This window comes from Caulobacter sp. GW821-FHT10F06 (genome assembly GCF_058809215.1).
This window is the reverse complement of record NZ_JBXASK010000012.1, coordinates 1-109746: the sequence shown is the minus strand read 5'-3', so window position 1 is coordinate 109746 and position 109746 is coordinate 1. Positions and strand designations below refer to the sequence as shown.

Annotated in this window: 110 protein-coding genes, 1 tRNA gene and 8 pseudogenes (1 of these 119 only partly in view); 37 read left to right on the top strand and 82 right to left on the bottom strand. The window is 69.3% G+C overall.

Annotated elements, in window-relative coordinates:
• Together AC1RUS_RS22430 and AC1RUS_RS22425 are read right to left on the bottom strand one after the other, a co-directional pair.
• Positions 1-548, bottom strand: partial view of a GNAT family N-acetyltransferase gene (locus tag AC1RUS_RS22430; protein ID WP_492918835.1) — the 5' portion only. 136 nt of this gene lie to the left of the window's left edge; only the first 548 of its 684 coding nucleotides appear in the window; it begins with the start codon at positions 546-548; the stop codon falls past the left edge of the window.
• Between the two features lie 8 nt (positions 549-556).
• Positions 557-1171, bottom strand: a complete 615-nt coding sequence (locus AC1RUS_RS22425; protein WP_492918834.1) for a TetR/AcrR family transcriptional regulator — start codon at positions 1169-1171, stop codon at positions 557-559.
• A 77-nt stretch (positions 1172-1248) separates the two neighbouring features.
• Here AC1RUS_RS22425 and AC1RUS_RS22420 point away from each other — a divergent pair, with 77 nt between their 5' ends.
• Positions 1249-2520, top strand: coding sequence for an MFS transporter (locus tag AC1RUS_RS22420; RefSeq protein ID WP_492918833.1), 1272 nt, complete (start codon positions 1249-1251; stop codon positions 2518-2520).
• On the opposite strand, the gene AC1RUS_RS22415 is transcribed toward AC1RUS_RS22420, so the two are convergent.
• The 4 genes from AC1RUS_RS22415 to AC1RUS_RS22400 form a co-directional block, all read right to left on the bottom strand.
• The gene (locus AC1RUS_RS22415; RefSeq protein ID WP_492918832.1) at positions 2517-2936 is read right to left on the bottom strand and encodes a type II toxin-antitoxin system VapC family toxin; all 420 of its coding nucleotides are present in this window, start codon (positions 2934-2936) and stop codon (positions 2517-2519) included. The genes AC1RUS_RS22420 and AC1RUS_RS22415 overlap by 4 nt on opposite strands.
• Positions 2933-3199: a type II toxin-antitoxin system Phd/YefM family antitoxin gene (locus AC1RUS_RS22410; RefSeq protein ID WP_492918831.1), complete on the bottom strand. Its 267-nt coding sequence runs from the start codon at positions 3197-3199 to the stop codon at positions 2933-2935. The genes AC1RUS_RS22415 and AC1RUS_RS22410 overlap by 4 nt, the downstream gene beginning before the upstream one ends.
• 89 nt (positions 3200-3288) lie before the next feature.
• On the bottom strand, positions 3289-3495 hold the full coding sequence (locus tag AC1RUS_RS22405; protein ID WP_062144725.1) for a DUF3126 family protein: 207 nt from the start codon (positions 3493-3495) through the stop codon (positions 3289-3291).
• Positions 3496-3553: 58 nt separating this feature from the next.
• Positions 3554-4495, bottom strand: coding sequence for a LysR substrate-binding domain-containing protein (locus AC1RUS_RS22400; protein WP_492918830.1), 942 nt, complete (start codon positions 4493-4495; stop codon positions 3554-3556).
• A gap of 72 nt (positions 4496-4567) precedes the next feature.
• On the opposite strand from AC1RUS_RS22400, the gene AC1RUS_RS22395 reads away from it, so the two are divergent.
• Entirely contained in the window at positions 4568-4711 is a 144-nt protein-coding gene (locus tag AC1RUS_RS22395) for a hypothetical protein (RefSeq protein ID WP_492918829.1), read from the top strand.
• Here AC1RUS_RS22395 and AC1RUS_RS22390 read toward each other — a convergent pair.
• From AC1RUS_RS22390 to AC1RUS_RS22380, 3 genes are all read right to left on the bottom strand, one after another.
• Complete coding sequence (locus tag AC1RUS_RS22390) at positions 4708-5487, bottom strand: glutaminyl-peptide cyclotransferase (RefSeq protein WP_492918828.1); 780 nt, start codon at positions 5485-5487, stop codon at positions 4708-4710. The genes AC1RUS_RS22395 and AC1RUS_RS22390 overlap by 4 nt on opposite strands.
• Positions 5488-5493: 6 nt before the next feature.
• A complete protein-coding gene (gene cysE, locus AC1RUS_RS22385) occupies positions 5494-6324 on the bottom strand; it encodes a serine O-acetyltransferase (protein WP_492918827.1) in 831 nt (276 codons plus the stop codon).
• A 101-nt stretch (positions 6325-6425) separates the two neighbouring features.
• Positions 6426-7034 carry an NUDIX domain-containing protein gene (locus AC1RUS_RS22380; protein WP_492918826.1) on the bottom strand — a complete coding sequence of 203 codons (609 nt, stop codon included), beginning with the start codon at positions 7032-7034 and terminating at the stop codon, positions 6426-6428.
• Between the two features lie 73 nt (positions 7035-7107).
• On the opposite strand from AC1RUS_RS22380, the gene AC1RUS_RS22375 reads away from it, so the two are divergent.
• Entirely contained in the window at positions 7108-7725 is a 618-nt protein-coding gene (locus AC1RUS_RS22375; RefSeq protein ID WP_492918825.1) for a nitroreductase family protein, read from the top strand.
• Positions 7726-7791: 66 nt separating this feature from the next.
• Positions 7792-8082, top strand: a complete 291-nt coding sequence (locus AC1RUS_RS22370; RefSeq protein ID WP_492918824.1) for a hypothetical protein — start codon at positions 7792-7794, stop codon at positions 8080-8082.
• 12 nt (positions 8083-8094) lie between these two features.
• On the opposite strand, the gene queF is transcribed toward AC1RUS_RS22370, so the two are convergent.
• Entirely contained in the window at positions 8095-8550 is a 456-nt protein-coding gene (gene queF, locus AC1RUS_RS22365) for a preQ(1) synthase (RefSeq protein WP_492918823.1), read from the bottom strand.
• 92 nt (positions 8551-8642) lie between these two features.
• Between queF and AC1RUS_RS22360 the strand changes: the two genes are divergently transcribed.
• The gene (locus AC1RUS_RS22360; RefSeq protein WP_492918822.1) at positions 8643-9446 is read left to right on the top strand and encodes an SDR family NAD(P)-dependent oxidoreductase; all 804 of its coding nucleotides are present in this window, start codon (positions 8643-8645) and stop codon (positions 9444-9446) included.
• A 247-nt stretch (positions 9447-9693) separates the two neighbouring features.
• Positions 9694-10386, top strand: a complete 693-nt coding sequence (locus tag AC1RUS_RS22355; RefSeq protein WP_492918821.1) for a TorF family putative porin — start codon at positions 9694-9696, stop codon at positions 10384-10386.
• Positions 10387-10459: 73 nt separating this feature from the next.
• Here the strand turns inward: AC1RUS_RS22355 and AC1RUS_RS22350 are convergent, their stop codons facing one another.
• The 8 genes and pseudogenes from AC1RUS_RS22350 to AC1RUS_RS22315 form a co-directional block, all read right to left on the bottom strand.
• On the bottom strand, positions 10460-11095 hold the full coding sequence (locus tag AC1RUS_RS22350) for a cysteine hydrolase family protein (RefSeq protein WP_492918820.1): 636 nt from the start codon (positions 11093-11095) through the stop codon (positions 10460-10462).
• A complete protein-coding gene (locus tag AC1RUS_RS22345; protein ID WP_492918819.1) occupies positions 11092-12147 on the bottom strand; it encodes an LLM class flavin-dependent oxidoreductase in 1056 nt (351 codons plus the stop codon). Before AC1RUS_RS22345 ends, AC1RUS_RS22350 begins: the two co-directional genes overlap by 4 nt.
• A 43-nt stretch (positions 12148-12190) precedes the next feature.
• Positions 12191-13480 (bottom strand): annotated as a pseudogene (locus AC1RUS_RS22340) (MFS transporter); the annotation flags it as partial.
• Positions 13481-13488: 8 nt separating this feature from the next.
• Positions 13489-13620, bottom strand: a pseudogene (locus AC1RUS_RS22335) (hypothetical protein); the annotation flags it as partial.
• Positions 13620-16010: a TonB-dependent siderophore receptor gene (locus AC1RUS_RS22330; RefSeq protein ID WP_492918818.1), complete on the bottom strand. Its 2391-nt coding sequence runs from the start codon at positions 16008-16010 to the stop codon at positions 13620-13622. The pseudogene AC1RUS_RS22335 and the gene AC1RUS_RS22330, both read right to left, overlap by 1 nt.
• Positions 16011-16178: 168 nt before the next feature.
• On the bottom strand, positions 16179-16874 hold the full coding sequence (locus AC1RUS_RS22325) for a GntR family transcriptional regulator (RefSeq protein WP_492918868.1): 696 nt from the start codon (positions 16872-16874) through the stop codon (positions 16179-16181).
• A gap of 120 nt (positions 16875-16994) precedes the next feature.
• Positions 16995-17816 carry a MetQ/NlpA family ABC transporter substrate-binding protein gene (locus tag AC1RUS_RS22320; RefSeq protein ID WP_492918817.1) on the bottom strand — a complete coding sequence of 274 codons (822 nt, stop codon included), beginning with the start codon at positions 17814-17816 and terminating at the stop codon, positions 16995-16997.
• A gap of 177 nt (positions 17817-17993) precedes the next feature.
• On the bottom strand, positions 17994-18878 hold the full coding sequence (locus AC1RUS_RS22315; RefSeq protein ID WP_492918816.1) for an NAD(P)H-binding protein: 885 nt from the start codon (positions 18876-18878) through the stop codon (positions 17994-17996).
• Positions 18879-18985: 107 nt separating this feature from the next.
• Between AC1RUS_RS22315 and AC1RUS_RS22310 the strand changes: the two genes are divergently transcribed.
• Positions 18986-19387: a winged helix-turn-helix transcriptional regulator gene (locus tag AC1RUS_RS22310; protein WP_492918815.1), complete on the top strand. Its 402-nt coding sequence runs from the start codon at positions 18986-18988 to the stop codon at positions 19385-19387.
• A gap of 42 nt (positions 19388-19429) precedes the next feature.
• Positions 19430-19678, top strand: a complete 249-nt coding sequence (locus AC1RUS_RS22305) for a hypothetical protein (RefSeq protein WP_492918814.1) — start codon at positions 19430-19432, stop codon at positions 19676-19678.
• On the opposite strand, the gene AC1RUS_RS22300 is transcribed toward AC1RUS_RS22305, so the two are convergent.
• The 9 genes and pseudogenes from AC1RUS_RS22300 to AC1RUS_RS22260 all read right to left on the bottom strand — a co-directional run bounded on the left by AC1RUS_RS22300 (position 19675) and on the right by AC1RUS_RS22260 (position 27547).
• Entirely contained in the window at positions 19675-20028 is a 354-nt protein-coding gene (locus AC1RUS_RS22300) for a hypothetical protein (RefSeq protein WP_492918813.1), read from the bottom strand. The genes AC1RUS_RS22305 and AC1RUS_RS22300 overlap by 4 nt on opposite strands.
• Positions 20029-20104: 76 nt before the next feature.
• Positions 20105-20217, bottom strand: a pseudogene (locus tag AC1RUS_RS22295) (hypothetical protein); the annotation flags it as partial.
• Positions 20218-20223: 6 nt separating this feature from the next.
• A complete protein-coding gene (locus AC1RUS_RS22290) occupies positions 20224-20883 on the bottom strand; it encodes a methionine ABC transporter permease (RefSeq protein ID WP_492918812.1) in 660 nt (219 codons plus the stop codon).
• Positions 20880-21875: a methionine ABC transporter ATP-binding protein gene (locus AC1RUS_RS22285; RefSeq protein WP_492918811.1), complete on the bottom strand. Its 996-nt coding sequence runs from the start codon at positions 21873-21875 to the stop codon at positions 20880-20882. The genes AC1RUS_RS22290 and AC1RUS_RS22285 overlap by 4 nt, the downstream gene beginning before the upstream one ends.
• A 14-nt stretch (positions 21876-21889) precedes the next feature.
• Positions 21890-24355, bottom strand: a complete 2466-nt coding sequence (locus AC1RUS_RS22280; RefSeq protein WP_492918810.1) for a S9 family peptidase — start codon at positions 24353-24355, stop codon at positions 21890-21892.
• A gap of 178 nt (positions 24356-24533) precedes the next feature.
• Positions 24534-24905, bottom strand: coding sequence for a hypothetical protein (locus AC1RUS_RS22275; protein WP_492918809.1), 372 nt, complete (start codon positions 24903-24905; stop codon positions 24534-24536).
• A gap of 79 nt (positions 24906-24984) precedes the next feature.
• The gene (locus AC1RUS_RS22270; RefSeq protein ID WP_492918808.1) at positions 24985-25437 is read right to left on the bottom strand and encodes a MaoC family dehydratase; all 453 of its coding nucleotides are present in this window, start codon (positions 25435-25437) and stop codon (positions 24985-24987) included.
• A 73-nt stretch (positions 25438-25510) separates the two neighbouring features.
• Complete coding sequence (locus tag AC1RUS_RS22265) at positions 25511-25732, bottom strand: hypothetical protein (protein WP_492918807.1); 222 nt, start codon at positions 25730-25732, stop codon at positions 25511-25513.
• 153 nt (positions 25733-25885) lie between these two features.
• The gene (locus tag AC1RUS_RS22260) at positions 25886-27547 is read right to left on the bottom strand and encodes a carboxylesterase/lipase family protein (RefSeq protein ID WP_492918806.1); all 1662 of its coding nucleotides are present in this window, start codon (positions 27545-27547) and stop codon (positions 25886-25888) included.
• Between the two features lie 211 nt (positions 27548-27758).
• On the opposite strand from AC1RUS_RS22260, the gene AC1RUS_RS22255 reads away from it, so the two are divergent.
• Positions 27759-29777 (top strand): phytase, encoded by a 2019-nt coding sequence (locus tag AC1RUS_RS22255; protein ID WP_492918805.1) that lies wholly within the window; start codon positions 27759-27761, stop codon positions 29775-29777.
• Between the two features lie 3 nt (positions 29778-29780).
• Here AC1RUS_RS22255 and AC1RUS_RS22250 read toward each other — a convergent pair whose 3' ends face one another.
• The 3 genes from AC1RUS_RS22250 to AC1RUS_RS22240 form a co-directional block, all read right to left on the bottom strand.
• Complete coding sequence (locus AC1RUS_RS22250; RefSeq protein ID WP_492918804.1) at positions 29781-31130, bottom strand: hypothetical protein; 1350 nt, start codon at positions 31128-31130, stop codon at positions 29781-29783.
• Between the two features lie 83 nt (positions 31131-31213).
• A complete protein-coding gene (locus AC1RUS_RS22245; protein ID WP_492918803.1) occupies positions 31214-34279 on the bottom strand; it encodes a TonB-dependent receptor plug domain-containing protein in 3066 nt (1021 codons plus the stop codon).
• 51 nt (positions 34280-34330) lie between these two features.
• Positions 34331-35656 (bottom strand): dicarboxylate/amino acid:cation symporter, encoded by a 1326-nt coding sequence (locus tag AC1RUS_RS22240; protein WP_492918802.1) that lies wholly within the window; start codon positions 35654-35656, stop codon positions 34331-34333.
• Positions 35657-35898: 242 nt separating this feature from the next.
• On the opposite strand from AC1RUS_RS22240, the gene AC1RUS_RS22235 reads away from it, so the two are divergent.
• The 5 genes from AC1RUS_RS22235 (at position 35899) to AC1RUS_RS22215 (ending at position 42881) form a co-directional block, all read left to right on the top strand.
• Positions 35899-37737: a sensor histidine kinase gene (locus AC1RUS_RS22235; RefSeq protein ID WP_492918801.1), complete on the top strand. Its 1839-nt coding sequence runs from the start codon at positions 35899-35901 to the stop codon at positions 37735-37737.
• Entirely contained in the window at positions 37738-39093 is a 1356-nt protein-coding gene (locus tag AC1RUS_RS22230; RefSeq protein ID WP_492918800.1) for a sigma-54-dependent transcriptional regulator, read from the top strand.
• Between the two features lie 95 nt (positions 39094-39188).
• The gene (locus AC1RUS_RS22225) at positions 39189-40742 is read left to right on the top strand and encodes an OpgD/OpgG family glucan biosynthesis protein (RefSeq protein WP_492918799.1); all 1554 of its coding nucleotides are present in this window, start codon (positions 39189-39191) and stop codon (positions 40740-40742) included.
• 55 nt (positions 40743-40797) lie between these two features.
• Entirely contained in the window at positions 40798-42780 is a 1983-nt protein-coding gene (gene mdoH, locus AC1RUS_RS22220) for a glucans biosynthesis glucosyltransferase MdoH (protein ID WP_492918798.1), read from the top strand.
• Between the two features lie 17 nt (positions 42781-42797).
• Positions 42798-42881: transfer RNA gene (locus tag AC1RUS_RS22215), tRNA-Leu, on the top strand.
• 4 nt (positions 42882-42885) lie between these two features.
• Here the strand turns inward: AC1RUS_RS22215 and AC1RUS_RS22210 are convergent.
• Positions 42886-43653 carry a competence/damage-inducible protein A gene (locus AC1RUS_RS22210; RefSeq protein ID WP_492918797.1) on the bottom strand — a complete coding sequence of 256 codons (768 nt, stop codon included), beginning with the start codon at positions 43651-43653 and terminating at the stop codon, positions 42886-42888.
• Between the two features lie 52 nt (positions 43654-43705).
• On the opposite strand from AC1RUS_RS22210, the pseudogene sfsA reads away from it, so the two are divergent.
• The 6 genes and pseudogenes from sfsA (at position 43706) to AC1RUS_RS22180 (ending at position 48888) form a co-directional block, all read left to right on the top strand.
• Positions 43706-44427: pseudogene (sfsA, locus tag AC1RUS_RS22205) on the top strand (DNA/RNA nuclease SfsA).
• Between the two features lie 59 nt (positions 44428-44486).
• Positions 44487-44876: a hypothetical protein gene (locus AC1RUS_RS22200; RefSeq protein ID WP_492918796.1), complete on the top strand. Its 390-nt coding sequence runs from the start codon at positions 44487-44489 to the stop codon at positions 44874-44876.
• A 151-nt stretch (positions 44877-45027) separates the two neighbouring features.
• The gene (gene map / locus AC1RUS_RS22195) at positions 45028-45858 is read left to right on the top strand and encodes a type I methionyl aminopeptidase (protein WP_492918795.1); all 831 of its coding nucleotides are present in this window, start codon (positions 45028-45030) and stop codon (positions 45856-45858) included.
• A gap of 77 nt (positions 45859-45935) precedes the next feature.
• On the top strand, positions 45936-46760 hold the full coding sequence (locus AC1RUS_RS22190) for a class I SAM-dependent methyltransferase (RefSeq protein WP_492918794.1): 825 nt from the start codon (positions 45936-45938) through the stop codon (positions 46758-46760).
• A 75-nt stretch (positions 46761-46835) separates the two neighbouring features.
• Complete coding sequence (gene radC / locus AC1RUS_RS22185) at positions 46836-47564, top strand: RadC family protein (RefSeq protein WP_492918793.1); 729 nt, start codon at positions 46836-46838, stop codon at positions 47562-47564.
• A gap of 85 nt (positions 47565-47649) precedes the next feature.
• A complete protein-coding gene (locus AC1RUS_RS22180) occupies positions 47650-48888 on the top strand; it encodes a dipeptidase (RefSeq protein ID WP_492918792.1) in 1239 nt (412 codons plus the stop codon).
• Positions 48889-48999: 111 nt separating this feature from the next.
• Here AC1RUS_RS22180 and msrQ read toward each other — a convergent pair whose 3' ends face one another.
• Together msrQ and msrP are read right to left on the bottom strand one after the other, a co-directional pair.
• On the bottom strand, positions 49000-49608 hold the full coding sequence (gene msrQ, locus AC1RUS_RS22175) for a protein-methionine-sulfoxide reductase heme-binding subunit MsrQ (RefSeq protein WP_492918791.1): 609 nt from the start codon (positions 49606-49608) through the stop codon (positions 49000-49002).
• Positions 49608-50528, bottom strand: coding sequence for a protein-methionine-sulfoxide reductase catalytic subunit MsrP (gene msrP / locus AC1RUS_RS22170; RefSeq protein ID WP_492918790.1), 921 nt, complete (start codon positions 50526-50528; stop codon positions 49608-49610). Before msrP ends, msrQ begins: the two co-directional genes overlap by 1 nt.
• Positions 50529-50693: 165 nt before the next feature.
• Between msrP and AC1RUS_RS22165 the strand changes: the two genes are divergently transcribed.
• Complete coding sequence (locus tag AC1RUS_RS22165) at positions 50694-51794, top strand: tetratricopeptide repeat protein (protein WP_492918789.1); 1101 nt, start codon at positions 50694-50696, stop codon at positions 51792-51794.
• A 2-nt stretch (positions 51795-51796) separates the two neighbouring features.
• Here AC1RUS_RS22165 and AC1RUS_RS22160 read toward each other — a convergent pair whose 3' ends face one another.
• From AC1RUS_RS22160 to AC1RUS_RS22130, 7 genes are read right to left on the bottom strand one after another with little or no spacing between them, the layout of a single operon-like run.
• Positions 51797-52393: a periplasmic heavy metal sensor gene (locus AC1RUS_RS22160; protein ID WP_492918788.1), complete on the bottom strand. Its 597-nt coding sequence runs from the start codon at positions 52391-52393 to the stop codon at positions 51797-51799.
• Positions 52390-52815: a hypothetical protein gene (locus AC1RUS_RS22155; protein ID WP_492918787.1), complete on the bottom strand. Its 426-nt coding sequence runs from the start codon at positions 52813-52815 to the stop codon at positions 52390-52392. Before AC1RUS_RS22155 ends, AC1RUS_RS22160 begins: the two co-directional genes overlap by 4 nt.
• Before the next feature lie 13 nt (positions 52816-52828).
• A complete protein-coding gene (locus tag AC1RUS_RS22150) occupies positions 52829-53389 on the bottom strand; it encodes an RNA polymerase sigma factor (RefSeq protein ID WP_492918786.1) in 561 nt (186 codons plus the stop codon).
• Positions 53390-53419: 30 nt separating this feature from the next.
• Positions 53420-53851: an EF-hand domain-containing protein gene (locus tag AC1RUS_RS22145; RefSeq protein WP_492918785.1), complete on the bottom strand. Its 432-nt coding sequence runs from the start codon at positions 53849-53851 to the stop codon at positions 53420-53422.
• Positions 53852-53902: 51 nt separating this feature from the next.
• Positions 53903-54328, bottom strand: coding sequence for a type II toxin-antitoxin system VapC family toxin (locus AC1RUS_RS22140; RefSeq protein ID WP_492918784.1), 426 nt, complete (start codon positions 54326-54328; stop codon positions 53903-53905).
• The gene (gene vapB / locus AC1RUS_RS22135; RefSeq protein ID WP_492918783.1) at positions 54328-54549 is read right to left on the bottom strand and encodes a type II toxin-antitoxin system VapB family antitoxin; all 222 of its coding nucleotides are present in this window, start codon (positions 54547-54549) and stop codon (positions 54328-54330) included. Before vapB ends, AC1RUS_RS22140 begins: the two co-directional genes overlap by 1 nt.
• Positions 54550-54607: 58 nt before the next feature.
• Entirely contained in the window at positions 54608-57490 is a 2883-nt protein-coding gene (locus AC1RUS_RS22130) for a bifunctional [glutamine synthetase] adenylyltransferase/[glutamine synthetase]-adenylyl-L-tyrosine phosphorylase (protein WP_492918867.1), read from the bottom strand.
• Between the two features lie 126 nt (positions 57491-57616).
• Here AC1RUS_RS22130 and AC1RUS_RS22125 point away from each other — a divergent pair, with 126 nt between their 5' ends.
• Positions 57617-58495: a M56 family metallopeptidase gene (locus AC1RUS_RS22125; RefSeq protein ID WP_492918782.1), complete on the top strand. Its 879-nt coding sequence runs from the start codon at positions 57617-57619 to the stop codon at positions 58493-58495.
• On the opposite strand, the gene AC1RUS_RS22120 is transcribed toward AC1RUS_RS22125, so the two are convergent.
• From AC1RUS_RS22120 to AC1RUS_RS22065, 12 genes and pseudogenes are all read right to left on the bottom strand, one after another.
• A complete protein-coding gene (locus AC1RUS_RS22120; protein WP_492918781.1) occupies positions 58465-59694 on the bottom strand; it encodes an FAD-dependent oxidoreductase in 1230 nt (409 codons plus the stop codon). The two genes, AC1RUS_RS22125 and AC1RUS_RS22120, sit on opposite strands and share 31 nt — an antisense overlap.
• A 119-nt stretch (positions 59695-59813) precedes the next feature.
• Complete coding sequence (locus AC1RUS_RS22115; RefSeq protein ID WP_492918780.1) at positions 59814-61220, bottom strand: sensor histidine kinase; 1407 nt, start codon at positions 61218-61220, stop codon at positions 59814-59816.
• Positions 61221-61251: 31 nt separating this feature from the next.
• Complete coding sequence (locus tag AC1RUS_RS22110; protein WP_492918779.1) at positions 61252-61923, bottom strand: response regulator transcription factor; 672 nt, start codon at positions 61921-61923, stop codon at positions 61252-61254.
• A 182-nt stretch (positions 61924-62105) separates the two neighbouring features.
• The gene (locus AC1RUS_RS22105; protein ID WP_492918778.1) at positions 62106-63674 is read right to left on the bottom strand and encodes a trypsin-like peptidase domain-containing protein; all 1569 of its coding nucleotides are present in this window, start codon (positions 63672-63674) and stop codon (positions 62106-62108) included.
• A gap of 102 nt (positions 63675-63776) precedes the next feature.
• A complete protein-coding gene (locus AC1RUS_RS22100; RefSeq protein ID WP_492918777.1) occupies positions 63777-64271 on the bottom strand; it encodes a cytochrome c-type biogenesis protein in 495 nt (164 codons plus the stop codon).
• A 20-nt stretch (positions 64272-64291) separates the two neighbouring features.
• Entirely contained in the window at positions 64292-66274 is a 1983-nt protein-coding gene (locus AC1RUS_RS22095; RefSeq protein ID WP_492918776.1) for a heme lyase CcmF/NrfE family subunit, read from the bottom strand.
• A gap of 10 nt (positions 66275-66284) precedes the next feature.
• Positions 66285-66410, bottom strand: a pseudogene (locus AC1RUS_RS22090) (hypothetical protein); the annotation flags it as partial.
• Positions 66411-66419: 9 nt separating this feature from the next.
• Positions 66420-66917, bottom strand: a complete 498-nt coding sequence (ccmE, locus tag AC1RUS_RS22085; RefSeq protein ID WP_492918775.1) for a cytochrome c maturation protein CcmE — start codon at positions 66915-66917, stop codon at positions 66420-66422.
• Positions 66914-68017, bottom strand: coding sequence for a c-type cytochrome biogenesis protein CcmI (gene ccmI / locus AC1RUS_RS22080; protein WP_492918774.1), 1104 nt, complete (start codon positions 68015-68017; stop codon positions 66914-66916). Before ccmI ends, ccmE begins: the two co-directional genes overlap by 4 nt.
• 48 nt (positions 68018-68065) lie before the next feature.
• Positions 68066-68476 (bottom strand): hypothetical protein, encoded by a 411-nt coding sequence (locus AC1RUS_RS22075; protein WP_492918773.1) that lies wholly within the window; start codon positions 68474-68476, stop codon positions 68066-68068.
• Between the two features lie 59 nt (positions 68477-68535).
• Positions 68536-69867, bottom strand: coding sequence for a hypothetical protein (locus AC1RUS_RS22070; RefSeq protein ID WP_492918772.1), 1332 nt, complete (start codon positions 69865-69867; stop codon positions 68536-68538).
• Positions 69868-70054: 187 nt separating this feature from the next.
• Complete coding sequence (locus tag AC1RUS_RS22065) at positions 70055-71446, bottom strand: ATP-binding protein (protein WP_492918771.1); 1392 nt, start codon at positions 71444-71446, stop codon at positions 70055-70057.
• Positions 71447-71465: 19 nt separating this feature from the next.
• Here AC1RUS_RS22065 and AC1RUS_RS22060 point away from each other — a divergent pair.
• A pseudogene (locus AC1RUS_RS22060) lies at positions 71466-71566 on the top strand (hypothetical protein); the annotation flags it as partial.
• 3 nt (positions 71567-71569) lie between these two features.
• Here the strand turns inward: AC1RUS_RS22060 and AC1RUS_RS22055 are convergent.
• The 3 genes from AC1RUS_RS22055 to AC1RUS_RS22045 form a co-directional block, all read right to left on the bottom strand.
• Positions 71570-72247, bottom strand: a complete 678-nt coding sequence (locus tag AC1RUS_RS22055; RefSeq protein WP_492918770.1) for a response regulator transcription factor — start codon at positions 72245-72247, stop codon at positions 71570-71572.
• A 12-nt stretch (positions 72248-72259) separates the two neighbouring features.
• Entirely contained in the window at positions 72260-72580 is a 321-nt protein-coding gene (locus tag AC1RUS_RS22050; protein ID WP_492918769.1) for a PepSY domain-containing protein, read from the bottom strand.
• A 160-nt stretch (positions 72581-72740) separates the two neighbouring features.
• Positions 72741-73169, bottom strand: a complete 429-nt coding sequence (locus AC1RUS_RS22045) for a MarR family winged helix-turn-helix transcriptional regulator (protein WP_492918768.1) — start codon at positions 73167-73169, stop codon at positions 72741-72743.
• Between the two features lie 160 nt (positions 73170-73329).
• Here AC1RUS_RS22045 and AC1RUS_RS22040 point away from each other — a divergent pair, with 160 nt between their 5' ends.
• Positions 73330-74289, top strand: a complete 960-nt coding sequence (locus AC1RUS_RS22040) for an alpha/beta fold hydrolase (RefSeq protein WP_492918767.1) — start codon at positions 73330-73332, stop codon at positions 74287-74289.
• A gap of 53 nt (positions 74290-74342) precedes the next feature.
• Here AC1RUS_RS22040 and mazF read toward each other — a convergent pair whose 3' ends face one another.
• The 7 genes and pseudogenes from mazF to AC1RUS_RS22005 all read right to left on the bottom strand — a co-directional run bounded on the left by mazF (position 74343) and on the right by AC1RUS_RS22005 (position 81594).
• Entirely contained in the window at positions 74343-74663 is a 321-nt protein-coding gene (gene mazF, locus AC1RUS_RS22035) for an endoribonuclease MazF (protein ID WP_492918766.1), read from the bottom strand.
• 11 nt (positions 74664-74674) lie between these two features.
• Positions 74675-74917: an AbrB/MazE/SpoVT family DNA-binding domain-containing protein gene (locus AC1RUS_RS22030; protein ID WP_492918765.1), complete on the bottom strand. Its 243-nt coding sequence runs from the start codon at positions 74915-74917 to the stop codon at positions 74675-74677.
• Positions 74918-74975: 58 nt separating this feature from the next.
• Entirely contained in the window at positions 74976-75926 is a 951-nt protein-coding gene (locus tag AC1RUS_RS22025; RefSeq protein ID WP_492918764.1) for a DnaJ C-terminal domain-containing protein, read from the bottom strand.
• A 68-nt stretch (positions 75927-75994) separates the two neighbouring features.
• Positions 75995-79819 carry a baseplate multidomain protein megatron gene (locus AC1RUS_RS22020; RefSeq protein WP_492918763.1) on the bottom strand — a complete coding sequence of 1275 codons (3825 nt, stop codon included), beginning with the start codon at positions 79817-79819 and terminating at the stop codon, positions 75995-75997.
• Positions 79807-80244 (bottom strand): annotated as a pseudogene (locus AC1RUS_RS22015) (NlpC/P60 family protein); the annotation flags it as partial. The gene AC1RUS_RS22020 and the pseudogene AC1RUS_RS22015, both read right to left, overlap by 13 nt.
• Before the next feature lie 76 nt (positions 80245-80320).
• Positions 80321-80965, bottom strand: coding sequence for a phage/gene transfer agent baseplate hub protein (locus AC1RUS_RS22010; protein ID WP_492918762.1), 645 nt, complete (start codon positions 80963-80965; stop codon positions 80321-80323).
• Positions 80965-81594, bottom strand: a complete 630-nt coding sequence (locus AC1RUS_RS22005) for a phage distal tail protein, Rcc01695 family (protein WP_492918761.1) — start codon at positions 81592-81594, stop codon at positions 80965-80967. Before AC1RUS_RS22005 ends, AC1RUS_RS22010 begins: the two co-directional genes overlap by 1 nt.
• Positions 81595-81849: 255 nt before the next feature.
• On the opposite strand from AC1RUS_RS22005, the gene AC1RUS_RS22000 reads away from it, so the two are divergent.
• Positions 81850-82311 carry a DUF805 domain-containing protein gene (locus tag AC1RUS_RS22000; protein WP_492918760.1) on the top strand — a complete coding sequence of 154 codons (462 nt, stop codon included), beginning with the start codon at positions 81850-81852 and terminating at the stop codon, positions 82309-82311.
• A gap of 134 nt (positions 82312-82445) precedes the next feature.
• On the opposite strand, the gene AC1RUS_RS21995 is transcribed toward AC1RUS_RS22000, so the two are convergent.
• The 10 genes and pseudogenes from AC1RUS_RS21995 to AC1RUS_RS21950 all read right to left on the bottom strand — a co-directional run bounded on the left by AC1RUS_RS21995 (position 82446) and on the right by AC1RUS_RS21950 (position 88063).
• The gene (locus AC1RUS_RS21995) at positions 82446-82970 is read right to left on the bottom strand and encodes a phage tail tape measure protein (protein WP_492918759.1); all 525 of its coding nucleotides are present in this window, start codon (positions 82968-82970) and stop codon (positions 82446-82448) included.
• Positions 82967-83149: a phage tail assembly chaperone gene (locus AC1RUS_RS21990; protein ID WP_492918758.1), complete on the bottom strand. Its 183-nt coding sequence runs from the start codon at positions 83147-83149 to the stop codon at positions 82967-82969. The genes AC1RUS_RS21995 and AC1RUS_RS21990 overlap by 4 nt, the downstream gene beginning before the upstream one ends.
• A complete protein-coding gene (locus AC1RUS_RS21985; RefSeq protein WP_492918757.1) occupies positions 83146-83421 on the bottom strand; it encodes a GTA-gp10 family protein in 276 nt (91 codons plus the stop codon). Before AC1RUS_RS21985 ends, AC1RUS_RS21990 begins: the two co-directional genes overlap by 4 nt.
• A gap of 2 nt (positions 83422-83423) precedes the next feature.
• Positions 83424-83840, bottom strand: coding sequence for a phage major tail protein, TP901-1 family (locus AC1RUS_RS21980; RefSeq protein ID WP_492918756.1), 417 nt, complete (start codon positions 83838-83840; stop codon positions 83424-83426).
• A 16-nt stretch (positions 83841-83856) separates the two neighbouring features.
• The gene (locus AC1RUS_RS21975) at positions 83857-84255 is read right to left on the bottom strand and encodes a DUF3168 domain-containing protein (protein WP_492918755.1); all 399 of its coding nucleotides are present in this window, start codon (positions 84253-84255) and stop codon (positions 83857-83859) included.
• Positions 84252-84536, bottom strand: coding sequence for a head-tail connector protein (locus AC1RUS_RS21970; protein ID WP_492918754.1), 285 nt, complete (start codon positions 84534-84536; stop codon positions 84252-84254). Before AC1RUS_RS21970 ends, AC1RUS_RS21975 begins: the two co-directional genes overlap by 4 nt.
• Before the next feature lie 146 nt (positions 84537-84682).
• Positions 84683-85909, bottom strand: coding sequence for a phage major capsid protein (locus AC1RUS_RS21965; RefSeq protein WP_492918753.1), 1227 nt, complete (start codon positions 85907-85909; stop codon positions 84683-84685).
• Between the two features lie 171 nt (positions 85910-86080).
• On the bottom strand, positions 86081-86500 hold the full coding sequence (locus tag AC1RUS_RS21960; RefSeq protein WP_492918752.1) for an HK97 family phage prohead protease: 420 nt from the start codon (positions 86498-86500) through the stop codon (positions 86081-86083).
• Positions 86497-86745 (bottom strand): hypothetical protein, encoded by a 249-nt coding sequence (locus AC1RUS_RS21955; RefSeq protein ID WP_492918751.1) that lies wholly within the window; start codon positions 86743-86745, stop codon positions 86497-86499. Before AC1RUS_RS21955 ends, AC1RUS_RS21960 begins: the two co-directional genes overlap by 4 nt.
• A pseudogene (locus AC1RUS_RS21950) lies at positions 86742-88063 on the bottom strand (phage portal protein). The gene AC1RUS_RS21955 and the pseudogene AC1RUS_RS21950 overlap by 4 nt, the downstream one beginning before the upstream one ends.
• Here AC1RUS_RS21950 and AC1RUS_RS21945 point away from each other — a divergent pair.
• Positions 88035-88421: an endonuclease domain-containing protein gene (locus AC1RUS_RS21945; RefSeq protein WP_492918750.1), complete on the top strand. Its 387-nt coding sequence runs from the start codon at positions 88035-88037 to the stop codon at positions 88419-88421. The pseudogene AC1RUS_RS21950 and the gene AC1RUS_RS21945 overlap by 29 nt on opposite strands.
• A gap of 79 nt (positions 88422-88500) precedes the next feature.
• Here AC1RUS_RS21945 and AC1RUS_RS21940 read toward each other — a convergent pair whose 3' ends face one another.
• Both AC1RUS_RS21940 and AC1RUS_RS21935 read right to left on the bottom strand, forming a co-directional pair.
• Positions 88501-89778, bottom strand: a complete 1278-nt coding sequence (locus tag AC1RUS_RS21940) for a DNA-packaging protein (protein WP_492918749.1) — start codon at positions 89776-89778, stop codon at positions 88501-88503.
• Positions 89669-90037, bottom strand: a complete 369-nt coding sequence (locus AC1RUS_RS21935) for a hypothetical protein (RefSeq protein WP_492918748.1) — start codon at positions 90035-90037, stop codon at positions 89669-89671. The genes AC1RUS_RS21940 and AC1RUS_RS21935 overlap by 110 nt, the downstream gene beginning before the upstream one ends.
• 366 nt (positions 90038-90403) lie before the next feature.
• Here AC1RUS_RS21935 and AC1RUS_RS21930 point away from each other — a divergent pair, with 366 nt between their 5' ends.
• On the top strand, positions 90404-90937 hold the full coding sequence (locus AC1RUS_RS21930; protein ID WP_492918747.1) for a DUF1993 domain-containing protein: 534 nt from the start codon (positions 90404-90406) through the stop codon (positions 90935-90937).
• Between the two features lie 33 nt (positions 90938-90970).
• Here the strand turns inward: AC1RUS_RS21930 and AC1RUS_RS21925 are convergent, their stop codons facing one another.
• Together AC1RUS_RS21925 and AC1RUS_RS21920 are read right to left on the bottom strand one after the other, a co-directional pair.
• Positions 90971-91273, bottom strand: a complete 303-nt coding sequence (locus tag AC1RUS_RS21925; protein WP_492918746.1) for a DUF3892 domain-containing protein — start codon at positions 91271-91273, stop codon at positions 90971-90973.
• Positions 91274-91475: 202 nt separating this feature from the next.
• Positions 91476-91964, bottom strand: a complete 489-nt coding sequence (locus tag AC1RUS_RS21920; protein ID WP_492918745.1) for a YcgN family cysteine cluster protein — start codon at positions 91962-91964, stop codon at positions 91476-91478.
• 54 nt (positions 91965-92018) lie between these two features.
• On the opposite strand from AC1RUS_RS21920, the gene pbpC reads away from it, so the two are divergent.
• Both pbpC and AC1RUS_RS21910 read left to right on the top strand, forming a co-directional pair.
• The gene (gene pbpC, locus AC1RUS_RS21915) at positions 92019-94220 is read left to right on the top strand and encodes a multimodular transpeptidase-transglycosylase PbpC (RefSeq protein WP_492918744.1); all 2202 of its coding nucleotides are present in this window, start codon (positions 92019-92021) and stop codon (positions 94218-94220) included.
• An 83-nt stretch (positions 94221-94303) separates the two neighbouring features.
• Positions 94304-95062 (top strand): SDR family NAD(P)-dependent oxidoreductase, encoded by a 759-nt coding sequence (locus tag AC1RUS_RS21910; protein ID WP_492918743.1) that lies wholly within the window; start codon positions 94304-94306, stop codon positions 95060-95062.
• Between the two features lie 109 nt (positions 95063-95171).
• Here the strand turns inward: AC1RUS_RS21910 and AC1RUS_RS21905 are convergent, their stop codons facing one another.
• Positions 95172-96062 (bottom strand): oxygenase MpaB family protein, encoded by an 891-nt coding sequence (locus AC1RUS_RS21905; protein ID WP_492918742.1) that lies wholly within the window; start codon positions 96060-96062, stop codon positions 95172-95174.
• Positions 96063-96070: 8 nt separating this feature from the next.
• Complete coding sequence (gene rutR, locus AC1RUS_RS21900) at positions 96071-96856, bottom strand: HTH-type transcriptional regulator RutR (RefSeq protein WP_492918741.1); 786 nt, start codon at positions 96854-96856, stop codon at positions 96071-96073.
• A gap of 67 nt (positions 96857-96923) precedes the next feature.
• On the opposite strand from rutR, the gene rutB reads away from it, so the two are divergent.
• The 4 genes from rutB to rutA all read left to right on the top strand — a co-directional run bounded on the left by rutB (position 96924) and on the right by rutA (position 100470).
• A complete protein-coding gene (gene rutB, locus AC1RUS_RS21895) occupies positions 96924-97694 on the top strand; it encodes a pyrimidine utilization protein B (RefSeq protein ID WP_492918740.1) in 771 nt (256 codons plus the stop codon).
• Between the two features lie 133 nt (positions 97695-97827).
• Positions 97828-98217, top strand: coding sequence for a pyrimidine utilization protein C (gene rutC / locus AC1RUS_RS21890; protein WP_492918739.1), 390 nt, complete (start codon positions 97828-97830; stop codon positions 98215-98217).
• A 133-nt stretch (positions 98218-98350) separates the two neighbouring features.
• The gene (gene rutD, locus AC1RUS_RS21885; protein WP_492918738.1) at positions 98351-99151 is read left to right on the top strand and encodes a pyrimidine utilization protein D; all 801 of its coding nucleotides are present in this window, start codon (positions 98351-98353) and stop codon (positions 99149-99151) included.
• A 257-nt stretch (positions 99152-99408) separates the two neighbouring features.
• Positions 99409-100470, top strand: a complete 1062-nt coding sequence (gene rutA / locus AC1RUS_RS21880; protein ID WP_492918737.1) for a pyrimidine utilization protein A — start codon at positions 99409-99411, stop codon at positions 100468-100470.
• 114 nt (positions 100471-100584) lie between these two features.
• Here the strand turns inward: rutA and AC1RUS_RS21875 are convergent, their stop codons facing one another.
• The gene (locus tag AC1RUS_RS21875) at positions 100585-101088 is read right to left on the bottom strand and encodes an FKBP-type peptidyl-prolyl cis-trans isomerase (RefSeq protein WP_492918736.1); all 504 of its coding nucleotides are present in this window, start codon (positions 101086-101088) and stop codon (positions 100585-100587) included.
• A gap of 264 nt (positions 101089-101352) precedes the next feature.
• Between AC1RUS_RS21875 and AC1RUS_RS21870 the strand changes: the two genes are divergently transcribed.
• A complete protein-coding gene (locus AC1RUS_RS21870) occupies positions 101353-101487 on the top strand; it encodes a hypothetical protein (RefSeq protein ID WP_492918735.1) in 135 nt (44 codons plus the stop codon).
• A gap of 92 nt (positions 101488-101579) precedes the next feature.
• On the opposite strand, the gene AC1RUS_RS21865 is transcribed toward AC1RUS_RS21870, so the two are convergent.
• The 3 genes from AC1RUS_RS21865 to AC1RUS_RS21855 all read right to left on the bottom strand — a co-directional run bounded on the left by AC1RUS_RS21865 (position 101580) and on the right by AC1RUS_RS21855 (position 105071).
• Positions 101580-102113: a porin family protein gene (locus tag AC1RUS_RS21865; protein WP_492918734.1), complete on the bottom strand. Its 534-nt coding sequence runs from the start codon at positions 102111-102113 to the stop codon at positions 101580-101582.
• Between the two features lie 145 nt (positions 102114-102258).
• Positions 102259-102927: a response regulator gene (locus AC1RUS_RS21860; RefSeq protein ID WP_492918733.1), complete on the bottom strand. Its 669-nt coding sequence runs from the start codon at positions 102925-102927 to the stop codon at positions 102259-102261.
• A complete protein-coding gene (locus tag AC1RUS_RS21855) occupies positions 102924-105071 on the bottom strand; it encodes an ATP-binding protein (protein ID WP_492918732.1) in 2148 nt (715 codons plus the stop codon). The genes AC1RUS_RS21860 and AC1RUS_RS21855 overlap by 4 nt, the downstream gene beginning before the upstream one ends.
• Positions 105072-105301: 230 nt before the next feature.
• Between AC1RUS_RS21855 and AC1RUS_RS21850 the strand changes: the two genes are divergently transcribed.
• From AC1RUS_RS21850 to AC1RUS_RS21840, 3 genes are all read left to right on the top strand, one after another.
• Positions 105302-106690, top strand: coding sequence for a hypothetical protein (locus AC1RUS_RS21850; protein WP_492918731.1), 1389 nt, complete (start codon positions 105302-105304; stop codon positions 106688-106690).
• 100 nt (positions 106691-106790) lie between these two features.
• Positions 106791-107534, top strand: coding sequence for a DUF1353 domain-containing protein (locus AC1RUS_RS21845; protein ID WP_492918730.1), 744 nt, complete (start codon positions 106791-106793; stop codon positions 107532-107534).
• A gap of 240 nt (positions 107535-107774) precedes the next feature.
• On the top strand, positions 107775-109746 hold a 1972-nt coding region (locus tag AC1RUS_RS21840; protein ID WP_492918729.1), incomplete at its 3' end, for a TonB-dependent receptor.

The window sequence follows — 109746 nt, the reverse complement described above, 5'->3', positions numbered from 1 at the left end:
GTCACCTCGCGCAGCAGCCGCGCGGCGTAGCCCTTGCCGCGGTGGTCGGGATGCACGCAGACGCCGCTGGCCTCGGTGAAGCCGTCGGGCCGCATCCGCTCGCCGGCCATGGCCACCAGCTGGCCATCGACCCGCACGCCGATGAAGCTGCCCAGCTGATGGGTTCGGGTGAAGAACGGCCCCGGCTTGGTCAGGGTGGCCAGGGCCAGCATCTCGGCCGCGTCGGCGTCGGTCAGCGACAGCATCTCAAACGCCACGTCCCAGGCCGGGGCGACCGTCTCCGCCACCATCTGCAGGCAGAGCGCGCTGGACGCCACCTCGGTCCCCGGGACCGGCGGCGGTTCGGTCAGCTCCACGAGGCCGACCGTTCCCATCTCGCGCACCAGTTCACCGAGATCGGCCAGCGCTTGGGCGGAATGATCCACGGCGCCGGCGAACAGGCCGTAGTCCGGATGCATCCGCACCGCCCCGCCCCTGCGGACGGCCAGATGACCCTGACGGCCGTTCAGCGTGGCCCAAACGGCCCGGTCGAGGATGTGAGCGCTCATGCCGCCATTCAAGCGGGACAATAGGCGGCGATCAACGCCTTAACCGCCCCCACCGCCGCCCGCGCCGGCTTGTCGTCGCCGTCGAACATCTGGCTGGAGGTGAACACGCCCTCGATCAGCAGCATCATGGCGTCGCCCAGGCTGTCGGGATCGGACGCGCCCATCTCCACGGCCTTGGCGCGCAGGCGGTCCCTCAGCAACTGCTTATGGGCCTGCGCCACCTGGCGGCCGGCGTGCTGGCGGTCGGGATATTCGACGACGGCGTTGCTGAGATTGCAGCCGCGATAGTCGCCGCCGCCAGACCGGGCGGCGAGGCCTTCGAAATAGGCCACCATCTGCGCCTTCGGATCGTTCGGATGCAGGGTTTCGGCGGCTTCGAACCGGTCCCAGAACCCGATCTCGACCTCGCGCAGCACGGCCGCCACCAGCTCGTCCTTGGACTTGTAGGTGCGATAGAGGCTGGGCTTGGTGACGCCGGCCTTGGTGACGATCTCGTCCACGCCCACGGCGCGGATGCCCTCGCGATAGAACAGCTCGCGCGCGGTCTCGAAGATCCGCTCGGCGGCGCGGGGGCCGGGACCATAGGGCCCCGTCAGGAGGTTTTTAGCGTCGGCTTCGGTCATGGCTCTTGACGATGTTACTTACCGGTACGTATTAAGCCGATCAAGACCCGTACCGATCGGTTACATCGAGACCCGACATGCCAAATGCAAGCCGCCGTCCCTTCGGCCAGAACTACGCCTTCGTGGTGGCCGGCGCTATTTTCCTGGCGCTCTTGTCGGCCGCTGGCCTCCGAGCCGCGCCGGGCGTGCTGATCCTGCCGCTGGAGAAGGCGTTCGGCTGGGACCGCGCCTCGATCTCGGCGGCGGCGGCGGTGGGGATCTTCCTCTACGGCCTCACCGGTCCCTTTGCTGCGGCCCTGATGACTTCGTTCGGCGTACGGCGGACGGTGACCTTGGCCCTGCTGCTGATGGCGATCTCGACCGGCCTGTCGTCGCTGATGACCGCGCCCTGGCAGTACATGGCCACCTGGGGCGTGATGGCCGGGTTCGGCAGCGGCGCGGTGGCCATGGTGCTGGGCGCGACGGTGGTCAATCGCTGGTTTGTGGCGCGGCGCGGCCTGATGCTGGGCCTGCTGACCGCCAGCACCGCCACCGGCTCGCTGATCTTCCTGCCCGGCATGGCCCTGATCGCCGAGCACGCCAGCTGGAAGGCCGTCGTCCTGACCGTGGCCGCCGTCTGCGCGGTGCTGGCCCCGGTCGTGTGGCTGCTGATCCCCGAGCGCCCCGCCGACATCGGCCACCTGCCCTATGGCGCGCCGGACGACTACCAGCCGCCGGCCCAGACCTCGGCCGGCAACGCCCTGACCTACGCCTTCCAGGCCCTGGGCCGCGCCGCCAAGACCCGGACCTTCTGGCTGCTGTTCCTGGGCTTCTTCATCTGCGGCCTGACCACCAACGGCCTGATCGGCGTGCACATGATCGCCTTCTGCGGCGACCGCGGCCTGCCCGAGGTGCGCGCCGCCGGCCTGCTGGCCATGATGGGGCTGTTCGACCTGGTCGGCACCACCCTGTCGGGCTGGCTGACCGACCGTTACGACAGCCGCAAGCTCCTGTTCGTCTACTACGTTCTGCGCGGGCTCTCGCTGATCTACTTGCCGTTCTCGGACTTCTCGATCGTCAGCCTGTCGGCCTTTGCGGTGTTCTACGGGCTGGACTGGATCGCCACCGTGCCGCCCACCGTCCGCCTGGCCACCGAGGCCTTCGGCGAGCGCGACGGCCCGATTGTCTTCGGCTGGATCGCCGCCGGCCACCAGGTGGGCGCGGCCACGGCCGCCATCGGCGCGGGGATCATCCGCGCCAGCCAAGGCCAGTATATGGAGGCCTTCATCATCGCCGGCTCGGCCGGCCTCATCGCGGGGGTGGCGTCGCTGATGATCCGGCGGACGGTGCGGACGGCGGCGCTGGCCTAGTCGTCCCAGGGATTGAACACCGGGCCGCCCCAGGCCTCGAAGTCGCGGACATTGCGCGTGACCAGCGTCAGGCCGTGGACCTCTGCGGTGGCCGCGAGGAAGGCGTCCATAATGGGGATGGTACGTCGGGCGTTCTCAGATGCGCGACGAATGCGAGCCTGGGTCAAAGCAACCTCGGCGTCGACCGGCAGCAGGCGTGGACCCAAGGTTATTATCAGCCTGTCGCGCCAACGCGTCAGTCTGTCGGCTCGGCGTCCGTGCGCGAGGCGCTCGATACCGTAGCTAATCTCCGCGATGCTGATCGCGCTCAGATACGACTGGTTTGATGGACATGCCTCCAGCCAGGCCAGTGCCGAGGCGTTTGGGCGATCCTTGGTGGGTTCGCTGATAGCGTTGGTGTCGAGCAGATAGGTCAAAGGTCGACAGGCCGTCCAACCACATCCTTGTCCCGCGCGAAAAGCTCGTCGGCCTCCTCATTGGTGAGTAGGCCTCGGATCGAGGGATCGAACAGAGCCTCGCTGAAGCCGGGGCTCTGATCCTCTCTGGCGGCCTTCAGACGCTCGTATTCTTCGGCTGACAGCATGACGGCAGCATCCTTGCCGTTCTTGGTCAGATGCTGCGGCCCCTCGGTGCGGGCGCGCTCGACCAGTTCGCTGAATTTGGCCTTGGCTTCCGCCAAGCTCCACGTTCCATCGGGCATGACAGCCTCCGATCAGAAATGACCACTTTGACTAGAGTAGTCAAAGTGGTCATTTTTTCAATCGAAACCTAGTCGAGGTCTTCGGCCAGGATCGCCATCTCGAACATGAACGAGCCGTCCTCGTCCTCGTCCTGAAAGACGACGCCGATGAATTCGCCGGCCACTTCGACCTCGGCGGAGTCCTTCTGCTTCGGGCGCGCCTTCACGGCGATGTGCGGGTTGCCGAAGGTGCGCTTCAGGTGCTTTTCGATCTTTTCGATGGATGCAGCGTCCACGGGGAGCTCCTGTTTTCTCGTTGAGCGCCGTGGCGCGTATCGGGGCGAACCTAGCGTCCTAGTCGAGAGTCGCAAGCCGTTCCGGCCAACTTGCCGGGGAAGTCGGCGGCGCGGGTGTGGACTTTCCCTCCTCAACCAGCCAGTCGCGGAAGAGCAAGGCGGCCGGATTGACGTGGTCTGGCGGCGTCAGGGCCACGACCGAGGCGTCGCCGGCCACGAAACCCAGCGGCGCCACGAGCCGGCCGCTGGCCAGGTCCCGTTGCACGAAGGCCCAGGGCCCGACCGCCACGCCCAGGCCGGCGGCGGCGGCTTCGATCAGGTAGAAATAGTGGTCGAATTCCTGCTGACTGACCGGTTCGGGCAGGGGTTCGGGCAGTTTGCGGGCCCAGTCCGACCAGCTCTCCAGGAAGGTCCGGGTATGCAGGCGCGGCAGGGCGCCGATCCAGGCCAGGGTGGGCTCGACGCCCGCCGCCAGCTCGGGCGACATCACCGGGCCATGGAAGTGGTCCATGAACGGCGTCTCGACCGAGTCCTCGGGATAGGCCTTGCCGAGAGCCCGCATGCGGATCGCAAGGTCGATCCCGTCGGCCTGGTAGTCGAAGGGGCCGTTGGACTCCATCACCCGCACGGGAATGTCGGGATGAGCGGTCTGGAAACGCGGCAGGCGGGGGATCAGCCACTTCATCGCGAAGGTCGGCAAGCAGGAGATCACCAGCGGGCGCGGCCCTGCGTGCGGCGGACGGGGCACGGCGGCCTCGATCTGGTCGAAGGCCGGCGACAGGGCCTGGGCCAGGTTCAGGCCGGCCTCGGTCATCCGCAGACGCGAGCGCGGCCCCTCGGTCAGGGGAACGCCCAGCTGGTCTTCCAGCTGGCGGATCTGGCGGCTGATGGCGCCGTGGGTGACGCACAGCTCGTCGGCCGCCAGGGTCATGCGTCCGTGCCGCGCGAAGGCCTCGAAGGCGCGCAGGGCGTTGAGCGACGGCAGGGCGCGGCGAGCCATGTGACGAAACCTCACAGAAGCCCGACGGATAAGTCGTTATCGCGACGGATTCAACCGAGCGATAAGACGGGCATGCCTCCACAACGCATCACCCCCGCCCAGCTTTTTGCGCTCGCCGTCATATGGAGCGCAGTCGCCTACGGCGTCGTGGCCAAGGAAAGCCGAACCGTGAGCACCGCTCATATCGAGACGGCCCAACTGGTCGCCTGCCGCTAGTGCGGCTTGGGAACCAGCTTGATCTCGAACAGCTTGGGCCAGAACTTGCCGGTGACGAACAGGCGATCCGTCGCCGCATCGTAGGCGATGCCGTTCAGCACATCGACGCGGCCGGAGGCGCGATCGGCGTCGCTGAGCAAACCTGCCAGGTCGATCCAGCCGGTGACCTTCCCCGTCTTCGGGTCGATGCGCACGATGCGGTCGGTCTGCCAGATATTGGCGAAGACCTCGCCCTTCACGAACTCCAGTTCGTTGATGTTATCCACAGGCTTGCCGTCGTCGGTGACCTGCACGCGACCGGTCTCCTTCAGGGTTTCCGGATCCAGGAACCGAAGGGCCGCAGTGCCGTCGCTCATGATGATGCGGCTGTCGTCGCGGGTCAGGGCCCAGCCCTCGCCGACGTAGCTGAACTCGCCGATCCGTTCGAAGCTGGCGATATCGTAGATGAAGCCCACCTGGTCCTTCCAGGTCAGCTCGATCAGCCTGCCCTTCCAGTCGATGATCCCTTCGCCGAAATAGCGGCTGTCGATCATGCGTTCCTGCTCGGGCACGCCGGTCTCCAGCGTCACCTTGCGGATCGAGGAATTGCCCTCCAGGCCGGTGCTCTCATAGAGGAAGCCGTCGCGCCAGAAGAGGCCCTCGGTGAAGGCCCCTGTGTCGTGCGGATAGGCCTTCACGACCGTATAGCCGTACTGGCGCGCCTTTTCGGCCTGGGCCGGCGCGCAGGCGGTCGCGGCTAGCAGGACCGCGAGGGCGAGGCCTTTCAGGAAACCCAACTGCACTCAGATCACGTAGTCGTACACGGCCTCGGCCAGGGTGTGGTCCATGGTCCGGGCGGGCTCTTCGCACGTGGGGCAGTTGACGATGCGGGCCGGGACGCCGGCGGCCGTGCAGTGCGGCGGCACGGGCTTGAGCACCACCGAGCCGGACGCCACCTTGGCGTAGTCGCCGATGGTGATGTTGCCCAGCACCTTGGCGCCCGCGCCCAGCAGGACGCCCTTGCCGATCTTGGGGTGACGGTCGCCGCGATCGGCGCCGGTGCCGCCCAGGGTCACACCGTGCAGCATCGAGACGTCGTCGCCGACCACCGCGGTCTCGCCGATGACGATGCCGGTGCCATGGTCGATGAACACGCCCGAGCCGATGCGTGCGGCAGGATTGATGTCAACCTGGAAGATCTCGCTGGTGCGGCTTTGCAGGTGGAAGGCCAGGGTCTCGCGGCCCTGGTTCCACAGCCAGTGCGACACCCGGTGGGTCTGCAGCGCCAGGAAGCCCTTGAAGAACAGGAAAGGCTGGACATAGCCCTTGCAGGCCGGGTCGCGCTCGAACACCGCCCGCAGGTCGGCCTCGGCGGCCAGGATAAGGGCCGGGTCGGAGGCGAAGGCGTCGGCAGCGAACTCGCGCGCCGTCATCGCCCGCATTTCCTGGTCGCCCAGCTTGCGCGCCAATTGGAAGGTCAGGGCGTCGGCGAGATTGTCATGGCTGAGGATGACGGCGTTCAGCAACGAGGCCAAGGCCGGCTCGGCCTTGGCGGCGTGTTCGGCCTGATTGCGCAGCGCGGCCCAGACGGGCGGCGTCGACTGCTCGGTGACGACTTCCAGACGTTTGGCCACAGGGCTCTCCCTTTCCCACGCGATCCACTCGGCGCTTAGAGCATCCTTTTTGAGGACGCACCAGTGCGTCGGGAGCGGCCCAAGCCTCTCGCCGGTCTCGTCTATCCTAACACGAGACGGGCCAGATCGTTCGGAAGCTCTCCCCTGACCGCCATATGGTGCACTCGAAGCAGTAACGCCACCGTCAATGAGTCCGGCATGTGCCCGGCGACGGCCGCGTCGAGCGCTTCGGAGAACGGCACGCGGGCCACGGCGAGGTCCTCGGTGTCGTCCGGCGCGGTTTCCGTGGGCGTCAGGCCCATGGCGAGGAAGCCGTGGCAGATCTCGTCGGTGACCGAGTTGGAGAGCTCCATTCTCAGGATTGACCGCCAGTCGGATGCCTGCAGCCCCACCTCCTCGGCCAGTTCGCGCTTGGCGCCGTCCAGCGGATCCTCGGCCAGGGGCGCGCCGCCCTCGGGCAGCTCCCAGCTGTAGTTGGCCAGGGAGAAGCGGTTTTGGCCGACCAGGGTGACCGTGCCGTCCTCGTGCAGGGGCACGATGCCGATCGCCTGGTTCTTGAAGCCGACCTTGCCATACAGCGCCGGCCGGCCCGTCGGGGCGGTGGCCTGGTACTCGGTCACCGTGATCCAGGGATTGTCGTAGACCACCTTCTGTGAGCGCACGCTCCACGGCGTTCCATGCGGTTTAAGCCAGGCGGGTTTGTCGGACATGGGCGCTCGCGACTTGTAGAGGCCGACGCACGGCCATAGGTGTCTGCCCTTACAACGCTTTGTGGAGATCGTCTTGACCGGTTCCGTTCCCCCCGCGCCGGCGTTCGGCGAGACCCTCCCCGTCGAAGCTTCGCCCGAGGTCGTCGCCTTCCTGGCCAAGCGCCGCTCGGCCTCGGCGATGGCCTTGACCGCGCCCGGTCCCGACGACGTGCAACTGGCCGAACTGCTGCGTCTGGCCGCCCGCGTGCCTGACCATGGCAAGCTGGCGCCCTGGCGGTTCGTGATCCTGCGCGGCGCGGCCAAGGACGCCTTCGCCGAGAAGATCACCGCCCTGGCCGCCGACCAGGCCAACCCGGTCAAGGCCAACGCCGCCCTGCGCAAGCTGACCCGCCCGCCGGTCTGCGTGGCGGTGATCTCGCGCTATGTCCCCGGCGAAATCCCCGAGTGGGAGCAGCGCCAGAGCGCCTCGGCGGTGTGCATGCAGATGCTGCTGGGCGCGGCGGCCCTGGGCTGGGGCGCCAACTGGATCACCGACTGGTATTCCTACGACCCGCGCGCCCTGGAAATCCTGGGCCTGCACGTCGGCGAGCAGGTGGCCGGCTATCTCTATCTTGGCACCACCGCCGAGCAGCCGCAGGAGCGCGTGCGCCCCGACGTGGCGGAGATCACGACGGAATGGACGCCGACCTAGTTTCTCCGTCATTCCGAGCCTTGCGCCCGTTTCGCGCGTTGTCGAGTCTAACCCGAGGACACCAACATGACGCGACGCAGAAACCCCTGGACCGGCATGGCCTGGGACGCTTGGGCGATGGGCCTGGAGGCGTCGTCCGTGATCGGGATGCGCACGCTGAAGATCGCGGCGGGCGGAACCGCCGCCCAGACCGAGATCAACCTGATGGTCGGCGAGAAGATGACCGCGGCCATGACCCTGCCGATCCTGGCCATGACCGGTCAGTTGGGCTCCAATCCGACGGCGGTGGCGGGGCGCTCCCTCACGCACCTGCGCAAGAAGGTTCGCGCCAACCGCCGCCGGCTCTCAAAGAGCTAGCAGGGCGAAAGCCTAGCCCCGGCCGCGATAGGACGGGACGCCCTGGTCGGGCACCCACAGGCCGTCCGGCGCGACGCCGGTCTGCCAGAACACGTCGATCGGGATGCCGCCGCGCGGATACCAGTAGCCGCCGATGCGCAGCCAGTGCGGGTCGGCGATCTCGACGATCTTGCGGGCCACCTTGACCGTGCAGTCCTCATGGAACGAGCCGTGGTTGCGGAAGCTGGTCAGATAGAGCTTCAGCGACTTGCTCTCGATCAGCCAGTCGCGCGGCGCGTAGTCGATGACCAGGTGCGCGAAGTCCGGCTGGCCGGTGACCGGGCACAGCGAGGTGAATTCCGGGGCCACGAAGCGCGTCAGGTAGAGCACGTCGGACTGCGGGTTGGGCACACGCTCCAGGACCGCCGCTTCGGGGCTGGCCGGCGCATCGACCATGCGGCCGAGTTGGGTGACGTTGAGGTCTGTCATCGGCGGGATTTAGGCCCGTCTCGCCCGCGAGACAAGGCGGCGCGCTGCCGCTACAACCGACCCAACACGTGTTCGAACGCGGGAGGAACGGCATGAGCGGACGGGATTTCGACGGCTTCACGGTGGTGGTCACCGGCGCCTCCACGGGCCTTGGCCGGGCCATCGCCCTCGAGACCGCCCGGCGTGGGGCCGGCTTGGTGGTCGTCAACTTCGCCAGCAACGCCACCGACGCCGAGGAGACGGCTCGCCTTATCGAGGCCGAGGGCGCCAAGGCGGTGCTGGCCAAGGGTGATGTCGCGAAGGACGCCGACTGCCGGGCGATCGCGCAGGCCGCCGCCGCCTCGGGCCGAATCGACGCCCTGTTCAACAACGCCGGCGTGACCAAGTTTGCGCCCAACCACGCCGACCTCGACGCGGTGGACGCCGAGGATTTCCTGCGGCTGTACGGCGTCAACGTGGTCGGCGCGTTCCAGATGACCCGGGCGGCGCGGTCGCTGCTGGAGGCCGCGCCGCAGCCCGGCGCCGTGGTCAACACCAGCTCGATCGCCGGGGTGGTCGGCAACGGATCGTCGATTCCCTACGCCGCGTCGAAGGGCGCGATGACCACCATGACCCTTTCGCTGGCCCGGGCTCTGGCGCCACGCATCAGGGTTAACGCGATCTGCCCCGGCTTCATCGACACCCCCTGGTTCGGCAAGGCGATGGACGCCGAACGGGTCGACCGGCTGCGGGCCGGCGCGATGGCCGCGACGCCGCTGAAGGTGGCCTCCACCGCCGAGGATGTCGCTGGCGCAGCTGTGTTTTTGGCTTCCCCAGCGTCACGCCACGTGACCGGCGAAACCCTGCTGGTGGACGGCGGTTTGCACCTGGGAGGGGCCAGCCTGTCGATGCGCTGAAGCCACGGGTAAAGGTTAAAAAGACCAAGAAAACGAGTGTGGCTTCGATCGCTCCATCTGAAGCAAATTCGTCACACTACGCCCAAACTTTAGTCGAAGAACACTGTTCAGACTGGCGCTTTGCCGACCTTGATTGCAACTACGGGGTGGTCAACGGCTAATCGGCCGTCGGCAAAGTGCGCTTGCAGGCGCCGTCGATTGTCGGGGTTCGCCCCGATACAACGACACAGACAAGGGGATACCACAGATGAACCTCATGAAGATCTCGCTGGCCGCCGCCGCCGCCACCGTCGCCCTGAGCGGCGCCGCCATGGCTGAAGAGCTGAAGCTCTCGTACAACGTTGGCGTCGCCAGCGACTACGTGTTCCGCGGCGTGAGCCAAACCCAGGAAGATCCGCAAATCTTCGGCGGCATCGATGCGACCTACGGCATCGGCTACGCCGGCGTTTGGGCCTCGAACGTCGACTTCGGCGCCGATGACCCCACCGCTGAAATCGACCTGTACGCCGGCGTGAAGCCGGTCGTCGGCGGCACCAACCTCGACCTCGGCGTCATCTATTACGGTTACGTCGACGACAAGGGCCTGACCCCCGGCCAGTACGGCTACTTCGAACTGAAGGGCGCTGCTTCGCGCGCCTTCGGTCCGGCCACCCTGGGCGTGTCGGCCTACTACTCGCCGGAATTCCCGGGCAAGGGCGGCGACGCGTTCTACTACGAGCTGAACGGCGCCGTTCCGGTTGCTGAGAAGCTCTCCCTGAGCGCCGCTGTCGGCCACCAGGAAATCAAGAACTACGGCGACTACAACACCTGGAACATCGGCGCGACCTACGCGATCACCGGCAACCTGGGCGTTGACCTGCGCTACTCGGACACCGACGAGCACGGCTACGGCAAGATCTACGGCGACCGCGTCGCCGTCAGCCTGAAGGCCGCGTTCTAAGACCGCACCGCGTCCTCACCGACGCAAGGGATCAGCCGCTCCGGGAAACCGGGGCGGCTTTTTCTATGGCCGCTCAGCGCGCCCAAGCCGCGACCACTGCATCCGTGTCGGTCAGGATGGCGAAGTTCAGGCCCATGATCTTCAGCGCCGCTTCGTGCACATCAGCCTCGTAGGCCGCGCAGGCGTCGACCGGCACGAAGACGTGGAAGTCGGCGTGGAAGGCGTCGCGCGCTGTGCAGTCGACGCAGCACTCGGTGGTCAGGCCGCACAGCACCAGGGTGTCGACGCCCTGGGCCCGCAGGCGTTCCTGCAAGTCGGTGCCGACGAAGGCGCTGTAACGGGTCTTCTCGATCACCGCCTCGCCTGGCTGCGGTTTGGGCCCGTAGAAGTCCGAGCCCGCCTGCCCGGCCCGGCACAGGTCGCTTTCGACGTCCGGATCGCCGCCGCGCCGCGCCATGCGCTCGCGCCAGGCCGGCGAGTCGGTGTCGGGCGCGGTGAACAGGCCCACGAAGATCACCGGGGCTCCGGCCGTGCGCGCCGCCTGGGCCAGGCGTTCGGCCGCCTCCAGCGCGGGCGCCAGGCCCGACATGTCGACGCCCATCTGACCGATCACGCCCTCCTGGGCGGCGAAGTCGACCTGCATGTCGACGATCACCAAGGCCGTCCGCCCCGGCGCGATCCAGTCGGGCGAGAGCGGGACGGGCGTCATGCGAACCGTCTCCGCAGGTCCGGCAGGATCGCCTCGCCGAACATGGTCAGGCCCGCGACATAGTCCGGGAAGATCAGCATCAGGCCGTCCAGCTCGCAGTCCTCGACGAAGGCCGCGATCTTGTCGCCGCAGGTCGCGGGGGATCCGATCACCGTCTCGGTCATGAACGCCCCCTGCTTTTCGACGGCCGCGTCCAGCCGATCGGCGGGCGCGCCCCAGCTTCGCAACATGGCCCGGACCGCGTCCAGATCAACCCCGTCGGCATAGCTCTGCGCCAACGCGCCGGCGGCCGCATCGGTTTCCGCGTGGATCACCGTGCACATCGCATAGGTGCGGATCGACTTGCCCAGGCCCTGGGCCATCGACTTGGCGCGCCGGCTGGCGGCGCGGCGATCTTCGGTGGTCGCGCCACCGATGAAGCAGGCGTCGGCCTCGGCCACCGCGAAGGCGAAGCCGCGCTCGGAGCTTCCCGCGCAGATCAGGTCGGGCCGTGGCCGCGACAGGGGCTTGGGATCGGACTGGCAGTCGGTCAGGTCGAAGAACCGGCCGTGATGATCGACCCGCTCCTCCTTCCACAGCCGCTTGACCACGTGGGTCCATTCCTCGGCCAAGGCGTAGCGGGCGTCGTGATCGAGCGCCTCGTCCCAGGCGCTCATCTGGGCGAATTCCTCGCGATAGGCCCCGGCCACGATGTTGAGGCCCGCGCGGCCGCCGCTGATGTGGTCCAAGGTGGCGATCATCTTGGCGGCCACCGCCGGGTTCTGCAGCAGAGGGTGCAGCGTGGCCCAGATCTTCACGCGCTGGGTGGCCTCGGCCAAGGCGGCCATCAGGGTCACCGACTCGAGCACCGTGCCCCAGTGGTCGGTCTGCCCGCCGAAGCCGCGGAACTTGGCCATCGACATGATGAAATCCAGGCCGATCTCGTCAGCCAGCACGGCGGCGGCGCGGTTCTGCGGATACAGACCGTCGAGGCGCGGCGTGCTGTCGGACACGATCCAGCCGCCGTTGCCGACCGGCAGGAAGACGCCGAAGTCCTTATGATTGGAAGCCATGCCCTGTCGTAGCATGCGAACTGTTCGCGGCTGAACCGGCTATCTATTCCGGAACATCGATCATGTTGGCGGGCGGCTTGGGCGGCTTCATGAACAGTGCGGCGACGAACACCACCGCGATGATCGCCGCGAACAGCTGGAAGGTCGGCGCGAAACCGCCCAGCCGGTCGCGCATCGCTCCGCCGATGAACGGCCCAGCGGCCGACACGGCCCCGACCAGACAGGTCAGGGAGAAGAGCTCCAGATTGCTGCGCCGGCCATAGTAGTTCAGCAGCAGCACGGTGACGGCCAGCACGGTCAGGCCGAAACCGACGCCAGTGCCGATGGCGTAGAGCAGCATCAGCGGTGCGGAGGTCGCCGAGGCCAGGGCCAGAAGGCCCGCCACCAGCATGGCCTGGGCGCCGACCAGCAGCCACTTGGGATCGATCCGGTCGCCGAGAAAGCCGCCGCCCAGCCGGGCCAGGGTCTGCATCAGCGATTCCAGGCTCAGCATCTTGGCGGCGATGGCGGCGGCGGCCACCGAGGCGACGCCGGCCGCCACGCCGATCTCGGTTAGGTGGGTCACCGACAGGCTGGCCACCGTCACTCCGGTCAGCAGATGGGTGAAATAGGCCGCCACCAGCACGTAGAACTGCGGGGTGCGCAGCGCCGCCTTCACCGTCCACTCGTGCGAGGTGCGATAGACGCGCGCGTCGGCGGGCGCGGCGCGGGCCTCTTCCTCGACCTCGATGTCGACCTCATGAGCGGCTTCGGCCAGCCACTTGGAGCCGCCGACCATCGCCGCGCAGACCAGGCCGACCAGGCAGGCCAACACGGCCTGGACCAACCAGTAGGTGCGCCAGCTGTCGTGGGTCGCCCCCATGATCGACAGCACCATCCACGGCCCCGCCGCCCCGCCCAGCGAACCGAAGGTGAAGTAGACGCCGAACGGCAGGGCGCGCTTGCGATAGAGGGCCGACAGGACGTGCGTGCCGGGGATCAGGGCCGCCATCTGGAAGCCGATCCCGCACAGCGCCGCGCCGGCATAGTAGCGGGCGATGCTTTCGGAGCCCGCGAAGCCCAGCAGCCCCGCGCCCAGCACCAGCGAGCCTAGCAGCAGGGTCCCGCGCACGCCGATCCTGCGGATCAGGATGGCCGGCAGCCACGACGAGGCGCCGGTGAAGACCCCCAGCACCGAAAAGCCCAGGAACGCCTTCTCGAAGCTCCAGTTCAGCTCACCGATCATCGCCGGCAGCACCACGCCCAGCGACCCGTAGGTGGCGGCGGTGATCAGGAACAGCAGCAGGCTGAAGCCGGCCAGCAGCAGGATGCGACGAACGTCGATCAAGACCTCCTCCCCAGTGAAACGGGGGAGGTGGCGCGGTGCGAATACGCGCCGTGACGGAGGGGGCGTCGGGCGTCGGACGCCCCCTCCACCGCTTCGCGGTCCTCCTCCCCCGTTTCACGGGGGAGGAGAAGATCAACCAGGATCATCAGAACGTCCGCTTGAGGGTCACGCGCCATTCGCGGCCCTTGCCGGGCAGCGCGCCCAGATTGGCATAGGTGTCGGCGTCGGGGGTGAAATAGAACTTGTCGAACAGATTATCGACGTTGAGCTCGGCCGTGTAAGGCCCGCGCGTCACATAGGCCGAGCCGTTGACCACCGAATAGGCGGGATAGTGGACGGCGTTCTGGACCGTACCGGCGGTGCGGCTGACGTGGCTGACGCCTAGCGTCGCGCCCGCCTGGCCCCAGTCATAGCCCTTGCTGGTGTAGGCGCCGTACAGACTGAGCACCGACTTGGGGATCAGGGTGTACGAATAGTCTCCGCCTCGTCCCGGCAGCCCCGCGAAACTCCAGACCACGTACGAGCCGCCATAGGCGTTCGCGCCGGCCACGCCCGCCGTATAAGCCGGGATATATTGGAACGAGGCGTCCGGACCCTTGATCGTGGTGCGCTGGCTGTTGCCGGTGAAGGTGAAGCTGAGCTGCTCGCTGGCCAGCCAGCGGACCTCCAGCTCAACGCCCTTGGCGCGCGTGCCCTGCACGGTGGGCGGCGAGGTATTGGTCAGCTGGGTGCGGTTCTGGCGATAGGCGGCCAGCGAGCCGACCAGCGTGCCCTCAAGCAGTTGGAACTTCACGCCGGTCTCGGCGAGATCGGAATTGGACAGCCACGAGCCGTCGGCCACCAGCGACGGGGCGATGTCGCCGGCCTGGCTCATCTCCAGGGCCGAGGCCTTGGCGTAGCTGATGTAGGGCATCAGCCCGAAGGCCGCCTTGTAGGTCAGGCTGGCATTGTAGGTGGCCTTGTTGCGATCGTCGGCCTGCTTGCCGGCGATGGTGTAGCTGAGGAAGCCGGTGTCCTGGCTTTCCACCTCATAGTGATCGTAGCGGCCGCCCAGGATCAGGTTCCAGCGCCCGGCCTCGATGTCGGAGGTGAAGAACAATCCCGACTGGCTCCACTTGGAGCGGTTGTCGTTCTCCCACTGCACACCGACATTGCCGGTCTCGTCGGTGAACGGGCTGTCGATGGTGTCGGTGGCCGTCGCGCCAAAGGCGATGTCACGACGGTCGATGGCGATCAGGCCGCTGTTGTAGCTCTCGCGGCGACGCCCCTCGAACCGGCGGTGCGAGGCGCCGACCAGGGTCTTGGCGCTGACCGCGCCGACGGTGGTCGGCAGGGCCAGGGTGATCCGCGCTTCCGACACCTTGGCGTCGACCGCCGAGGGATAGCCGTAGGAGACGAAGCGCTCGTTGTCCTGGGTGTCGCGGAACAGCTGCAGCTTCAGCGTCCGGTCGCCGCCCAGGTCCTTGGCGAGGTCGAAATAGAGCGTGCCGGTGGTGGTCTTCGAGAAGTCGGCCGGGCTGATATAGACCGTGTGGCGATTGAGCTTTGTCGTGCCGACGCCGGTGTCCAGGGCGTGGACGGCATCGCTGCTTGGGAAGCCGTAATACGGGATATAGAGCGCGCTGGCATAGGGGTAGAAGCCGATCTCGTTCGGCGTCAGGCGGCCATTGCCGTCCGTGTCCTTCAGCGTGGTGTCGCGGCCCGTGATGTAGGTGCGATTGTCGATCAGGTCCTGGGTCAGGCGGTTCCAGCCGGGCGTCTGGACGTCGCCGTCGGAGTGGAAGGCCATGCCGCCGAAGGCCGTGCTCCAGCCATTGCCCAGGTCGAAATCGGCCGACAGCTCCAGCGTCTGGTGTCGCGGATAGATACCCCGGTAGTAGCTGTGGCTGTCCTCGACCTCACCGTAGACGTAGACGCCGCCCTCGGCCGCGCCCAGGCTGACCGGCGCGCCGAACTGACCCGTGACCAGCTTCTTGTTGTAGCTGCCGAAGGTGGCGGTGACTTGCCCTTCCGGTTCGGCCAGGAAGCGGCCCTCGTCGCGCGCCGATTTGGGGATGAAGTTGACCAGCCCCCCGACCTTGCCCGCGCCATACACCGGCGTCGGCGGGCCGCGCAGGATCTCGATCCGGGCCGCGCCGCCGATCGGGGTCGAATAGGTCCCCCGGTTCTCGACGCGCTTGAAGCCGCGGAAATAGTTCTCGGCCAGGGTGCCGCGAATATTGAGCGCGCCGGGCACGCCATAGAAGCTGGCGGTGTGGGTTCCGGGCGAGACCGCCGAGATGCCGTCCAGAGTCTCGATGCCGAAGCGCTCCAGCGTCACGTCGCTGACCAGGCTGGCCGAGCGCGGCGTCTCGATCAGCGGCTTGTCGATCCCGAAGACGGTGTTGGACGGCTGCTTCTCCAGCAGGCCCGCCTTGTCCCGCGCCAGGACCAGTACCGCGTCGACCTGATCGGCGACCTGCTCCTCCGCGCGAACGGCGGTCGAGGCCGTGAGGGCCAGGATGCTGGCGGACAGCAAGGCGTAGCGAAGCGACATGCGCAAAGACCCCGACGTCGCCCGGCGTGGAGGAAGGGTCCGAGCAGCGACGCTCCACCATTTGGGGATGACGCGGCGTTCGTCAAAATGCACTCTGACATTTCAGTTTAGATTGCGATGTGACTGTGACTTGAAAGCCTCACCATTGGCGACATCAGTTGATCTGGATCAGTGCGCCTCGACCGTCGGCCGCTGCACGGCCTCTGGCGTCACGTTCAGCACGCGCATCATGGCGGCGCGCGAGCCCTCGACGTCGCCGCTGGCGATCACCCGGGCCACGTCGCGATGCTGCTCGATGTCGGCCAGCAGCTCGGCCTCGGTGGCGCCGCCGAACGAGAACACCCAGAAGCGGGCGGCCTTGTGCTGCAGCGGGATCAAGATGCGGGCCAGGGCCAGGTTCTGGCTGGCGCGGGCGACGGCGGCGTGGAAGCGCTGGTCCATGGCCACCAGCAAAGGCAGGTCACGTTCCTTGGCCGCCTGCTCGCCGCCCTCAAAGGCGTCGAAGATCGCCTGGGCCTCCGCCTTGCTGGCATGCTTGGCGGCCAGGCCCGCGCAATGGGGTTCGATCAGGGCGCGGGCCTCGTAGCCCTGGCGCAGCTCCACGAGATCCAGCGGCGCGACCAGGGTGCCGGAGCGCGCGCGGCGGATGACCAGTCCCTCCAGCGCCAGCCGCCCCAGGGCGTCTCGGACGCCGGCCAGACCCGCCTCGTAGCGCGCCGCCAGCGACTGCTCGTCCAGCCGCGCGCCAGGCGCCAGCTCGCCCAGGATCAGGTCCAGCAGGATGCGCTCATAGACCTTGGCCTTCTGCAGATCGGGCGACCAGTCCTCCAGCCCCGACGAGCTGCAGACATCGAGCACCAGCATCCGCGAACGCGTGTCTTGGGCGGGTGGCAAGGACCTGCGGCTCCGTGAGGTTGGGCGTGGAAGGTAGGGTGAAATGTCACCGCCGCCAATCCTCCCCCTTCAGGGGGAGGGCCTTCAGGATCAGAACGCCGGGACCACCGCGCCTTCGTACTTCTTCTCCATGAAGGCCTTGACCTCGGGCGTGGTCAGCGCCGCCGCCAGCTTCTTCACGCGGGGGTCGTCCTTGTTGTCCAGGCGGCCGACCAGATAGTTCACATAGGGGCTCTTGCTGTCTTCGATCAGCAGCGCGTCCTTGGTCGGGTTCAGCTTGGCGTCCAGGGCGTAGTTGGTGTTGATGATCGCCAGGTCAACCTGGTTCAGCACGCGCGGCAGGGTGGCGCCTTCCAGTTCCTTGAACTTCAGGCCCTTGGGGTTGTCGACGATGTCCTTGAGGCTGGACAGGGCGTTGGCCGGATCCTTCAGGCCGATCACGCCGTTGCGCGACAGAAGCAGCAGGGCGCGGCCCTCGGTGCTGGCGTCGTTGGGGATGGCGATGGTCGCGCCTTGCGGGATCTCGGCCACCGACTTGAGCTTGGCCGAATAGAGGCCCATCGGCTCGATGTGCACACCCTTGATCGGCACCAGGTGGGTGCCCTTGTCCTTGTTGAAGGTCTCCAGGTACGGCAGCGTCTCGAAATAGCTGACGTCGATGTGCTTTTCCGCCACCTGGGTGTTGGGCTGGACGTAGTCGTTGAAGACCTTGATGTCGATCTTCAGCCCGTCGGCGGCCAGCTTCGGCTTGATGAACTCCAGCACCTCGGCGTGCGGGATGGCGGTGGCCGCCACGGTCAGGGTGTCGGAGGCGCTCGACGAAGCGGCGGGCTTCTGGCCACAGGCGGCGAGCGTCAAGGCGGCGAGGCTGAGGGCGACGAAGGCGCGACGAGCGACCATGAACGGCTCCATAAGGCGATAAATCGAGTAGGGTTTTGCCCGTTTTCGATCGCCTTATGAAATCAGATTTCCTGATCGGGGGGCATTGTCAGCTGTCATCCCGGCCGAAGAGCCGGGACCACCGCGAGCGCCGGCGCCTGCCGTGGTCCCGGATCGGCCCTTCGGACCGTCCGGGATGACAACATCAAACTAGCCGAGCGCCGCCTTGTTGGCCGCCAGGAAGTCGCGCACCGAGCTCGGCTCACGGCCGGTCAGCGCCTTGACCGTCGGCGTGAACACCGCGTGGTGGCCCTGAGCGGCCTGGACGTCGAAATCGACCAGCAGCCCGGCCACGAACGGCGGCAGGCCGGCGGCGATCAGGCCGCCGCGCAGCTGCTCAGCCGACAGGCCGATATGGGTCACGGGACGGCCCGAGAGCTCGGCCAGCAAAGCGGCCAGCTGGTCCTGGGTGATCGCCTCCACGCCATTGACATCGAGGATCTGCTGGCCCTCGGCGGTCAGCAGGGCGGCGGCGTCGACGCGGGCGCAGTCCTCGCGGGTGACATAGGTGCGGCCCTTGCCTTCGGTGGCGCTGAACAGCTGGCCGCTGGCGACCGCCTGGCCCGCGCCCATCAGGATGGTCTCGGCATAGAGGTTGTGGCGCAGGATCGTGAAGTCCAGGCCCGAGGCGAAGACCGCCTGCTCGGTCCAGAAGTGATCGTCCAGAACGCCGCCCTCGGCCTGGGGAACCGGCGCGGGGGCCGAGGTGTAGGCGATGGACTTGACGCCGGCCGCGACGGCGGCGGCCACGGCCGCGCGGTGCTGGGCGATGCGATGGCCGGGCGCGCCCAGGCTGTCGGTGCTGATCAGCAGCAGGCGCTCGACGCCGGCGAACGCGGCTTGCAACGAGGCGGGGTCGTCGAAGTCGGCCTTGCGGACGTCGACGCCGCGCGCGGCCAGGTCGGCCAGCTTGGCCGGATCGCGGGTGGTCGCCACGACGTCGGTCGCGCCGGCCTCGAGCAGCAGCTCGACGACACGCCGGCCCAGCTGGCCGCCGGCGCCGGTCACGAGAAGCTTGGAGGAGGAGAAGCTCATGGGAAAATTCCTGGTCTCGAAATGAGACCAGGACTATTTATGAAAGCGTCCCGGCTCCGTGAAGGAGGCAGTTTTCAGGGACAAGGTATGGAAAAGGGAACCGTCCCATGGCCGTTCAAGAGATGCTCGATGGGCTCGCGCAATGGCGGGGCCAGCGCCCCGACGATGGCGTCTGCCCGGTGCGCGACGTCATCGACCATCTGGGCGACAAGTGGAGCACCCTGCTGATCACCGTGCTGGCCTCGGGACCGCAGCGGTTCAACGCCATCAAGCGCGCCGTGCCCGACATCAGTCAGCGCATGCTGACCCAGACCCTGCGCGACCTGCAGCGCGAAGGCCTCATCGAACGCCAGGTGTTTCCGACCCAGCCGCCCAGCGTCGAGTATCGGCTGTCGGCGATGGGGGTCGGCTTTCTGGAGCCGCTGGCGGTGCTGGTCGCCTGGGCCGAGGCCAACCACGCGGCGATCCGCGACGCGCGCGCGGCCTATGACGGCCAGGTCGCGGCCTAAGCATCGCTTGACCCCGCCTCCGAACAGGTCGCCTGGGTGGGGATGGCCAAGGAAACCGTCTACATTGTGCAAGCCTACATCGCCGGTCGCGGCAAGGGCTTGAAGGCCGAGCAGCAGATCGGCTGCAAGGACGCCGCCGAGGCCCGCCGCAAGGCCGAGCGACTGGCCCCGCTACGCGAAGGCGTGGTGGCCTTCTCGGCCACGGCCGACGTCGAGCTGGGCGACTATGACGAGAACCCCGACATCCTGTTAAAGGCCGGCCGCCTGCCGTTTCCGTTCGACCAGGGTTAGTCCTCGTCGTTCGCCGGCTCCTCGGCGCCGTGGATCATCCAGCTGACGACGAAGTCCGGCGTCTCGCCCGACAGCGTCGTGACGCCCTTCTGGGCGGGCATGATCACCGAGGTCTGGGGCGGCAGAGTGTAGATGTCGCCGTCCTGCTCGCCCAGCAGGTCCAGCACGATGCCCGCCTGGTCGTTGGCCTCGATCACGACGCCGAAGAACTGCTGGCGCTCGGTGACCTCGCCCTCGTCGTCCAGAAAGGTCAGGCCCAGCATCAGCGTCTTGCCGATCAGCGCCTTGGCGAAGTCCTCGTCCCAGTGTTCGCGGGGCGGCGCGGAGAAGATGGGCGTTTCGTCGGTCATGGGCGGTACTTGGCGAGAAATGGCGACGCCCGCAAGGCGGCCCACGCAGAACGCCCCCTCCGTCACGTCGCCTATGGCGCCGCGCCACCTCCCCCGCTTCGCAAGGGAGGAGGAAATTCTCCTGCCCCGTGAAACGGGGGAGGTGGCGCGATGCGGATACGCATCGTGACGGAGGGGGCGTTCGGCGCTTGACGCCTAACGGTGCGAGACCCGGCGCACCACCGTGTCGCCGATCATCTGCAGCACCTGCACCAGCACCAGCAGCAGCACGACGGTCACCACCATCACATCGGTCTGGAAGCGCTGATAGCCGAAGCGGATCGCCAGGTCGCCCAGGCCGCCGGCCCCGACCACGCCGGCCATGGCGGTGTAGGACACCAGGGCCACCGCCGTGACGGTCGCGGCCGCGACGATCCCGGGCATGGCCTCGGGGATCAACGCGCCCAGCACCACCTGGCGGCGCTTGGCGCCCATGGCGAAGCTGGCCTCGATCACGCCCCTGTCGACTTCGCGCAGGGCGGTCTCGACCAGACGTGCGAAGAACGGCGCGGCGCCGACGACCAGCGGCGGGATGGCTCCGGCCACGCCCAGCGAGGTGCCGACCAAGGCCACGGTCAGCGGGATCATCACGATCAGCAGGATCACGAACGGCACCGAGCGCAGGATGTTGACCAGCAGCGACAGCAAGCCGTTGGCGGCGCGGTTGGCCAGCATCTGGCCCTTGCCGGTCAGGAACAGGATCACGCCCAGCGGCAGGCCCAGTATGACGGTCAGCACCATCGAGCCGCCCAGCATGGTCAGGGTGTCGAGCGTGGCCTGGCCGATCTCGGACCAGTCGATATTGGAGACGCTCATTGGCCGGTCTCCCCGATGTGATCGACGCGCACGCCCGAGGCCTGGAATTGGGCGATGGCCGCGTCGACGTCGCCGCCGGTCAGGGCCAGGGTCAGCTGGCCATAGGGCGTCTCGCGCAGGCGATGGATGCGCCCGCCCAGGATCGAATAGTCGACGCCGGTCGCCCGGGCCACCTCGCCCAACACCGGCTTGTAGGTGGCCTCGCCCCGGAAGGTGAGACGCACCACGCGGCCGGCCAGCATGGCGTCGGCGGCGGGCTCGCCGTCGGCCTCGCGCACGAAGCGGCGGGCGGTGTCGCTCTTGGGATGCAGGAAAACGTCCTCGACGGCGCCCTCCTCGACCACGCGGCCGGCCTCCAGCACCGCCACACGGTCACAGACGCGGCGGACCACGTCCATCTCGTGGGTGATCAGCACGATGGTCAGGCCCAGTTCCCGGTTGAGATTGGAGACGAGGTCGAGGATCTGCTCGGTGGTTTCCGGATCAAGGGCGCTGGTGGCCTCGTCACACAGCAACACCTTGGGGCCCGTCGCCAGGGCCCGGGCGATGCCGACGCGCTGCTTCTGGCCGCCCGACAGCTGCGCCGGATACTTGGCGGCGTGGTCGGACAGACCCACGCGCGCCAGCAGCTCGGCCGTGCGCGCCTTGACCTCGGCCGCCGGTCGCCCGGCCAGCTTCAGCGGAAAGGCGACATTATCGGCCACGGTCTTGGACGACAGCAGGTTGAAGTGCTGGAAGATCATGCCCACCCGGCGGCGAAGGTCGCGCAGCCCCTCGACCCCGAGCGCGGCGACGTCGTCGCCGTCGACCACGACGCGACCGCCCGTCGGCTTTTCCAGGCCGTTGATCAGCCGGATCAGGGTCGACTTGCCGGCGCCCGAGGCTCCGATCACGCCGAACACCTCGCCGGCCTTCACCGACAGCGAAACCTCGCTCAGGGCGGCGTGGCCGCCCTGAGCATAGGTCTTGGAAACGGCCTCGAAGGCGATCACGTCGTCTAAAGTCCTTACTTCTTGGGCTCGCGCGGCGGCGCGTTCTTCACATACTTGTCCATCCAGGTGCTCATTTCCCAGAGGGTGTGCATGGTGGATTCCCGGGCGCGATAGCCGTGGGCTTCGTTGGGCAGCACCACATAGCGCACCGTGGCGCCGGCGCCCTTCAGGGCGGCATAGAAGCGCTCGCTCTGGATCGGGAAGGTGCCGGAGTTGTCGTCCGCCTGGCCGTGGATCAGCAGGATCGGCTCCTTGATCTGGGTGACATAGGTGAACGGGCTCATCTTGGTGTAGGTTTCCGTCGCCTCCCAATAGGTGCGCTCTTCCGACTGGAAGCCGAACGGCGTCAGGGTGCGGTTATAGGCTCCCGACCGCGCGATGCCGGCCCGGAAGAGGTCGGTGTGGGCCAGCAGATTGGCGGTCATGAAAGCGCCATAGCTGTGGCCGCCGACGGCGATCTTGTCGCGATCGACCACGCCCATCGCCACCACCGCATCGACGGCGGCCTTCGCGTCGGCCGTCAGCTGCTCGATATAGGTGTCGTTGGGCTGAGCGCCGTCCTTGCCGATGATCGGCATCGACGGACCGTCCAGCACCGCGTAGCCCTGGGTCAGCAGGAACAGCGGGCTGAGGCCGGCCGGGCGGGTGAAGCGGTTGCCGCTGTCCACCGTCTGGCTGGCCACCGAAGCGTCGGTGAACTCTTCGGGATAGGCCCACAGCAGCATCGGCAACGGACCTTGCTTGGCCTTGTCGTAGCCGGCCGGCAGGTAGAGCACGCCCGACAGCTTCACGCCGTCGGGGCGGCTGTAGGTGATGGTCTGCTTGGTCACGCCGGCGAACTGCGGGGCGCGGTCGGGGAAGCTGGTCAGGGCCTTGGGCTTGCCGCCCTTCACCGGGCGGATGAAGTAGTTGGGGGCCTCGTCCTTGCTCTCGCGACGGGTGATGACCGTCTTGCCGGCCTCGTCGGCCAGGGCGATCGGCGCTTCATAGTAAGGCGCGGCGGCCTGCCATTGGCGGGTGGTCTTGCCGTCGGCGAGGTTCATCACGCCCACGAACGGGAACTCGCCCTTGGCCGTCGCGCCGGCGCCGGTGACGAACACGCCCTTGCCGTCCGGCGTGAAGTGCAGGACCTCCTCGCCCTGGGCGTTGCGGCGGCTGACCGCCGAGCCGGGGTCGTTGTACTTGTCCTGGTAGTTGCGCTCGAGGATCACGCGGCTGGTCCCGGGCTTGGACGGGTCCAGAGCGATGCGCTTTTCCTTGCGGGTCTCGAACCAGCGGGTGCGCAGCAGAGCGAAGTCCTCGCGGCCCCAGTCGATGCCGCCGTAGCGGGCGTCGATGTCGACCAGGGTGGTCGGGGCGTCGGCGAAGGGCGCGGCCGACATCAGCACGCGGTCGTGGACGGCCACCTTCTTCTTGGGATCGCCGCCGTCCTGGGCCTCGGCCCAGACCAGGGTGGCGGGCGCGTCGCTGCGCCACGAGACCGAGCGCGGGCCCACCGACACGGCGTCGAAGGCGGCCGGCAGGTTATCGGCCAGCGGACGGTCGGCGATCGCCTTGACCAGCTTGCCGTCGGCCGACAGCACGCTGATCTCGGTCGGGAAGCGGCTGGCCGGGACGAGGTAGCTGTAGGGGCGCTTGAGCCTGGTGGTCAGGATGAACTTGCCGTCCGGCGAGGGCGTCACGCCGGGATAGATGCCGGGCGCGGCCACGGGCGTCACCGAGCCGTCGGCCAGGTTCACGCGCACCAGTTGGCTGGTGAAGTAGTAGTCGAACAGGGCCTCGTCATGCTCCGAGGCCAGCAGGTCCTGATAGGTGCGGATCGCCGCGGTGCGGCCGCCCGACTGCTGGACGATCGGACCGGTCGGGGTCTCGTCGGCGGCCGGCGCCGCGCCGCGGCCGGCCGGGACGGCGCTGACCAGTATGGTCTGCCCGCCCGGCAACCAGTCATAGCTGGAGCCGAAGGCGGCGTTGACCTGTACGCCCTCGATCTTGCGGGCCGTGGCGGTCTTGCGGTCGGCGACCCACAGCTCCAGGCCTTGCTTGCCGTCCAGCACGAAGGCCAGCTTCTGGCCGTCGGCCGACCAGCGCTGGTCCATGAAGCGCGCGCCCTGCGGCAGGGCGACGGGGCTGACCTTGCCGGTGGCGACATCCTCGAACGCCAGGCTGTTGAGCCATGCGGCGCGAGCCTCGATCGGGCCGTTGCTGCGCGGATTGATGCGATAGCCGCCCAGACGGAGGATCGGCTCGGACACGGCGGCGATCGAGGGCAGGTTTTCGCGGCCCAGCAGGGCCAGGGTCTTGCGCTCGGGGCTCAGGCTGACGCCGGGGGTCTGCGGCGCGTCCAGGATCTGGGCGATGGGCGCGGGCGGGATCTGGTAGCCGTCGGCGCCGGACGCCAGGGCCGCCCCGGCCGACAATGCGGCGAAGGCGACGGACGCGGCCAGCGCGATGGCGCGCCGCCGGAAGGTGTTCTCGATCATGCTGAGCCCCTCTTTACTGGCCGCGCGCTCATGCCCCGGAAAGCGGGCGGGCGCGTCGAAGGGCGGCAGGATTATGCGCGGAAGCCGCCCAGGGGAACGGCAATTCGTCGTCAAAGGTCCAGCTTGGGCGTTTTTCGAGCGCCGACTTTGGCGTCGGCTTGCCCGGCGTCGAACCTGCTCAGCCGGCGGCGAGGGCGTCCTCGGCCAGCTTCTCCAGACGACGGGCCATGGCCTTGGCCTGTTCGGGATCGATCGAAAAGCTGCACCAGCCCAGGCCGGGGTCGCGCATCGCCACCACCACCTTGCCGTCCTTGCCTGGCAAGACGCCCCAGGCGGCGTCGGCCACCGGCTGCAGCCGCGCGCCGGGATCCAGGCTGGGCGCCACCGTATCGGCCAGGGCGGCGCGGTGCTTGGCGATATTGCGGACACATTGGTCGGTCGCGACGGCGTCGAACAGGATGCGCCCCACGACCTTGCCGTCCCTCAACGTCTCCAGCCTGACGTTTTCGCCGTCGGGCGTGCGCCCCACGCTCAGCATCATCCGATCCATGGCCGACCTCGCTACACGGAAACAGGTCGATCTTGCAGCCGGCTAGGGCCCGAGGCAACGCCCGGCCGAGCGCGGCGCGTCAGGTCTTGGCGGGACGGCGGCGACGCGGCACCCGGACGGTGGCCTCGCCGTCCATGATCAGATCCTCGCCGACGAATCCCTCGCAGCGCAGGGTGACCCGCGCGCCGACCTCGTCGATGGCCGACACGGTGACGCGCGAGACCACGACGTCGCCAATGCGCACCGGTTTGTGGAACGCCAGGGTCTGACTCAGATAGATCGCGCCGGCGCCGGGCAGCACGGTGCCGACCAGGGCCGAGCCGAACGAGGCCGACAGCAGGCCATGGGCGATGCGGCCGCGATAGGCGGTGCGCGAGGCGAACGCCTCGTCCATGTGCACGGGGTTGAAGTCGTCCGAGGCTTCGGCGAACTGCTGGATGCGGTCTTCGGTGACGGTGACGCGCTTTTCGGCGACCATCCCGACGACGAGTTCTTCCAGGATGTAGCCGCCAGAGGGGTGAGGTCCGATCATGCCGCGCGGTTAGCGGTCATAGGGCCTCATGGCTAGCGAAAATCGCCCGATTGACGCCCTGAGAGCGGTCGCGCTAGGCCGCCAGGCGTCCTGCGCCGCCCATGGCGCGCCAGCGGTCGCGCTTGGCCAGGGCCCGCTCCAGCGTCACCCGTTTGATCGGCAATCCCTTGCGCAGCTTGACCCAGGTGGTCTCGCTGATGCCCAGCACGTCGAACAGATAGCGATCGGTGATGGCCGGAAGGCTGGCGCGCAGGTCGGCGAACTCCTCCGGGGTCACGGTGACGAGATCGAGCATGGTCGGGCGTCCTTTGGCGCGCTCGGGATCGACGCCCCAGCCGCTGGCGGCATCGTTGGGGTCTATTAAAGTCATTTTGTGACGGCCGTCTTGCGGCGATCGTCATGTTCGGCGAACGCGGCCGCAAAGGACCGCGCTCGCCGGGCGTTGTTTCTAATCGCGGGGACGGACCGGACCGGGCGCGCCGGGCTGGACGGCGGGCGGATGCGCGGCCTGCCAGTCCATGCGCTTGAGCGGCATGGTCCGCACCGACACCTGGTCGCCGAACTCCAGGTACTGCGGCTTGGCCTCGGTCCAGGCGGGCCAGTCCAGCTTGCCGGACTTGGGCGAGCCGGTGTTGGCCATGGCGATCAGCGCCGACAGCATCCGGTCGCTGAGCTCGCGGTCATAGGGGGTCCAGTTCCGGGTGGTCCGGATGGCGTTGTACCTGTCCATCGTGTCGAACCAGTAGGGCACGTCGGCGGTGTGATAGGCGCCGACCGTGGCGGTGTCCTGGTCGGGGAAGGTCACGCCCGGCGCGTAAGGATGCCGGCGGGTGAAGAGGTCGACATAGGTGGCCGAGGTGTTGAACTTGGCCTGCTGCAGGCCGCAGCCACGGTGGGCCTGCAGGAAGCCCGCCTCCGCCGCCGCCGCGTGGGCCACGGCCTGGACCTCGGCGTCGGACTTGACCGGATAGAGCTTCAGGAAGGCGTCAGCGTCCGCGCCGTACATCTTGCGGGCGGCGGCCTCGTAGTCGGCGACGGTGTGGGTCCGGGTCAGCGGGCTGCGGCCGGCGTCCAGGTCGTCGCCGTTCGAGCTGGCGATGATCGGCACGTCGCTGCCCAGCTTGCGGGCCAGGGTGTCGGCCTTGTTGGCGACGAAGAAGTAGCCGTCGATCACCGCCGGCGCGCGCACGCCCTGGATGCTGGCGCCAACCTGGCTCTCGGACTGCTGGGCCAGGATGCGGTCGGCGGGCACGTTGCGCATCGCCGCCAGATCGGCGACGCCCAGGCGCTTTTGCAGGTCCAGACCCACCTGCTCGCCCGCCGCCAGCGGAACCGGGTCGGCCGTGAAGCTGCAGCCGCTGGACAGCATCGCCCCGCGGAACAGGCCCTTGGACAGTGGGCTGAAGACCTGTGCGGCGACCGAGCCGGCGCCGAACGACTGGCCGGTGATCACCACCTTGCCGGGATCGCCGCCGAACCGGGCGATGTTGTCGCGCACCCAGACCAGGGCGGCGTTCTGGTCGAGATAGCCGTAATTGCCCGAGTGGCCGCCCTGCTCCTTGCTCAGCTCCGGATGGGCCAGGAAGCCCATCACCCCGACGCGGTAGTTCAGGTTGACGTAGATGGCGCCGCGCTTGGCGACGTTCTCGCCGTCGTAGTTGGCCATGCCCGACGAGCCGATCGTGCCGCCGCCGCCATAGATGAACACCACCACCGGCAGCTTGGCGTCCGGCTTGGCGTCGGCCGGCGCCCAGATGTTGAGATAGAGGCAGTCCTCGCCGGTCGTCTCCTCGCCGAAGTAGTGGTTGATGTCGTGGGGGCGCAGCACCTGGATGCACTCGGCGCCCTTGCGGTCGGCGTTCCAGACGCCGTCCCACCGCATCGGCTGCGGCGGCTTCCAGCGCAGGTCCTGGGTGGGCGGCTTGGCGTAGGGCACGCCCAGATAGGCTTTCACCCCGGACGGCAGCCGCGTGCCGGCCACCTGGCCGCTGGCGGTGGCCACCGGATCGCCGGGGATGGCGATCATCGGCCCGGCCGACGCTGCGCCCGAGACGGCGACCATGGCGCTGACGGCGAGCGCCAGCCCCGTCTTGAACGGTTCGAAACCCATGCCGGACCTCCCTTGTGATCTCTTCTTCGCGTCGGCGTCGGGACCATGACGTATTGAACTATCCAGTTCAATAGTTTTGAGGCAGGCGAGAGGCGACACCGGCGCCCGTGGCTGTCACGAATGTGTCTTCGAGCCTGGCCATAAGCCGCTTCCGACGGCGAGACGTCGGAGAGCGGGCGGGCCGCGCGACGACGCGCCATCGGGGGGCCCCATGATCCATCGCCGCACGATCCTCGCCGCCGCCGGCGTCCTGGCCCTGCTGACGGCCGCGCCGGCCCTGGCCCAGACGGCGAGCGTCGCCCCGATCGCAGCGACCGTCCCGACGGCGCAAGGCGGCGCCAACGGCGCGGCCCTGCTCTACAACGCCGCCGATCCCGGCAAGAGCGTCATCGCCGCGACCGGCGAGCTGGGCGGACTGGAGTTCTACAGCCTGGACGGCGCGCGCAAGGGCGTCCTGGCCGGCGGCGAGACCTATGGCGTCGACGTACGCGGCGATCTGATCGCGGTGCTGGACCGCAAGGACGGCCGCCTGCGCCTGTCGCGCTACGACTTCGCCAGCGGCCAGGCCCAGGCGGTCGACGCCAAGCCGCTGCTGCTGGGCTATGCCGGCGAAGGCCTGTGCGTGAGCCAGAGCGTCCGCGACGGCGCGCTCTACGCCTTCACCCTGGGCGGCGAGGGTCAGCTGGACCAGTGGCTGCTCTATCCCACCGCCGACGGCAAGCTGGACGGCCGCCTGGTGCGCAGCCTGCGCCTGTCGTCCGAGGCCAAGTACTGCGTCGCCGACGACGCCTCGGGGGCGCTCTATGTCGCCCAGAAGGCGGTCGGGATCTGGCGCTACGCCGCCGATCCCGAGGCCGAGGCCGTCCCGACCGTCGTCGACATCAACCGCCTGGGCCGCCTGGCCGGCGAGGTCGACGGCCTGGCGATCCTGAACGGCGGAGCCACGGGCGACTATCTGGTGGCCGTCAACGCCGGCGCGGGCGGCTACAACGTCTATGACCGCAACGCCGACGACAAATATCTGGGCGCGTTCCGCATCCAGCGCGACGGCGCCGACATCCTCAAGAAGCCTTCGGGCCTGTTCGGCGTCCGCGCCCCGATCGGCGCGGACCTGCCGGCCGGCGCCCTGCTGGTGGTCGACGATCGCAAGGCCGGGGCCAACACCCAGCTGCTGTCGTGGAAGGACGTCGCGGCGGCGCTGAAGATCGCGCCGGGCGCCGACGCCCCGACCACGGCGCCCGGCGCGCTGGCCCTGGTCCAGCCGACGATGGAGACCCAGCCGGTCGGCCACGGCGGCGACGCCGCCGACGATCCGGCGATCTACGTCCACCCGACCGACCCGGCCAAGAGCGCCGTCATCGCGACCGACAAGAAGGGCGGCATGTTGGTCTACGATCTGTCGGGCAAGCGCCTGCAGTACCTGCCCGACGGCAAGATGAACAATGTCGACGTGCGCCACGGCTTCAGGCTGGGCGGCAAGAGCGTCACCCTGGTCACGGCCAGCGACCGCACCCGCAAGGCCATCGCGATCTATGTGATCGATCCCGACACCCGCCAGCTGACCAGCGTCGCCGACGGCGTCCAGGCCACCGGCCTGTCGGATCCCTACGGCCTGTGCATGTACCAGGGCCGCAAGGGCGCGACCTATGTCTTCATCAGCGATCCCGACGGCCTGGTCCGCCAGTGGAAGCTGATCGCCACCCCGGCCGGCAAGGTCCGCGCGCAGCAGGTGCGCGACGTCAAGTTCGACACCCAGACCGAAGGCTGCGTCGCCGACGACGAGACCGGCGCGCTCTATGTCGCCGAGGAGGACGTCGCGCTGTGGCGGCTGGGCGCCGAGCCCTCGACCAAGGCCGCGCCCAAGGCCGTCGTTCGCATCGCCGACAACCCCGCCCTGAAGGACGACCTGGAAGGCGTGGGGATCTACGCCCAGCCGGACGGCAAGGGCTATGTCGTCGTCTCCAGCCAGGGCAACGACAGCTATGCGGTGTTCCGGCGCGAGGGCGACAACGCCTATGTCGGCAGCTTCGCGGTGATCGCCGACGGCGCGACCGGCATCGACGGCGTCTCGGAGACTGACGGCCTCGACGTCACCTCCGCCGCGCTCGGCGCGGGCCTGGAGGGCGGCGCCTTCGTCGCCCAGGACGGCCGCAACGTCTCCCCGCCCGAGCACCAGAACTTCAAGCTGGTCCCCTGGTCGGCCATCGCCGCCAGGCTGCGCCTGAACTAGGCGCTAGCGGCGGGACGTCAGGCCCGGCTTGGCGCGCGGATAGCTGCGCGCCGACAGCGGCGGCGGCTGGTAGCCGACCTGGAAGTGACAGGCCTCGCCATAGGTCGCCACGGCCGCCTGGCAGCCGGCGGCCAGCGAGGCCGGGCTCGGCTTGTCGCCGTGCTCGATCCAGGCGGTCATGGCCCGCAGCAAGGCCGCATATTCCGGCGTCGCCAGCTTGCTGTGCTCGTGCTCATCGGTGAACGACTGGACCAGCAGGTCCGAGGCGCCCGCCTTGGCGACCGTGTCGCGGAAGACGCTCTCCAGTTCGACGAAGGCGGTCGGGTCGTCGATGGCGTGCATCGTCAGGGTCGGGACGATCAGCTTGCCCGTGAGATCGCTGTCTTCCGATAGCCGCTGGACCCCGACCGGATCGGCGGCGAAGCGCGGCACGCCCTTGTTCAGCGCCTTGTCGTCGTCGGAGCCGGCGTACTTCACCCCGACGTTCGAGAACGGGTTCGTGCCGCCCAGACGCAGGTTGACGATGTCGGCGAAGGTGAAGGTGGCCCAGGCCAGGTGACTGTCCAGGGTCCGCTCGGGAATGCGGGTCACCGCCAGGATGTTCTTCAGATTGCGCGCCTGCTGGGGCGTGCGCTCGGCGGCGGGCTTGCCGACGCCCGTGCAGGCGTTCAGTCGCTCGTCCAGGTCCTTGTTCTTCAGGGTCGAGCCAACAGGCTGGCCCTGCCACAGCGGATAGGCCGGCTCCCCCGCCGCCGGATGGTTGCCGCAATAGTACTGGTAGACGGCCCGCAGGTCGGCGCGGAAGTCGTACGAGACCGTGCCGCCGCCCAGCACGCCGCTGGTCAGGATGACGCCGTCATAGACCGGCTTGCCGTCCGCGCCCTTTCCGTAGAGTTCGGCGGTCTTGGCCGCGACGTTGCCGCCCCAGGACTGGCCGTGCAGGATCGTGCGCTTGGGACGGCCGAACCTGTCCCAGAAGATCCTGCGCAGGGTGTCGCTGTCCTCCGCCGCGCTGCGGGCGCCAAAGCCGGCGCGTCGATAGTTCGACCCGGCCCAGGCGTAGCCCTCCTTGACCGTCACCGAGAAGCGCTCGAGGTCCTCCAGGGCGTCGTTGGGCTTGGGCGCCTTCAGGCGCGGGCCGCCATGGGTGTGAAGCACCAGCGTCCCGTTCCAGGCCTTGGGAACGGCGATCCAGTAATAGGCGCCGTTGGCGTCCTGGCCGGCGAAGCAGCGGGTCTCGGCGGGCAGGTCATCCGGGCAGGCCCTGGCCTCCTGCGCCTGGGCCGCGCCCGCGACCAGGGTCAGGCCCAGCGCCAGGGCGGCGCGTCGAACGGTGCGGATCAGGGGCGTCATGGTCAGGCCGAACTCACACGGGAAACGGAAGGGGCGACCGGTCGCGCTGCGGGGGAGCGAGGCGACCGGTCGCGGCTCGAACGTCAGAACGACTTGCTGACGTTGAGGTACCAGTAGCGGGCATAGGGGTTGTAGAGCGAGCCGATATAGCCGCTCGACGACAGGGGCGGATCCTTGTCGAAGATGTTGCGGGCGCCCAGGCGGAAGCGGGTCTCGGAGAGCAAACCGTCCTTTTTCTCGAACCGGTACTGGACATAGAGGTTGGCGGTCGTCTGCGACCGGACCGTCCAGGGCGTGCCGTCGGCGGCCAGGAAGTCGGTGTCCTGGACCGAGCCGGTGTAGATCACCGAACCGCCCACCTGGTAGGGCCCCTTGCGCCAGGTCAGCGTGCCCGTGCCCTTCCATTCCGGCTTGCCGTTCTTGCGCAGCAGATCGCCCACGTCGGTCAGCGGCGTGGCCGCATTGATCGTGCCGGCGGCGCGGGCGTCGAACAGCGCCTGGACCGGCGGGGCCAGTTGCTGGCCGAACTTGTCCATGTAGCTGGCGTCGATATCGAGCGTGAAGCGGCCGAGGTTCTCGGTGCGCTGGCTCCAGTTGAGGCCGATGTCGACGCCGCTGACGGTCTGCGGCTGCAGGTTCTTGAACTGGTCGCGGATCTCCAGAATCTGGCCGACCGGCGTCAGGCCGGTGCCGGCGAAGAAGGCGACGTCGTCGACGGTCGGGGCGGCGCGGATGACGTTGGCGTTGTTGGAGCCGCTCACGCGCGCCAGGTAGTCCTGGATGGCGATGTTGGACGAGCCCAGGGTGCCGACGATGCCGTCCTGCTTGATCTGCCAGCGGTCGATCGTGAAGGTGAAGCGACCGAAGCGATCGGGAATGAAGGTCGGCTGCAGCACCAGGCCGATCGAGTAGTTCTCGCTCTCCTCGGCCTTCAGGTCGGGGTTGCCGGCCGTGGTGAAGCGGATGCCGACGCCGCGCGAGCAGGCCCCGAAAGTGGCGATGCGGCCGGCCCGCAGATCGGCCTCGCAGCGGTAGTAGTCGGTGACGGTGTTGGTCCGCGAATAGCTGAACGGGTTGGTGGTTTCCAGGTTGGGAGCCCGGAAGCCCTGCTGCCAGGAGCCGCGCACCCGCACGCCGTCGACGACGTCCCAGGCGAAGGCGATCTTGGGCTTCGCGACCGATCCGAAGTCGCTGTACTGCTCGAAGCGGCCGGCCAGCTGGACGTCGACGCGACGCACTAGCGGGATGTTCATGTCCGGCGAGACCAGCGGCACGGCGAGCTCGATGAAGGCCGAGCCGACGTCGCGCGAGCCCTTGGTGCTGGGGGTGTCGTTGACGCCCGTGACATTGCTGTTGCTGGTCGCGCCGGTCACCGGATCGGTGAAGGGCGTGCGGCCGTCCAGCTGCGGATCGCGACGGTCCTGCTGGGTCTCGTGGCGATACTCGACGCCGGCGGCGACGCCGACATCGCCCGACCAGATGGTCAGCAGGTCGGGCTTGGAGACCTTGAAGTCGGCCAGGGTCAGGGTGGTGGTCGAGTGGCGCTTCAGGCGGAAGCGGATGGCGTCCAGCGCGGCCTTCGAGCTGGGCGTGCAGTCGCGGCCGCCTTCCCCGTCCAGACAGCCGCCGTTGAAGGGGTTGTAGGCGTCGGGGGTCGACAGGGCCAGTTGGGCGGCCAGCTTCTTGCTATCGATGCCGTCGGACTCGTCCTTGGCGTCGGCCTTCGAATAGAGCAGCGCCGAGTCCCATGACCAGCCGAACTTGTCGCCCTTCAGGCCGGCGAGGAAGCGGGTCTGATAGTTCTCGACCTCCACCTTGCTCGGGCCCAGGTCGTTGAAGCGGTAGTTGGTGAAGGTCACCGCGCGACCCGTGACCGGCACATTGGTCAGGTTGGGCAGGCGGTTGGGATTGACCGAGCCGTCGGCGAAGGTCACCGGGCCGAAGGGGTTCCAGTAGTTGGACGCCGGCACGCCGATGGCCACCAGGCTGGTGCCCTGGGTCGTGCGCCCCTCGGACTCCGCGTGATAGAGGCCCAGTTCGCCATAGGCGGTCAGGGTGTCGCTGATGTCGTAGTGGGCGTTGAAGAAGACGTTCTGGCGGCTGATCTTCGGGGCTACGGTCGTGGCGTCGTTCTGCGGCGCGTTGTAGCGATAGGCGTTGGCGGTGCTGCCGGTGGCTAGGTTGCCCGTGCCCAGGCACAGGCCGTTGGCCAGCTGGGCGGCGCAGCCGGCGATGGTGTTGGGCTGGATGTGGGTCGCGCCGGCCGCCGTGGTGATGGCGACCGTGCCCTGGCGGATCGCCGTGGTCGTGCCGAACACCGTGACATTGGCGAACGAGTTCTGGTTGCCGCGGTTGTCCGGGGCGGCGCTGGCGGCGTAGTCGGCATAGCCGGCGAACAGCGGCCGCAGGTCCTGGGTCGCCGTATAGGGCATGTCGGAGGGCAGTTGGGCCGCGCGCTCGGTGAAGTTGGCGTTCAGCGAGATGTTGCCCCGGCCGTCGGCGAAGTTGGTCCCGGCGAAGATGTTGCCGCTGAACTCCTTGCGGTGCGTGCCCTCTGCCCAGCCGTATTGGGCGTCCATGGTCAGGCCGTCGAAATTCGTTTGCAGCACGGTGTTGACCACGCCCGCCACCGCGTCGGCGCCGTAGATGGCGGCCGCGCCGTCGCGCAGGATTTCCAGGCGCTCCAGATTGGCGGTCGGTATGGCGTTGGCGTTGTAGCCCAGCAGCGGCACGGTGCCCGACGACTGGCTGGTCGGGTGCGAGACCAGGCGGCGGCCGTTCAGCAGCACCAGGGTGTTGCCGATGCCCAGGCTGCGCAGGTTGATCGAGTTGACGTCGCCGCGCGTGGAGTTGCTGGTCTGAGCCGCGTTGCTGGGGTTGATGAACACGTCGCCCATGATCGGTATCGAGCGGAACAGGTCGTCGCCCGACACCGCGCCCGTGGCGGCGATCTGGCTGTTGTCCATCACCGTGACCGGCAGGGCGGCCGTGGTCTTGGCGCCCTTGATCTGGCTGCCGACCACGACGATTTCCTCGACCTTGACCGCTTCGTCGCCGGCCGGGGCCTGCTGGGCTTGGGCGGCGGTGGCCAGCAGCAAGCCGGCCAGGGCCGCGCCGTGGACGAACCTGTGGCGGGTGTTGATGATCATGTTAGCTCCCCAATGTTCTTGTTTTGATGGTTGTCGGTCGAAGCCTGGCCGCTAGGGCCTGACCTCGCTGGCCGCCAGGATCTGCAAGGCGGCGGGATCGGGATCGAGGGCGTTGCGCAGCTGGTCGGCGTCCAGGCCCTTCTCCCAGCGCGAGACGACGATGGTGGCCACGGCGTTGCCCATGAAGTTGGTCAGCGCCCGGCACTCGGACATGAAACGGTCGACGCCCAGGATCAGGGCCATGCCGGCCACCGGCACCGAGGGCACCACCGACAGCGTAGCCGCCAGGGTGATGAAGCCCGCGCCGGTGACGCCGGCCGCCCCCTTGGAGCTCAGCATCGCCACGCCCAGAAGCAGGGCCTGGTCGCTCCAGGACAGGTGCACGCCGCACGCCTGGGCGATGAACAGCGCCGCAAGGGTCATGTAGATGTTGGTGCCGTCCAGATTGAACGAATAGCCCAGCGGCACCACCAGCCCGACAACGGACTTGGGGCAGCCGGCCTTTTCCAGCTTCTCGATCAGGCTGGGCAGGGCCGCCTCGGACGAGGATGTGCCCAGCACCAGCAGCAGCTCGGCCTTCAGGTAGCGGATCAGCTTGAAGATCGAGAAGCCGTTGACCTTGGCCACCACGCCCAGGATCACCACCACGAAGAAGATCGAGGTCAGGTAGAAGGTCGCCACCAGCGCGGCGAGGTTGGCGATCGAGCCGATGCCGTACTTGCCGATGGTGAAGGCGAAGGCCCCGAAGGCCCCGATCGGCGCGGCCTTCATCAAGACGTGCACCAGGCGGAAGAAGGCCTCGGCCACCGATTCCAGCAGGGTCAGCACCGGCTGGCCGCGATCGCCGATCATCGCCAGCGACAGGCCGAACAGGATCGAGAAGAACAGCACCTGCAGGATCTCGCCCTCGGCGAAGGCGCTGACCACGGTGTCGGGAATGATGTGCAGCAGGAAGCCGACGATGGTCTGGTCGTGGGCCTTGGCCTCGTAGGCGGCGATCTTGGTGGTGTTCAGCGTGGCCGGATCGATGTTCATGCCCGCGCCCGGATGGACGACGTTGGCGACGACCAGGCCGATGATCAGGGCCAGGGTCGAGAACACCAGGAAATAGACGAAGGCCTTCACGGCCACCCGGCCCACCTTGTCCAGGTCGCGCATGCCGGCGATGCCGGTGACCACCGTCAGGAAGATCACCGGCGCGATGATCATCTTGACCAGCTTGATGAACCCGTCGCCCAGCGGCTTGAGGCTCTCGCCCAGGCTCGGCCAGAAATGGCCGATGGTCGCGCCCAGCACAATGGCGACCAGCACCTGGAAGTACAGGTGTCGATAGAACGGCTTGGGCCGCGCGGAGGCGGTCTGAGGGATCGTCTGCACTGGCGCCTCGTGGCTGGCCGATCGGCCGCGTTTCCGTCCTGCGTCCCTTTGCGAAGACGCTTGGTTAGACGATCCTTGTTGCGGAGAAGCGGCGCAAGCACGCCAAGCCGAAGCTTCCTGGCCTTGATTTCATTGATGTTTGCTACTTTCGCACCACATCGAAAGACGCCAGGCGTGGCGATTTTCCGCTCGGGATTTGGCGATTTGTGCGAAAATCCGCACACATTGCCGAGACCGCACCGATGACCAGGCCGTTCGCGCCGAATCTGGCCGATCCGATCGTGCGCCGCTGGGCGCTGTTCCTGGCTCTCTGTACGGTTCTGCTGGGCGCAGCCGTGTGGATCGCCGGCGCGGCGGCCGAGCGGCGCGCCACCGCCGACCTCGCCCGCCAGGCCCAGGCCTCGGCCGCCCTGCACGCCGCCGTGCTGCGCAGCGAGCTGGCCAAGCATCGCTCGCTGCCCTTCGTGCTCGCCCAGGACCCCGACGTGGCCATGGTGCTGCGGCGGCCCGACCCGCGCGGCGTCGACGCCCTCAACCGCAAGCTCGAGACCCTCAGCGGCGGCACGCGCGCGGCGGTGATCTATGTGCTGGACGCCCGGGGCATGACCATCGCCGCCAGCAACTGGCGTCAGCCGACCAGCTTCGTCGGCTCCGACTACAGCTTCCGGCCCTATTTCCGCGACGCACGCCAAGCCGGGGTGGCCGAGCTGTTCGCCCTGGGCACGGTCAGCCGCCGGCCTGGCCTGTTCATGTCGCGCCGCATTGAAGATCCGGACGGCATGCTGGGCGTCGTCGTGGTCAAGGTCGAGTTCGAGGCCCTGGAGGCCGACTGGTCAGCGGCCGAGCCGGCCTTCGCCGCCGATCCGCGCGGCGTGATCCTGGTGACCTCGATCCCAAGCTGGCGGTTCTCGACCCTGACGCCCCTGCCCCAGGCCGAGCAGCGCCGCCTGCGGGCCGAACATCGCTTCGGCGAAGCGCCCTTCACCCTGCTGGACGCCCGGCCCGCCATCGCGCCCGGCCGGCCGCCCCACCTGACCCTCGCCGCCGTTCCCGGCCAGGCGCCGGCCCGCTATATGGCCGCCGGCGCCGATCTGGGCGCGGCGGGCTGGACGGTCTTCACCCTGACGCCGACCAGCTCGATCCTCAGCAACGCCGTCGCCGGCGCGCGCGCCGTGGCCCTGCTGGTCGGCTTGGGGATCTGTGGCGTGGCCGGCGCGGTGCTGCGCTGGCGCGGCCAGGCCAGCCTGCGCGCCGCCCGCCAGGAAGCCGCCCGCGCCGAGCTGGAAACCCGGGTCGAGGCGCGCACCGCCGAACTGCGCAAGTCCAACCGCCGCCTGACCGTCGAGATGGAGGAGCGCCGCCGGGCCGAGGCCCACGTCCACCTGATGCGCGACGAGCTGGTGCAGTCCAACAAGCTGGCGACCCTGGGCCAGATCGCGGCCGGGGTCGCCCATGAGATCAACCAGCCGGTGGCCGCCATCCGCGCCTATGCCGACAACGCCGTGGTCTTCCTGGACCGCGCCGACGCGGCGACCACCCGCAGCAATCTGGGCCTGATCTCCGGCCTCACCGACCGGATCGGCCTGATCACCGACGAGCTGCGCGCCTTCGCCCGCAAGACCAGCGCGCCGGCCGCGCCGGTCGCCGTCCGCGACGCGGTCGAAGGCGCCCTGCTGCTGGTGGGTCCCCGCCTGCGCCAGACCGGCGTGGCCGTCGTCCGCCGCGAGGGCGACGAGCAGGCCCTGGTCATGGCCGAGCGGTTCCGACTGGAGCAGGTGCTGGTCAACCTGCTGCAGAACGCCATCGAGGCGCTGGAAAACACCACCGCTCCGGAGATCGCCATCCAGGTGACCGCCAAGCGCGCGCAGATCCGCATCGCCATCGCCGACAACGGTCCGGGGCTGGCGCCGCAGGCGGCCAAGACCCTGTTCACCCCCTTCGCCACCACCAAGCCGCGCGGCCTGGGCCTGGGGCTGGTGATCAGCCGCGACATCGTCGCCGAGTTCGGCGGCGACCTCTCCCTCGATCCCGACGCCCCGGCCGGCGCGCGGTTCGTCATTTCCCTGCCCAAGGCGCGCTAGATGCACAGCTCCGTCAACCAGGTCGCCTTCATCGACGACGACGACGCCCTGCGCGGCGCCAATGTCCAGACGCTGCAGCTGGCCGGCTTCGAGGTCCTGGCGTTCGACGCTGCCGCGTCCGCGATCGCGGCCCTGACCGCCGACTTCCCGGGCGTGGTGGTCAGCGACATCCGCATGCCCAACATGGACGGCCGCCAGCTGTTCCGCCGCCTGCGCGAGGAGGACGCCGACCTGCCGGTGATCCTGATCACCGGCCATGCCGACGTCGCCGAGGCGGTCGAGGCCATGCACGAGGGGGCCTACGACTTCGTGGCCAAGCCCTATGCGCCCGAACGGCTGGTCAGCAGCGTCCGGCGCGCCCTGGAGAAGCGCCGCCTGATCCTGGAGAACCGCCAGCTGCGCGCGGCTGCGGCGGCGGCGCAGTCCGACTGGCCCCTGATCGGCCAGACGCCGGTGATGGAAAGGCTGAGGTCCACCCTGCGCCAGCTGGCCAGCGCCGATGTCGACGTGCTGCTGGAGGGCGAGACCGGGGTCGGCAAGGAGCTGGCGGCGCGGGCCCTGCACAACTGGGGACGCCGCCGCGACCGCGACTTCGTCGCCGTCGACTGCGCCGCCCTGCCCGCCTCGACCCTGGACAGCGAGCTCTTCGGCCACGAGCTGGGCGCCTTCAACGGCGCGATGCGCCAGCGGGTGGGCCGCATCCAGCAGGCCGATCGCGGCACGCTGTTCCTGGACGAGATCGAGACCCTGGCCCTGGACGCGCAGGGCAAGTTCCTACGCGTGCTGGAGGAGCGCGAGATCACGCCGCTGGGCTCCAACCGCGCCCATACGCTGGACATCCGCGTCGTCGCCGCCGCCAAGCCGGCCCTGGCCGACGCCGTGGCCTCAGGGGCCTTTCGCCAGGATCTCTTCCATCGCCTGGACGTGGTGCGCATCCGCATCCCGCCGCTGCGCGAGCGGCGCGAGGACGTCACGCTGCTGTTCGCCCACTTCCTGGCCCGGGCCAGTGAGCGCCTGGACCGTCCGCCGCCGTCGATCGACGACGCCGTGCGCTGGCGTCTCTTGAATCACGACTGGCCGGGCAATGTGCGGGAGCTGAGCCACTACGCCCAGCGCGTCGCCCTGGGCTTGGCCGGCGACGCCCATGTCGACCCGGCCGAACCGCGCTCGCTGCCAGAGCGGGTCGCGACCTACGAGGCCCACCTGCTGGCCGAGACCCTGGCGGCCTGCGCCGGCGACGTCCGCTCGGCGCTGGAGATCCTGAAGATCCCGCGCAAGACCTTCTACGACAAGGTCGAGCGGCACGGCCTCGACCTGCCGCGCTACCGCCGCGCCGCGCCCGGATCGGCGGGCTAACCGCCTTTTCGCGACGTTCGGCGATGGCGACGCGCGGCTTCGGGCGTTAGGCTTGCAGTGCGTCCTCCCCAGACGCTTCCCATCTCGAGGTATCCTTGCCGACGCTTGATCGCCGGGCGGCCCTGATGCTGCTGGCCGCGGGCGCCATGCCCCCCGTCGGGGCGCGGGCCCAGACATCTGACGCCTTCTCGTTCGAGACGGTCCGGGCGCGCGCCCGCGACCTGGCCGGACGCGCCTATGTCGCCTCGCCCGCGCCGCCCGCCCAGGTGGAGGCGATGGACTACGAGGCCGTCCACGCCGTGGGCTTCTATCGCGAGAAGATCCCACTGTGGGGCGACGACTGGGGGATCGAGCTGTTCCCCCTCAGCCGCGGAGCGCCGCGCGCGGTCGCCATCCACCTGGTCGAGAACGGCTTGGCCCGCCCCCTGGCCTACGACCCGACGATGTTCTCCTCGCCGGCGGACAGTCCGATCCGGGCCCTCCCGGCCGACGCCGGCTTCGCGGGGTTTCGGGCCATCAGCCGCGACGATCGGGGCGAGTGGCTGGTGTTCCAGGGCGCGTCCTATTTCCGCTCGCCCTCGCCGTTCGGCCAGTACGGCCTGTCGGCGCGCGGCGTCGCGGCCGACACCTACGCCGTTCAGCCGGAGGAATTTCCCGACTTCCGCGAGGTGTGGCTGGAGCGCGACGGCGCCGGACGCCTGGTCGTCAACGCCCTGATGGAGAGCCCGGGGATGGTCGGGGCGTTTCGCTTCGTCAACACCCGCCGGGGCCTGGAGCTGGCGCAGGACGTCGAGGCCGCCGTCTATTTCCGCCGGGCCTTCGACCAGATCGGCTTCGCGCCCCTGACCAGCATGTTCTGGTACGGCGAGGATCGCGCGATCCGAGGGCCGGACTGGCGACCCGAGGTCCACGATTCCGATGGCCTGGCCATCTGGAACGGCGCCGGCGAGCGCCTGTGGCGACCGCTGACCAATCCCGGCCGCGTAGTGACCAGCACCTTCGCCGACGACAATCCGCGCGGCTTTGGCCTGATCCAGCGCGACCGCGACTTCGACCACTATCACGACGAGCAGGCGCACATGGATCGCCGGCCCAGCGTCTGGGTCGAGCCCGTCGGCGCCTGGGGCAAGGGCTCGATCCGCCTGGTCGAAATCCCCACCGCCAACGAGACCAACGACAACATCGTCGCCTTCTGGACCCCAGAGGCGCCGGTCAAGGCCGGGACCGCGATCGACCTGCGCTACCGGCTATCCTGGACGCGGGACGCGCCGCCGGTCCAGGCGCAAGGCGCGGAACTCGCCCACGTGGTCGCCACCCGCTCGGGCGCGCCCGGCGAACCCGGCCGCGACGGCGCGGCGCCCGGCAGCCGCAAGATCGATGTCGAGTTCCGGGGCGGGAACCTGCTGGCCCTGCGCGCCGCCATCGACATCCAGGCCGACGTGACCGCTCGCAACGGCCAGATCAGGCTGCTGTCGCACTATCCGGGCGCCCGGCACGAAACCGGCCCCGAGGCCCTGTGGCGCGTGACCTTCGACGTCGCGCCAGATGGTCAGGAACCGGTCGATGTGCGCGTCGTGCTGCGCCAAAACGGGCGCCCGATCAGCGAAACCTGGACCGCCCTGATTTTCCCCGCGACCGGAGGGAACTAGTCGCGCCGCCACGCCTTAGAGGCCACGGTTTCAGTGCTGTAACAGGACCGATACTTTGGTCACCAGAGTTCAACGCGCTTCGTCCCGTCTCGCTGAACTCGCTCCCCCGCCCCCAGATCGCGACACAATTCCGCCGGATTGTCCGATAGCGATGCCGGCCCAGCGCCTGGGCGTGGCGCCGATCCCAAGACCGATCCGGTCGAGCCGCCGCCTGCGCCGTCGCGTGGCGCTGGTCGGCGTCACCTTGGTCCTGACCCTGGCCGCGACGCTGGTCATTTTGCAGGCCTTCGCCGTCGATCGCCTGACCCCGCTCGAATGGATCGAGCTGCCGCTGTTCGCCAGCCTGTTCGCGTGGACGGCCTTCTCATTCGCCTCGGCGTTCGCCGGCTTCGTCGCGCTGTGGCGCGAAGGGCCCGCGCCGCGCCGTCTCGGACCGCCGCCGTTCCTTACTCGCCGCAACGCCATCCTAGCTCCGGTTTACAACGAGGCCGTCGGCCCGGTGTTCGCGCGCCTCGAAGCCATGCTGGAGTCGATCCAGGCGGTCGGCGCGGCGGAGCATTTCGATCTCTTCGTGCTCAGCGACACCCGCGTGGCCGCCATCGCCGCCGACGAGCGGGCCGCCTACGACCAACTGCGCGCCCGCTTCGGCGGCCGCGTCCGGGTCTATTATCGCCGCCGCGCCGAGAACACCGATCGCAAGGCCGGCAACATCGCCGACTGGGTCCGGCGCTTCGGCGGGGCCTACGCGCACATGGTGGTGCTGGACGCCGACAGCCTGATGACCGGCGAGACCCTGACGCGCCTGGCCGCCGCCATGGAGCGATCGCCCGGCGTCGGCTTGATCCAGACCGTGCCGACCATCGTCAACGGCCGCACCCTGTTCGCCCGCATCGAACAATTCGCCAGCCGCCTGTACGGCCCGATGTTCGCGCGCGGTCTGGAATGGTGGAGCGGTGCGGAGTCCAGCTACTGGGGGCACAATGCGATCATCCGGGTGCGCGCCTTCGCCGAGCAGGCCGGCCTGCCGCATCTGCGCGGACCGCGTCCGTTCGGCGGCGCGATCATGAGCCACGACTTCGTCGAGGCGGCCCTGCTGCGCCGCGCCGGCTGGCAGGTGCGCCTGGCGCCCGACCTGGGTGGCAGCTACGAGGAAGGCCCGCCCACCCTGATCGACCAGATCGTCCGCGATCGCCGCTGGTGCCAGGGCAACCTGCAGCACATCGGCGTGGTGGCCGCCCGGGGCCTGCACCCCGTCAGCCGCTTCCATCTGCTACGTGGCTTTTCCACCTACCTGACCGCGCCGCTGTGGCTGGCCCTGCTGACGATCGGCCTGCTGCTGGCCGCCTTTCCGACCCTGGGCGGCGCGGCCCAGGCCACGGCCTCGGCCTTCCTGGAGCCGAAGCTCTGGGGCGTGTTCGGCCTGTCGCTGGCCTTCCTGATCGTTCCCAAGCTGCTGGCCTGGGGCGCGGCGCTGCGCCAGGGCCGCGCCGAGGGCTTCGGCGGCGCCCGAACGGCGCTGGCCGGGGTCGCCCTGGAGACCCTGGTCTCTAGCCTGATCGCGCCGGTGATCCTGTTCGCTCAGACCCGCGCCGTGCTGGAAGTGCTCAGCGGCCGCGACTCCGGCTGGGCGGCCCAGCGCCGGTGTGTCGACGGCCTGCCGCTGGGCGAGGCGCTGCGGCGGCATCGGACGGAACTGGCGTTCGGCTTGATGCTGGTCGTCATCAGCCTGGCCTTCGAGCCCGCCGCCTTCGCCTGGGTCGCGACGCCGGCCCTGGCCCTGACCTTCGCCTTCCTGATCTCGGCCTGGACGGCCCGCGACGCCGGAACCGGGACGCTGCTGATCACGCCGGAGATGACAAGCCCGCCGCGTCTGCTGCTGCGCGCCCGCCAGGGCGACGACCGTGACAGCCCGCCGGCGCAGACCCCCGCTCGCCGCCGGTCCCGATCGTCGGGCGGCGGCTATTTCGAGCCGGCGCTCGCCGCCGACGCTAATCGTTTCGCCCGCCGCCCCCTCGACGCGGAAACAGGGCTCGCGTAAGGGCATTCGCCTACCTTGGGGACGTGGCGGAATGGTAGACGCGCCGGACTTAAAATCCGTTGGAGCAATCCGTGTGGGTTCGAGTCCCACCGTCCCTACCAAGCCTTAGGCCTCGGGCGTGATCCGCTCGATATTGGCCGCGCCGGCTTCGGTGAGCGCCGCCACCAGCTCCTCGATCGCCGCGTCGACCTCGGCCGGATCGCGACCGCGCACGACCAGGTTGGCGCCGTAGACGTCGGGCGGGCTGAAGAACGGATAGCTGCCCAGCGACATGTCCGGATGGGCCTTGGCCACCGCTTCCAGCGGCGCCGCGATCGTGCCTTCGCCCGTGCCGGTGACGCGGACGGTCTTGCTGATCACCACCGCCCCGGTGCGCAGGCGCGGTCCGACGTCGTCGAGCATGCCGCGCATGATCGCCGGCACCCCGGCCAGCACGAAAACATTCTCTTTCTGAAAGCCCGGCGGGCCCTGCACCGGGTTCTTCACCAGCGAGCCGCCTTCGGGCACGTGGGCCATGCGACGGCGGGCGGCGTTGGGCTCGCCCCAGCGCTCGCGCAGCATGGCCATGATCTCGGGATGCTCGGGCGCGGTGACGCCGAACGCCTTGGCCACCGAGTCGGCGGTGATGTCGTCGTGGGTCGGACCGATGCCGCCGGTGGTGATCAGGTAGTCGTACTTGGTCCGCAGGTGGTTCACCGCGTCGACGATCTCGTCCTCGATGTCGGGCACCACACGGGCCTCGGCGAGGTCGACGCCGTAGGTGGCCAGATATTTGGCGATGGCGTTGAGGTTCACGTCCTGGGTGCGGCCCGACAGGATCTCGTCGCCGATGATCAGAACCGCCGCCGTCACGCGTTCACCGCTGGCCGTCATCGCGTCGCTCCCTTACATCCGTCGTCACTGCTTGATCCGACTTAGGGCCCGCATGCTTCTCCCGCAACCGCTCGTTCGCGGCCGTCTGGTCCAACGCTACAAGCGCTTCTTCGCCGACATGGTGCTGGACGACGGCCGAGAGATCACCGCCCACTGCCCCAATCCCGGCGCGATGCTGGGCGTCAACCTGCCCGGCCAGGGCGCCTGGGTGTCTTGGTCGGACGATCCCAAGCGCAAGCTGCCCTGGACCCTACAGTTGGTGGAGGCCGGCGGCGGACTGGTCGGGGTCAACACGATGCTGCCCAACAAGCTGGTCGCCGAGGCCCTGGCGACGGGCGCCATCCCCGAACTGGCCGGCTACGCGACCGTGCGCCCCGAGGTGAAATACGCCGAGGCCAGCCGGGTCGACTTCCTGCTGGCCGGGCCGGACCGCCCGCCGTGCTGGCTGGAGGTCAAGAACGTGCATTTGTCGAGAACGGCGGGCCTGGCGGAGTTTCCCGACTGCGTGGCGGCGCGCTCGACGCGACACCTCGCGGACCTGGCGGCGCAGGTCGCGGCGCGGGACCGCGCGGTGGCGCTGTTCGTGGTTCAGCGCGAGGACTGCGAGAGCTTCAAGGCTTGCGCGGATCTGGATCCGGCCTTCGCGCGAGGCCTGCGGTTGGCGTCGCAGGCCGGCGTAGAGGTGCTGGTCTATGCGTGCGAGGTCGGGACCGATCAGATCAAGCTGAAGCGTCGGATCGATTGGCGGCCAACGCCCACATGACAGCGATTTAAGCTGCAATCGGCTCGCATCTCGCTAACCCTCCCCGCCGAACCTTGGGGATCGTTCGATCATGAAGCTCTCGACCGCGGCGGCGTTCAGTCTCGCCCTGGCCCTGTCCGCCTGCAGCCCCGGCGCGAACGGCAAGGAGAGCGGAATGATGACCGCCCTGCGCGCCGTCTTCGCGTTCAAGGCCTGCACCTCCAAGCTGGAAGATCAGTTCAAGCTGGGGCCGATCAACAGTGTCAGCTCATCCGACATGGACCCCGTCGCGACCGGCAAGCCGGGCGAGTGGGACGTGAAGTTCACCGCCGACGTCACCGAGAAGGATTCGGGCCGGGTCACCCGCTACAAGGGCGTCTGCCATGTGCGGCGCGACACGCCCACGACGCTGGAAGCCACGTCGCTGGGCGAGATCAAGGCCGCCACCCACGCCGGAGAGGTGCGCCGCACGCGCTCCTGACGGCGAAAGTCTTCATCGCAACCCAGGCGGCGGTTGAACTTTCATGCTATAGTCGCGACATAAGTCCCGACATTCGCCTGTCGCGCCGCCTCCCCCCGGGCGCGACGCCCGCTCCCCCCGGGTCATCGGCGATCTGACATTCGAGTACGCCATGACCCTGGACGACCTGCAAGAGATCGAAGCCGAGACCCGTACGGGCGCGATCAAGATCCACAAGCCGGCCGATTTCGAAGGCATGCGCGCCGCCGGCAAGTTGGCCGCCGAGTGCCTGGACATGCTGATCCCGCACGTCGTGCCCGGCGTGTCGTCGGACCATCTGGACACCCTGGCCCGCGAGTTCATCCTCGACCACAAGGCCCTGCCGGCCTGCCTGTACTATCGCGGCTATCCCAAGACGGTCTGCATCTCGCGCAACCACGTGGTCTGCCACGGCATCCCGGGCGACTGGAACCTGCGCGAGGGCGACATCGTCAATATCGACGTGACCGTGATCGTCGACGGCTGGCACGGCGACACCTCGCGGATGTACGGCGTCGGCGAAGTGGGCCCCCGCGCCCGTCGCCTGGTCGAGATCACCTATGAAGGCATGGCGCGCGGCCTGGCCGCGGTGAAGCCGGGCGCGACCCTGGGCGACATCGGCCACGCCATCCAGTCCTATGTCGAGGCGCAGCGCTGCTCGGTGGTGCGCGACTTCTGCGGCCACGGCCTGGGCAAGGTGTTCCACGACGCCCCCAACATCCTGCACTTCGGCCGTCCGGGCCAAGGCGCGGTGCTGAAGCCGGGCATGTTCTTCACCGTCGAGCCGATGGTGAACCTGGGCAAGCCGGCCGTGAAGGTGCTGGGCGACGGCTGGACCGCCGTGACCCGCGACAAGTCGCTGTCGGCCCAGTGCGAGCACTCGATCGGCGTGACGGAAGACGGCTACGAGATCTTCACCGCCTCGCCCGCCGGCCTGTTCCAGCCCGCGATCCTGGGCGCCTGAGCAGCCGATCTTTCCGATGGTCTGACCTGGATTCGATAACGTAGGTTGCGCGCAACCTTGCCGATCGGAAACAGTCCATGAGCGCGCGTCTCACCCAGAACGACACCGAGATCTCGATCGACGGCCTGTTCTACACCTCGGTGCTGCACCATCTGCACACCAAGGCCGAGCCGCATTCCTACTTCGAGATCGGCACGTTGCACGGCGAGACCCTGCGGTTGTCGCGCTGTCGGTCTGTGGCCGTGGACCCGATCTTCCAGCTGTCGCCCGAGGTGAAGATCGACCCGTCGCGCGTCACGCTGCGGGAGCTCACCAGCGACGACTATTTCGCGCGCCACAGCCCGCGCCGCGACCTGGGCCGCAAGATTGACCTGGCCTTCCTGGACGGCATGCACGAGTTCCCGTTCCTGCTGCGCGACTTCATCAACACCGAGAAGCACTGCGCCCGCAACGCGATCGTGGTCATGCACGACTGCATCCCGCTGGACGTCCACATGACCCGCCCGCACCGCGAGGTCGACGTCGACAAGCCCAGCAACCATCCGGGCTACTGGGCCGGCGACGTGTGGAAGATCATCCCCGTCCTGCGCCAGTATCGACCCGACCTGCAGGTCCACTGCCTGGACGCCCGCCCCACGGGCCTGACCATCGTGCGCAACCTCGACCCGACCAACACCGTCCTGCAGGACCGCTACGACGAGATCCTGCGCGACTGGGAGGCGCTGGTGCTGGACGACTACGGCATGCCCAAGCTGTTCGAGGTCGCCCGGATCGAGTCCGCCGACGCCTGGCCTCAGCGGATCAAGCCGATGCACTTCCATCCGCTGCGGCGCCTGGGCGAGATCGTGCAGCCGCGCCGGCGCCTGCAAAAGGCCATGACCGCCCTGGGTCTCGCCAACTGACGGCCAGCGCGCCTCGGCGCTCTAGACAACCATCGATTGTTAAGGCCAAGCTCTCGCCTCTGACTCGGGGGCGGTATGGTCAGCGCGAGAACTCTGGGCTTGTCCGACGCGGCGCCGGCCAAGCTGACGGCGGCGTCGCATCACATGGGCCATCGCGAGCGGCTGCGCGCCCGGGCCAAGGCCGGCGGGCTGGTGGCCTTGCCCGACTATGAACTGCTGGAGCTGTATCTCTTCCGCACCTTCGCGCGCGGCGACGTCAAGCCGCTGGCCAAGGCGCTGCTGGCGCGGTTCGGCTCGTTCGGCGCGGTGATCGGCGCCAGCATCGAGGAGCTGAAGACCGTGCCCGGCGTCGGCGAGTCCGCCGCCATCGACATCAAGCTGCTGCACGAGGCCGCCATGCGGGCCGGGCGCGACAAGATCGCCAAGCGGCCGGTGATCTCGTCGTGGAGCGCCCTGCTAGGCTATGTGCGTGTCGCCCTGGCCAACGAGCCCCGCGAACAATTTCGGGTGCTGTTCCTGGACAAGAAGAACCAACTGATCGCCGACGAGATCATGAACCACGGCACGGTCGACCACGCCCCGGTCTACCCGCGTGAGGTGATGCGCCGGGCGCTGGAGCTGTCGAGCAGCAACATCATCCTGCTGCACAACCACCCCAGCGGCGATCCCAACCCGTCACGCCCCGACATCGACATGACCAAGCAGATCGTCGAAGCCGGCCGCGCGCTGAAGATCAACGTCCACGACCATCTGGTGGTGGGGCGCGAGGGCGTGGCCAGCTTCAAGGCGCTGGGGTTGTTCTGACGGCCCCGTGGCCGCTTCGCCTTGACGCCTCTCGTCGCATCCGTGAGCGTGGCCGTTCCCAGTCGCGTGAGTCCCCGGAGCCTCGATGCCCAATCGCCTGCTGACCGTCCTGCTCGGCTCCGCCGCCCTGCTCGCCTCCGCCGCCGCCCATGCCGCGACGCCGCCCGCGCCCAAGCCGGCCGTGTCGAAGGCCGATCTGGCGGCGCACATGAAGATGCTGACCCTGGACACCCACCTGGACACGCCCGAGCACTTCGCGCGGCCGGGCTGGAGCATGATGGAGGGCCACGCGGTCACCCTGGACGGCAGCCAGGTGGACCTGCCGCGCATGAAGGCCGGCGGCCTGGATGGCGGGTTCTTCGTGATCTACACCGGCCAGGGCGACCTGACCGCCGAGGGCTATCGCTTCGCCCGCGACTTCGCCCTCAAGCGCGCCGTCGACATCCGTGAGATGGTCGCCGCCCACCCCGACGCCTTCGAGCTGGCCTTCACGCCGGAAGACGCCGTGCGCATCAATAAGGCCGGCAAGATCTTCGCCTTCCAGAGCATCGAGAACAGCTGGCCGATGGGTGAGGACCTCACCCTGATGCAGACCTTCTACGCGGCCGGAGTGCGGATGGCCGGCCCGGTCCACTTCCGCAACAACCAGTTCGCCGACAGCTCGACCGATCCCAAGGGGAAGATCTGGAACGGCTTCTCGCCGCTGGGCCTGCGCTGGATCGCCGAGGCCAACCGCCTGGGCATCCTGATCGACGTCAGCCACGCCTCCGACGACGTGGTCGACCAGGCCGTGGCCCTGTCGAAGTCGCCGGTGATCGCCTCGCACTCGGGCGCGCGGGCGGTGTCGGACCATCCGCGCAATCTCGACGACAAACATATCAAGACCATCGCCGACGGCGGCGGCGCGATCTGCATCAACTCGGTCTACCTGGTCCCCTCGAAGTCCACGCCCGAGCGTGACGCGGCGCTGAAGACCCTGGGCCGCCCGCCGCGCGACGAGGCCAGCCAGACCGACGTCGTGGCCTGGACCGCAAAGCGCGTGGCGATCGACAAGCAGTATCCGCCGGTCCGCGCCAACTTCGACATCTACATGGCCAGCATGCTGCACACCCTGAAGATCGCCGGCCCGCAGCATGTCTGCGTCGGCGCGGACTGGGACGGCGGCGGCGGCGTCGAGGGCCTGGAGGACGTGGCCGACCTGCCCAAGATCACCGCCCGCCTGAAGGCCGAGGGCTATAGCGACGCCGACATCGAGGCGATCTGGAGCGGCAACGTGCTGCGGCTGATCGGGCAGGCGCAGGCGTATGCGAAGTCGCTGAAATAAGCCCTTCCCCCTTGATGGGGGAGGGTTGGGTGGGGGTGATAGGGCGCTTGCCAGTTGAACCGCCGCGTCACCCCCATCCCCAACCCTTCCCCCATCAAGGGGGAAGGGAGTTTAGCGCTTAGCCCGATCCCAAACCCGCCAACCCATCAGCGCCGCGAAAACCGCCGCATAGACCAGCGGCGGCCGGTGGTCGGCCTTCACCAGCAGATAGTAGTGGGCCACGCCCAGCGGCGCGATCAGGTAGATCAGCCAGTGCAGCCGCTGCCACGCCGTCCGGCCCATGCGGATGACCCAGCCGTTGGTCGAGGTCACCGCCAGCGGGATCAGCAGCACGAAGCCCAGCATGCCCAGGGTAATGAAGGGCCGCTTGAGGATGTCCTTCCACAGCTGGCCGACGTCGAAATAGAGATCGACGCCGACATAGCTGAAGAGGTGCAGCACGATATAGGCGAAGGCGAACAGCCCCACCGTGCGCCGAAAGCGCACCAGCCGCGGCTGCCTGAAGATCCGCGCCGCCGGCGTGATGGCCAGGCCGACGAGCAGCAGCCGCAGGCCCCAGACGCCCAGCTGGCGGATCAGCGCCTCGATCGGATTGGCGCCCAGATCGCCGTTGAAGCCCTTCCACGCCAGCCAGGCCAGGGGCGCGAAACAGGCCAGCCAGACCAGGGCGTAGACAAGGTTGTCGCGCGCCTTCGACGGGCGCTTCTTCGCCGACGCCATCAGTAGAACTTCTTCAGGTCCATGCCGCGATAGAGATTGGCGACATACTCGCCATAGCCGTTGAACGGCAGGGTCTCGCGGCGGCGAAACTCGCCGATGCGACGCTCGGTGGCCTGCGACCAGCGAGGATGGTCCACGGCCGGATTGACGTTGGAATAGAAGCCGTACTCGCGCGGCGCCAGCTTGTTCCACGCCGTGGCCGGCTGCGTCTCGGTCAGGGTGATGCGCACGATCGACTTGATGCCCTTGAAGCCATATTTCCACGGCACCACCAGCCGCAGGGGCGCGCCGTTCTGGTTGGGCAGGGTCTCGCCATACAGGCCCACCGCCAGCAGGGTCAGGGGATGGGTCGCCTCGTCGATCCGCAGGCCCTCGCGGTACGGAAAATCGAGCAGCTGGTCGCGCTGGCCCGGCATTTCCGAGGGCCGCATCAGGGTCTCGAAGGCGACGTACTTAGCCTTGGAGGTCGGCTTGACCGAGGCGATCAGGTCCTTCAGCGGGAAGCCGACCCAGGGGATCACCATCGACCAGCCCTCGACGCAGCGCATGCGATAGATGCGCTCCTCCAGCTTGTTGGCCTTGGTCAGCTCGTCGATGCCGACCGTGCGCGGCGCCTCGCAGGCGCCGTCGATGCGCACCGTCCAGGGCCGGGTCTTCAGCTGGCCGGCGTTCTCGGCCGGATCGCCCTTGTCGGCGCCGAACTCATAGAAGTTGTTGTAGCCCGTGATGTCGTCCTTGGACGTGGCCTTCTCGGTGGTCGAGAAGCCCTTCGCATAGCTGAGCGGCGCGGCGCCGGCCGCTCCGGCCAGACCGCCCAGGCCCAAGCCCGCCGCCGCGCCCAGGAACGCGCGCCGGCGCAGATACAGCCCGTGACCGGTGACGTCGTTCTCGGTCAGGTCAGGGGCGTGGCGGATCAGCATGGCGGTCTCCGGAAAGCGGTCTCGCGTGAAGATACGCACGGGCTTGGCGAATGGTTACGCGGAAAAGGATGTTTTGGCCGGTAGACAGATCGTAGCCTGTCCATTGACAGCGAACCTTGTTTTCTGCCCCAACCCAAGGGCGCATCGGGGGAGCAGAGTCGGGCCGTGAGTTCGAAAACGTCAACAGCCGCGCTCTTCGCCGCCGCCGTCGCCTCGCATGAGAACGGCCGCCCGCGCCAGGCCCTGGACGGCTATCGCAAGATCGCGCGGGCTGACCCTCGCAACCTCGCCGTCCTGTTGCGGATGGGCGTGCTGCAAACGCAGTTCGGCCAGCTGGAAGAGGCCGAGCGGACCTTGCGACGGGCCGTAAGCCTCGCCCCCGACGCCGCGCCGATGCGCCAGGCGCTGTCGCTGGCGGTGCTGGCCCTGGGCCAGTACGAGGAGGGCTGGAAGCTCTACGAGTCCCGGCACCAGATCCCGTCGATGGCGCTGCCCACCGCGGACGCCTTTCCGTTCCCGCGCTGGCGCGGCGACGACCTGAAGGGCAAGCGCATCGCCATCTTCCCCGAGCAGGGCCTGGGCGACCAGATGCAGTTCGCCCGCTTCATCCCCGCCCTGCTGGCCGCCGGCGCCGAGGTGGTGGCGCTGGTGTCACCCACCCTGGTTCCGCTGCTCGCCCACAGCTTCCCCGACGCCAAGGTCCTGGCCGCCGCTGGATCGGTGGACTTCCCAGACCCGGACTACTGGACCGTCATCGGCGCCCTGGCCGGCGACCTGGGAGCGACGCTCGCGGCCCTGCCCGCCGAGCCCTATCTGAGGACGGCGTCGAAATGGCCGCTGCTTCCGCCGGGCTTCAAGATCGGCGTGCAGCTGAAGGGCAATCCCAAGCACTCCAACGATCGCAAGCGCTCGCTGCCGCCCGAGGCCATGGCCCGGCTGCGCGCCAGCTTGCCCGGACAGGTGATCGGCCTGGACCCGGCCGAAAGCGGCGCCAAGGACTTTGCCGAGACCGCCGCCTTGGTCCAGCAACTGGATCTGGTCATCTCCGTCGACACCTCGGTGGCCCATCTGGTCGGGGCCATGGGTCGTCCGGGCTATGTGCTGCTGCCGTCGTTCGGGACCGACTGGCGCTGGCTGCAGGACCGCGAGGATTCGCCCTGGTATCCCAGCCTCAAGCTCTATCGCCAGGGCTCCAGGGACGCCGATTGGAACCCGACGATCGACCGCCTGATCCGCGACGTCCAGGCCCTGGTCGCCGCCCGCTAGGCTCAGCGCGGGACGGCGTTCAGGCGCGGACGCGGCGCATAGACCCGGGCCAGACCGTCCGACAGCGCCGCCCGCTCCTCGGGCGACAGGCTGGCGGCGTAGTTGGCCACGGCGGTCTCGACATTGCCCCGCGCCTGCACGTCCAGGGCCCGCGCGGCCGCCAGGCGCTTGGCTGTCTCGGCCGGATCATAGGTCTTGGACTTCATCGCCTCCAGAGCCGCCTGCCGCTCGCCGCGCGCCTGGCGCACGAGGGGCTGGTTGCGCTTGTTGGCCTCCCGCAGAGCCAGGCGCAGCGCCTTGCGGCTGTCCTGCGACAGGCCCTGGCCAGCGGTCCAGAGCGCCGGACGCGCAGCCTTCTCACTGTCAGCCGGGGTCGCCACGGCGGGCGAACGCGGCGGCGGCGAGGGGCGTTGCGGATCGGGCTCGGACGAGGCCTGCGCGGGCGGCGCGGCATAGACCAACTCCGGCGCCGGAGCGATGGCCGCCGGCGGCGGGGCGGACTGGCGCACCCACAGGACGCCGGCCACGCCGCCGACCAGGAACACGTTCAGCGCCGCCGAGACGATCAGGCCGATCAGCAGCGGACGGGAAAGGGTCATAGGGCGGCGGGCTCCTCGAGGGCCTCGGAAAGATCGGTGGTGAAGTCGGCGGCGATCACGGTCTCGTGGCCGCGCTCGACGCCTTCACCCTGCCCCACGGCCACGCCGACGGCGACGCCGGCCATGGCCGCGACACCCAGGCCCAAGGCCGCGCCGAGGGCCGCGATCCAGCGCCGGGCCGAGCCGGCCGGCTGGGGCGCGGCGGCGATCAGGCGTCCCAGCAGGGCGGCGTTCACCGCCCCGGCCGGCGCCAGATCCAGCAGACGGTCCAGATGCGCCGCCTCGGCCAGAATCGGACCCAGGGTCTCGGGATCGGCGGCCAGCGACGCGCGAGCGTCCTCGCGGCAGGCCTCGGGCCAGCGCGCGACGTCGCCGCCGTGGATTTCGGCCAGCTGCGCGAACCGTTCGACGGTCATGGTCATGCCTCGACCTCCATCATCGTCCTTGCCCCCGCAGATCGGCCAGCGACGCCTTCAACGCCCTTCTGCCCCGTCCCAGGAGACTTTCCAGCGCCTCGACGCTGATCTCCATCAAGGCGGCGGCTTCGATATTGCCCAAACCCTGGTGATGGCACAGCACGATGGCCTCGCGCTGGCGCTCCGGCAAAGCCGCCAGCGCCGCCTCGACCCGTTTGGACAGGTCGGCGCCGATCAGGCCGGCGTCCGGCGCGGGACCGGTGTCGACCTGCTCCGGCGGCTCGGCGGTCGCCACCTCGCGGCGGCGGCGCAGGCGGTCGTAGCAGAGGTTCAGCGCCACGCGGTGCAGCCAGGTGTCGAACTTCGCCCCGCCCGGCCGCCAAGACCGCGCCTGCTTCCAGGCCCGCAGGAACGTCTCCTGCGCAACGTCCTCGGCCTCGCCAGCGTCGTTCAGCATGCGCCGCGCCAGGGCCAGAACGCGCGGCAGGCGTCGGTCCAGCAGCTGACGCACGGCGGTCGGGTCGCCCCGGCCCACCCCCGTCAGCAGAGCCTCGTCGGGATCGCTCCCCTCGGCCGCCAAACCTCACCTCGCCGCGCGCGGACACATCAATCAGATCCCGACCTTCGCCTTGCCGGCGCCGGTCTTCAACTCCGCCATCGTCAGGGCGCCGTCATTGTCGGCGTCCATGCGCTTGAAGCGATTAGCCAGGAAGCCGTCCAGCTCGGCCTTCGACAGGAAACCGTCGTTGTCGGCGTCGACCTTCGACCACATCCGGCCGGCCATCCTGCCCTTGCCTTTGACGGGCGCGGCGGCGTCATCGGCCTTGGGTTTGCGCATCGCCTCGAACTCGGCCTTCGACAGCTTGCCGTCCTTGTCCGTGTCGAGACGGGCCAGCATCTGGGCGCCGCGACCGGCCTGGAACTCCGACAACGTGACCTTGCCGTCGCCATCGGCGTCGAGCGCGGCCGCGCCCTTGGTCTGGGCCAGGCTGGGGCCGGCGATCATGGCGACCGCGCTGGCGATCAGTGCGTATTTGAACATGTGACCTAAGTCTCCGAGCGTGTGAAAGCCCGTCCCATGTTCGATTGAACGTCAGTCCTCGTGAAATCCGTCGGCGACCGGAAACCAGGTTTCGCAGCGTAGCCCGTCGACCCGACCAAACTCCCGCATATTGCCTGTCACGACGATCAAACCGCGCGACCGCGCATGGCCGGCGATCAGAGAGTCATGCGGCCCGATCTTTCGCCCGATGCGCTCGAGAGCGAAGCGGATATCGGCCGCGTGCTCCGCCGCCAAGGCGTCGAAAGGCAGTACTTTCACGCGCGCCGCGAACCAGTCCACCTTCTGCCGGTGCTGCTCCGGGCGCATCGACTTTGCCGCCCCGACCAGAAGTTCGGTCAAAGTGATGGTGGAGATGTGAAGCGTATCCCCGTGCAGACTGAATTTGTCGTTCAGTTCGGGCGTGCGGTCTCGCAGCACTCTTATGCAGAGGTCCGTATCGAGCATATAGCCCGACATCAAAACTCCTCGCGCTTTTCCGCTGGCAGCTGCGGCGGCCGTTCGATGTCGATCCCGGGCTCGGCGAAGAAATCATCCCAGGACGAGTCGGCCGGCACGATCACGCGGCGATTGCCTTCCTTGATGATCTTCACTTCCTTCACATGGTCGGGGAAGGCGACGTCCTTGGGCAGGCGCAGGGCCTGGGTCTTGTTGGAGAGGAAAAGGGTCGTTCGCGTCATGGCGACCTCCTTGGGATATACGCAATGTATATCCCAAGCCGCGTTTCGGAAAGCCGGTTCAGCCCTGCGCCTTGACGATCGTCTCGAACGCCGCCCGCGCTTCGACCTTCGCCTTGGTCAGCTTGGTTTTCAGCGAGCGGAACTCGCGCACATGCCCCGCCCGCGCCAGCAAGGCCTTGAAGGCCTTGGGCTCGGCCTCGGGATCGCCGCCGTCCTCCAGCGCCACCTTGATCAGCTGGGACAGATCCTGCTCCAACCGCCAGGCGATCTCCAGTGACGCCAGGGCCGCGTCGTCGGCCAGGCCCGCCTTGCGCAGAGCCGCCAGCGCCTCGCCGGTGTTCTGGGCCAGCGGCCCGCCGTCGGCGGCGTGCTTGAGCTGCAGGAACTGGGCGACGAACTCGATGTCGACCAGGCCGCCGGGGGTCAGCTTCAGGTCCCAGACGCCCTTGCCGGGCCGCTCCTGCTCCATCAGCTCGCGCATCTCAAGCACGTCGAGTGCGGTCTTCACCGGGTCGCGCGCCCGGCGCAGGGCCGCCTCGATGGCGGCCTCGGCGCGGGCCTGGAAGGCCGGCGAGCTGGCCCACATCACCCGGGCGCGGGTCATGGCCAGCAGCTCCCAGGTCTCGGCCTCGCGCTCGTAATAGTCCTCGAAGGCTGCGAAGCTGACCGCCACCGGCCCCTTGGCGCCCGAGGGCCGCAGCTTCATGTCGACCTCGTAGAGGCCGCCCTCGCTGGTCGGCGCCGACAGGGCCGAGATCAGGCGTTGGGTGAAGCGGGCGTAGAAGCTGTCGGCGCTCCAGCTCTTGATCGACGACATGGCGACAGGGTCATCGGCCGCATAGAGCGTCATCAGGTCGAGGTCCGACTTGGCCGTCATCTCGCGCGAGCCGGCCTTGCCCAGCGCCACCACCGCAACCTCGCCGGGGAAGTCGCCGCCCAGGCGCACGGTTTCGGCCAGGGCCGCCGGAGCCAGCCCGCCAACGATCAGGTCGCCGAGCCCTGCGAAGGCCGCGCCGACGTCTCGGGCGCCGGCGGTGCCGCTCATCACCCGCACGCCGATGCGGAAGCTCTGGTCGCGGAACAGGCGGCGAGCGGCGTCCATCGCGCCCTCGAAATCGGCCGGGTCCCATGGCGCGATCTCGGGCACGTCCATGGGTCCGAAGAAGGCCGGATCCAGCAGGGCGTCCAGGGCCGTCGGCCGCCGCGCCAGGGTGGCGGCCAGACGCGGGGCGAAGGCCATGACCTCGACGATCAGCTCGAACAGACGCGGCTGAGCCAGGAACAGCGACTGGATCTGCACGCCTGAACTCAGGCTGGCGAAGAAGTCTGCGAAGCGGTTGAAGGCGGTGTCCGGCGCGCCCGTGGCGTTGGCCGCGTCCAGCAGGCGCGGGGCCAGGCGGGTGAAGAGCTCGCGGCCCCGCTCGGTGCGGGTGGCGGCGATGTGGCCGTGGTGCCAGCCGCGGATGGTGGCCGCCACGCGCTCGGGCGACGAGAAGCCCATGCGCTTGAGAGTCGCCAGCGTCTCCGGATCGTCCTCGACGCCGGTGAAGACCAGGCTGCCGAACCGCGAGGACAGCTCCTCCTCGCCCGCAAACAGCCGGCCGTAGCGGACATTGACGCCCTTGAGGATCTTGCCGACGGCGGCGTCGAAGCTGCGCAGGTTGTCGTGGCTCCACAGCGCCGCGACCTTCTTCCGGTCGGCGTCGGACTCCGGCAGCTTGTGGGTCTGCTCGTCGGCGATCATCTGGGCCCGGTGCTCCAGGGCCCGCAGGTCCTGATAGGCCTTGGACAGCCAGCCGGCGTCCTCGGGCGTGACGTGGCCAGCGGCCGACAGCGCAAACAGCGCGTCCAGGGTGCGGGGACCGCGCAGATCGTTCTGCCGGCCGCCCAGGATCAGCTGCTGGGTCTGAACGAAGAACTCGATCTCGCGAATGCCGCCGCGTCCCAGCTTCAGGTCGGCGCCCTTGGCGGTCAGGCGGTCGTCGACCTTGTAGGTGTGGATCTGGCGCTTGATCGAGTGGATGTCGGCGATGGCCGCGAAATCCAGGTTGCGCCGCCAGATGAAGGGCTGCAGCTCGGCCAGGAACGCCTCGCCCTCGGCCAGGTCGCCGGCCGCGATCCGGGCCTTGATGTGGGCGGCGCGCTCCCAGTTCTGGCCGACGGTCTCGTAGTATTCGAGCGCGGCGTCGACCGGCATGGCCGGCGGGGTCGAGGACGGGTCGGGCCGCAGCCGCAGGTCGATGCGGAACACGTAGCCGTCGGCGGTGCGCTCCTGCAGGATGCGGCCCAGATGATTGGCGATGCGCACCGCCACGCCCTGCGGCTCGACGCCCTCGGCGACCGGCAGCTTCTCGGGCGCGTAGAAGATCGAGAAATCGATGTCGCTGGAATAGTTCAGCTCGAACGCGCCGTGCTTGCCCATGGCGATGCAGAACAGGCCCGGCGCGGGTCCCGCCGCGTCGTCGCCGATGCGGGTCAGGGCGCCGCGATCGACCTCCTGCCGCACCGCCTGGGCCAGGGCGGCGCGCAGCGAGGCGTCGGCGAAGCGGGTCAGGGCGCCGGTCACCGCGTCCAGGTCCCAGACGCCGCCCAGGTCGCAGAGGGCGGTCAGCAGGTGCAGGTCGGCCTTCAGTTCGCGCAGCGCGCGGCGGGCAGTCTCAAAGTCCGGTTCGGCGGCGACGGCGTCGGTGGCGGCCAGGATCGTCGCCAGGCGCTCCACCGGATCGGCCTCGAGGATGGACGGCAGGCGAACCGCGTCGCGCCGCGCAAGACCGGTCAGATAGGGCGAGGCGGCGAACACCGGGGCCAGGGCGGCCCACGCCGCGTCGACGGTCGAGGCCGCCTCCCCCGCCTTGCGCAGGATCGCCTCGTGCGCCCGTTCGGCGGCCTTGGGATCGACGACGGGGCCGCAGGGGGTCAGGCGTTCGAGCAGGCGAGTCATGGCCCGCACCGTGACGCGATGGGCGTGCAGGAGCAAGACGCACGCTTGACGCGCGATATTACACTTGTAACCATAGCCACATCGAAGCTGGCCACGCGCCGGACGACGCCAGGAGGGAAGGCGACGATGATCGAACTGCTGGTCCTAGCGCTGACGCGGATGCAGATCGCCGCCGCCTGCGGCGTGGTCGCGGTCCTGCTGCTGCGCCTGCCCGTCCGCAAGCTGTTCGGGCCGCGTCTGGCCTATGGCCTGTGGACCATCGTGCCGACGGCGGCGGTGGCCAGCGTCTTCCCCAGCCGGGCCGAGACCCTCGCGATGGGCGCGCCGACCGCGCCCCTGGCGCTGGGCCTGGCGCTGACGGCGCTGGCGGTCTGGCTGGCCGGCGCGGCGATCTTCGCCGGCCTGATGCTGTGGCAGGAGCGCGCCTTCCGGCGTCGCGCCGATCGGGGCGAGGTCGGGCCCGCGGTGATGGGCGCCCTTTGGCCGCGTCTGGTGCTGCCCGCCGATTTCGAGACCCGCTTCACCGCCCGCGAACGCGCCCTGATCCTGCTGCACGAGCGCACCCACATCCAGCGCGGCGACCCGATCGCCAACCTGATCGTCGCCGGCTGCCGGGTGGCGGGCTGGTGCAATCCGCTGATCCATGTCGGCGCGGCTTTCGCCCGCATCGACCAGGAGCTGGCCTGCGACGCCACCGTGCTGGCCCTGAAGGACAATATCCGCGGCGACTATGCGAGGGCGCTGTTGAAGGTCTCGACGTCTGGCCTCGCCTCGCCCCTGGCCTGTGGCTGGGGCACGCATCCGCTGGTGCTGCGCGTCGGCTTCTTGGGCCGAATCGAGCCTAGCCGCCGACGCGAGATCGCCGGCTTCCTGGTCCTCACCGCCCTGGCCGTGGCGACCTTCGCCGGCGTCTGGGGCGTGGCGCCGCGCGGCTTCGACCCGCTGGCCATGGCGCCCGACGCCATCCTCGCCGATCAGTTCGCCCCGGTCTGGGCCCGGCCGTAGAGGCTGGCGATCGCGGCGATGGCCGCCTCGGCCTCCTTGCGGTCGGCCGTCTCGTTGTCGTCGTTATAGCCCCAGCCTTCCGTCTCGCCGACATACTGCACGACGATGCCGTCGTGGCGCGGCAGCACCGAGACGTGCTTGTAATAGACGCCGTAATTGACCTCCGGCTGCGGGATCAGCCAGGCGATCTGACCCCGCACCGGGACGATGCTCTCGTCCTTCCACAGCGCCCGCGCGCCATAGCCGGTGCAGTTGACCACCACCTTCTGCTTCAAAACCGAGAGATCGGCCGGCGTGTTGAAGGTCATGGTCTCGATCCTGCCGCCTGCCAGCAGGAAGTCGGTGGTCAGCAGATGGGCGTATTCGGCGACGTTGAACTGCATCGACGAGCCGCGCCGCGCATAGCGGGTCGGGAACGGATGTTGGCCCGGCTCAAGAGTCATGGAGCGAGGCGTGATGTCGCGCACGCGATCGGCGTAGTTGACGAATTGCACGCTGTTCGGATCGGAGGGCCCGTCGCTGGTCAAGCCTCCTGGACTGTCGAACAGGGTGTAGCGGTCGGTCCACAGCACCGGATCGCCGGCCAGGCCGACATAGGTCTGATAGGCCTTGTAGGAGGTGCGGCACATCTCCTCCCACAGCGCCTCGAACCCCGGGGCGGTCGCGCCCTCGGCGGCGATGCGGCTGTCGGGCGACCAAGTGCCGGTGGCGCGGGCCGAGCGGGTGTAGGGCGTGCGCTCGCTGGCGTAGATGGTGACATTGGCCCCGGCCCGGCGCAGCAGGGTCGCCGTGGTCAGGCCCAGGGCCCCACAGCCGATCACCGCGATGTCGGTCTCGCCGGTCGACAGCGCGTTCTTGGTCGCGATGGTCCCCGAGCCCCACGACAGCGACCAGCCGCTGCCCCCGTGGCCATAGTTGTGGACCACGGTCTTGTCGCCGACCGTCTCGACGTCCAGGCGCGGCCCGGCCTTGCGGAACGGACGCAGGCAGACGGTGATCTTGGAGATGCGGTCCGGCTTCATGCGGAACGGCGCCAGGGGCGGCACGACGTCGAATGTCGCAAGGCCGTTGGAAGACGTAACCAGTCCCGGCCGCGCGATCTGGCCCGGCGCACAACCGGCCAAGCCCATCACGCCCAGACCGCCCAAGCCCGCCAACAGACGCCGCCGGTTCGTCCTCGCGTCGATCTCGAAAGTCATGCCGGCCTCGCGCTCCGCTCTGTCGAGCCAAAGCTTGGCCCAAGGCGTTGACCGGTTCGACCCGTCTTGGATCGACCGTCCACAGCTAGCGTCGCGTCGCCCCCAGAACGGGCGCCGGGCTATTCCACCCGAGGCAGCACCAGCGCCACGCGCAGGCCCGGGCCCATGCCGTTGTATTCGCCGGGGCCCTCGGCCAGCTCCAGCCGGCCGCCGTGCGAGGCCGCCACGGCCTGGACCAGGGACAGACCCAGGCCCGCGCCCGGCTCGCTGCGGCTGTTCTCCAGGCGCACGAAGCGCTGGACGACGCGGGCGCGGTCTTCTTCCGGCACGCCGGGGCCGGTGTCGGTGACCGAGAACTCCAGTTCGCCGGACGAGCGGCGGCGAGCCCGCAGCATGATCGCCCCGCCCGAGGGCGTATATTTGATGGCGTTGTCGAGGATGTTGGCCAGGGCCTGGGCGATGAACTCGCGATTGCCCTTGATGTTCAGGGCCGGGGTGATCTCGGCCTTGAAGTCCAGGCCCTTGTCCTCGCACGACAGCTCGTAGAGCTCGGCCATGTCGGTGGCCAGTTCCGAGGAGTCGAAGGTCTTCTGGTCGGGGGCCTGGCCGGCGGCCTGCAGGCGGGCGATGGCCAGAACCGCGTTGAAGGTCTTCAGCACGCCGTCGGCGTCGAGCAGGGCCGTCTCCAGCGCCGCCACGGGATCGCCCTTGCCGTTCTCGGCGTCGATCAGGGCCACCTCCATGCGGGCGCGCAGACGGGTCAGGGGCGAGCGCAGGTCGTGGGCGATGGCGTCGCCGGCGTGGCGCAGGCCGCCCATCAGCCGCTCGATGCGGTCGAGCATGTCGTTGAGGCCTTCGGCCAGCTCGTCATACTCGTCCTTGGCGCCGCGCACCTTGGCGCGGGCGTGCAGGTCTCCGGCCTGGACGGCGGTGACCAGGTCGACCAGACCCTGCATGGAGCGCGAGACGTTGCGGCTGATCAGGACGCCGCCGGCCAGGCCCAGGATGATGACCAGGGCGCCCGCGCCCCACAGGGCCCGGACGATCTTGCGGACATAGCCCTCGGAGGCGGCCACGTCGGCGCCGACGAACAGCACCTCGCCGCCCATCAGGCGCTCCTGCACCCCGCGCGCGGCGTTCTTGACCTCGGCGCCGTCCAGGTCGGTCTCGGTGACCTTGAAGCTGGCCCAGCTGGGGCCGTCGCCCTTGAAGTCGTCCAGCGGCGAGACCTCGATCGAACCCGAGATCCTCTTGCCGGTCTTGTCGGCCAGGAAATACAGGAACGGCCGCTCGCCGGTGGCGCGCTCGACGATCGTCTGGTTCAGCGCGTTGACGCCGCCCTGGCGATAGGCGGCCTCCAGGCTCTCCATCTCGCGGCTGATCTCGGCGTCGGCGCGGCGGTTCACCTCGCCGGCCGTGGCCACGTAGATATAGCCCAGGAACGCGCTGGCGGCCGCCGCGAACAGCGCCAGAAACAGCAGCGTCAGCCGGAAGGGCGTGGTGCGGAGAAGGCGCGGCAGACGCATGGCGGGTACCGGCGGCGAACCGCCCTAGCTCCTAGGGATCGAGCCGGTAGCCGGCGCCGCGCACCGTCTGCAGCATCGGACGATCGAAGCCCTTGTCGATCTTGCTGCGCAGGCGCGAGATGTGGACGTCGATGACGTTGGTCTGCGGGTCGAAGTGGTATTCCCACACCTTCTCCAGCAGCATGGTGCGGGTCACCGACTGGCCGGCGTGGCGCATCATGAATTCCAGCAGCTGGAATTCGCGGGGCTGCAGGTCGATCTCCTTGCCCTGGCGATGGACCGTGCGGTTGATCAGGTTCATCTCGAGCTCGCCGACCTTCAGGGTCGTGGCCACGGCGCCGGTCTCGCGACGGCGCGACAGGGCCTCGACGCGGGCCATGAGCTCGGGAAAGGCGTAGGGCTTGACCAGATAGTCGTCGGCTCCGGCCTTCAGGCCCACGACGCGGTCGCCCACCTCGCCCAGGGCCGACAGGAACAGCACCGGGGTGTTGTCGCCCTCGCGGCGCAGGGTCTCGACCACCTCGACGCCGTCCTTCTTGGGCATCATGCGGTCGACGATCAGCACGTCGAAGCCGCCCTTGCCGGCTTCGGTCAGGCCGGCCTCGCCGTCGGGCGCCTGCACGCATTCATAGCCGGCCTCGGTCAGGCCATGCGCCATGGCGGCGGACGCCTCGAGATCGTCTTCGATAATCAGAATACGCATCAGCAACCCCTCATGCGCCGGACGGACAGAGAAACGACGTTCTCCCGATTCTGTCCTCTAGCGCGATAGAGCTGATCGATAGCGGTTTTGAGTTCGGCCGTCCCTTAAACCTTGGACAGATACGAAAAGTCCCGCCCCGGAAGCTCCGGAGCGGGACTGATCTTGCGCAAAGGCGCCGTGTGTTACGGCGCGATCTTCAGCGGCACGAACACCGGGCGGCCCTGACGGACCACCTTGGCCAGCACGCTGGTGCGGCCGCCGGCCTTGGCCGAGGCGACGGCGGCGCTGACCTCGCCGGTGGTGGTGACGCTCACGCCGTTGACGCTGGAGAGCACGTCGCCCTTCACCAGGCCCTTCTCGCCCGCGTCGCTGTCGGCCTTCACGCCGGCGATCAGCAGGCCGCGCACGTCCGGCTCGATCTTGTAGGTCGTGCGGGCGGCGGCATCGAGGGTCTGCAGGGTCAGGCCCAGGGCTTCGAACTTCTGGGTCTGCGGCTTGTCCGGGGTGGCGGGCGAGCCGTCGTCATTGTCGTTGTCGCCCGAGTTCAGGGCGTCCTCGGCCGGGCGGACGCCCGACTTGATCTCGACGATGCGGGGCTTGCCGCCGCGCAGGATCGACAGCTTGATGCCCTGACCCGGCTGGGCCTTGGCTACTTCGCGGGTCAGTTCCGAGCCGCTCTTGACCGCGACGCCGTTCACCGAGGTGACGATGTCCTCGGGCAGCAGGCCGCCCTTCTGGCCCGGACCGCCCGCCACCAGTTCGGCGATGATCACGCCCTTGGTGCCGGCCAGGCCCTGGGCCTCGGCCATCTCTTCGTTGAAGTCCTGGATCTGGGCGCCGATGTAGCCGCGCACGATCTTGCCGTTGGCGATCAGCTGCTTGGCGGTGTTCTCGGCGACGTCCGCCGGGATGGCGAAGCCGATGCCGACCGAACCGCCCGTCGGCGAGAAGATCGCCGTGTTGACGCCGATCACGCGGCCATAGATGTCGAACGACGGACCGCCCGAGTTGCCCCGGTTGATCGGCGCGTCGATCTGGATGTAGTCGACGAAGCGCGAGGAGCTGTCGCCCAGGTCGCGGTTATAGGCCGAGATGATGCCGGCCGTGGCGGTGCCGCCCAGTCCGAACGGGTTGCCGATGGTGATCACCCAGTCGCCGACGCGCGGCTTGGCCTGGTTCTCGAAGTTCACATACGGGAAGTCGGCGCCCTTGGCCTTGGGATCGATGACCTTGATCACCGCCAGGTCGGTGCCTTCGTCGCGGCCGACCACAGTGGCCTTCAACTCGCGGCCGTCCTTCATGACGACCTTGATCTCGTCGGCGTCGGCCACGACGTGGTTGTTGGTGACGATATAGCCGTCGGCCGAGATGAAGAAGCCCGAGCCCGAGGACTGCTGCTTGGGCGCGGCGGGCGCTTCCTCCTCGCCTTCGGCGCCCGGCTTCTGGCCGCGCGGCACGATGTCGAAGCCTTCCAGGCCCGGGATGCGCAGGCGCGACTGGACGCTGGCCTTGGACGTCACGTCGATCTGGACGACAGCCGGAGAGACCTTCTCGAAGATGTCGGCGAACGACATAGGCGCGCCGGGCGGCGGCGCGAAGGCCGGCGCGCCCTCGGTGGCGACGCGGGTGATGGCGGGGGTCTCGGCCGCGCCGGCCGTCCCCATGCGCATGCCCGCCCCGGCCAGAGCGGCGGCGGCGACGCCGGCGCCCGCGATGGCCCCAACAACAAAACCCGACTTCCTAGCGGTCATCTCTTGTCTTTCCTCACCCGCGGCGCTCGGCGCCGGGTCATCTTCATATGAGAACCTAGACACGATGGCGTATCGCGCAATGGTTCTCGAATTATCTTTCCGTCACACGGGAGGTGCTTCTTGCGGCGTCTTTTCGGCGCAATCGTGACCTTTGTCCCCGAGCAGGCTCGCCAGGCGGGCCTCTTCATCGGCCGACAAGGCTTCCGTTTCGTCAACTTCGGCGGTTTCGTCGTCTCGTCGACGCTTGAGCAGCAGCGCCATCAGGCCGCCGCCCGCCGCGAGAATCGCCGCCGGAGCCAACCACAGCACGGCGTTGCCGCCCGAGAACGTCGGCTTGAGCAGCACGAACTCGCCATATCGCGCCACCAGAAACGCGCGGACCTCGCGATCGCTGCGTCCCTGGGCGATCTCCTGACGGACAATTCGCCGCAGGTCGCCGGCGAGGTCGGCCTGGGAGTCGTCGATCGACTCGTTCTGGCAGACCAGGCAGCGCACTTCCTTGAACAGGGCGCGGGCCCGGGCCTCCTGGGCCGGATCGGGCAGACGTTCGCTAGGCTCGGATGCGGCGGCCATGCAAGCGACAGCGGCCAAGGTCACGATCAGCGCCCGTAGCCTTTTCACGCCTTGGCCTCCGACGCCTTGCGTCCCACGCCCAGCCGAAGCCGACGGTCCGACAGCGACACCGCCCCGCCGATGGCCATCAGCAGCGGGCCCAGGAAGATCAGCCGCACCCACGGATTGACATAGGCGCGCACCAGCCAGGCGGGCTTGCCGCCCTCCCCGGCCCGGCGCTCGCCCAGCACGATGTAGAGGTCGTCCAGGCCCTTGGGGCAGATGTGGACTTCTGACGTCGTCTGGCCGCCGGTGGGATAGAACCGACGCTCGGGCTGGGCCGTGCAGACCACGCGGCCGGCCTTGTCGGTGATCTTCACGATCCCCCGCTCGGCCAGGTAGTTGGGGCCTTCCACCGTGCCGACGTCGGTCAGGGTCAGCTCATAGGCGCCCAGCTTGAACTGGCCGTTCAGGCTCAGGGCCTGGGCCTGTTCGACCCGCCAGGCGGTCTCGAACGAAGCCCCTAGCACGAAGACGCCCAGGCCGGCGTGGGCCAGGGTCGTGCCCCAGCCGCCGCGCGGCAGGCCCACGGCCCGGCGGGCGACCTCGGCCCAGGGGGCGCGGAAGGCCTTCAGGCGCTCGGCCAGCTCCAGCAGCGCGCCGCCGATCAGCCAGACGCCCAAGGCGACGCCGGCGCTGGCCAGGGCCTTGCGCGGGGCGACGACGGCGTAGGTCACCAGGCCGACCACCGCGGCGGAGGCGGCGGCGATCCACAGGCGGCGGGCGACGGCCGAGGCGTCGCCGCGCTTCCAGGCCAGCAGCGGTCCGGCCGGCAGGATGGCCATGGCCAGAACGAGCAGCGGCGTGAAGGTCAGGTTGAAGAACGGCGGGCCCACCGACACCGCCTCGCCGTCGATGGCCTCACGGATCAGCGGATAGAGCGTGCCCAGCAGCACCGTCGCCGTCGCCGTCGACAGCACGATGTTGTTGAGCACGATGGCGCTCTCGCGGCTGACCGGCTTGAAGTGGCCGCCGCTGTTGAGCGACGGCGCGCGGATCGCGAACAGCAGGAAGCCGGCGCCCGCCGCGACGCCCATCATGATCAGCAGCAGCACGCCCCGGGTCGGGTCGACCGCGAAGGCGTGGACGCTGGTCAGCACGCCCGAGCGCACCAGGAAGGCGCCCAGCATCGAGAAGGTGAAGGCGGTCAGGGCCAGGAAGGCGGTCCAGCCCGGCAGGGCGCCGCGCTTTTCCATGACGATGGCCGAGTGCAGCAGCGCAGCCCCGATCAGCCAGGGCATGAAGCTGGCGTTCTCGACCGGGTCCCAGAACCACCAGCCGCCCCAGCCCAGCTCGTAATAGGCCCAGAAGGCGCCCAGGGTGATGCCGATGGTCAACAGGCTCCAGGCCGCCAGGGTCCAGGGCCGCACCCAGCGCGCCCAGGCCGCGTCGATCTTGCCGTCGATCAGCGCCGCCATGGCCAGGCTGTAGACGACCGAAAAGCCGACATAGCCGCTGTAGAGGAACGGCGGATGCACCGCGAGCGCCCAGTCCTGCAGCAGCGGATTGAGCGAGCGACCCTCGACCGGCGGATCGGCCAGCCGGGCCATCGGGTTGGAGGCGAAGACGGTGTAGGCCAGGAACATCACGCCCAGAGCGCCCTGCACGGCCACGGCATAGGCCCGCAGGCGCGGCGGCAGGGTCGAGCCGAACACGGCCATGGCCGCGCCGTAGCCGGTCAGCACCAGGCACCACAGCAGCATCGAGCCTTCGTGGCTGCCCCACGCCCCGGCCACCTTGAACAGCAGCGGCTTGGCGGTGTGGGAATTGGCCGCGACGTTGGCGACCGAGAAGTCCGAGGTGACGAAGGCCCAGATCAGGCAGGCGAAGGCGATGGCCGTCGCGCCGAATGCGCCGAGGGCCGCGCCGCGTCCGGCCCCGGCCAGGGTGTGGGAGCGCCGCGCACCGCCGACGGCCGACAGCCCGCCCTGCAGCACCGACAGCGCGAGAGCCAGGATCAGCGCGAAGGCGCCCGTCTCGACGATCATTGAACCACCGCCCTTCTCCCCTTGCGGGAGAAGGTGGCCTGCGCAGCAGGTCGGATGAGGGGTCGCGCGGACAGGACGGGGAAACCCCTCATCCGTCGCTTCGCGACACCTTCTCCCGCAAGGGGAGAAGGGAAATTGCGGGCGATCATGGCTTGGCCCCCTTGGCCGCGCCGTACGCCGGCGGGCCTGCGCCCTGCCCGCGCCACTCGCCCTGTTCCTTCAGCGCCTTGGACACCTCGCGCGGCATGTAGCGCTCGTCGTGCTTGGCCAGCACCTGCTTGGCGATGAAGACGCCGTGCTCGTCGAACGACCCCTGCGCCACGATCCCCTGCCCTTCACGGAACAGGTCCGGCAGGTCGCCGTGGAACTTGACCTTGGCGGTGGCGCGATGATCGGCGACCACGAACTCCACGTCCCCGCCCGGATGCTTGACCACGCTGCCGGCCTGAACGAGACCGCCCAACTGCACCTTGCGGCCCGGCTTGACGTGGGCCTTCTGGGCCTGGGCCGGGGTGTAGAACAGCGAGATGGCGTCGCGCATGCCGTACAACGCCAGGCCCACGGCCAGGGCCAGAACCGGGGCGATGGCCAGCAGGATGGTCAGGCGACGACGCGCCTTGCGGGATTTCGGCCAGAAACTCATCGGGCGGTTTTCTGCGGAGGCGTTTGAGCAGCCTGGCGCAGGGCGGCCAGGACCTTGGGCTGATCGGCGTAGCGCTTTGAGGCGTCGGCCAGGGCGGCGTCGCGCTTGGCGGTCTCGCCCAGCACAGAATAGGCTCGCACCAGCCGCACCCAGCCGTCCGGATCGTCGGGCGAGGTCGCCAGGCGCGCGGCCAGGCCCTCGACCATGCCGGCAATCATGCCCTGGACCTGCGAGGTCTCTTCCGGCGCCGCGACGGGCGCTGGCAGGCCTCCGGCCTGTTCGACCGCGTCGATCTCGTTGACCATGGCCAGGTGGCGCGGATCGGCCTGGGGCAGGCTGGCGGCGATGGCGCGCCAGTCGGCCAGGCCCGCGTCGACGTCGCCGTCGGCGATCTTGCCGCGCGCCAGGTGATAGCGGGCCGACAGGCTGGTCGGGTCGATCTTCAGGGCTTCGCGGAAGGCGATACGGGCGTCGGGACCGACCTGGCCATCGCCCTCGGAGACGAAGGTCTCGCCCAGGGCGGTCCACAGGTCGGCGCGGCGCGGGGCCAGGCGCACGGCGCGGCGCAGGGCCTGTTCGGCGCCGGCCAGGTCGCCCGAGGCCGAGCGGGCCAGGGCCAGGTGCTTGAGGGGTTCGGCGTCGCCCGGACGCTCGGCGGCGATGCTCTCCAGCACCGCGGCGATGCGCTCGGGCTCAAGCTGAGCCGGATCGGTGGCGCGCCACTCGGCCACGCGCCGGGCATAGGGCTGGTCCGGCAGGCCTGGCGAGCCGATCTGGACATAGACCAGCAGGGCTGCCAGCGGGCCCAGCACGGCGGCCGACAGGGCGAGGGTGCGGGCGGTCTTGCCGTCCGTGGCCCAGACCTCGACCGCCTCGGCGGCCAACAGCAGCCGGCGGCCGGCCTCGGCGCGGGCGGCGTCGCGCTCGGCGGCGTCCAGCAGGCCGTCGTTGGACAGGCGGTCGATCTCGCTGAGCTGCTTCTTGTGAGCGTCCAGGCCCGACGCGTCGGCTCCGCCGGCGCCGGCCCGCGCCGCGCTGCGCAGGACAAGGGCCCCGGCCGCAGCCGACAGCCCCGCCGCCGAGATCCAGAATGCGATCATGAGCGCGTGTTAGCGGGGAATGGTCGCGGCCGTTAGCGAAAAAAGCGCTTAAGGGACGGCCGCGAAGGCTTCATCGGCGCTGAGGAACGACTCCACGCTGGGGAAGCGCACGCCGGGCCAGCTGCGGCCCGTCCGCTCGAAACCCTCCCAGCCGCTGGACTTGATCACCATGGTCAGGGTGCTGTGGCCCCAGCCGCCGCGCTCGTAATGGATCACATAGCGGCCGTCCTTCAGCTGGGCGGCCCAGATCATGCGCTGGGTGGGCTGGTCGCCGCCGGCGACGTCGCCCAGCTGGACCGGCTGGCCAGGATCGGCCATCGGCCCGTTCAGCAGGGCGCGCACAGGCTCGGGCAGGTCGGAGATCCGCTTGATGACCGTATAGTCCGACGGCGCGGCGATCGCCGGCGCGGCGACGCCCAGCAGGCCCAGAACGCTCAAACCGATGGCTGAAAGACGCATGTCCGCCCCCTCTGACTGAGGCAAGCGTCACCGGCGAGCGTGGCGGAAATAGGGGAGGATCAGGCCGCGATCGCGGCGGCCGCGCGGCGGCGGACGATCTCGGCGGTCTTCTCGTCGCGGGTATAGGCGATGAAGGCGGCGGCGACGTCGAGGTACTGCTGGGCGATGACCGGATCGCCGCCCTCGCCCGTGCGCGCCGCGTAGAGGACGTCCTCGATATACTGGTCCAGGCGGCCGTTCAGCTTTTCCAGCGCCTTGAGCCGGGTCGAACCATAGCCGCTCTGGGCCGCGCACGGCCGCAGGTCGGCGATGAAGGCCAGGATCGCGGTGGCGCGGCGGATGGCGTCCTCGTTCGGCGGCTCGGTCAGCTTGGCGACGCCCTTGCCCTTCTTGCCGCCCAGGATCGAGATCGGACGGGTCGGCAGGGCCTCGCCCAGCTCCTTGTCGGCCGTGCTCATGCGCAGGTCGACTTCCTTGGCGATGGTCTGCTTGTACTTCTGCAAACGGCGGCCCCAGGGCCCGTCCTTGGCGATGTTCACCGACTGCTCGAACTCGGTGACCTGCAGCGCCACGCGCTGGGCGCCCAGCGCCGCCTGACGGCCCAGCTTCTCGCCCTTGTTGAGGTCGAAATCGCGGATCAGGTCGATCGACGCTTCGATCTCGGTCAGCACCCGCTCGCCGAACTGGCTGACCTCGGACGAGGCCAGGTAACGGTCGTTGGGACGATCCATGACCGCCGAGATCACCCGCAGGATGCGCCAGTCGTCGGGCAGGTGGGCGGCCAGCATATCGAACATGCGCGGACCGGAGTCCTCGCGAATCTTGCAGGCGTCGCGATAGGCCAGGCGCGCGGCGGCGGCGCGCTCGTCGCTCATCCGGCTGACCCATTCGGACAACTTGGGCAGGGCCGAGCGGACGATGGCCGAGATGTCCAGGCAGTGGGCCAGTTCCTCGAAGTCGCCCAGGGCCCGCACCGCGTCGAAGGCGTCCTGTTCGGGATCGCGCAGGCCGCGCGACGCCAGCTTGCACAGGTCGTCGAAGACGTCGGGAATCCCCTGCTCGAGGTCCCACGGATTGCACTTGGCCGAAGCCTCTTCCACGCGGCTGGGGGCGGTGGCCTTCAGGGCCTTCCACAGGGTGGGCAGGACACGCGGCGAAAAGCTGATCTGGCCGCGCCCGCGCACGGCGCACAGCGGAACCAGCGGGGCCAAAACGTTGTTGCGGACGAATCGCTCGCCGGTCTCGTCCTCGACGAGGCCGCGCACCTGCGCCAGGCCGCCCGTCGATCCCACGCCCGCCAGCGCCATTTCCAGGCTGCGCAAGGCGGAGTCCGGCGCGGTTTCCACCAACATCCGGATGATCTGCAATTTGTGCGCAGCGATTGCCGTCATGATCCCCCGCCGGATCACAAAGACCGACAGCGTCAACCATGTTGGCAACGAGGTTAAGACTTTCCGAAACCCGCCAAAAAAGCCGCGCCTTCCGACGCGACTCTAAGCCGCGGAAAGCTCATAGGCGCCAGAGGTTTAGCGCTCTGCGAGATGCGAACGCTAACTCAACCTCCGCGACGGATTGCCGCTAGGTTTCCGACCTCGGAAGATCCAGCGCCACGCGCAATCCGCCCAAGGGCGATTCACCAAGCGTCACCGACCCGCCATAGGCCCGGGCCAGCTCGTCGACGATGGAAAGGCCCAGGCCCGAGCCCGGCGTGTGCTCGTCCATCCGCTGGCCGCGCTTGAGGGCGTCGGTCCAGCGCTCGGGCGGCAGGCCGGGGCCGTCGTCGTCGACGATCAGGCTCATGCGGTCGGCCGTGGTCGGCGCGGCCACCGCGCGGATCCTGCCCTTGCACCACTTGCCGGCGTTTTCCATGACGTTGCCGGCCAGCTCCATCAGGTCCTGCTTCTCGCCCTGGAAGCACAGATCTTCCGGGCAGCGCCAGTCGATCTCCACGCCCCGCCCTTCCGACTTGTCCTGGAAGATCCGCTCCAGGGTCACGGCCAGCTCGTCCAGGATCGGCTCGACCGGCGTGCGCTCGCCGCTGGTCTGGGAGCGGGCGGCGGCGCGGGCCCGGCGCAGGTGGTGGTCGACCTGCTCGCGCATCACATCGGCCTGGCGCGACACGACGTCGGCCAGGGCGCCCGGCTGCTGGCTGGCCTCGGTGATCATCACCGACAGCGGGGTCTTCAGAGCGTGCGCCAGGTTGCCGACGTGGGTGCGCTGGCGTTCGACCACTTCCTGGTTGTGCTCCAGCAGGGCGTTAAGCTCGACGGCCAGGGGCTCCAGCTCTTCGGGATAGGTTCGCACCAGCCGCTCGGCCTTGCCGCGCCGCACCGAGGCGACCTCGCGGCGCAGCCGGAACAGCGGCGTCAGGCCCACGCGCACCTGCACCACCACCGCCAGGATCAGACCGCCGCCCAGCAGCAGCAAGGCCAGGGCGGTGATGCGGCCGAAGCGGTCGGCGTCGGCGTCGATGGGCGAGCGGTCCTCGGCGGCGATGAACACCACCGGATCGGCGAAGCCGGGCAGCCGGGCCATCAGGGCGGCGGCGCGCAGCGGCTTGTCCTGCGGGCCGCGCAGGTCGAAGAACAGGGTCTTGCCGGGCGCGGCGTCCAGCCGGTCAACCTGCTCGGACGAGACCATCAGGTCGCTGTCGAACAGCGAGCGCGACCGCGCCGCCACCTGCAGCGCCCCGTTCGGAGCCCGGCGCGAGATCGTCCAGTAGCGGCCCGAATAGGTGCGGGTCGCGCGGATGTCGGTCAGGAACGGCGCCTTCAGCACCCCATCCTCCACCGACGAGCCGGCGTAGAGGTCGTCGGTCAACACCGCCAGGGTCTGGTCGAAGCGGCGGATGGCGGCGTCGCGAAACTGGGCGGTCAGGAAGACGCCCGCGACCACCAGGACCACGGCGTTCCAGACGACGGCCAGCAGCACCAGCCGCCGGACGAGCGAGGGGCGCCGCAGGTCGAGCACGCTAGCGCGCCAAGCCGAAATCCTCGTCCTTCGACACGCTCAGGATGAGGATTTTCATCGCACGGCGAGAGCAACAGCCCTCATCCTGAGCTTGTCGAAGGACGAGGGCGGCGCCGGCGTCGGTCACGCGGTCGCCTCGCCCTCCAGCGGGGTCAGGCGATAGCCCAGGCCGCGCACCGTCTCGATGCGGTCGCTGCCCAGCTTCTTGCGCAGGCGGCCGATGAACACCTCGATGGTGTTGGAGTCGCGGTCGAAGTCCTGGTCGTACAGGTGCTCGACCAGCTCGGTGCGGCCGATCACCCGACCCTGGTGCATCATCATGTAGTGCAGCAGGCGGTATTCCAGGGAGGTGAGCCGCAGCGGCTCGCCGTTGACGCTGGCCCGGGCGGCGCGCGGGTCCAGGCGCAGGGCCCCGCACGACAGCGACGGCGCGGCGTGGCCGGCCGAGCGGCGCAGCAGGGCGCGCAGGCGGGCCAGCAGCTCTTCGGTGTGGAACGGCTTGGCCAGATAGTCGTCGGCTCCGGCGTCGAACCCGGCGACCTTGTCGCTCCAGGCGGCGCGGGCGGTCAGGATCAGCACCGGCGTGGCGACATTGCCCCGACGCCAGCGCTCCAGCACCGACACGCCGTCCACCTTGGGCAGGCCAAGGTCCAGGATCACCGCGTCATAGGGTTCGGTCTCGCCCAGGAACTGGGCCTCCTCGCCGTCGGGCGCGTGGTCGACGGCGTAGCCGGCGTCGGCCAGGGCCAGCTTCAGCTGACGCGACAGGTCGGGATCGTCCTCGACGAGCAGGATACGCATGAACGGAAGTCCCTAGTTGCCGCTGAGGATCTGGCCGGTCTCCGCGTCGACGATGAAGTCGATGCGCCGACCGTCGGTGGTGGCCCAGCGGACACGGTAGTTGCGGCCTTCCAGGCCCGCGTCCAACACGCGTCCGGGGACGCGACGGCCGATCATCTCGATCACCCGCGACAGCGGCACCAGCCGGCCCGACTGCACGCCGCCGCGCGCCTGGTCCTGCTGGGCGCGCCAGTCGGCGCCCAGAGAGTCCTGGCCATGGCGCTGCGCCGACGCCGCGACCGGGAAGGCCGAGGCGATAGCGATGGCGACGAGAAGGGCGCGGATCGGTTTCATGCGCTCAGGTGTAATGCGACGCGGCTGAATGGAGACTGAACAACCCGCTTATGAACGGGGTGTGTCGTTCTGTCACGGGCGGACGAGGCTTGGCGCTCTTCATTACGGCGCATTGCGCCGATCCGGCTCGAATTCGGCGAAAGATCTTCGACGGAGAAGACTAGGCCTCCTCGCCCAGCGCCGCATACAGGCCCTGGATCTGACGATTCAGGGCGTCCAGTTGCGCAGGCGTCATGCCCGAGCGCTTCATCATCGTCTCGCCCAGGCAGTTGCTCTGCTCCAGGGTCGCGCGGCCGGCGTCGGTCAGGCGCACCTGCACCTGGCGCTCGTCGACCTTGCTGCGCTGGCGTTCGACCAGGCCAGCCTGCTCCAGGCGCTTGATCGGCGGGGTGACGGTGCTGGATTCCAGCGACAGCCGCTGGGCGATCGCCCCCACCGTCGCGCCGTCGTCCTCGCCCAGCACGCTCAGCACCAGGTACTGCGGATAGGTGATGCCCATCGCGTCCAGCATCGGCTTGTAGGTGCGGTTGATCGCCAGGCTCGTCGCGTAGAGCGTGAAGCAGATCTGGTCATCCAGGGGCAAGGGCATGGTCAACCTCCCGTCGGTTGGGCCTTTCCGGCGTTTTTTCATTGCGTATCACAGAAAAGGATATCGCGATAAATAATTCACTGGACAAGAGGGGTGCGACGTTTTAGCAATTGCATATCGCGATAACGAATATCGCAAACGCAAAACCGGAGAGACCCAGATGAGCCAGTCGCAAGCTTCCCGCCGCGGTGTGATGACCGCCAGCCTGGGCCTCGCCGCCGCTGCGGCCGCCCTACCCTTCGCCGCCTCGGCCGCCGAGACGGCCGCCCCCGCCAAGACCGGCGCCGGCGACGGCTACGTCACCGCCAAGGACGGCGCGCGCATCTACTACAAGGACTGGGGCCCCAAGACCGCCCAGCCCATCGTGTTCCACCACGGCTGGCCGCTCAGCGCCGACGACTGGGACGCCCAGATGATGTTCTTCTACGCCCAGGGTTTCCGGGTCATCGCCCATGACCGCCGCGGTCACGGCCGCTCGACCCAGACCGACGTCGGCAACGAAATGGACACCTACGCCAGCGACGTCATCGCCCTGGCCAGGCATCTGGACCTGAAGAACGCCATCCACGTCGGCCACTCCACCGGCGGCGGCGAGGTCGCCCACTACGTGGCCCGCGCCGAGGCCGGTCGCGTCGCTAAGGCCGTGCTGATCGGGGCCGTGCCGCCGATCATGCTGAAGACCGCCGCCAATCCGGGCGGTCTGCCGATCGAGGTGTTCGACGGTTTCCGCGCCGCCCTGGTCGCCAACCGCGCCCAGTTCTTCCACGACGTCGCCGCCGGCCCCTTCTACGGCTTCAACCGTCCGGGCGCGAAGGTCTCGCCGGCCGTGGTCGAGAACTGGTGGCGCCAGGGCATGATGGGCGGGGCCAAGGCCCACTACGACTGCATCAAGGCCTTCTCGGAAACCGACTTCACCGACGACCTCAAGAAGATCGACGTTCCGGTCCTGATCCTGCACGGCGAAGACGACCAGATCGTCCCCATCGCCGACAGCGCCCACCTGGCCATCAAGCTGGTCAAGAAGGGCACGCTGAAGACCTATCCCGGCCTGCCGCACGGCATGGCGACCACGCACGCCGAGGTCATCAACAAGGACCTGCTGGCGTTCATCAAGGCGTAGGGTCTAGTCGCAAGACCGAAAGCGCTCGCCGAAAGGCGGGCGCTTTTTCGCGTTCAGAAGTCCAACAGCGCCTTTAGCTTGCCCCGCACCTCAGCCAGAACCTCTGGCGAAGCGGCGCCTTTCCGAGTGGCGCGCCGCGCGACCCAATCGAGGCTCTTGACCTGATCGGCCAGCACGGCGCTTGGCTCCTCACCCGGGATCAACACCTCGAAGACATAGCCTTTGATCCGGCTCGTCATCGGACAGCAGATCATCATGCCGCGCTTGCCGTTATAGGCCGACGGCGAAAGCACCAGCGCCGGGCGATGACCCGCCTGCTCATGTCCAGCCTGCGGATCGAACTGAAGCCAGACGATGTCGCCGGCTTCGGGCACGTAGCGCCCCGTCACCAGACTTCGTCGCCGACCGGCGCGCCGAAATCGCCATCATCGGGGAAGGTCTCTGGCGCCATGGCGTCGAGTAAGGTCGCCAGATCATAGGCCGGCGCACGGATCGGCTCGATGATGATCCGGCCGCCCTCCTCCCGCACGTCCACGGCCTGATCCACGCTGATGGACGCGGCCGCCATCACCGTTGCTGGAATGCGGACGGAGGCGCTGTTGCCCCATTTCTTGATCAGAACCTGCATGCGCGATCCTCGGCCAAGGTCCAAGGGTCACACATGTGTCGACAAATGTCGATACAGCCTACTTCCGCTTCGGCGCGTACGGCTTTTGGTCGCGCCAGGCCTGAGCGAACTTCTCGAGGTCCGGGTCGATGGTCTCGGGCAGGGTCACCACCAGCCGGGCCAGCAGGTCGCCGCGCTTGCCCTTGGGGTCGGCGAGGCCGCGTCCCTTAAGGCGGAGCGTGGCGCCGCTGTTGGAGCCCTTGGGGACCGCCAGCATGACGTTTCCGTCCGGGGTCGGCGCTTCGATCTTGCCGCCCAGCACCGCGTCGGGGATCGAGATCGGCAGGTCCATGACCAGGGTCTCGCCCTCGCGGCGATAGATCGGGTGGGGCTTGATCGCCAGCTCGATCATGGCGTCGCCCTGGCCGCCGCGTCCCGGGCTGCCCTGGCCCTTCAGGCGCAGGGTCTGGCCTTCCTGGGCGCCGGCCGGGATGGTGACATCGATGGTGCGGCCGTCCGAGAAGGCCACGCGCTTCTTGCCGCCCTTGATCGCCTCTTCCAGGTCGATGTCGAGGCGGGCCTTGATGTCGGAGCCGCGCGGCGAGAAGCCGCCCTGCCCGCCGCCGCCGAAACCGCCGCCGCCTCGGGCGTTGCGGCCCAGGATGTCGCCGAAGATGTCGCCCAGGTCGATCTCGGGGCCGTCGCCGCCGCGCCCGAAGCCGCCCGACTGGAAGCCGCCACGCTGGAAACCGCCGCCGAAGGGATTGCCGCCGCCGCCCGCGCCGCCAAAGCCGCGCATGGTCTCGCGGCCGTCGGCGTCGATCTCGCCGGCGTCGAACTTCTTCTTCTTGGCCGCGTCGCCCAGGATGTCGAAGGCCGCCGAGACCTGCTTGAAGCGCTCCTCGGCCTCCTTGTTGCCCGGGTTGGTGTCGGGGTGGAACTGCTTGGCGAGCTTGCGGAACGCCTTGCGGATCTCGTCCGTGCTCGCCGAGCGGGAAACGCCTAGTTCCTGATAGGGATCGCGGGCCAAGAAAGTCCTCGAAAGACAAAGGTACAGAGTCCGCCCTCAATTAGGCCTTTCAGCGCCGCGCACAAGCATCAGAGCGAACGTGTCGCGGCCGCGCCCCAGCCCAGCACGGCCGAGCCCTGGGCGACCTCCACGCTCAATGGACCCGCGCCCGCGGCCAGGTCGACCGAGCGCAGGGCGGCGGCGTAGACGTAGGACGGGCTGTCCAGCTCGACCTCACGCACCACCGCCGCGCCGTTCAGCACCCGCAGGCGGTAGGTTTCGCGCGCCTCGCCCAGCGGGACCTCGCCGTCCCAGACGTCGCCGCCGACCCGGTCGCGCCGGATCCAGGCGACCAGGCGATCAGCGCCCGAGACGGTCACCCGCAGGTGGGCCGGCGCCAGCGGACGCAGGGCCCGGCCGCGCCAGGTCATCGAGGTCTCGGTCATCGCCGGTCCCGACGGCGGACCGCCGGCTGGGGCGGCGCGGACCAGCAACGGCGCCCCGCGCTCGAAGGCGGCGACGTCCAGCCGCACCACGGCCTCGTCCAGCACCACCACCGCCGCCCCGGCCGGGATCACGGCCTCGCCCGCCCCGCCGTCGCGCTGGCCGCGCAGCAGGCCCGACAGCCGCCAGACGTCCTGCGCCACGGCCTCGACGGCGGTGAAGCCGATGATCTCCCACTCGCCCGAAGGCGCCTGCACGGCCAGGGCGTTGTCGCCGGCCAGCACGGCGGCGAGCGCGCGGCTGGCCGGGGTCGTCCCTTCCAGCCGCACGGTCAGCTGGCCCGAGCGGTCCAGCCGATGCGGCGAGGCCGGCGGCAGGTCGACCATCGTCTGGCCCAGAGTGGCGGGGCTCTCCAGCCGCGCCCGCACCTTCAAGGTGTCGAGGTCGCCGCCGGCGTGGACGTCGAACGGCCGCCAGGGCTCGGCGGCGGCGGCGACCCAGGGTCGGCCGTCGTCCTCGGCGCCCGGCGCGGCCGGCAGGTCCAGCACCCGCAGCGCCGGCGGCCCGACCGGATCGCGCGGCGGGGCCGGCGTCCAGTCCACCGTCGCGCCGAGGCTCGAGCCCGCCACCACCGGGGCTAGGGTGGCGCGCGGATGCTCGTCCAGATCGACCCGCGTCAACCGCCAGACCTGGTTCTCGAAGCTCACGCGCTCGCCGGCCTCCAGGCGCAGGGCCTGCAGCGGCGACAGGTGGACGACGCGCTCGCGCCGGGCCGCGGCGGCGTCGGACAGCATCCGGGTCGCGACCTGCTCGGCCTCGGCGGCGGCCATGACGATCGGCGTGTCGGCGTCGGCCGCGCCCTGGCCCGTCTCGCGCCGGACAATCAGGGCGCCGGTCTGGTAGTCGCGAGCGGCGTCGATGAAGCGCAGGCGCAGGGCCTGGGCCGGCTGGACCAGGGCGCGCGAGGCGGTGGCGGCCGCCGGGCGATCCTCGGGCCAGGCCAGGTCCGCGTCGGCCAGGACGGTCGCGGCCGCGCCCGAGCGCGAGACGATCCGCGTCCCGCCGCCGCGCTCGACGGCGTCCAGGCCGAAGGCGGCGGTCAGCGGGGCCAGGGCGTCGCGCAGCCGCATCGGCCGGTCGACGACATAGCCGGCCACCACGCCGCTGGCCTCGCCCGGATCGACCACGACGTCGCCGCGCGCCGCCAGCGCCGGGATCAGCTCGGCCAGGGGCGCGACGCCCGCCCGGCCGTTCAGCCAGTGGCCCAGAGACCAGTTGGGGCCGTCGCTCCACACCGTCTGGCGAGCGGGGAAGTCTGGGAACGGCCGGGCGTCCCAGCACCAGGCGCTGGCGGCCTCGATCATGGGCCCGCCATAGGTCGGCGAGACCGGATTGGCGGCCGGGTCGGCGATCCAGTCCAGCACCGCCTCCAGGAAGCGCCTCTGGCCGAACTCGTCGCGCGCGCCGCTGGAATAGGGCGGCAGGCCGCTCTCGGCGCTCTTGGGATCGACGAACAGGTTGGGCGAATTGGCGCCCTTGTCGACGGCGGGACAGCCGAACTCGGTCAGGCGGATCGGCTTGGAGCGCGGGATCCAGGCCGTCGCAGCGCCCGACCGCACGCCGCCGGGCCGGTCGAAGTGGGCGTTGCTCCACCACGACTTCAGGTCCTTGGGTCGAAACATCCAGGCCTCGCCATAGGCGCCGTCGGTGATGGCGGTGCGGGCCTGGGCGTCGCGGGCGGTCTGGCTGGCGTAGTACCAGTCGAAGCCCTCGCCACTGGTCAGGCGGGCGCGCAGATAGGCCGGATCGTGCGGGCCCGAATAGCCCGCCGCCGCGTCCAGATGGGTCGTCCCGTCGCGCCAGTCGGTGACCGGCGGATAGAAGTCGACACCCACGAAGTCGACGGCTGGATCGGCCCATAGCGGATCGAGATGGAAGACCGCGTGGCCCGTGCCGTCGGCGGGCTGATGGCCGAAATATTCGCTCCAGTCGGCGGCGTAGCCCAGCTTCACGCCGGCCCCGACCATCGCGCGCACGTCGCTGGCCAGGGCTTTCAGCGCCGTCACCGCCGGATAGGTCCCGCCCGCGCCGCGCACGGTGGTCAGGCCGCGCAGCTCCGAGCCCAGCAGGAAGCCGTCGACGCCGCCGGCCAACTGGGCCAGGCGCGCATAGTGCAGGATCATCCGCCGAAAGCCCCAGTCGGCCCCGCCGCTGAACGTGGGCAGGCCGTCGCTGGTCCCGACCTGGGCCGGCGTCGCATTGCCGAAGAACGCCCCGACCTGGGCGGCGGCCGTCGCCGTCCCGTCCGGCGTTCCGGGCCGGCCGGCGGCGGGATGGCAGGTGATCCGGCCGCGCCAGGGATAGGCGCCCTGGCCGCCGACCGCGCCGTACGGATCGGCCAGGCCCGAGCCCGGCGGCACGTCCATCAGCACGAACGGGTAGAGCGTGACCTTCAGTCCGCGCCGCTTCAGCTCCGCGATCGCCTGTAGCACCGAGCGGTCGGACGGCGTGCCGCCATAGGCCGGAAACCCGCCGTCCAGCGACACCCGGTGCGCGTCCGGCCTTCCCACCCCGCCGGCGCGCCAGTCGAACGGCAGGGTCGCCTTGTCGGCCTGGTCGACGCCCGGCCGGATCTGGCACGACCCGGCCCGCAGGTCCGTCCCGAACCACGAGACCACCAGGGTCACGTGATCCACCTGCGGCAGCTGAGCCTGCAGCTGGTCCAGCGAGACCAACAGGTCGGACCGCCCCTCGGCGTTGTTGACGTTCTCGGCCGTGGTCCGGGTCAGGCCGTCGCGGCGCAGCACCTGGTCGGTGGCGTAGACGAACTCGCCGGCCCCGGGGATCAGGCACACGCCCTTCAGGCGTTCCTCCAGACCGGGCGAACCGCCGGCGCGCGGGCGGCGGAAGACCTCGAACGACAGCTGCGGCGGGCGGTTGCCGAAGGCGTCCAGCGGCAGATCCTCGAACACCACATAGGCCACGCCGCGATAGGCTGGGGCCGCGCCCTCGATCGCCTCGATCAGCGGGTCAGGCGCCTGGTCCTCGGTCCCGCGATGCAGGCGCATGGTCACGCCGGCCATGTCCATGACCTTGCCGTCGGCCCACACCCGGCCCAGGCCATCGATCGGTCCCTCGGCGACGGCGACGGCGAACGACAGGCTGTAGGCGTAGCTCTTGGTCTTCTGGCCCTTGGAGCCACCCACCCGGCCGTCGATCCGCTGCTCGCGAAACCGCGCCGCCCACAGCACATGACCACCCACGCGACCGCGCCCGAACACGCACGGCAGCGGACCGCCCTCGGCGGCGCCGGTGATCCGCAGCTCGGGGATGCGCGGACCGACCTGCCGGGCCGGGGTCAGCGCGTTGATGGCGGCGTTGTCGATCGCCCGGCCCACCGTCGCGCCGATGAAGCCGCCGATCGGCCCCGCCAGCGCCGTGCCGATCGTGGACAGGATCACCTGGGCCATGCGGGGCCTCCGAGGTCTGAAATGGAAGAAGAAGCCGAAAACCGGAAGGCGCCGGCCAATCGCTCGCGCCACCAGCGGCCCAGCCAGCTCTCGACGCAGGCCCGCCCCCAATAGGCGTGGATCATGCGATCGGGGCTCGACAGGATCGCGCAGTGCTTGGCCACGACGTCCGGGCTCATGCGGAACACCAGGACGTCGCCAGGCTCGGCCTCGACGGTCGGGATGGGGATCAGCCAGCGGCCCAGCGCTTCGAGCAGCAGCTCGCGCCCGCCGACCTCGGCCCAGTCCGGGCGATAGGGCGGCGGACGCTCGGGCTCGGCGCCGCGCAGCGCCCGCCAGACGCCGCGCACCAGACCCAGGCAATCGCAGGCCACGCCGCGCAGGCTGGCCTGGTGGCGGTAGGGCGTGCCCAGCCATAGGCGGGCTTCGGCGAGGACAGCTGCACGAAGATCCTCCCCCTCTGGGGGAGCATCTTCGTCTTCGCGTCGCCGGCCCCGCCCCTCACCGCTTGCTCCCGTCGTGCCGCTCGCCCTCGGACGGGTACAGCGTCAGGAAGTCCTCGCCCGGCGCGGTCGGGAAGCCCCGGAAGTTGATCCCGTTGGCGAACGCATCGACGCAGGTGCGCCAGCGCTTGTCGCAGGTCGCGCCCGGCGCCGCGGTGATCCCGCAGCGGGCGTCGCCCAGCGCCGCGTCGCACAGGCGGCCGAACGTGCGGCCGGCCACGCGGTCCAGCTGGGCCAGCGGACCTTCCAGCTCTGCGGTGAAGGCCTGGCCCTCGCGACGCAGCCGGGCCACCCGCGCCGTCCACAGCCGCACGAAGAGGGTCGGCGCGCTCCAGTCCACGCGCAGGCAAGCCACCGAGGCGCCGTCATAGAGCCCGGCCTCGATGTCGGCGGCGGTGATCGCCGCGTCGTCCAGCGCGCCCAGGGCCGCCGACAGTCCGGGCGAAAAACCCGTCGCCGTCTCGTGCGCGCCGGCGGTCCAGCCGGTGGCGGCGCGGCAGGTCGCGCCGTCGACCGCCAGGTCGCGGTCGTGATCGGTGAAGCCCAGCTTCACACCGTCGCTGCGCACCAGGATCCAGGCGTGGCACAGGTTGGCCGCGTCGCTGTCGAGGCGCGTGGCCAGCTCGGTCGGGATCGCGCGCATCAGACCCGCACCTCGACCAGGGCGCAGGCCGCGACCCGGGCGGCGGCGAAGCCCTCCATCTGCACGTCCAGCCGGTCGATGTCGAAGCGCACCGGCGTGTCGAACTCGAAGCCGGCCGTGACCGCCGCGCCGCTGACGGGCGCGGTGACCAGGATGACCACGCCCGTGACGGTGTCGACCGTGAAGGCGGAACCGCTCTGGACCACGCCGGCCACGGCCACCTTCACCGTGCCGGCCACCGGCTTGGCGATCGGCCGGCTGACGGCGTCGGCGCCGGCGCCGTAGGCCTTGACCAGCGGGAACGTCTTGCGCGCGCCGTCGCCGGTCCCCAGCGCCTGATCGGTCGCCGCCGGCTGGGCCGAGGGCGCGCACGACTTGAAGTCGGCCGGGTCGCGGAAGCGGAAGCCGTTCAACCGCCCGCGCCGGGCCTCGAAGAAGGCGACCAGCTCGGCGGCGTCGTCCAGCGGCCGGGCGGCGGTGGCGATCAGGTAGCGGCGACGCCCCTGGGCCCAGGGGCTGGAGCGCCGCTCGTGACCCGACGCCAGGGCCACCACCTCGGTGCGCCGCTCGACGCCGCCCGTGCAGCCGAACGCCAGCCGCGCGGGCAGGCGGATTTCATGGAAGGCCATGGGAGGTCCTTGTTTGAGATGGATCGGACAGGCCGATGGCCCCCTACGGACCGCTGCGCGGTCGTCTTCCCCCAGAGGGGGAAGATGAGGTCGGCGCGGATCATCTTCCCCCTCTGGGGGAGGAGCGCCGCAGGCGCGGAGGGGGCAAGTGGACCCGAAAAACGCCGTGCGTGATTAAGTCTGCGTCATGACCCGCTTTTCACTTCATGCGCGGGTCGCGGGGCCCTAGGTTCAGGTCACGAATTGGAGACTGACATGGACTGGAAGACCCTTTTCTTTTCGCCGGAAGGCCGCATCGGCCGGCAGGCGTTCTGGATCGGCTGGCTCTGCCTGCTGGGCGCCAACGTGGTCGCCGGCTGGGTGCCGTTCCTGGGTTGGGCGCTGTCGCTGGCGACCGTCTACTGCTCGGTCTGCATCCACACCAAGCGCCTGCACGACATGGGTCAGACCGGCTGGTGGCAGGTGCTGCCCTGGGTGTTCGGCCCGGTGCTGATCGCCGGCTCGGCCATCTCGATCGGCGTCTCGGCGGCCTTCGCGGCGCTCAGCCACGGCGAGCCGGACCTGGCGGCCATCACCGCCCTGGGCGGCTTCTTCATCTCGCTGTTCGTCGCCTTCGCGGTGTGGCTGGCCTTCACCCTGTGGGTCGGCTGCAGCACCGGCCAGCCCGGCGACAACAAGTACGGCCCCGCGCCGCTGAACACGGCGGTGGCGATTTAGGGAACGGCAAGACAGATCCTCCCCCATTGGGGGAGGTGGCCCAGAGGGCCGGAGGGGGTCCTCAACGGCATAGGCCGCGAGGGACCCCCTTAGTCGCTCCGCGACAACTCCCCCAAGGGGGGAGCATCTACGGTCTACAACCCCCTCGCCCCCAGGTTCACCGCCCGCGCCAAGGCCTGCGCCAGCTGGGCGTCCGACCGCGCCAGGGCCGAGGCGTCGCCGCCCGAGACATTGACCGTTACCGACACCCCGCCGCTTCCCAGCGGCTCGATGCTGCCGGCCGAGGCCGGGCGAAACACCTCCGGCCCGCGCTCGCCGACCAGATAGGCGCCGCCGGTCACCACCGGGCCGCCGTCGGCCCGGGCGCCCGAGAAGGCGCTGGACACCGCGTCGGCCAGGCTCGCGCCGCCTCCGCCGCCCTTCATCGCCGCGCCGATCGCGGCGATCACCGCCCGCGCCAGCTCGCCCAACGAGATCTCGCCGTCGGCCGCCGCGCCGGCCAGGGACTTGACCAGGCTGGCGCCGGCCCGGGCGAAGGCGTCGTCGATCGACCGCGCGGCCTTTTCGGCGGGCTCGACCAGGGCCTCCAGCGCGGCGGCGGCCTCGGCCGCGCGAGCGGGAACCCCGCGCAGGCCGTCGTTTTCGTCGAATGCGCTCATGGGCGGGGCTCCTCGTCGGGAAAGCGGGCGATCAGGGCGTCCAGCCCCGGCCGGCCCAGGATCGGCGCGGGCGGCGTCGCCGTCAGGGCCCGCCACTCGCGCAGGGACAGTCGCCAGAAGGCGGCGGGCGCGATGCGCAGCGAGACGGCCAGCCGCAGGGCCGCGTCCCAGCCGCTCATGCCGACGCCGCCAGGGCCGCGGCCACGGCGGCCACCGCCTCGGGTACGGTGACGGCGTCCAGCGGACCCGGCTCGCCGTCGATCAGGGCGGCCAGCACGGCCATCAGCTCGCGGGCCGACAGGGTCTCCATCCGGGCCGGCAGCGCGCGCCAGTCGGAAAGGGCCAGCGCGCCCTCGATGCGGGCCAGGGCGCTCAGGGTCAGGCACAAGCGGCGCGGGGTCCCGGCCAGGACGACCACGACCTCGCCGCGGGCGGGGTTCGGGATGAGCATGGCTAGATCGCCGTGAACGTCAGCGCGCCGGCGCTGGCCAGGCTGAGCGCGAACGCCGCCTCGCCCTCGTGGTCGCCGGCATATTCCAGGGCCGCGACGAGGAACGCGCCTTCCAGCTGGCCGAAGTCGGGCACGATCAGACGCCAGGTGCGGGCCGACTGGTCGAAGAAGCTTTGGCGCACCTGGGCGTCGGAGGCGGCGTCGCGGAACACGCCCGAACCCGCGACGGCGGCCGACTTGACCCCCGCCCCGGCCATCAGCTCGCGCCAGCGGCCGGTGCTGTCGCTGTCGGTGACGTCGATCGGACGGGCGTTGAGGCTGATGGTCCGGGCGCGCAGGCCCGCGACGGTGATGAAGGTCGGCGTGGAGGCGCCGTCGCTGATCTTCAGGAGGATGTCCTTGCCGGCTTGAGCGGCCATGCTGAGTGTCCTTGATCTAGAGGGGTTCGGTCACGGCCCGCACGCGCAGCAGACCCAGGGTCAGCTCGCGGTCGGCGGCGCGGAAGACGTCGGCATAGGCCACGCGCAGATTGACCAGCCGGCGGCCGGTCACGGCGGGCCGGGCGTCGTGCAGGGCCGCGCGGACGGCGGCGACCACCGCCCGCGCCTCCTCGGGTCCGCCGAACCGCGACACGCAGGTCAGGGTGACGACGTGCTCGAGGCCCTCGCCGTCGACGCCGCCGAAGGCGCGGCTCTCGGTGCGGCTGACGGCGATGCAGGGATAGGTCGGGTTGCGCGGCGCGACGGCGTAGGCGCGGTCGGCGACCAGGGCGGTGACGGCGGGCGCGGCCTTGAGGGCGGTGACCAGGGCGTTGGCCAGGGCGGTGTCGCTCATAGGCGAGCCTTTCGGTAGGGCGCCAGCCATGGCTCGACCAAGCTGAGCGGCGGCTCGCCGCCCCCGTCCTGGATCAGCGCGCGGTTGGCGTAGGCGTGGGCGACCAGGGTCAGGACCGACAGCCGCAGCGGGGCGGGACTGGCCGGCGCCAGGGTCAGGCCGGTGGCGGCCGCGACCCGCGTCTCGGCGGCGTCGATCAGCAGCGTGACCAGGCTGTCCTCGCTGGCGTCGCCCACGCGCAGGAAGCCCTTGGCTTCCGCCAGGGTCAGGGATTGGGGCATTTGGGGGGTCTTTCGGTTGGGGACTCGCCCCCTCCTGACCGCTTCGCGGTCGTCCTCCCCCATAGGGGGAAGATGAACCGCGCCGACCTCATCTTCCCCCTATGGGGGAGGAGGGCCGCAGGCCCGGAGGGGGCAAGTGGATCGGCCTACGACGCCGCGAACTTCAGCAGCTTGACCGCATCGAAGTTCTGCACGCCGCCGCCGACGCGCTTGGTGGTGTAGAACAGCACGTGCGGCTTGGCCGAGTACGGGTCGCGCAGCACGCGGACGCCGGCGCGGTCGACGATCAGGTAGCCCTTCTCGAAGTCGCCGAACGCCACGGCCAGGCTGTTGGCGGCGACGTCGGGCATGGCCTCGATCTCGGTGACCGGATAACCCAGCAGCGAGGCCGACTGGCCCGGCTGCAGCGCCGCGTTCCAGATGTAGTTGCCCTGCGCGTCCTTGAACTTGCGCACCGCGCTGACCGTGCGGCGGTTGAGTACGAAGCGGCCGTTCTGGCGGTACTGGGTCTTGGTCGCGTAGATCAGGTCGATCAGCTTGTCGGTCGGGTTGCTGCCCGGCCAGGCGCCGGCGACCCCGGTGGCGACATAACCGACCTGGCCCCAGGTGTAGGAGGCGTCCGGCGCGGCGGTGTAGGCCAGCAGGCCCTTGGGCTTGTTGACCCCGTCGCCGTTGACGAAGGCGTTGGTCTCCTGGGCGGCGAAGGCGTCCTGCACTTCTTCCGCCAGCCACTCGTCGATGCTGACATAGGCGTCATCCAGCAGGGCCTGGGTGGCGGCCGGGCTGGCGTAGAGCTCGCCGGCCGGGAAGTCGATGATGTCCAGGGTCGGGGCCGTGGTCTCCGGACGCGCCGCGGTCTCGGCCACCCAGGCGGCGGCCAGGCCGGTCGGCGAAACCGGCTTGCGGAACGTGCCCGAGCCGATAGTGCGCACCTGGCAAATTTCCCGCATGGGGCTGGTCGCCGCAAGGCGACGCAGGATCGAGCGCTCCAGCTCCGGCGGGGCGACATAGCCGCCGGCCGTCGCCACGCCTTCCGACAGGCCCTTGGCTTCCAGCAGCAGCGCCGGGGTCTCGCCGGTCTTGATGTAGCGGTCGAAGGCGGCCTTGCGCTCGTCCACCCGCGCCAGCGGCGCTTCGCCGGCCAGCGAAGGCCTGCGGGCGTCGCTCATCACCCGGTCCAGGCGGTCCTGGGCGCGGGAGACGGCCTGGTCGATGCGGCTGACCTTCTCCTCCAGCAGCACGTCGGCGCGCTTGGTCTCGATCGCGCTCAGCCGTTGGTCGTTGGCGGCCTTGAAGCTCTCGAACGCCGCCAGCACCTCGTGCAGCATCCCGCGCGCCTCGGGCGAGGCCGCGACCTGTTTGGTCTCTTTCATGAAGTTCTCCGAAAAAGCCCTTCCCCCTCGATGGGGGAAGGGTTTGGGATGGGGGTGGACGCCTTGGCGTCCATCCCGATGGATCGGACGGAGGCGCGGCGCCGGACGGGCTTGTCCTGACGCGCTGTCACCCCCATCCCCAGCCCTTCCCCCATCGAGGGGGAAGGGAGATCAGTTCGCGCTGACCTTCAGCCGCGCCTGGGGCAGCATCGGGAAGGTGACCACCGACACCTCCCACAGCTCCACCCGGCTCAGCACGCGCAGGGCGCCGTCCTGGCGGGCCTTGACCTGGCGAAAGCCGATGGACAGGCCGTCCAGGGCCCCGGCCTCGACCAGGGCGGCGACCAGCCGGCCTCGCGGCGTCGCGCGCAGGATGCGGCCGCGCACGAACAGGCCCTTGGCGTCCTCGGCGATCTCGTCCCAGACGCCGACCGGCTCGCCGTCGTCGTGCTGGTGCAGCATCTTCACGCCCGCCGCGCCGGTCTCGACCAGGCTGGCCTCGAAGGCGCCGGCGGCGGTGACGTCGTCATTGAGGTCGCGGGTCCAGAACAGGGACGCGTAGCCCTCGATCTTCAGGTCATTGTCCGTCATCGGGCGCGCTCCAGCTTGGCTTCGATGCGATCCAGCGCCGCGCGGCTGGCGCCGGCCTGCTCCTCCAGCCGCGCCAGGCGCTCGGCCACCGGGGCCTGGGCGTCCAGGCGGCGCTGCATGTCGTCGATCCGGGCCGAGGCCCGCCCGGCCCACATCAGGGCGGCGGCGGCCTGCAACACGACGGCGACGATCAGGCCGACCGAGACCTGGCGGTCCAGCCGCCAGCGGTTGGGCGTGGGTCTCATGGCTGGACCTCCAGCCCGGCCAGCCGCCGACGCTCCTCGGGGGTGAGGAAGCTGGCGGCGTCGAGCCGGGCCCACAGGGCGTCGCGCTCGGTCGACAATGCGGGCACGGCGTCCAGGTCCGGCGCGATGCGGGCGCCGGGGAACTTGGCCGACAGCCAGCCGGTCATGGCCCGCGCCGCCCGCTCGACCAGCGGCACCACGGTGTGCCGCCACAAGGCGGCGTTGGCCTCGCGATAGTTGGCGTAGGTGGCGTCGCCCGGAATGCCCAGCAGCTGCGGCGGCACCCCGAAGGCCAGGGCGATCTCGCGGGCGGCCGAATGCTTGCCCTCGGAAAAATCCATCTCGGCCGGCGACAGCGACATGGCCCGCCAGTCCAGCCCGCCTTCCAGGAGCAGCGGCCGGCCCGCGTTGGCGGCGCCCGAGTGGACGGACGTGAGCTCGGTCTTCAGCCGGTCGAACTGCTCGTCCGACAGGCGATCGCCGGCCTCGCGGTTGGAATAGACCAGGGCCCCGGACGGCCGGGCGGAGTTGTCCAGTAGCGCCTTGTTCCAGGCGCTGGAGGCGTTGTGCACGTCGATCGCGAAGGCGGCCGCCTCCAGGGGCGAGAGGCCGTAGTGGTCGCTGGTGGGGTTGAACAGCTTCAGGTGCAGCACCGGCAGCCAGCCGTCGGCGTCGCGCCCGATCCGCACGGTGCGTCCGGCGGCCTGGTAGTCATAGGCCAGCGGCCAGCCGCGCGGTCCGGGGACCAGGGTCATGCGGTCGGGCCGCAGGGCGTAGAGCTCGCTCGGCTGCTCGCCGTCGCCGGACGCCTCCAGATAGGCGTTGCCCGCCGTCTGCAGCCCGCCGAAGAACGCCTCCATCAGGTCGGGACCGCCCTGCTCGGGATTGGGCCGGTTGATCAGGGCCTGCAGCGGATGATCGCTTGCCCGCCGACCGTCCTGGAACACCGCCAGCGGCGTCGCGGCGGCGGCCTCGGCGATCATCCGCACGCAGCGATAGGCCACGGGGTTCTTGGCGAAGCCCTCGCTGGCCAGGGCGGCGTAGTCGCGCGGGGTCCACTGCGGCCGCCCGCTGGTGGTCAGGGCGATCAGCCGCGCGGCGCGGGAGTCCTTGATCTCGGGCGGTTGGGGTTTTCGGAACAGAGGCATGGGGGTGCGGCTCCAGAGCGGCGGAGTTGAGAACGAATAGGGAACATGTTAGGGTTGAGCCGCCACTTCATCTTCCCCCTATGGGGGAGGAGGGCCGCAGGCCCGGAGGCGGCAAGTGTCGGCAAGCGAAGGAGCCGTGCGATGAACGCCCCCAGACCCACCGTCGCCAACGCGCGCCGGCTTCGAAAGGCGATGTCGCCACCCGAGGTGATGCTGTGGTTCGCGATCCGTCGAGGTCAGCTGGACGGTTTCAAGTTCCGGCGCCAGCACCCGGTCGGTCCGTATGTGTTGGACTTCTTCTGCCCGGCCGCGCGGTTGGACGTGGAGATCGATGGTTTTGATCATTGCATCGGTGATCGGCCGGCGCGGGACGCCAACCGCGATCGATGGTTGTTGAGCCAAGGCGTTCGGACGCTGCGCATTCCAGCGCGAGAGGTGATGCAGTCCGTGGATGGAGTGCTGGCGGCGATTGTGGAGCACCTGCGCCACTTGCCCCCTCCGGATGCTCCGCATCCTCCTCCCCCATAGGGGGAAGAAAGACGCCGGCGCAGTTCATCTTCCCCCTATGGGGGAGGACGACCGCGAAGCGGTCAGGAGGGGGCAAGTTTCACAGCGACCGAAGACGGGGACTTCTCCCCACCCCCAGCATCAACTCACTCACCGCCCAGACCAGCGCATCGGCCCTGTCCGGACTGTGTCCGAGATCCCCGGTTCCCAGCCCCATCAGCTCCTCCTCCAGGGCCGTGAAGACCCCGCAGTGGATCACCCGGCCCTGCTCGTACAAGGCCGCCACCGGCTCGGCCCTCGCCCGTTTTCCCACCGACGCCCGGACCAGCTTCACCGCGCAGGGCGGGTCGGCCTGGGCCAGGACCGCGCGGACCATGTCGCCGCCCTGGTTGGCTTCGGCGACCAGGGCCGCCGCGTCGAACTCACGAGCGGCGTCCACCGCCCGCCGCGCCCAGGCGTTGGGCGACAGGCCGCGGGCCGAGCGGTCGGCGAGCACGAAGGCCCGCCCCTCGAACCGGCCCACCGCCACGATCCCGCAGGCGTCGCCGGTGGCGGTGGCCGGCGGGTCGACCGCCACCACCACCCGGTCGAACCGCGCGGGGCGAGCGCCCCGACACCGCGCCAGGTCCTCGGCGCGGAACAGGCCGCCCTCGTCCTCGACGACCAGGCCGTCCAGTTCCTGGGCCGCCAGGCGGGTGCCGCCGTAGAGGCTGTTCAGCGTCGACAGGAAGGCCGGCGCCAGGTTCTCGGCGTTGGCCGCCGTGCCGGCCCGGGTGACCGCGACGCCGGGCTCGGCGATCAGGGTCTTCAGGGCCCGGATCGGCCGGGGCGTGGTGGTGACCACCAGCCGGGGATCCTCCCCCAGCCGAAGGCCGAACCGCAGCATGGCCAGGGTCTCGGCCGGCTTTGGCCAGGCGCAGAACTCGTCGGCCCAGGCAGCGTGGAACTGCGGACCGCGCAGGCTGTCGGGGTCCTCGGCCGAGAAGGCGTAGGCCACCGCGCCATTGGGCCAGAGCAGACGCTTGCGCGAGGTTTCCCAGCGCGGCTGAAAGGCCGGCCCGCCCATGGCCCGCAGGCCGGAGGGCCCGTCGATCATCACCTCGCGCACATCGTGCAGGGTGGCGCCGACCAAGGCAAGATTGGGATAGGCCAGGGCGTTCCAGGTCATCCAGCGCGCCCCGGCGAAGGTCTTGCCCGCGCCGCGCCCGCCGAGCATCAGCCAGGTGGACCAGTCGATGTGCTCGGGTTGCTGCTGATGCGCCTGGGCCTCAGCCAGACAGACGCTGAAGAGTTCTTTCTGCTCCTCGTGGCTGAGGGTCGCGATGGCCTCGATCAGCGTCGCCTCCCTCGCGGCGCTTGAGTTCGATAAGGTCAGCAACGCCGCCGATCTTGGCGACAAGAGCGGCCTGAAGCTCGGCCGGATCATCGGGGATATCATCATGCATGGGGGCCTCTTCCTCAGGCGCCGGCTTGGCGAGCTTTCGGGCGACGGGCTTGGCGTCGGGGACCATGACGACGATGGCCCCCGTGGTGCGGGCGTGGGTCCCGTAGGCTTCCGCCTTGCGCTTGGACAGGACGACGACCGCGACCTCGGTCGCGGCTTTGGTGATCGCCCACTCGGCGTCCATTTCCTGCATGAGGCGTTCCTGGTGCGTCGCGCCCCAGGCCCGAACCTCGTCTTCGCTTCTTCCGGCCATGACACAAAGATACGGGAGCAGCGGGCGCCTCCGATTGGAGCGCGCGAGAAAGTTGCAAGTTGTTGATTTTGCCAAACTCTACTTCGCGAACGCGGAGGATTGAGGGCGTTGTATCCCCGCGCTCGCCCCCTCCGCGCCTGCGGCGCTCCTCCCCCATAGGGGGAAGATGAAGAGGCGCGGATCCTATCTTCCCCTTATGGGGGAGGACGACCGCGAAGCGGTCAGGAGGGGGCGAGTATGCGAACCCTTGACCCCCGCCCCGATGCGGCGAACCTTCCGGGCTAGAACCTCACCGGAACCCTCGCCATGTCCCTGCACGCCCTCGTCGTCCCGACCTTCGTCCAGATGCTGAAAGGGCTGTCGGCCCAGCTCGACAAGGGCGCCGACCTGGCCAGGACCAAGGGATTCGACCCGGCGGTGCTGATCAACGCCCGCCTGGCGCCGGACATGTTCCCGCTAGCGGCGCAGGTGCGGTTCACCTGCTACCAGGCCACCGATTCCGTGGCCAAGCTGACCGGCCTCACGGGTCCCGGCATGCCCGAGGGCGAAGGCTCGCTGGACGACCTGAAGGGCCATATCGCCGTGGCCCTGGCCTTCCTGGAGGGCGTGCAGCCGTCGGCCTTCGACGGGGCCGACGACAAGACCATCACGCTGAACCTGCCGGGCGACCTGGTGTTCGAGATGACCGGCGCGCAGTTCACCCGCGACTGGGCGCTGGCTCAGTTCTATTTCCACGCCGTGACGGCCTACGACATCCTGCGCCACAACGGCGTGGCGCTGAGCAAGCGCGACTATGTCAGCCACGCCATCGTCTATCTGAAGCCCGGCGCGGCGGGGTGATGCTCCCCCAAGAGGGGGAGGATCCAGGCGTTCCTAGGCGAGCGGCGCGTCGGCCGGCTCACCCGGCAGGGCCAGCAGCGAGCGGGGCTCGTCGCGCTCGTCGACGGCCTTCAGATAGCGGGCGCCGGTGCGGCTGGTGCGGGCCTCGACGGCCACCTCGGCGTCGTCGCGGGTGACGAAGAACCGCCACTTGCCGGTGTCGACCAGCTTGACGGCCTGGGACAGCGACAGGCTCCACGGCTCGGCCAGGCGACCGCCCACATGGGTGATGCGGTCATAGGCGCTGTGGCGTCCGTTCTGTGCGGCCCAGGTGATTTCGGCGCGTTTGGCGGCCATGCGGTCTTCCTTGAGTCGCCAGCGCGGACAGGCGGTTTTTCGGCCCCGCGACAGGTCGCGGCGCTCGAGGCGTGTCGGCTTTTTGCTGGATGTGCGCAGCGCGCCGGAGTCGGCGCTTGGAAGGGGTATAGCGCATTTCGTCTCGGAATGCGCCCCTGTGGATAAGTTTGACGGATCTCTCTCCCGAAAGGGCGAAGGACGATCAGTCCTCATCCGGGTCGTACGGCTCGTCCCCGCGATCGGCCATCAGGTCCAGGGCCACGAAGTCCATGGCGTCCTCGGCCTCTTCGAAGGCCAACTCGCTGACCGTCTGATCGCGCACCGAAATGCCCTGCTTGTGGGTGCTGTCGGGGTCGCCGGTGACCAGCGGATGCCACTGCGGCAGGGTCTTGCCCTCGTGCAGCCGGCGATAGGCGCAGGAGGGGGGCATCCACTCCAGGTCCTCGATGTTGTGCGGCGTCAGCTTGATGCAGTCGGGCACCGTCTTGCGGCGGTTGGGGTAGTCCTTGCAACTGCAGCGGTGCTCGTCGAACAGCTGGCAGTGCACACGCGTGGGGATCACCTCGCCGGTATCTTCGTCTTCGAAGCGAACCAGGCAGCAAAGCCCGCAGCCATCGCATAGACTCTCCCACTCTGGGACCGTCATCTGCAGGAGCGACTTCGTCTCCCAGAAAGGTTTGCGCGGCATCATGCGGGCGTCCTAAACCGAATTTAGATTGAGACCAAACAGGGCCGCGCCGAACTCGTGAACGACTGGACGCTTCCGCCATACCGCTTCGACGACAAGGAACCGCCCAAACCCGGGACGGAGACGCCCTTCGGCGCGCGCCAAACCCCACCGCCGCCCACGCCGCAAGGGTCTGAACCGGCGGGGCGCGACCCATTCTCGCTGTCGCCGCCGCCGCCTCCCCCGCCGCCGCCCGAGCCCGAGCAGCCCTTCCGCGCGGATTTGGCGCACCAGAAGCAGCGCCGCCGCAAGAAGCGCTTCGGCTGGATTCTGCCGACCGTTCTGGTCCTGATGCTGCTGGCGGCGCTGACCGTCGGCGGCGGGGCCGGCTATGTCTGGTGGAAATATCTGCGCGACACGCCCAAGCTCCCGACCCGCGAGGCGCTTTTCGCCGTCAACCGCGCCCCGGGCATCCGCTTCGAGGACAAGAACGGCCAGGTGATCGCCACCCGCGGCCCGCGCTATGGCCAGCGCATCACCCTGGGGATCGTGCCCAACTACGTGCCGCTGGCCTTCATGGCCGCCGAGGACCGCCGGTTCTACAAGCATGGCCCGATCGACCTCTATGGCATCGCCCGCGCCGCGGTCATCAACTGGAAGGCCAAGCGCACCGTTCAGGGCGCCTCCACCCTCAGCCAGCAGCTGGCCAAGGGCCTGTTCCTGACCCCCGACAAGACCGTCAAGCGCAAGCTGCAAGAGATGGTCATGGCCCGGCAGCTGGAGCAGGTGCTGACCAAGGACGAGATCCTTGAGCTCTATCTGAACCGGGTGTTCTTCGGGGCCAACACCTTCGGCGTCGACGGGGCATCACGGACCTATTTCGGCAAGCCGGCCAGCGAACTGACCCTGTCGGAAGCCGCCCTGCTGGCCTCGCTGCCCAAAGCGCCCTCGCGCCTGGCCCTGACTCGCGACATGAGCGGCGCCCTGGCCCGCTCGCGCCTGATCCTGGCCAATATGCGCAAGGAGGGCTGGATCACCGCCGAGCAGGAAAGCCGCGCCCTCGACGACACCCCGCGCCTGTCGCCCCTGGCGATCCAGGACGAGGGCAATTACGGCTGGGTGCTGGACTACGCCACCACCGAGGCCGTGCGCATCGCCGGCCAGAACGCCCCCGATCTGGTCGTCCGCCTGACCATCGATCCGGGCCTGCAAAAGCTGGGTTCGGAGATCGTCCGCCAGACCATCGCCTTCGACGGCGAGCGCTCGGGCGCCAGCCAGGCGGCCCTCTTGTCGCTGTCCTCGGACGGCGCGATTCGGGCCATGGTCGGCGGCGCCGACTACATCGAGAGCCCCTTCAACCGGGCCGTCCAGGCGCGCCGCCAGCCGGGCTCGACCTTCAAGCCGTTCATCTACGCCGCCGCCCTCGACAAGGGCGTGCTGCCCACCGACATCCGCGTCGACGCCCCAGTCAAGTTCGGCGACTGGAGCCCCGAGAACTACAGCGGCGGCTATCGCGGTCCGATGACCGTCGAGCAGGCCCTGATCACCTCGACCAACACGATCGCCGTCAAGCTGGGCGAGGAAGCCGGCGGCCCGGCGATCGGCGAGCTGGTCCGGCGCTTCGGCATCACCAGCCTGCCCCCCAATCCCGACCTGTCGGTGGCCCTGGGCTCGTACGGGGTCAGCCTGCTGCAGATGACTTCGGGCTTCCAGGTGTTCCAGCAGGGCGGCAACCGCCTCGAGCCCTACATCATCGAGAGCATCGTCACCCAGGGCGGCGCGCCGGTGTTCGCCCGCCAGGCCCCGCAGACCCCGCTGAACGTCTACGACGTCGGCCGGGCCTCGATGATGGTCAAGATGATGAAGAAGGTCGTCACCCAGGGCACCGCCAAGCGCGCCGCCTTCGGCCGTCCGGCGGCGGGCAAGACCGGCACCAGCCAGAACTGGCGCGACGCCTGGTTCGTGGGCTTCACCCCCGACTACGTCACCGGCGTCTGGGTGGGCAACGACAACGAAAAGCCGATGAACAAGATCGTCGGCGGCGACATCCCGGCCAGCATCTGGCGCAAGTTCATGATGGCCGCCCACGAGAACCTGGCGGTCCGCGACTTCGCCTGGCTGCTGCCCGACCCCGCCCCGGAAAGCTCGCCCGACCCCCGCAACGGCTACTACGAGACCCTGGCCGCCGAGTTCAGCCGCGCCGCGGCCGAGCTCGAGTCCGCGGCCAATCCCCCGCCGCCGCCCGAAGGCCAGCCCGCGCCGTCGGACCTGCCGTACTAGGGCCGGGCGACCTAACGGCGCCCTCGACATCGCCAGTCTGCCCCGCCACCTTCCCGGCCGACGAAACCGGGAGCACCAGAGCCATGACCGACCAGACCCTTGCCGGGCGCACCGTGCTGGTGACCGGGGCCTCCTCGGGGATCGGGGCGCATCTGGCGCGGGCGGCGGCCCTGGCGGGCGCCCGGGTGGCGCTGGCCGCGCGGCGGGTCGATCGGCTGGAAGGGCTGGTTGCGGAGCTGGGCGACGGCGCGGCGGCCTTCGCCATGGACGTCGAGGACGAGGCCTCGGTGATCGCCGCCTATGACGCCATCGAGACCCGGCTGGGCGTCGTGGACAGCGTCATCGCCAACGCCGGGATCAGTGTCCAGGGCTCGGCCCTCGACATCGCCGTCGAGGATTTCGACAAGGTCCTGGCGGTCAACACCCGGGGCATGTTCCTGACCGCCCGCGAGGGCGCGCGGCGGATGATCAAGGCCGGCTCGCTGGGCAGCGGCCGGGGCCGTGTGCTGCTGGTGGCCTCGATCGGGGCGCACACGGTGCTGCCGGGCCTGACGGCCTACTGCACGTCCAAGGCGGGTACAGCGATGATGGGCAAGAGCCTGGCCCGTGAGTGGGCCCGCAAGGGGATCAACGTCAACGTCCTGTGCCCCGGCTACATCCGCACCGAGCTCAACAGCGACTGGTTCGACCACGAAGGCGGCCAGAAGCTGGTGGCGTCGTTCCCCAGGAAGCGGCTGATGGCCGAGAGCGACCTGGCGCCCATGGCCCTTCACCTGATCTCGGACGCCGCGGCGACGATCACCGGCGGGGTGTTCACGGTGGATGACGGACAGTCGCTATAGCTAACTTGTCATCCCGGCCAAGCGCGCAGCGCGCCGAGCCGGGACCGCCGGAAGCTCCGAGCCTGCCGCGGTCCCGGCTCTCCGCTTCGCTGCGGCCGGGATGACAGGGTTAGTCGGGGCGCTTCCTGTACAGCCAATCCCCCGGCAACCCCATCCGCACACAGGCCTGGGCAGGCGGCGCGCCGGGCACGGCGAGACGATCGGCCATGCGCCCCGCCAGGCGGATGGCCTTCAGCTCCAGCGGCCGAGGCAGCCACTCCGGCCCCAGCCCCAGAACCTCGCGCACCTCGACAGGCACAAGCCCCACCGCCGCGCGGATCAGCGGCCGTTGCAGCAGGCTGACCGCCCCCGGCGCGACCTTGGTCTCCCGCATGAGGCCCAGGAACTCCAGCACGATGTCGGAGGTCTCCAGCCTGGGCAGCATAACCGCCAGCTGGGCCTCCCATTCGGCCCGCGAGGTCGGCGCGCCGAGGGCTCCGTAGAGGCGGGCGGCGGGGGCGGCTTCGGCGTAGAATTGGTCCTTCTCGGCGTCGGACAGCGGCGAGACCAGGGTCGCATAGGCCTCCATGAAGCCGTAGCTGGCGGTGGCCTGCACCCAGTCCAGCAACGCGACGTCGGTGGCACTGTAGGCGACGCCGGCTGGTGTCGCGCCCGAGACCCGGGCGTGCTGACGCCCGACCCCGGCGATCATCGCCTCGGCCGTCGAGCGGGCCCCATAGACCGTGACCATGGCCGCCAGGCCGGTGCGTTTGAGGCGGGTCAGCGGGTCGGTCTTGAAGCTGGAGTGGTCCCAGACCCCCGAGCGCACCCGGGGCTCGGCCAGCTCGAGGATCACGGCCGTGATCCCGCCGACGAACAGCGACACCGGGTTCTTGAACACCCGCCAGGACACCGAGTCCGGCGCCGCCAGGGCGGGCTCTCCGGCGGGGGCGGTGAAGTCGATCCGGGGGCCGCCCGGGATCTGGGTGAGGTTTTCGACGGCGCGGGTCAGGGCGTTCATGCCCTACCCTAACGCGGACGCAGGCCGTCCAGCACCAGGGACGTCACGGCTGACCGCGTCTCGTCCATGAAGGCCCCGTTGGCCAGGGTGCGGCCGGAGAGGGCGCGGACCTGGACGGCGAAGTCGGCATAGTGCTGGGTGATCGCCCAGATCGAGAAGATCAGGTGGGCCGGATCGACCGGAGCCAGCCGCCCGTCCCGCACCCAACCTTCGATGACCGCGCACTTGGCCTCGAACACCGTCTTCAGCGGCCCGGCCAGCACCGATTTCAGCAGGGGCGCGCCGCGCAGCATCTCCAGGGCGAAGAGGCGCGAGACCTCGGGGTGGTCGCGGCTCATCTCCAGCTTGAAGCCGATGAAGGCCTCGATGGCGGCGAAGGGGTCCTCGTCGGCGGTGAACCGCCCGAACGGCAGCAGCCACAGGGACAGCCCCTGCTCCAGCACCGCCAGATAGAGGGCGTCCTTGGAGGGGTAGTAGTAGAGCAGATTGGCCTTGGACAGCCCAGCCGCCTTGGCGATGGCGTCGATGCTGGCCCCGTCCAGCCCCTGGCGGGCGAAGACGCCTTGGGCGGCTTTCAGGATGGCCAGGCGGCGGGCCTCGTGGGCCTGGGCGCGGCGGCCGAGCGGAATGTTATCCACAGCGAGCGCCGCGTTATCCACAGCCTCGCCGGCCGATTTCCCGCCCAAGGTTTGAGCGGCCTTGACCAGCTTGCGGGCGCCCGACGCCGTCTGGGCGCCGGACCGGGAGGCGGCCTTGCGCGGGAGCTTGACGGTCTTGGCGAGCGGATCGGTCATCGCGTCTCGAACTTGAACCAAATGGTCAAACTTTGACCGAACGGTTCGGATTGCGCTGTTCTCCCGGATGGTATTCCATGCCCTCCGGAAATCACAAGGCCGACCTTCGAAGGTCGGAGAAGGAGCCGCCTCGATGACGCCCCTCTCTCCCGATGCGGTGATGCTGCCCGCGCGGCCCGAGCCGATCCCGGTGGATCCCAAGACCACCGCCGTCATCGTCATCGACATGCAGAACGCCTACGCCTCGCCCGGCGGTTATCTGGACCTGGCCGGGTTCGACATCAGCGGCGCGGCCGCCTGCATCGACCAGATCGCCGGAATCCTGCCGGTGGCTCGGGCGGCCGGCATGCAGGTGATCTATTTCCAGAACGGCTGGGACGACCAGTATGTCGAGGCTGGCGGCCCCGGCTCGCCCAACTGGTGGAAGTCCAACGCCCTGAAGACCATGCGCGCCAAGCCGGAACTGCAAGGCAAGCTGCTGGCGCGCGGCCAGTGGGACTATGAGCTGGTCGACGCCCTGAAGCCCGAGCCGGGCGACATCCGCCTGCACAAGACGCGCTACAGCGGCTTCTTCAACAGCCAGTTGGACAGCGTGCTGCGGGCGCGCGGCATCCGCCACCTGGTGTTCGTGGGGATCGCCACCAACGTCTGCGTGGAGTCGACCCTGCGCGACGGCTTCATGCTGGAATATTTCGGCACGGTGCTGGAGGACGCCACCCACCAGGCGGGCCCCGACTACGTGCAGAAGGCGGCGCTGTTCAACATCGAGACCTTCTTCGGCTGGGTCACGACGACGGCGGACTTCAAGGGGGCGTTCGGGCAGCTGGCGCCTCCGTAAAAACTGTCATCCCGGCCAAGCGCGCAGCGCGCCGAGCCGGGACCCAGAGCAACCGCACTGCATTGGCCCCTGGGTCCCGGCTCTCCGCTGCGCTGCGGTCGGGATGACAAGCTAAAAATAGAGAGGAATTGAGATGCCCAAGACCGTCATCACCCCGCCCGGCACGGGCACGCCCATCGCCCCGTTCTCGCCCGGCACGCTGGCCGACGGGATCGTCTACGTCTCGGGCACCCTGGCCTTCGACAAGGACAACAACGTCGCCTTCCCCGACGACGCCGAGGCCCAGACCCGCCAGGTGCTGGAGACCATCAAGTCGGTGATCGAGACGGCCGGCGGCACGATGGAAGACATCACCATGAACCACATCTTCGTCACCGACTGGGCCCACTACGCGCCGATGAACAAGGTCTATGCCGAGTACTTCCCCGGCGACAAACCGGCCCGCTACTGCATCCAGTGCGGCCTGGTGAAGCCCGGCTTCGTGGTCGAGATCGCCTCGGTCGCCCACATCGGGAAGAAATGATGGGCTTCCCTTCAATAGCACATCCCCGCGCAGGCGGGGACCCAAACCGAGCCAGCGGACGGCGGCTCGGCCTCGCCAAGGCCCGAGAGGCGGCTTGGGTCCCCGCCTTCGCGGGGATGTGCGGAGATTTTGAATGACCACCGGGACCGTCGACGGCCTCTTTTACGAACTGCACGGCGGTCCCGTCGCCGGTCGCGAGGCCGTGATCCTGTCGTCGGGCCTGGGCGGCTCGGGCGCGTTCTGGGCGCCGCAGATGGCGGCCCTGACGGCGAAGTTCCCGGTGGTGTTGTACGACCATCGCGGCACGGGCCGCAGCGTGCGCGAGTTGCCCTCCCCCTACGCCGTGCAGAACATGGCCGACGACATCGTCAAGGTGATGGACGCCCTGGGCCTGGCCAAGGCCCATGTGGTCGGCCACGCGGCCGGCGGCAATGCCGGCCTGGCCATGGCCCTGTCGCATCCGGACCGGCTGGCCAAGCTGGTGGTGGTCAACGGCTGGTCGCGGCCCGATCCGCATATCAAGCGCTGCTTCGACACGCGGATCCATCTGCTCAACGACAGCGGCGTTCAGGCCTATGTCCACGCCCAGCCGATCTTCCTGTATCCGGCCGGCTGGCTGTCGGAGAACCATGACCGGCTGCAGGCCGAGGAGCCCCACCACGTGTCCGGCTTCCCGCCCAAGGCGGTGATGCTGGCGCGAATCCAGGCGTTGCTCGACTTCGACGTCGACGCCGACCTGCCGCGCATCCCGCATCCGGTGCTGGTCAGCGCCAGCGCCGACGACATGCTGGTGCCTGTCGCCTGCTCGATGCGCCTGGCCGAACGGCTTCCCAACGCCCAGCTGGAAGTCGCGCCGTGGGGCGGGCACGGGTTCACCGTGACGGACCCGGAGACGTTCAATTCGGCGCTGGTCCAGTTTCTGGAGGGGGCGTGAGCATTCTTCTAGATCCTCCCCCTTTGGGGGAGGTGGCCCAGAGGGCCGGAGGGGGTCCTCTCCGGTCCATGCCGCTGAGGACCCCCTCAGTCGCTCCGCGACAGCTCCCCCAAAGGGGGAGCATCTGCCGCGTCGCCAATCCCCTTTCCCCTCGTCATCGGTCCGCGACTGCAAGCGCGGACCGAAGCCCCACGGCGCGCTTCGGCCGCCGTGGGGTGACGGCTTTTATTCGGCATTAGCCCAAAGGAACCCCACCCATGCAGGTCGGCGTCTTCATCCCCATCGGCAACAACGGCTGGCTCATCTCCGAGACCTCGCCGCAGTACATGCCCAGCTTCGAGCTGAATAAAGAGATCACCCAGAAGGCCGAGACGTACGGCTTCGACTTCGCGCTCTCGATGATCAAGCTGCGCGGGTTCGGCGGCAAGACCCAGTTCTGGGAGCACAATCTCGAGAGCTTCACGCTGATGGCGGGCCTGGCCGCCGTGACCAGCAAGATCAAGATCTTCGCCACGGTCGCCACCCTGACCATACCGCCGGCCATCGTGGCGCGCATGGCCTCGACCATAGACTCGATCGCTCCGGGCCGCTTCGGCATCAACCTGGTGACCGGCTGGCAAAAGGCCGAGTACTCGCAGATGGGCCTCTGGCCGGGCGAGGCGCACTATACCGACCGCTACAACTACCTGGCCGAATACACGACCGTGCTGAAGGGCCTGCTGGAGACCGGCGTCTCGGACTTCAAGGGCAAGTACTTCCAGATGGACGACTGCCGGGTCAGCCCGCACCCACAGGACACCAAGCTGATCTGCGCCGGCTCGTCGGACGAGGGCCTGGCCTTCACCGCCCAATATGCCGACTACAGCTTCGCCCTGGGCAAGGGGACCAACACCCCGACCGCCTTCGCCTCGGTCAACAAGCGGCTGGAAGCGGCCGCCGAAAAGACCGGCCGCGACGTGGCCAGCTTCATCCTGTTCATGGTGATCGCCGACGAGACCGACGAGAAGGCCATGGCCAAGTGGCAGCTCTATCGCGAGGGCGCCGACCAGGAGGCCCTGGCCTGGCTGACCCAGCAGGCGGCCCCCAACGCCGCGGCCGGCTCGACCACCAACACGGCGCAGCTGGCCGCGCCGGAGTCGGCGGTGAACCTGAACATGGGCACGCTGGTGGGCAGCTATGAGAGCATCGCCCGGATGCTCGACGAAGTGGCGGCCGTGCCCGGGACCGGCGGCGTGCTGCTGACGTTCGACGACTTCGTGCAGGGGGTGGAGGACTTCGGGACGAAGATCCAGCCGCTGATGAAGAGCCGCCAAAAATAAGCCCTCCCCTTTAATGGGGAGGGTTGGGTGGGGGTGATGGGGCGCTTGCCGGTTGAACCGCCGCGTCACCCCCATCCCCAGCCCTTCCCCCATCAAGGGGGAAGGGAGCCGTCGTCAATCCACCGCCAGCATGCCGATCAGCTGCAGGCGGAACACCATCACGCTGCCGGCCGGGATCGGGCCGGTCTCGCGGTCGCCGTAGCCCAGTTCCGACGGCACGTAGAGCACCCATTCGTCGCCGACATGCATCATCGGCAGGGCCTCCAGCCAGGCCTGGACCAGGCCGTCCAGCGGCATGATCGCCGCCTGCTTGCGCTCGAACGAGCTGTCGAAGACCGTGCCGTCCAGCAGCTTGCCTTCGTAATGGACCTTGATGATGTCGCCGATCTTGGGCGACGGACCGGTCTTGGGGCCCGAGGTCATGACCTTGTACTGCAGGCCCGAGGCCGTGGTGACCACGCCCGGCGCCTTGGCGTTCTGGGCCAGGAAAGCCTTGCCGGCGACCGCCGCCGGAGACGGCGCCAGGCTGGGGGGAGGACTCACCACCGGCGATTGCGCGGCGGCCGATCCACCCGCCAGAAGGGTCAAACCAAGAGCCAAACAGGCAAAACGAAGCATTTCAGGTCCTGACGATGAAACTTTTTTCGGGGCGCAGACTAAGGCCTCATCGCGTCGATGCAACCTTTTGGCGTTTTGAAAAGCACAAGAGATTCAGGCCTTTGAAAGGCGAGCCGCTTGGCTGAATGCGTTCACCCAACGCGTTGCGGCGCGTTTCACGGGCGCTTTACGAGAATGTTACTAAGATTAACCAAGCATTAAGATCGGTTTTAGTCCACGATACGTTCTCCAAGGGCCGTCCATGGAAGTTCGGGGAGGTACGAGATGTCCAAACACACAGGCGCTTGCGCCGCTCAGCGCCACTGGTGGCAACGTTATCCGATGTTCGCTCTGGCCGCTGGCTGGACCGTGATCGGCGCCATCATGATGGCGGGCGTCTCCCAGTTGCACATGGTCTGACGGCGGCTTCGCGCCGCTGATCGCAGCCTGGGTGGGAGGGACGCCAGATCGCACCCCTCCCGAAGGCTTAGCCTAAAGACCTAGCCCAAGACCTAGAACGTGCGAACATAGGCGACGGCGAAGCCATTCGTCGGAACGTCGTCGATGGCGTAGTGCGTGTAGTCGAAGCGCACGCCATTCTTGGCGTCCAGCTTGTACTGAGCGCCGAGGCCGTACGAGAACGCGCCGTCATTGGTGTTTTCCGAGAGGCCGGCGCCCGTGATCTTGCCGGCGAGGTGGCCGTAGCCGACGCGGGCCAGCAGGTCGAACTTGTCGCTCGCCGGAACGAACACCACGCCATAGAGGAAGGCGGCGCTGTCGACCTTCACATCGACCGCCGGCTTGTCATAGACCCGGTCCTGCTTGGCGCCGAAGAACAGATCGCCTTCCACGCCGAGCCACTTGTTGGCCTTCCAGCCGACGCGGCCGCCGACGATCGGCACGGTGGCGTCGTCGAAGGTCGGCGCGGGATCGAACTTCAGGGTCACGACGCCGGCGTTGACCGCGCCATAGACTTCCGCCGAGGCCGGAGCGGAGACGGCCAGCGCGGCGACGACGGCGGCCGCGCCCAGATAAGACAACTTCATTAGAATAACCCCCAAAACCCCCGGGAACATCCGGGGCAGGAGGCGCTTAAGGGTGGTCGCCCCAGGCGCGCAATAAGCGCAAGGCGCGGCAAGGTTGTTTTAAAGTGACTGATACATAACGGATACAGTCAAGCTTGCCGCCACCTCACACCAAGCCCCGCCGCGCCGCCTCCAGCGCCGCTTCGGCGCGGGAGCAGATGTTGAGCTTGCGGTAGATCGCCTTGACGTAGCCAGCCACGGTCTGCTCGACCACGCCCATCACCTTGGCCGCCTCGCCCGAGCGCAGGCCCCGGCCGATCAGCCGCAGCACCTCGGTCTCGCGCGGGGTCAGGGCGGCCAGCGGCTCCAGGGTTTCGGGGATGCGCGGCCGGTCGCGGAAATAGCCCAGCATGCGGCGGGCGATGGCCGGCGACAGCGGCGTCTCGCCCTCTTCCAGCCGGCGCAGATAGCGCACCAGGTCATCGCCGCCCATGTCCTTGAGCAGATAGCCGCCCGCGCCCGCCGCGATGGCGTCGAACAGGTGCTCGTCGTCGGCATAGATGGTCACCACCACCGCCCGGGTGTCGCCGGGGCGCTCGGCGATCTGCCGCAGCAGGTCGACGCCGCCGCCGTCGGGCAAAACGAGATCCACGAGGGCCAGGTCCGGCGTCCAGGACGGGCCGCCGATCGGATCCAGCAGGGCGCGGGCCGTGCGCAGGTCGCCTGCGCCCCGGGCGTCGACGCCTGGAAAGGCCAGGGCCAGGGCCGACAGCAGATGCTGGCGCGTCTCGGCCTGGTCTTCCAGCACCAGGGCCGTGGCCGGCGGGGCGTTCACGCCGAGGCTCCCGCCAGAGGCACGCTCAGCCGCACCGCCGCGCCGCGCGCCGTCTCGGGGAAGGTCACCTCGCCGCCGATCTCGCCCAGCCGGCGCTCCAGATTGGCCAGGCCGCTGCGCCGCCCCGGCTCGCGCGGCAGGCCGACACCGTCGTCGCTGATGGTCATTTCAAGCCGCTCGGGACCGTGCCGAACGGTCACCGCCACATGGCTGGCCCCGGCGTGGCGGATGGCGTTGGAGACCACCTCGCGGCAGGCCGAGGTCAGGTTCTTGTAGACCCTGTAAGGCGCCGGCTGGCTGGGCTCGTCCAGGTCGGGCGGCGGCCAGTCCAGCGACAGACCGGCGGCGGCCAGGCGCTCGGCGGTCTCGTGGCGCAGGTCGGCCAGCACCTCGTCCAGCGGCAGCTCATGCCCCGACAGGCCCGAGACGATGGCCCGCAGGTCGCCGATCGCGCCGCGCATGGCCTCGTGGGTCTGGGTCAGCTCCTGGCGGTGCAGGCCGGAGAGGAGCCGCGCGCCGACGTCGTCGTGCAGGTCGCGGGCGATGCGCAGTCGCTCCTCGACCACGCCGCGGGCATAGGCGTCGCGGCCCTGCTCGATCTGGGCCAGCAGGGTGACCAGTTGGTCCGCCAGCTGGACCTGGGCCGTGCCGAACAGCCCCCTGCCCCGCGCCGGGAACCGTAGCAACAAGGCCGGCGCTCCGGCCGCCGGCGGCAGGGTCATGGCCACGCCCTCGTCGACGATCTCGGCGCGATCGGGAGCGGCCGGAGCGGTCGTCACCTCCAGCGGCTCATAGACCCGGGCCAGCAGGTCGCGCCAGGCGGCCTCGCGGGCGTCGGCCTGGTGGGTCAGGGCCACCTGGGCGACGGCGGCGAACATCTCGTGGTCCTTCATGGTCCGCCGGGCCACGGTGCGCCGCCACAGCACGTCGCGGAACGGCAGATAGGCGAAGGCCACGATCAGCAGGGCCGCCCCCAGCGAAGCCTGCGGGCTGTAGCGCAGCACCGTCAGCAGCACCGCGTCCAGCACCAGCAGCGCCAGACCGGCGCCCAGATAGAACAGGATCCGGAACGCCCACTGGTCCAGTTCGAACAGCTTGTGGCGCCGCAGCCCCACGGCCATGCCGACATAGATGATCACGAAGAAGCCCAGCGAGAACCGGGGATCCAGCAACGGCGGCTTGCCGATCATGGCCGGCAGAGCCACCGAGCCGATGAAGGCTCCGGCCCCGACGATCACCGACAGCCCCAGCCAGCGGGTGGCGGCCATGGCGGCGGGATCCTTGCGGCTGGCGACCGCCTGCACGCCGATGGCGACGATGATCAGGGCCATCTCGATGACGGTGAACCCCTGGCCCACGCTTCCCAGGCTGGGATTGCCCGGCAGCAGCGGCCAGCCCATCCACAGACCGACCGCAGCGGGGCCCATGGCCAGCAGCAGCCAGGCCGGGGCCAGGCGCTTGGGATAGGCCAGGAAGAAGGCGATCATCGCCCCGCCATAGGCGATGGCTCCCGCCATGTTCAGCCACAGGGCCGGACCGACCAGGGCGGCGTCCATGGCCAGCTCGACCGTCGAATGCACCGCCCAGCCGAAGGTGAAGGCCAGCATCGACAGGCCGGTCAGGGCGAAGAGACGCGTGGCCGGCTCACGCGGCCGCAGCGCCCACACCCAGCCGCAGATCAGCGCCGCGATCAGGCCGAACGACAGATTGGCCCAGAACTCCGCGCCCAGGCTCGACAGCGGACGGGGCCGCGCGTCCAGCGTGACCACCCGCGTACGCCCCGCCGCGTCCAGCACCGACAACCGCAGCGGACGGGCCTTCAGCGCCTGGGCGGCCAGGTCGTGCTCGGCCAGGCCCGCCTTCGCGCCGGCCTGCGTCGCCGCCCCGTCCTCGCCTTCCAGCCGCGCGCCGTTCAGCGCCGTGTTCCCGGCGGCGACAAGGCGGTCCCCGACCTTGATCCCGGCCCGGGCGGCGGGTCCGTCCGGATCCAGGGTGGCGACCGTCAGCGGCGCGGTCGGTCCGCCAGCCTCCAGTCCCACGCCCAGCCACGCCGGCGACACGGCCAAGCTGATCGCGGCCAGGGCCGTGGCGATGCAGAACAGGACCACTCCGAGCAGGAGGGTGCTGGGCGAGGTGACGCGCATGCGATTGGTGGAGCCCCGGAAGTTCCGGAAATGTACGGGCAATCCGCCCGCAACGTCCATCCGCCGAACACCGTTATGGGCGCCCCTGTTCTGGGGGTTGACGGGGGGAGCGGGCCGGCGGCTTGGGAGCGGAGCTCCGGAACCGTTCCTGTTGCGCCCCTTGCAGTTTCAATCTTCGGGCGCATTATCGCATCTGAGATAACATCGTTATCAATGTGTGGGGGCACATCATGATCTTTTGGACGGACTCGGACGTCGGCGACCGTCGCCGATACGTCATCGGCGCGCTCCGCCGGTTGTTGATCGTTGGCGCGCTGCTGCCCGTGCTGGCGTGCTCCACCCATGAGCCGCGACTGGAAAGCCATCAGATCCTGGTGTCGTCCGTCACCAAGGGCGCGCCTCTGATTGTGGTCGGGGTGGAGAAGTTCAAGGTCAGGCCTGATTCCACCCGGATCGCCTACCAACCGTCGGAAGGCCAAACGCGAAAGGATTGCGAAGACGCGCCATCGCGATGCGTCGACCTTCGCCTGGGGACCGCCGGCGCCAGAACTGTGAAAAGTGACCCATCGAAGGATTTGCAAAACCTCTGGGTGGCGAGGCTGGACGACTCCACGCAGATGCTGGTGAGCCACGTTGTTCAACTCACCCCTGAGGGCGAATGCGACAAGGTCTGGTTCTCCGCCTACCCGCCGGAAAGCTGCGTCAAAGGTGTCGGCGCCCTGGGCGCGCCTGACGCCAGCGTGGAGAAGAGCTGGGAGGCGCTTGGCCCTTCCGGCGCGGTGACCAAGGCCATCGAGAGCGAGATCAAACCCGATACGACCCACATCATCGTCCTGGCGACGGGATGGCGCGTAAAGCAGGAAGAATCGGCCAAGTGGTTCGCCGACTGGACCAGCCAGATCAACGCCAACCTGGCAGGACCGAATTTCCACCCGATCTATATCGGCCTGACCTGGCCAGCCTACAGGTGGGACGGCGTCTTCAGCTTCCGCAACAAGGCCCACGACGCCGACGAGGTCGGCCTGACCTGGGCCAATGTGCTGGTCAATCGGACCCTGGCTGAGATGCCGGAACGCCAGAGGCTGAAGGTGGTGCTGGTCGGCCACAGCTACGGCGCCCGGATGCTGTCGATGGCGACCTACTCCGGCGCCTATATCGGCGCGCCTTGCGCCAAGGGCGGGCCAGACCTGTTGATCGGCCTGCAGGGCGCCTTCTCGAGCGGACGTTTCATCGGCTCGCATGCCCGCGACGACAGCGCCTATCCAATGGACCAAGGCTGCAGAACCAAGGCTGTCTACACGACCAGTTCGCATGACTGGGCGGTGTTGGTCGCGCCGTCGCAATGGATCTCCTGGGGCACAAGCTACATGGGCAGCGCGGGCACGTTCAGGAGCGCGGAGAAGAAGACCTCGCCGTTCGAGACCGAGGGGAGCGACAATCCAGGGAAAATCCAGATTCTCAAGGCCAGCGATCAGATCTGCGACCACAGCGATGTTCGCACGGCATGGGCCGGCTGGCGTATTGCTTCCCTTATCGACCAGTATGAAGCGCCCAGCGGTCGGCTGAACGTGCGCGCCGCACCGGCGTGGAAGCGCTGCAAGAACTTCCTTCTTTTCTGACGCCAGATCGCCGCTCAGACCATTCCCACCCCGGCCTCGAAACCGCCACCAAAACGGTGCTATAGCCGCGCCTTCCTCGAGACCTGTCCGAAGACCCGCCTTGCGCCCGATCCGATCCGCCCTCGCCGCCTCCGCTCTGCTCGGCGCTCTGCTGCTGGCCGGCTGCGCCACCGAGACCAAGGAGACGGTCTATATTCCGGTGGTGGCGCCCACCCCGCCCAGTTCGCTGACGCCGCAGCCGGTGGTGCTGTTCAACCAGACCAAGGCCGGGCGCAAGCTGTTCACCCTGGACGCCGAATTCCCCTATTGCGACGTCGAGACCGGCAAGGTGATCGTGGTGCCGCGCTGGTACGTCACCGACTTCGCCAGCGTGCCGTGGTACGGCCAGAGCTTCATCGATCCGCAGGGCCCGACGGCCCGCGCCGCCATCGTCCATGACTGGCTGTACGCCATCGGCGAGCCGGGCCGGCGCGAGGAGGCCGACGCCATCTTCTACCGGGCGATGATCAAGTACGGCGTGTCGAACTTCCAGGCGGGCCTGGCCTATCAGGCCGTGCGCACCGGCGGCGAGAAGGGCTATGGCCTGGCCGGCGACTGGCTGTTCATCGACCCCAAGCACCAGGACGTGCGTCAGGCGCCGCCCTTCGCCAAGCCGCGCACCGGTGCGGTGCGGGTGATGCCCAAATGCGCGGGCTTCACCAACCTGATCGCCAGCGGCTGGCGGGCCTATCCGATCAAGACCGCGCCGGTCTATGTGCCGCCGCCACTGGTGGTGACCAAGACGCCGCTGGACCAGGTGAAGGAAAAGCTGCCCTGGCCCGGCTCGGCCAGGCCCAAGAAGTAGCAGCGGCCGCGACGGTGTTGCCTGGCTGAAGGCCAGACGGCTCCGCTGATGCGCGATTGCATCATCCGCGTGTCAAAGACGCCCCATATGGCGATCCTGAAACAGTTTCCCGCCGCCGGGAAATCGCAACGCAACAAAGCTGAAAGAAGACCGTTCCGGCGGTGAGCTTAGGCTCGGCCGCGGGGGAAATGTCTGGGAGACATGTTGGTGATTGATCTTGTGACCTCGAGCGGGGAACGCGTGACGACGCGTCGTCTGCGCGCCTCGCTGATGCTGGGCGTGGCCGCCGCCCTGATGGCCGCTCCGGCCCTGGCCCGCCAGACCACGGCGACGACGCCGGCCGCCAAGCCCGCCGCCGTCCAGGCCGAGGCCTATGACGAGGCCAACGAGGTCGACGCCCTGACCGTCACCGCCAGCCGCACCCTGCCCGGCTCGGTGGTCGGCGACATCCCGCCCGAACTGCAGCTGTCGCCGCGCGATATCCGCGCCTATGGCGTCTCCAGCGTGTCGGAGCTGATCGACGCCCTGTCGCCGCAGCTATCGACATCGCGCGGCGGCGCGGCCGGCGGCCGACCGGTGATCCTGGTCAACGGCGCGCGCATCTCCAGCTTCGGCGAAGTGCGCGACATCCCCACCGAGGCCATCGCCCGGGTCGAGATCCTGCCCGAGGAAGTGGCCCTGAAGTACGGCTATCGCGCCGACCAGAAGGTGGTGAACCTGGTCCTGCGTCGCCGGTTCAAGGCCACCACGGTCGAGGCCGGCTACAAGGCTCCCGTCGAGAACGGCGGCGGCGACACCACCGACGCCCACGTCACCCAGTTCACCGTGCTGCGCGACACCCGCCTGCTGCTGGACGCCAAGCTCAGCGAGCAGAGCAAGCTGCTGGAGACCGAGCGCGACATCGCCCAGCCGCGCACCGACGCGGCCTATCGCAGCCTGGTCCCCGCCCAGAGCACCTGGGCGGTCAACAGCGTCTATACCCGTCCGCTGGGCAGCGGCGTGTCGGGCACGCTGAACGGCAGCCTGGAGTCGACCGACAGCACCGCCTGGCTGGGCGTCAACACCCTGTCGAGCGGCCCGCTGCGCCGGCAGTCCGACAGCCTGACCGCCCACCTGGGCGGCGGCGCGGCCGGCGCCGTCAAGGGCTGGCGCTGGACCGCCACCGCCAACGCCGAGCGCGCCAGCAGCGACAGCACCACCGACCGGGTGATCAGCGGCGTGGCCTATCGCGACAAGTCCAACTCGGTCACCACCTCGGCCGACGCCCAGCTGGACTTCAACGGCACGCTGTTCCGCATCCCGGCCGGCGCGGTCTCGACCACGGTCACCGGCGGGCTGGAAACCACCAAGCAGGACAGCGTCTCGCTGCGCTCGGGCGTCGAGCGGTCGGTCTCGCTGTCGCGCGACACCGTCAGCGCCAAGCTGAACCTCGACGTGCCGCTGACCAGCAAGCGCAACGACGTGCTGGCCGCCGTCGGCGACCTGTCGTTCAATGTCAACCTGGCGGCCGAGAAGCTGTCGGACTTCGACACCCTGACCACCGTCGGCGCGGGCGCCAACTGGGCCCCGATCGACAAGCTGCGGATCATCGCCTCGGTCACGCTGGACGACGGCGCGCCCACCCTGGCCCAGATCGGCAATCCCGAGCAGCTGACGCCGGGCGTGCAGACCTACGACTTCAAGACCGGCAAGTCGGTGGTGATCTCGCGCCTGGACGGCGGCAACCGCAATCTGAGCGGCCAGGAAGGCCGGGTGTTCAAGCTGGGCCTGAACCTCAAGCCGTTCACCAACCAGAACCTGACCCTGCAGTCGGACTATATCAACTCGCGCACCGACGACCTGATCTCCAGCTTCCCTACGGCGACCAGCCAGATCGAGAACGCCTTCCCCGAGCGCTTCACGCGTGACGGGGCCGGCAACCTGATCCAGATCGACGCCCGGCCGGTGAACTTCGACCACCGCCGCACCGAGGAGCTGCGCAGCGGCTTCACCTTCCGCAAGAGCTTCGGCGTTCCGGCCCAGGGTCAAGGCCAAGGCCAGAACCGTCAGGGCCAGGGGCAAGGCGGTCAGGGTCAAGGCCAGCAACAGGCCCAGGGCGAGCAGCCGCGTCCGCCCGCCGACGGCGCCCCGCCGGCTGACGGTCCTCCCCCCGGCGCCGCAGCGGCGTTCGGCGGCGGCGCGCCCGGCGGCGGCGGCTTCGGCGGCCCCGGCG

What these genes read in the sequence shown, in the direction of transcription:
- AC1RUS_RS22425 (WP_492918834.1), bottom strand. Translation starts at nt 1,171, where the DNA reads ATGACCGAAGCCGACGCTAAAAACCTCCTGACGGGGCCCTATGGTCCC.
- AC1RUS_RS22420 (WP_492918833.1), top strand. Translation starts at nt 1,249, where the DNA reads ATGCCAAATGCAAGCCGCCGTCCCTTCGGCCAGAACTACGCCTTCGTG.
- AC1RUS_RS22400 (WP_492918830.1), bottom strand. Translation starts at nt 4,495, where the DNA reads ATGGCTCGCCGCGCCCTGCCGTCGCTCAACGCCCTGCGCGCCTTCGAG.
- AC1RUS_RS22395 (WP_492918829.1), top strand. Translation starts at nt 4,568, where the DNA reads ATGCCTCCACAACGCATCACCCCCGCCCAGCTTTTTGCGCTCGCCGTC.
- AC1RUS_RS22380 (WP_492918826.1), bottom strand. Translation starts at nt 7,034, where the DNA reads ATGTCCGACAAACCCGCCTGGCTTAAACCGCATGGAACGCCGTGGAGC.
- AC1RUS_RS22370 (WP_492918824.1), top strand. Translation starts at nt 7,792, where the DNA reads ATGACGCGACGCAGAAACCCCTGGACCGGCATGGCCTGGGACGCTTGG.
- queF (WP_492918823.1), bottom strand. Translation starts at nt 8,550, where the DNA reads ATGACAGACCTCAACGTCACCCAACTCGGCCGCATGGTCGATGCGCCG.
- AC1RUS_RS22360 (WP_492918822.1), top strand. Translation starts at nt 8,643, where the DNA reads ATGAGCGGACGGGATTTCGACGGCTTCACGGTGGTGGTCACCGGCGCC.
- AC1RUS_RS22355 (WP_492918821.1), top strand. Translation starts at nt 9,694, where the DNA reads ATGAACCTCATGAAGATCTCGCTGGCCGCCGCCGCCGCCACCGTCGCC.
- AC1RUS_RS22350 (WP_492918820.1), bottom strand. Translation starts at nt 11,095, where the DNA reads ATGACGCCCGTCCCGCTCTCGCCCGACTGGATCGCGCCGGGGCGGACG.
- AC1RUS_RS22345 (WP_492918819.1), bottom strand. Translation starts at nt 12,147, where the DNA reads ATGGCTTCCAATCATAAGGACTTCGGCGTCTTCCTGCCGGTCGGCAAC.
- AC1RUS_RS22330 (WP_492918818.1), bottom strand. Translation starts at nt 16,010, where the DNA reads ATGTCGCTTCGCTACGCCTTGCTGTCCGCCAGCATCCTGGCCCTCACG.
- AC1RUS_RS22325 (WP_492918868.1), bottom strand. Translation starts at nt 16,874, where the DNA reads ATGCTGGTGCTCGATGTCTGCAGCTCGTCGGGGCTGGAGGACTGGTCG.
- AC1RUS_RS22320 (WP_492918817.1), bottom strand. Translation starts at nt 17,816, where the DNA reads ATGGAGCCGTTCATGGTCGCTCGTCGCGCCTTCGTCGCCCTCAGCCTC.
- AC1RUS_RS22315 (WP_492918816.1), bottom strand. Translation starts at nt 18,878, where the DNA reads ATGAGCTTCTCCTCCTCCAAGCTTCTCGTGACCGGCGCCGGCGGCCAG.
- AC1RUS_RS22310 (WP_492918815.1), top strand. Translation starts at nt 18,986, where the DNA reads ATGGCCGTTCAAGAGATGCTCGATGGGCTCGCGCAATGGCGGGGCCAG.
- AC1RUS_RS22305 (WP_492918814.1), top strand. Translation starts at nt 19,430, where the DNA reads ATGGCCAAGGAAACCGTCTACATTGTGCAAGCCTACATCGCCGGTCGC.
- AC1RUS_RS22300 (WP_492918813.1), bottom strand. Translation starts at nt 20,028, where the DNA reads ATGACCGACGAAACGCCCATCTTCTCCGCGCCGCCCCGCGAACACTGG.
- AC1RUS_RS22290 (WP_492918812.1), bottom strand. Translation starts at nt 20,883, where the DNA reads ATGAGCGTCTCCAATATCGACTGGTCCGAGATCGGCCAGGCCACGCTC.
- AC1RUS_RS22280 (WP_492918810.1), bottom strand. Translation starts at nt 24,355, where the DNA reads ATGATCGAGAACACCTTCCGGCGGCGCGCCATCGCGCTGGCCGCGTCC.
- AC1RUS_RS22275 (WP_492918809.1), bottom strand. Translation starts at nt 24,905, where the DNA reads ATGGATCGGATGATGCTGAGCGTGGGGCGCACGCCCGACGGCGAAAAC.
- AC1RUS_RS22270 (WP_492918808.1), bottom strand. Translation starts at nt 25,437, where the DNA reads ATGATCGGACCTCACCCCTCTGGCGGCTACATCCTGGAAGAACTCGTC.
- AC1RUS_RS22265 (WP_492918807.1), bottom strand. Translation starts at nt 25,732, where the DNA reads ATGCTCGATCTCGTCACCGTGACCCCGGAGGAGTTCGCCGACCTGCGC.
- AC1RUS_RS22260 (WP_492918806.1), bottom strand. Translation starts at nt 27,547, where the DNA reads ATGGGTTTCGAACCGTTCAAGACGGGGCTGGCGCTCGCCGTCAGCGCC.
- AC1RUS_RS22255 (WP_492918805.1), top strand. Translation starts at nt 27,759, where the DNA reads ATGATCCATCGCCGCACGATCCTCGCCGCCGCCGGCGTCCTGGCCCTG.
- AC1RUS_RS22250 (WP_492918804.1), bottom strand. Translation starts at nt 31,130, where the DNA reads ATGACGCCCCTGATCCGCACCGTTCGACGCGCCGCCCTGGCGCTGGGC.
- AC1RUS_RS22245 (WP_492918803.1), bottom strand. Translation starts at nt 34,279, where the DNA reads ATGATCATCAACACCCGCCACAGGTTCGTCCACGGCGCGGCCCTGGCC.
- AC1RUS_RS22235 (WP_492918801.1), top strand. Translation starts at nt 35,899, where the DNA reads ATGACCAGGCCGTTCGCGCCGAATCTGGCCGATCCGATCGTGCGCCGC.
- AC1RUS_RS22230 (WP_492918800.1), top strand. Translation starts at nt 37,738, where the DNA reads ATGCACAGCTCCGTCAACCAGGTCGCCTTCATCGACGACGACGACGCC.
- AC1RUS_RS22210 (WP_492918797.1), bottom strand. Translation starts at nt 43,653, where the DNA reads ATGACGGCCAGCGGTGAACGCGTGACGGCGGCGGTTCTGATCATCGGC.
- AC1RUS_RS22200 (WP_492918796.1), top strand. Translation starts at nt 44,487, where the DNA reads ATGAAGCTCTCGACCGCGGCGGCGTTCAGTCTCGCCCTGGCCCTGTCC.
- map (WP_492918795.1), top strand. Translation starts at nt 45,028, where the DNA reads ATGACCCTGGACGACCTGCAAGAGATCGAAGCCGAGACCCGTACGGGC.
- AC1RUS_RS22190 (WP_492918794.1), top strand. Translation starts at nt 45,936, where the DNA reads ATGAGCGCGCGTCTCACCCAGAACGACACCGAGATCTCGATCGACGGC.
- radC (WP_492918793.1), top strand. Translation starts at nt 46,836, where the DNA reads ATGGTCAGCGCGAGAACTCTGGGCTTGTCCGACGCGGCGCCGGCCAAG.
- AC1RUS_RS22180 (WP_492918792.1), top strand. Translation starts at nt 47,650, where the DNA reads ATGCCCAATCGCCTGCTGACCGTCCTGCTCGGCTCCGCCGCCCTGCTC.
- msrQ (WP_492918791.1), bottom strand. Translation starts at nt 49,608, where the DNA reads ATGGCGTCGGCGAAGAAGCGCCCGTCGAAGGCGCGCGACAACCTTGTC.
- msrP (WP_492918790.1), bottom strand. Translation starts at nt 50,528, where the DNA reads ATGCTGATCCGCCACGCCCCTGACCTGACCGAGAACGACGTCACCGGT.
- AC1RUS_RS22160 (WP_492918788.1), bottom strand. Translation starts at nt 52,393, where the DNA reads ATGACCCTTTCCCGTCCGCTGCTGATCGGCCTGATCGTCTCGGCGGCG.
- AC1RUS_RS22155 (WP_492918787.1), bottom strand. Translation starts at nt 52,815, where the DNA reads ATGACCATGACCGTCGAACGGTTCGCGCAGCTGGCCGAAATCCACGGC.
- AC1RUS_RS22145 (WP_492918785.1), bottom strand. Translation starts at nt 53,851, where the DNA reads ATGTTCAAATACGCACTGATCGCCAGCGCGGTCGCCATGATCGCCGGC.
- AC1RUS_RS22140 (WP_492918784.1), bottom strand. Translation starts at nt 54,328, where the DNA reads ATGTCGGGCTATATGCTCGATACGGACCTCTGCATAAGAGTGCTGCGA.
- vapB (WP_492918783.1), bottom strand. Translation starts at nt 54,549, where the DNA reads ATGACGCGAACGACCCTTTTCCTCTCCAACAAGACCCAGGCCCTGCGC.
- AC1RUS_RS22130 (WP_492918867.1), bottom strand. Translation starts at nt 57,490, where the DNA reads ATGACTCGCCTGCTCGAACGCCTGACCCCCTGCGGCCCCGTCGTCGAT.
- AC1RUS_RS22125 (WP_492918782.1), top strand. Translation starts at nt 57,617, where the DNA reads ATGATCGAACTGCTGGTCCTAGCGCTGACGCGGATGCAGATCGCCGCC.
- AC1RUS_RS22120 (WP_492918781.1), bottom strand. Translation starts at nt 59,694, where the DNA reads ATGACTTTCGAGATCGACGCGAGGACGAACCGGCGGCGTCTGTTGGCG.
- AC1RUS_RS22115 (WP_492918780.1), bottom strand. Translation starts at nt 61,220, where the DNA reads ATGCGTCTGCCGCGCCTTCTCCGCACCACGCCCTTCCGGCTGACGCTG.
- AC1RUS_RS22110 (WP_492918779.1), bottom strand. Translation starts at nt 61,923, where the DNA reads ATGCGTATTCTGATTATCGAAGACGATCTCGAGGCGTCCGCCGCCATG.
- AC1RUS_RS22105 (WP_492918778.1), bottom strand. Translation starts at nt 63,674, where the DNA reads ATGACCGCTAGGAAGTCGGGTTTTGTTGTTGGGGCCATCGCGGGCGCC.
- AC1RUS_RS22095 (WP_492918776.1), bottom strand. Translation starts at nt 66,274, where the DNA reads ATGATCGTCGAGACGGGCGCCTTCGCGCTGATCCTGGCTCTCGCGCTG.
- ccmE (WP_492918775.1), bottom strand. Translation starts at nt 66,917, where the DNA reads ATGAGTTTCTGGCCGAAATCCCGCAAGGCGCGTCGTCGCCTGACCATC.
- ccmI (WP_492918774.1), bottom strand. Translation starts at nt 68,017, where the DNA reads ATGATCGCATTCTGGATCTCGGCGGCGGGGCTGTCGGCTGCGGCCGGG.
- AC1RUS_RS22075 (WP_492918773.1), bottom strand. Translation starts at nt 68,476, where the DNA reads ATGCGTCTTTCAGCCATCGGTTTGAGCGTTCTGGGCCTGCTGGGCGTC.
- AC1RUS_RS22070 (WP_492918772.1), bottom strand. Translation starts at nt 69,867, where the DNA reads ATGACGGCAATCGCTGCGCACAAATTGCAGATCATCCGGATGTTGGTG.
- AC1RUS_RS22055 (WP_492918770.1), bottom strand. Translation starts at nt 72,247, where the DNA reads ATGCGTATCCTGCTCGTCGAGGACGATCCCGACCTGTCGCGTCAGCTG.
- AC1RUS_RS22050 (WP_492918769.1), bottom strand. Translation starts at nt 72,580, where the DNA reads ATGAAACCGATCCGCGCCCTTCTCGTCGCCATCGCTATCGCCTCGGCC.
- AC1RUS_RS22045 (WP_492918768.1), bottom strand. Translation starts at nt 73,169, where the DNA reads ATGCCCTTGCCCCTGGATGACCAGATCTGCTTCACGCTCTACGCGACG.
- AC1RUS_RS22040 (WP_492918767.1), top strand. Translation starts at nt 73,330, where the DNA reads ATGAGCCAGTCGCAAGCTTCCCGCCGCGGTGTGATGACCGCCAGCCTG.
- AC1RUS_RS22030 (WP_492918765.1), bottom strand. Translation starts at nt 74,917, where the DNA reads ATGCAGGTTCTGATCAAGAAATGGGGCAACAGCGCCTCCGTCCGCATT.
- AC1RUS_RS22020 (WP_492918763.1), bottom strand. Translation starts at nt 79,819, where the DNA reads ATGGCCCAGGTGATCCTGTCCACGATCGGCACGGCGCTGGCGGGGCCG.
- AC1RUS_RS22010 (WP_492918762.1), bottom strand. Translation starts at nt 80,965, where the DNA reads ATGCGCGCGATCCCGACCGAGCTGGCCACGCGCCTCGACAGCGACGCG.
- AC1RUS_RS22005 (WP_492918761.1), bottom strand. Translation starts at nt 81,594, where the DNA reads ATGGCCTTCCATGAAATCCGCCTGCCCGCGCGGCTGGCGTTCGGCTGC.
- AC1RUS_RS22000 (WP_492918760.1), top strand. Translation starts at nt 81,850, where the DNA reads ATGGACTGGAAGACCCTTTTCTTTTCGCCGGAAGGCCGCATCGGCCGG.
- AC1RUS_RS21995 (WP_492918759.1), bottom strand. Translation starts at nt 82,970, where the DNA reads ATGAGCGCATTCGACGAAAACGACGGCCTGCGCGGGGTTCCCGCTCGC.
- AC1RUS_RS21990 (WP_492918758.1), bottom strand. Translation starts at nt 83,149, where the DNA reads ATGAGCGGCTGGGACGCGGCCCTGCGGCTGGCCGTCTCGCTGCGCATC.
- AC1RUS_RS21985 (WP_492918757.1), bottom strand. Translation starts at nt 83,421, where the DNA reads ATGCTCATCCCGAACCCCGCCCGCGGCGAGGTCGTGGTCGTCCTGGCC.
- AC1RUS_RS21980 (WP_492918756.1), bottom strand. Translation starts at nt 83,840, where the DNA reads ATGGCCGCTCAAGCCGGCAAGGACATCCTCCTGAAGATCAGCGACGGC.
- AC1RUS_RS21975 (WP_492918755.1), bottom strand. Translation starts at nt 84,255, where the DNA reads ATGAGCGACACCGCCCTGGCCAACGCCCTGGTCACCGCCCTCAAGGCC.
- AC1RUS_RS21970 (WP_492918754.1), bottom strand. Translation starts at nt 84,536, where the DNA reads ATGCCCCAATCCCTGACCCTGGCGGAAGCCAAGGGCTTCCTGCGCGTG.
- AC1RUS_RS21965 (WP_492918753.1), bottom strand. Translation starts at nt 85,909, where the DNA reads ATGAAAGAGACCAAACAGGTCGCGGCCTCGCCCGAGGCGCGCGGGATG.
- AC1RUS_RS21960 (WP_492918752.1), bottom strand. Translation starts at nt 86,500, where the DNA reads ATGACGGACAATGACCTGAAGATCGAGGGCTACGCGTCCCTGTTCTGG.
- AC1RUS_RS21955 (WP_492918751.1), bottom strand. Translation starts at nt 86,745, where the DNA reads ATGAGACCCACGCCCAACCGCTGGCGGCTGGACCGCCAGGTCTCGGTC.
- AC1RUS_RS21945 (WP_492918750.1), top strand. Translation starts at nt 88,035, where the DNA reads ATGAACGCCCCCAGACCCACCGTCGCCAACGCGCGCCGGCTTCGAAAG.
- AC1RUS_RS21935 (WP_492918748.1), bottom strand. Translation starts at nt 90,037, where the DNA reads ATGCAGGAAATGGACGCCGAGTGGGCGATCACCAAAGCCGCGACCGAG.
- AC1RUS_RS21930 (WP_492918747.1), top strand. Translation starts at nt 90,404, where the DNA reads ATGTCCCTGCACGCCCTCGTCGTCCCGACCTTCGTCCAGATGCTGAAA.
- AC1RUS_RS21925 (WP_492918746.1), bottom strand. Translation starts at nt 91,273, where the DNA reads ATGGCCGCCAAACGCGCCGAAATCACCTGGGCCGCACAGAACGGACGC.
- AC1RUS_RS21920 (WP_492918745.1), bottom strand. Translation starts at nt 91,964, where the DNA reads ATGATGCCGCGCAAACCTTTCTGGGAGACGAAGTCGCTCCTGCAGATG.
- AC1RUS_RS21910 (WP_492918743.1), top strand. Translation starts at nt 94,304, where the DNA reads ATGACCGACCAGACCCTTGCCGGGCGCACCGTGCTGGTGACCGGGGCC.
- AC1RUS_RS21905 (WP_492918742.1), bottom strand. Translation starts at nt 96,062, where the DNA reads ATGAACGCCCTGACCCGCGCCGTCGAAAACCTCACCCAGATCCCGGGC.
- rutR (WP_492918741.1), bottom strand. Translation starts at nt 96,856, where the DNA reads ATGACCGATCCGCTCGCCAAGACCGTCAAGCTCCCGCGCAAGGCCGCC.
- rutB (WP_492918740.1), top strand. Translation starts at nt 96,924, where the DNA reads ATGGTATTCCATGCCCTCCGGAAATCACAAGGCCGACCTTCGAAGGTC.
- rutC (WP_492918739.1), top strand. Translation starts at nt 97,828, where the DNA reads ATGCCCAAGACCGTCATCACCCCGCCCGGCACGGGCACGCCCATCGCC.
- rutD (WP_492918738.1), top strand. Translation starts at nt 98,351, where the DNA reads ATGACCACCGGGACCGTCGACGGCCTCTTTTACGAACTGCACGGCGGT.
- rutA (WP_492918737.1), top strand. Translation starts at nt 99,409, where the DNA reads ATGCAGGTCGGCGTCTTCATCCCCATCGGCAACAACGGCTGGCTCATC.
- AC1RUS_RS21875 (WP_492918736.1), bottom strand. Translation starts at nt 101,088, where the DNA reads ATGCTTCGTTTTGCCTGTTTGGCTCTTGGTTTGACCCTTCTGGCGGGT.
- AC1RUS_RS21870 (WP_492918735.1), top strand. Translation starts at nt 101,353, where the DNA reads ATGTCCAAACACACAGGCGCTTGCGCCGCTCAGCGCCACTGGTGGCAA.
- AC1RUS_RS21865 (WP_492918734.1), bottom strand. Translation starts at nt 102,113, where the DNA reads ATGAAGTTGTCTTATCTGGGCGCGGCCGCCGTCGTCGCCGCGCTGGCC.
- AC1RUS_RS21855 (WP_492918732.1), bottom strand. Translation starts at nt 105,071, where the DNA reads ATGCGCGTCACCTCGCCCAGCACCCTCCTGCTCGGAGTGGTCCTGTTC.
- AC1RUS_RS21850 (WP_492918731.1), top strand. Translation starts at nt 105,302, where the DNA reads ATGATCTTTTGGACGGACTCGGACGTCGGCGACCGTCGCCGATACGTC.